At 72.1% G+C, this 88,835-nt stretch carries 84 protein-coding genes, 2 tRNA genes and 1 pseudogene (1 of these 87 running past the window's edge); 61 read left to right on the top strand and 26 right to left on the bottom strand.

Translation table 11 applies throughout. The features are described from left to right. From QMC84_RS08040 to QMC84_RS08050, 3 genes are all read left to right on the top strand, one after another. Positions 1-2,459, top strand: the 3' portion of a protein-coding gene (locus QMC84_RS08040; protein WP_300373641.1) for an error-prone DNA polymerase. The gene continues 988 nt to the left of window position 1, outside the view; only the last 2,459 of its 3,447 coding nucleotides appear in the window; its start codon lies beyond the left edge, outside the window; its stop codon occupies positions 2,457-2,459. 286 nt (positions 2,460-2,745) lie between these two features. Beyond that, positions 2,746-4,053, top strand: a complete 1,308-nt coding sequence (hemW, locus tag QMC84_RS08045) for a radical SAM family heme chaperone HemW (RefSeq protein ID WP_300373643.1) — start codon at positions 2,746-2,748, stop codon at positions 4,051-4,053. 27 nt (positions 4,054-4,080) lie between these two features. Further along, positions 4,081-4,524, top strand: a complete 444-nt coding sequence (locus tag QMC84_RS08050; RefSeq protein WP_300373645.1) for a TM2 domain-containing protein — start codon at positions 4,081-4,083, stop codon at positions 4,522-4,524. Positions 4,525-4,537: 13 nt separating this feature from the next. On the opposite strand, the gene QMC84_RS08055 is transcribed toward QMC84_RS08050, so the two are convergent. The 3 genes from QMC84_RS08055 to QMC84_RS08065 are packed head-to-tail and all read right to left on the bottom strand — an operon-like array spanning position 4,538 to position 6,587. After that, the gene (locus tag QMC84_RS08055) at positions 4,538-5,401 is read right to left on the bottom strand and encodes a DUF3097 domain-containing protein (RefSeq protein WP_300373647.1); all 864 of its coding nucleotides are present in this window, start codon (positions 5,399-5,401) and stop codon (positions 4,538-4,540) included. A gap of 40 nt (positions 5,402-5,441) precedes the next feature. Further along, the gene (locus tag QMC84_RS08060) at positions 5,442-5,708 is read right to left on the bottom strand and encodes a hypothetical protein (protein ID WP_300373649.1); all 267 of its coding nucleotides are present in this window, start codon (positions 5,706-5,708) and stop codon (positions 5,442-5,444) included. 18 nt (positions 5,709-5,726) lie between these two features. Then, positions 5,727-6,587, bottom strand: coding sequence for an MBL fold metallo-hydrolase (locus QMC84_RS08065; protein WP_300373651.1), 861 nt, complete (start codon positions 6,585-6,587; stop codon positions 5,727-5,729). 153 nt (positions 6,588-6,740) lie between these two features. Between QMC84_RS08065 and hrcA the strand changes: the two genes are divergently transcribed. From hrcA to QMC84_RS08080, 3 genes are read left to right on the top strand one after another with little or no spacing between them, the layout of a single operon-like run. Then, positions 6,741-7,754 carry a heat-inducible transcriptional repressor HrcA gene (gene hrcA, locus QMC84_RS08070; RefSeq protein ID WP_300373653.1) on the top strand — a complete coding sequence of 338 codons (1,014 nt, stop codon included), beginning with the start codon at positions 6,741-6,743 and terminating at the stop codon, positions 7,752-7,754. 42 nt (positions 7,755-7,796) lie between these two features. Continuing rightward, entirely contained in the window at positions 7,797-8,981 is a 1,185-nt protein-coding gene (gene dnaJ / locus QMC84_RS08075; protein WP_300373655.1) for a molecular chaperone DnaJ, read from the top strand. An 11-nt stretch (positions 8,982-8,992) separates the two neighbouring features. Further along, positions 8,993-9,733 carry a 16S rRNA (uracil(1498)-N(3))-methyltransferase gene (locus QMC84_RS08080; protein ID WP_300373657.1) on the top strand — a complete coding sequence of 247 codons (741 nt, stop codon included), beginning with the start codon at positions 8,993-8,995 and terminating at the stop codon, positions 9,731-9,733. Between the two features lie 76 nt (positions 9,734-9,809). Here the strand turns inward: QMC84_RS08080 and QMC84_RS08085 are convergent, their stop codons facing one another. From QMC84_RS08085 to QMC84_RS08095, 3 genes are read right to left on the bottom strand one after another with little or no spacing between them, the layout of a single operon-like run. After that, complete coding sequence (locus tag QMC84_RS08085) at positions 9,810-10,694, bottom strand: Gmad2 immunoglobulin-like domain-containing protein (RefSeq protein ID WP_300373659.1); 885 nt, start codon at positions 10,692-10,694, stop codon at positions 9,810-9,812. A 26-nt stretch (positions 10,695-10,720) separates the two neighbouring features. After that, entirely contained in the window at positions 10,721-11,653 is a 933-nt protein-coding gene (locus QMC84_RS08090) for a Gmad2 immunoglobulin-like domain-containing protein (RefSeq protein WP_300373661.1), read from the bottom strand. Further along, a complete protein-coding gene (locus tag QMC84_RS08095) occupies positions 11,650-12,150 on the bottom strand; it encodes a SigE family RNA polymerase sigma factor (RefSeq protein WP_300373816.1) in 501 nt (166 codons plus the stop codon). The genes QMC84_RS08090 and QMC84_RS08095 overlap by 4 nt, the downstream gene beginning before the upstream one ends. Before the next feature lie 67 nt (positions 12,151-12,217). Here QMC84_RS08095 and QMC84_RS08100 point away from each other — a divergent pair, with 67 nt between their 5' ends. Beyond that, positions 12,218-12,556, top strand: coding sequence for an HIT domain-containing protein (locus QMC84_RS08100; protein WP_300373663.1), 339 nt, complete (start codon positions 12,218-12,220; stop codon positions 12,554-12,556). Next, on the top strand, positions 12,553-13,770 hold the full coding sequence (locus QMC84_RS08105; protein WP_300373665.1) for a hypothetical protein: 1,218 nt from the start codon (positions 12,553-12,555) through the stop codon (positions 13,768-13,770). The genes QMC84_RS08100 and QMC84_RS08105 overlap by 4 nt, the downstream gene beginning before the upstream one ends. A gap of 7 nt (positions 13,771-13,777) precedes the next feature. On the opposite strand, the gene QMC84_RS08110 is transcribed toward QMC84_RS08105, so the two are convergent. Next, positions 13,778-14,074 carry a hypothetical protein gene (locus QMC84_RS08110; protein ID WP_300373667.1) on the bottom strand — a complete coding sequence of 99 codons (297 nt, stop codon included), beginning with the start codon at positions 14,072-14,074 and terminating at the stop codon, positions 13,778-13,780. 101 nt (positions 14,075-14,175) lie between these two features. Here QMC84_RS08110 and QMC84_RS08115 point away from each other — a divergent pair, with 101 nt between their 5' ends. The 9 genes from QMC84_RS08115 (at position 14,176) to QMC84_RS08155 (ending at position 22,299) form a co-directional block, all read left to right on the top strand. Beyond that, complete coding sequence (locus QMC84_RS08115) at positions 14,176-15,216, top strand: PhoH family protein (protein WP_300373669.1); 1,041 nt, start codon at positions 14,176-14,178, stop codon at positions 15,214-15,216. Then, positions 15,213-15,662: an rRNA maturation RNase YbeY gene (gene ybeY / locus QMC84_RS08120; RefSeq protein WP_300373671.1), complete on the top strand. Its 450-nt coding sequence runs from the start codon at positions 15,213-15,215 to the stop codon at positions 15,660-15,662. The genes QMC84_RS08115 and ybeY overlap by 4 nt, the downstream gene beginning before the upstream one ends. Positions 15,663-15,704: 42 nt before the next feature. Continuing rightward, positions 15,705-16,997: a hemolysin family protein gene (locus QMC84_RS08125; protein ID WP_300373673.1), complete on the top strand. Its 1,293-nt coding sequence runs from the start codon at positions 15,705-15,707 to the stop codon at positions 16,995-16,997. Further along, entirely contained in the window at positions 16,990-17,343 is a 354-nt protein-coding gene (locus QMC84_RS08130; protein WP_300373675.1) for a cytidine deaminase, read from the top strand. The genes QMC84_RS08125 and QMC84_RS08130 overlap by 8 nt, the downstream gene beginning before the upstream one ends. Positions 17,344-17,409: 66 nt before the next feature. Further along, positions 17,410-18,786: an FAD-binding oxidoreductase gene (locus tag QMC84_RS08135; protein WP_300373677.1), complete on the top strand. Its 1,377-nt coding sequence runs from the start codon at positions 17,410-17,412 to the stop codon at positions 18,784-18,786. Then, complete coding sequence (locus tag QMC84_RS08140; RefSeq protein ID WP_300373679.1) at positions 18,783-20,063, top strand: cyclopropane-fatty-acyl-phospholipid synthase family protein; 1,281 nt, start codon at positions 18,783-18,785, stop codon at positions 20,061-20,063. Before QMC84_RS08135 ends, QMC84_RS08140 begins: the two co-directional genes overlap by 4 nt. A gap of 101 nt (positions 20,064-20,164) precedes the next feature. Beyond that, entirely contained in the window at positions 20,165-20,938 is a 774-nt protein-coding gene (locus tag QMC84_RS08145) for a siderophore-interacting protein (RefSeq protein WP_300373681.1), read from the top strand. After that, entirely contained in the window at positions 20,935-21,864 is a 930-nt protein-coding gene (gene era, locus QMC84_RS08150) for a GTPase Era (RefSeq protein ID WP_300373683.1), read from the top strand. Before QMC84_RS08145 ends, era begins: the two co-directional genes overlap by 4 nt. Positions 21,865-21,879: 15 nt before the next feature. Beyond that, complete coding sequence (locus QMC84_RS08155; protein WP_300373685.1) at positions 21,880-22,299, top strand: nuclear transport factor 2 family protein; 420 nt, start codon at positions 21,880-21,882, stop codon at positions 22,297-22,299. Here the strand turns inward: QMC84_RS08155 and QMC84_RS08160 are convergent. Both QMC84_RS08160 and QMC84_RS08165 read right to left on the bottom strand, forming a co-directional pair. After that, positions 22,272-23,129: a septum formation family protein gene (locus QMC84_RS08160; RefSeq protein WP_300373687.1), complete on the bottom strand. Its 858-nt coding sequence runs from the start codon at positions 23,127-23,129 to the stop codon at positions 22,272-22,274. The two genes, QMC84_RS08155 and QMC84_RS08160, sit on opposite strands and share 28 nt — an antisense overlap. Next, positions 23,126-23,926: a septum formation family protein gene (locus QMC84_RS08165; RefSeq protein WP_300373689.1), complete on the bottom strand. Its 801-nt coding sequence runs from the start codon at positions 23,924-23,926 to the stop codon at positions 23,126-23,128. Before QMC84_RS08165 ends, QMC84_RS08160 begins: the two co-directional genes overlap by 4 nt. Before the next feature lie 176 nt (positions 23,927-24,102). Between QMC84_RS08165 and QMC84_RS08170 the strand changes: the two genes are divergently transcribed. Next, positions 24,103-25,638 (top strand): SpoIIE family protein phosphatase, encoded by a 1,536-nt coding sequence (locus QMC84_RS08170; RefSeq protein WP_300373691.1) that lies wholly within the window; start codon positions 24,103-24,105, stop codon positions 25,636-25,638. A gap of 33 nt (positions 25,639-25,671) precedes the next feature. Here QMC84_RS08170 and QMC84_RS08175 read toward each other — a convergent pair whose 3' ends face one another. Beyond that, the gene (locus tag QMC84_RS08175) at positions 25,672-26,508 is read right to left on the bottom strand and encodes a sigma-70 family RNA polymerase sigma factor (protein WP_300373693.1); all 837 of its coding nucleotides are present in this window, start codon (positions 26,506-26,508) and stop codon (positions 25,672-25,674) included. 274 nt (positions 26,509-26,782) lie between these two features. Between QMC84_RS08175 and QMC84_RS08180 the strand changes: the two genes are divergently transcribed. After that, positions 26,783-27,964, top strand: coding sequence for a zinc-dependent alcohol dehydrogenase (locus QMC84_RS08180; protein WP_300373695.1), 1,182 nt, complete (start codon positions 26,783-26,785; stop codon positions 27,962-27,964). A 148-nt stretch (positions 27,965-28,112) separates the two neighbouring features. After that, a complete protein-coding gene (leuA, locus tag QMC84_RS08185; RefSeq protein WP_300373697.1) occupies positions 28,113-29,867 on the top strand; it encodes a 2-isopropylmalate synthase in 1,755 nt (584 codons plus the stop codon). 61 nt (positions 29,868-29,928) lie between these two features. On the opposite strand, the gene QMC84_RS08190 is transcribed toward leuA, so the two are convergent. Next, a complete protein-coding gene (locus QMC84_RS08190) occupies positions 29,929-32,691 on the bottom strand; it encodes an ATP-binding protein (protein WP_300373698.1) in 2,763 nt (920 codons plus the stop codon). Positions 32,692-32,780: 89 nt separating this feature from the next. Between QMC84_RS08190 and QMC84_RS08195 the strand changes: the two genes are divergently transcribed. The 5 genes from QMC84_RS08195 to QMC84_RS08215 all read left to right on the top strand — a co-directional run bounded on the left by QMC84_RS08195 (position 32,781) and on the right by QMC84_RS08215 (position 38,602). Beyond that, positions 32,781-33,638, top strand: a complete 858-nt coding sequence (locus QMC84_RS08195) for an alpha/beta fold hydrolase (RefSeq protein WP_300373700.1) — start codon at positions 32,781-32,783, stop codon at positions 33,636-33,638. Between the two features lie 30 nt (positions 33,639-33,668). Further along, on the top strand, positions 33,669-34,403 hold the full coding sequence (gene recO, locus QMC84_RS08200; protein ID WP_300373702.1) for a DNA repair protein RecO: 735 nt from the start codon (positions 33,669-33,671) through the stop codon (positions 34,401-34,403). 149 nt (positions 34,404-34,552) lie between these two features. Further along, on the top strand, positions 34,553-36,130 hold the full coding sequence (locus tag QMC84_RS08205) for a PAS domain-containing sensor histidine kinase (RefSeq protein WP_300373704.1): 1,578 nt from the start codon (positions 34,553-34,555) through the stop codon (positions 36,128-36,130). A gap of 27 nt (positions 36,131-36,157) precedes the next feature. Then, a complete protein-coding gene (locus QMC84_RS08210) occupies positions 36,158-36,988 on the top strand; it encodes an isoprenyl transferase (RefSeq protein ID WP_300373706.1) in 831 nt (276 codons plus the stop codon). A 9-nt stretch (positions 36,989-36,997) separates the two neighbouring features. Further along, complete coding sequence (locus QMC84_RS08215) at positions 36,998-38,602, top strand: ATP-binding protein (RefSeq protein WP_300373708.1); 1,605 nt, start codon at positions 36,998-37,000, stop codon at positions 38,600-38,602. A 32-nt stretch (positions 38,603-38,634) separates the two neighbouring features. On the opposite strand, the gene QMC84_RS08220 is transcribed toward QMC84_RS08215, so the two are convergent. Genes QMC84_RS08220 through QMC84_RS08235 form a run of 4 tightly spaced genes read right to left on the bottom strand, consistent with a single transcriptional unit; the run spans position 38,635 to position 41,807 of the window. Then, positions 38,635-39,042, bottom strand: a complete 408-nt coding sequence (locus tag QMC84_RS08220; protein ID WP_300373710.1) for a Fur family transcriptional regulator — start codon at positions 39,040-39,042, stop codon at positions 38,635-38,637. After that, on the bottom strand, positions 39,029-40,042 hold the full coding sequence (locus QMC84_RS08225) for a metal ABC transporter permease (protein ID WP_300373712.1): 1,014 nt from the start codon (positions 40,040-40,042) through the stop codon (positions 39,029-39,031). The genes QMC84_RS08220 and QMC84_RS08225 overlap by 14 nt, the downstream gene beginning before the upstream one ends. Further along, positions 40,039-40,896 (bottom strand): metal ABC transporter ATP-binding protein, encoded by an 858-nt coding sequence (locus QMC84_RS08230; protein WP_300373714.1) that lies wholly within the window; start codon positions 40,894-40,896, stop codon positions 40,039-40,041. Before QMC84_RS08230 ends, QMC84_RS08225 begins: the two co-directional genes overlap by 4 nt. Further along, complete coding sequence (locus QMC84_RS08235) at positions 40,893-41,807, bottom strand: metal ABC transporter substrate-binding protein (RefSeq protein WP_300373716.1); 915 nt, start codon at positions 41,805-41,807, stop codon at positions 40,893-40,895. Before QMC84_RS08235 ends, QMC84_RS08230 begins: the two co-directional genes overlap by 4 nt. Before the next feature lie 88 nt (positions 41,808-41,895). Here QMC84_RS08235 and QMC84_RS08240 point away from each other — a divergent pair, with 88 nt between their 5' ends. The 5 genes from QMC84_RS08240 to QMC84_RS08260 all read left to right on the top strand — a co-directional run bounded on the left by QMC84_RS08240 (position 41,896) and on the right by QMC84_RS08260 (position 46,674). Further along, complete coding sequence (locus tag QMC84_RS08240; RefSeq protein ID WP_300373718.1) at positions 41,896-42,216, top strand: antibiotic biosynthesis monooxygenase; 321 nt, start codon at positions 41,896-41,898, stop codon at positions 42,214-42,216. A 58-nt stretch (positions 42,217-42,274) separates the two neighbouring features. Next, positions 42,275-43,687, top strand: coding sequence for a glycine--tRNA ligase (locus QMC84_RS08245; RefSeq protein WP_300373720.1), 1,413 nt, complete (start codon positions 42,275-42,277; stop codon positions 43,685-43,687). Positions 43,688-43,711: 24 nt separating this feature from the next. Then, a complete protein-coding gene (locus QMC84_RS08250) occupies positions 43,712-44,452 on the top strand; it encodes a hypothetical protein (RefSeq protein WP_300373722.1) in 741 nt (246 codons plus the stop codon). A 52-nt stretch (positions 44,453-44,504) separates the two neighbouring features. After that, positions 44,505-45,653, top strand: a complete 1,149-nt coding sequence (gene dusB, locus QMC84_RS08255) for a tRNA dihydrouridine synthase DusB (RefSeq protein WP_300373724.1) — start codon at positions 44,505-44,507, stop codon at positions 45,651-45,653. Positions 45,654-45,801: 148 nt separating this feature from the next. After that, positions 45,802-46,674: a mucin-2 protein gene (locus QMC84_RS08260; protein ID WP_300373726.1), complete on the top strand. Its 873-nt coding sequence runs from the start codon at positions 45,802-45,804 to the stop codon at positions 46,672-46,674. Between the two features lie 29 nt (positions 46,675-46,703). Here the strand turns inward: QMC84_RS08260 and QMC84_RS08265 are convergent, their stop codons facing one another. Then, positions 46,704-47,390, bottom strand: a complete 687-nt coding sequence (locus QMC84_RS08265) for a HEAT repeat domain-containing protein (RefSeq protein ID WP_300373728.1) — start codon at positions 47,388-47,390, stop codon at positions 46,704-46,706. A gap of 81 nt (positions 47,391-47,471) precedes the next feature. Here QMC84_RS08265 and QMC84_RS08270 point away from each other — a divergent pair, with 81 nt between their 5' ends. From QMC84_RS08270 to QMC84_RS08320, 11 genes are all read left to right on the top strand, one after another. Continuing rightward, on the top strand, positions 47,472-48,746 hold the full coding sequence (locus QMC84_RS08270) for a deoxyguanosinetriphosphate triphosphohydrolase (RefSeq protein ID WP_300373730.1): 1,275 nt from the start codon (positions 47,472-47,474) through the stop codon (positions 48,744-48,746). Between the two features lie 147 nt (positions 48,747-48,893). After that, positions 48,894-49,808: a 2-hydroxyacid dehydrogenase gene (locus QMC84_RS08275; RefSeq protein WP_300373732.1), complete on the top strand. Its 915-nt coding sequence runs from the start codon at positions 48,894-48,896 to the stop codon at positions 49,806-49,808. Between the two features lie 21 nt (positions 49,809-49,829). Next, positions 49,830-51,710, top strand: a complete 1,881-nt coding sequence (gene dnaG, locus QMC84_RS08280) for a DNA primase (RefSeq protein ID WP_300373734.1) — start codon at positions 49,830-49,832, stop codon at positions 51,708-51,710. Next, on the top strand, positions 51,707-52,228 hold the full coding sequence (locus QMC84_RS08285; RefSeq protein ID WP_300373736.1) for a hypothetical protein: 522 nt from the start codon (positions 51,707-51,709) through the stop codon (positions 52,226-52,228). Before dnaG ends, QMC84_RS08285 begins: the two co-directional genes overlap by 4 nt. Positions 52,229-52,363: 135 nt before the next feature. Further along, positions 52,364-52,439: transfer RNA gene (locus tag QMC84_RS08290), tRNA-Asn, on the top strand. 261 nt (positions 52,440-52,700) lie between these two features. Beyond that, positions 52,701-53,222: a helix-turn-helix transcriptional regulator gene (locus QMC84_RS08295; RefSeq protein ID WP_300373738.1), complete on the top strand. Its 522-nt coding sequence runs from the start codon at positions 52,701-52,703 to the stop codon at positions 53,220-53,222. Beyond that, the gene (locus QMC84_RS08300) at positions 53,222-53,839 is read left to right on the top strand and encodes a hypothetical protein (protein WP_300373740.1); all 618 of its coding nucleotides are present in this window, start codon (positions 53,222-53,224) and stop codon (positions 53,837-53,839) included. The genes QMC84_RS08295 and QMC84_RS08300 overlap by 1 nt, the downstream gene beginning before the upstream one ends. A gap of 413 nt (positions 53,840-54,252) precedes the next feature. After that, positions 54,253-55,131, top strand: coding sequence for a Dam family site-specific DNA-(adenine-N6)-methyltransferase (locus QMC84_RS08305; protein WP_300373742.1), 879 nt, complete (start codon positions 54,253-54,255; stop codon positions 55,129-55,131). Between the two features lie 14 nt (positions 55,132-55,145). Further along, on the top strand, positions 55,146-56,351 hold the full coding sequence (locus QMC84_RS08310; RefSeq protein ID WP_300373818.1) for a metallophosphoesterase: 1,206 nt from the start codon (positions 55,146-55,148) through the stop codon (positions 56,349-56,351). Continuing rightward, complete coding sequence (locus tag QMC84_RS08315; RefSeq protein ID WP_300373744.1) at positions 56,351-58,141, top strand: hypothetical protein; 1,791 nt, start codon at positions 56,351-56,353, stop codon at positions 58,139-58,141. Before QMC84_RS08310 ends, QMC84_RS08315 begins: the two co-directional genes overlap by 1 nt. A gap of 11 nt (positions 58,142-58,152) precedes the next feature. Next, on the top strand, positions 58,153-59,061 hold the full coding sequence (locus QMC84_RS08320; protein WP_300373746.1) for a hypothetical protein: 909 nt from the start codon (positions 58,153-58,155) through the stop codon (positions 59,059-59,061). Between the two features lie 483 nt (positions 59,062-59,544). Here QMC84_RS08320 and QMC84_RS08325 read toward each other — a convergent pair whose 3' ends face one another. The 4 genes from QMC84_RS08325 to QMC84_RS08340 form a co-directional block, all read right to left on the bottom strand. Continuing rightward, positions 59,545-60,561: a hypothetical protein gene (locus QMC84_RS08325; protein WP_300373748.1), complete on the bottom strand. Its 1,017-nt coding sequence runs from the start codon at positions 60,559-60,561 to the stop codon at positions 59,545-59,547. Between the two features lie 14 nt (positions 60,562-60,575). Beyond that, positions 60,576-62,213: an ABC antibiotics transporter gene (locus tag QMC84_RS08330; RefSeq protein WP_300373750.1), complete on the bottom strand. Its 1,638-nt coding sequence runs from the start codon at positions 62,211-62,213 to the stop codon at positions 60,576-60,578. A 5-nt stretch (positions 62,214-62,218) separates the two neighbouring features. Next, complete coding sequence (locus QMC84_RS08335) at positions 62,219-63,169, bottom strand: ABC transporter ATP-binding protein (protein ID WP_300373752.1); 951 nt, start codon at positions 63,167-63,169, stop codon at positions 62,219-62,221. A 107-nt stretch (positions 63,170-63,276) separates the two neighbouring features. Then, positions 63,277-64,023, bottom strand: coding sequence for a hypothetical protein (locus QMC84_RS08340; protein ID WP_300373754.1), 747 nt, complete (start codon positions 64,021-64,023; stop codon positions 63,277-63,279). 277 nt (positions 64,024-64,300) lie between these two features. Here QMC84_RS08340 and QMC84_RS08345 point away from each other — a divergent pair, with 277 nt between their 5' ends. Beyond that, positions 64,301-65,176, top strand: coding sequence for a sulfotransferase (locus QMC84_RS08345; RefSeq protein ID WP_300373756.1), 876 nt, complete (start codon positions 64,301-64,303; stop codon positions 65,174-65,176). Between the two features lie 20 nt (positions 65,177-65,196). Here QMC84_RS08345 and QMC84_RS08350 read toward each other — a convergent pair whose 3' ends face one another. Beyond that, positions 65,197-65,928 carry a hypothetical protein gene (locus QMC84_RS08350; protein WP_300373758.1) on the bottom strand — a complete coding sequence of 244 codons (732 nt, stop codon included), beginning with the start codon at positions 65,926-65,928 and terminating at the stop codon, positions 65,197-65,199. 43 nt (positions 65,929-65,971) lie between these two features. After that, positions 65,972-66,685, bottom strand: coding sequence for a cytochrome c biogenesis protein CcdA (locus tag QMC84_RS08355; protein WP_300373760.1), 714 nt, complete (start codon positions 66,683-66,685; stop codon positions 65,972-65,974). Between the two features lie 146 nt (positions 66,686-66,831). On the opposite strand from QMC84_RS08355, the gene QMC84_RS08360 reads away from it, so the two are divergent. From QMC84_RS08360 to hemA, 11 genes are all read left to right on the top strand, one after another. After that, positions 66,832-67,479, top strand: a complete 648-nt coding sequence (locus QMC84_RS08360) for an ABC transporter ATP-binding protein (RefSeq protein WP_300373762.1) — start codon at positions 66,832-66,834, stop codon at positions 67,477-67,479. After that, positions 67,476-68,138, top strand: coding sequence for a heme exporter protein CcmB (locus QMC84_RS08365; protein WP_300373764.1), 663 nt, complete (start codon positions 67,476-67,478; stop codon positions 68,136-68,138). Before QMC84_RS08360 ends, QMC84_RS08365 begins: the two co-directional genes overlap by 4 nt. A 178-nt stretch (positions 68,139-68,316) precedes the next feature. After that, complete coding sequence (locus tag QMC84_RS08370; protein ID WP_300373767.1) at positions 68,317-69,630, top strand: hypothetical protein; 1,314 nt, start codon at positions 68,317-68,319, stop codon at positions 69,628-69,630. Between the two features lie 12 nt (positions 69,631-69,642). Next, positions 69,643-70,413: a cytochrome c biogenesis protein CcsA gene (gene ccsA / locus QMC84_RS08375; RefSeq protein WP_300373769.1), complete on the top strand. Its 771-nt coding sequence runs from the start codon at positions 69,643-69,645 to the stop codon at positions 70,411-70,413. Continuing rightward, a complete protein-coding gene (locus tag QMC84_RS08380) occupies positions 70,406-70,555 on the top strand; it encodes a hypothetical protein (protein ID WP_300373771.1) in 150 nt (49 codons plus the stop codon). Before ccsA ends, QMC84_RS08380 begins: the two co-directional genes overlap by 8 nt. Continuing rightward, positions 70,552-71,016, top strand: a complete 465-nt coding sequence (locus QMC84_RS08385) for a cytochrome c maturation protein CcmE (RefSeq protein ID WP_300373773.1) — start codon at positions 70,552-70,554, stop codon at positions 71,014-71,016. The genes QMC84_RS08380 and QMC84_RS08385 overlap by 4 nt, the downstream gene beginning before the upstream one ends. Before the next feature lies 1 nt (position 71,017). Continuing rightward, a complete protein-coding gene (locus QMC84_RS08390) occupies positions 71,018-72,997 on the top strand; it encodes a heme lyase CcmF/NrfE family subunit (protein ID WP_300373775.1) in 1,980 nt (659 codons plus the stop codon). Next, positions 72,994-73,551 carry a redoxin domain-containing protein gene (locus QMC84_RS08395; RefSeq protein WP_300373777.1) on the top strand — a complete coding sequence of 186 codons (558 nt, stop codon included), beginning with the start codon at positions 72,994-72,996 and terminating at the stop codon, positions 73,549-73,551. The genes QMC84_RS08390 and QMC84_RS08395 overlap by 4 nt, the downstream gene beginning before the upstream one ends. Beyond that, on the top strand, positions 73,548-74,066 hold the full coding sequence (locus QMC84_RS08400) for a cytochrome c-type biogenesis protein CcmH (RefSeq protein ID WP_300373779.1): 519 nt from the start codon (positions 73,548-73,550) through the stop codon (positions 74,064-74,066). The genes QMC84_RS08395 and QMC84_RS08400 overlap by 4 nt, the downstream gene beginning before the upstream one ends. Beyond that, the gene (locus tag QMC84_RS08405) at positions 74,063-74,974 is read left to right on the top strand and encodes a tetratricopeptide repeat protein (protein ID WP_300373781.1); all 912 of its coding nucleotides are present in this window, start codon (positions 74,063-74,065) and stop codon (positions 74,972-74,974) included. The genes QMC84_RS08400 and QMC84_RS08405 overlap by 4 nt, the downstream gene beginning before the upstream one ends. Then, a complete protein-coding gene (gene hemA, locus QMC84_RS08410; RefSeq protein WP_300373783.1) occupies positions 74,971-76,233 on the top strand; it encodes a glutamyl-tRNA reductase in 1,263 nt (420 codons plus the stop codon). Before QMC84_RS08405 ends, hemA begins: the two co-directional genes overlap by 4 nt. Positions 76,234-76,244: 11 nt before the next feature. Here the strand turns inward: hemA and QMC84_RS08415 are convergent, their stop codons facing one another. After that, the gene (locus QMC84_RS08415) at positions 76,245-76,982 is read right to left on the bottom strand and encodes a PIG-L deacetylase family protein (RefSeq protein WP_300373785.1); all 738 of its coding nucleotides are present in this window, start codon (positions 76,980-76,982) and stop codon (positions 76,245-76,247) included. Between the two features lie 38 nt (positions 76,983-77,020). Here QMC84_RS08415 and QMC84_RS08420 point away from each other — a divergent pair, with 38 nt between their 5' ends. The 5 genes from QMC84_RS08420 to QMC84_RS08440 all read left to right on the top strand — a co-directional run bounded on the left by QMC84_RS08420 (position 77,021) and on the right by QMC84_RS08440 (position 80,970). Next, positions 77,021-78,034 (top strand): hypothetical protein, encoded by a 1,014-nt coding sequence (locus QMC84_RS08420; RefSeq protein WP_300373787.1) that lies wholly within the window; start codon positions 77,021-77,023, stop codon positions 78,032-78,034. Positions 78,035-78,074: 40 nt separating this feature from the next. Then, a complete protein-coding gene (locus QMC84_RS08425; protein WP_300373790.1) occupies positions 78,075-78,923 on the top strand; it encodes a DUF72 domain-containing protein in 849 nt (282 codons plus the stop codon). Between the two features lie 115 nt (positions 78,924-79,038). Then, positions 79,039-79,115, top strand: a tRNA-Ile gene (locus QMC84_RS08430). Between the two features lie 113 nt (positions 79,116-79,228). Further along, a complete protein-coding gene (locus tag QMC84_RS08435; protein WP_300373820.1) occupies positions 79,229-80,431 on the top strand; it encodes an IS481 family transposase in 1,203 nt (400 codons plus the stop codon). Positions 80,432-80,712: 281 nt separating this feature from the next. Further along, a complete protein-coding gene (locus QMC84_RS08440) occupies positions 80,713-80,970 on the top strand; it encodes a DUF3099 domain-containing protein (protein ID WP_300373792.1) in 258 nt (85 codons plus the stop codon). 5 nt (positions 80,971-80,975) lie between these two features. Here the strand turns inward: QMC84_RS08440 and QMC84_RS08445 are convergent, their stop codons facing one another. From QMC84_RS08445 to QMC84_RS08455, 3 genes are all read right to left on the bottom strand, one after another. After that, complete coding sequence (locus QMC84_RS08445; protein WP_300373794.1) at positions 80,976-81,185, bottom strand: hypothetical protein; 210 nt, start codon at positions 81,183-81,185, stop codon at positions 80,976-80,978. A 76-nt stretch (positions 81,186-81,261) separates the two neighbouring features. After that, positions 81,262-84,477, bottom strand: coding sequence for a response regulator (locus QMC84_RS08450; protein WP_300373796.1), 3,216 nt, complete (start codon positions 84,475-84,477; stop codon positions 81,262-81,264). A 58-nt stretch (positions 84,478-84,535) separates the two neighbouring features. Then, a complete protein-coding gene (locus QMC84_RS08455) occupies positions 84,536-85,984 on the bottom strand; it encodes a serine/threonine-protein kinase (protein WP_300373798.1) in 1,449 nt (482 codons plus the stop codon). 135 nt (positions 85,985-86,119) lie between these two features. Here QMC84_RS08455 and tyrS point away from each other — a divergent pair, with 135 nt between their 5' ends. From tyrS to QMC84_RS08470, 3 genes and pseudogenes are all read left to right on the top strand, one after another. After that, entirely contained in the window at positions 86,120-87,391 is a 1,272-nt protein-coding gene (tyrS, locus tag QMC84_RS08460) for a tyrosine--tRNA ligase (protein WP_300373801.1), read from the top strand. A gap of 2 nt (positions 87,392-87,393) precedes the next feature. Beyond that, a pseudogene (locus QMC84_RS08465) lies at positions 87,394-87,894 on the top strand (alpha-hydroxy acid oxidase); the annotation flags it as partial. 179 nt (positions 87,895-88,073) lie between these two features. Then, complete coding sequence (locus QMC84_RS08470; RefSeq protein ID WP_300373803.1) at positions 88,074-88,463, top strand: alpha-hydroxy acid oxidase; 390 nt, start codon at positions 88,074-88,076, stop codon at positions 88,461-88,463. The last annotated feature ends 372 nt before the right edge of the window (positions 88,464-88,835 follow it).

Raw genomic sequence — 88,835 nt, forward strand, 5'->3', positions numbered from 1 at the left:
TGCAGAAGGCCACCCCCCGGCTGCCCAAGGACGGCATCCCCGCCGGGCACACGCCGGCCACCTGGCTGCGCGAGCTGACCGAGCAGGGGTTCGCGCAGCGGTACGCCGGGGGACCGCTCGAGACGCAGGCCCGCGAGACCGTCGAGCACGAGCTGCGGATCATCGGCGAGAAGGACTTCGACGGCTACTTCGTGATCGTCCACGACATCGTGGCATTCGCGCGCTCGCGGGGGATCCTGTGCCAGGGCCGCGGATCCGCGGCCAGCTCGGCGGTCTGCTACGCGCTCGGTATCACCGCGATCGACCCGGTCTTCTACCGGCTGCCGTTCGAGCGGTTCATCTCCCAGCACCGCGACGAGGAGCCGGACATCGACGTCGACTTCGACTCCGACCGCCGCGAGGAGGTGATCCAGTGGGTCTACGACCGCTACGGCCGGCACAACGCCGCGCAGGTCGCGAACGTCGTCGGCTACCGGCCCAAGATGGCGGTCCGGGACGCGGCCAAGGCGCTGGGGCACTCCCCGGGCCAGCAGGACGCCTGGTCCAAGCAGGTCACGTCGTGGACGACGGTGGCCTCACGTGACGGCGGCGAGCACCCCGCTGATCTCGACGTACCCGCTCCCGTCGTCGAGCTCGCCAACGGCTTCCTGGGAGCCCCGCGCCACCTCGGCATCCACTCCGGCGGCATGGTGCTCACCGAGCGACCGATCGGCGAGGTCGTGCCGATCGAGCGGGCTCGCATGGACAAGCGCACCGTCCTGCAGTGGGACAAGGACGGCTGCGAGTTCATGGGACTGGTCAAGTTCGACCTGCTCGGGCTCGGAATGCTCAGCGCGCTCGACCACATGATGCGCATCGTCGAGCAGCACCTCGGCGAGCACTGGGAGCTCAGCACGATCCCCAAGGAGGAGCCGGCGGTCTACGACCTGCTCTGCCGGGCCGACTCGGTCGGGGTGTTCCAGGTCGAGAGCCGTGCCCAGATCGGCACGCTGCCGCGGCTGCGGCCCCGGGAGTTCTACGACCTCGCGATCGAGATCGCGCTGATCCGGCCCGGCCCCATCCAGGGCGGCGCGGTCCACCCCTACATCCGGCGGGCCACGGGACGTGAGGAGGTCGAGTACGCCCACCCGTTGCTGGTGCCGGTGCTCGAGCGCACCAAAGGGGTGCCGCTGTTCCAGGAGCAGCTGATGGACATGGCCCGGGTGCTCGGCGACTGCACCCGCGACGAGGCCGACCTGCTGCGGCGGGCGATGGGCTCCAAGCGCGGCATCGAGCGGATCGAGAGCATCAAGGACAAGCTCTACGCCGGGATGGCCCGCAAGGGGCTGGTCGGCGAGGAGGCCGACGCGATCTACCTCAAGATCCTGTCGTTCGCGAACCTCGGCTTCGCCGAGAGCCACGCGCTGTCGTTCGCCAAGCTCGTCTACGCCAGCTCCTGGTGCAAGCTGCACTACCCGGGGGCGTTCCTCGCCGCGCTGCTGCGGGCCCAGCCGATGGGGTTCTACTCCCCGCAGTCGCTGGTCCACGACTCCCGGCGGCACGGCGTCGAGGTGCGGCGTCCCGACCTGGTCCGCTCCGCGGCGAGCGCCGACCTGGAGCCGCTGGGCGACCAGCGGGGTGCGGGCGGGCCGGCCGGTCTGCCCGGGTGCCTGGCCGACCATCCGGAGCGGACCGAGTGGGTCACCGGCACGCCCGATCCCACCCCGGCGCACCGGCGGGACGAGGCGTACGCCGTACGCCTCGGGCTGGACGCGGTCCGCGGCATCAGCACCCCCGTCGCCGAGCGGATCGTCGCCGCCCGGGCCGAGCGCCCGTTCGCCGACCAGACCGACCTGTCCCGGCGGGCCGGCCTCGACGCCGGGCAGCTGGAGGCGCTGGCCACGGCCGGCGCCTTCGACGACGCGTTCCCCGGGGGCGGGCTGTCACGACGCCAGGCGCTGTGGAACGCCGGCTGGACCGAGGGCGAGGAGCACCTGGAGGGCATCCGGGTCGCGGGTCCGGCGCCGATGCTGCCCGAGATGGACGACGTCGAGGTCACCATGGCCGACCTGTGGGCCACCGGGATCACGCCCGAGCAGCACCCGTTCGGCCACCTGCGCGACCGGCTGCGGGCCGCGGGCATCAAGTCGGTGGCCGACACCGCGACCGCCGAGCCGGGGCGCCGGGTGCACGTCGCCGGCCTGGTCACCCACCGACAGCGGCCGGGCACCGCCGGTGGCGTCACGTTCCTCAACCTCGAGGACGAGACCGGGATGCTCAACGTGATCTGCACGGTCGGGGTGTGGCGGCGGCACCGCGCCACGGCTGCCAGCGCCGCCGGGATGGTGGTGCGCGGCATCCTCGAGCGCCAGGACGGCGTGACCAACCTGGTCGCCGACCGGCTCGCCCCGATCGAGGCGGTCCACCCCGAGGCCGGTCAGGCCCTGCGCTCCCGGCACCGCTCCCGCGACTTCCAGTGACCCCACCCCCCACCACGTTGATTCGGGACTCCGTACGCCGAGTCGGCGCGTCTTGCCCGCGTGGAGGGCTCGAGTCGGCGCGTCTTGCCCGCGGTGGGGGCTCGAGTCGGCGCGTCTTGCCCACTTCCTCCACAGTTGCCGGCCGCGAGGCGGGCATGATGCGCCGAGTCGGCGGTGCTGGGCGGGCATGATGCGCCGAGTCGGCGGTGCTGGGCGGGCATGATGCGCCGAGTCGGCGGTGCTGGGTGGGCATGATGCGCCGAGTCGGCGGTCCTGGGTGGGCATGATGCGCCGACTCGGCGATGGGGGGCGGGTGGGGCGTCGGTGGGAGGATGAGCCGGTGCCCCCGTCCGCCTTGCCCGCCGGTGACCCGGTGCCCGAGGACGGCTCGCTGCCGGAGAGCGCGCTGGAGCACGTGGGGGAGCGGGGCTTCGGGTTCTACGTGCACGTGCCGTTCTGCACGGTGCGGTGCGGCTACTGCGACTTCAACACCTACACCGCCGAGGAGCTGGGACCTGCCGGCGGGGCGCCCGGGGCGAGCCGGGCGACGTACGCCGAGGCCGCGATCGCCGAGGTGCGCCGGGCGCGGCAGGTGCTCGGCGACGTCGACCTACCGGTCGACACCGTGTTCTTCGGCGGCGGCACCCCCACCCTGCTCGGCCCCGCCGACCTGGGGGCGGTGCTGGCGGCGATCGGCGCGGAGTTCGGGCTGGCCGACGACGTCGAGGTCACGACCGAGGCGAACCCGGACAGCGTGGCCCGCTGGGACCTCGACCAGCTCCGGGCGGCCGGCTTCACCCGGCTCTCCTTCGGCATGCAGTCGGCGGTCGACCACGTGCTGCGGGTGCTGGACCGCACCCACGACCCGCTCCGGGTGCCCGCGGTCGTCGACTGGGCGCGCCAGGCGGGCTTCGAGCAGATCAGCCTGGACCTGATCTACGGCACCCCGGGTGAGTCCATCGCCGACTGGGAGGTCAGCGTCGAGGCGGCCCTGGCGTGCGGACCGGACCACCTGTCGGCGTACTCCCTGATCGTCGAGGACGGCACCGCCCTGGCCCGCCGGGTCAAGCGCGGCGAGCTGCCGATGCCGGACGAGGACGACCTCGCCGACAAGTACCTCCTGGTCGACGACCGCCTCGCGGCCGCCGGGCTGGAGTGGTACGAGGTGTCGAACTGGGCGCGCGGCCTCGACGACAACACCGCGAGCCGCTGCCGGCACAACCTGCTCTACTGGACCGGGGGCGACTGGTGGGGGGTCGGGCCGGGTGCCCACTCGCACGTCGGCGGCGTGCGGTGGTGGAACGTCAAGCACCCCGCGGCCTACGCGGACCGGATCGCCGCCGGCCGCAGCCCCGGGCACGCCCGCGAGGTCCTCGACGCCGAGAGCCGGCGGGTCGAGCGGGTGCTGCTCGAGCTCCGGCTGCGCGAGGGCGTGCCTCTCGAGGTCCTCGACCCGGTCGGCCGGGCGGCGGTTCCGGACCTGGTCGCACGCGGCCTGATCACCCAGCTGGAGAGCGGGTCGGGACACCGGTTGGTGCCGACCCGGCGCGGCCGGCTCCTCGCCGACGCGGTCATCCGCGATCTCCTGCCGTGAGGGTCCGCGCGGTCCTAGGGTGAGGCCATGACCACAGGCCCAGAGAACCCGGATCCCTCCCAGCAGCAACCGGGCCAGCCCGAAGGACAGTCGGCACCGCCGCCGTACGGCGCGCCGGCCCCGCCGCCCTACGGCCAGCCCAGCGGCTACCCGCCGCCGCCCGCCGGCGGCTACCCGCCGCCGCCCGCCGGCGCCGCACCGTACGGCGCCAGCCCGGCCGCGCCGTACGGCGTGCACCCGGTCACCGGCATCCCGTACTCCGACAAGTCCAAGCTGGTCGCCGGGCTGCTGCAGATCCTGATCCCGCTCGGCATCGGCCGGTTCTACATCGGGGACACCAAGACGGGTGTCTGGCAGGTGATCGTCACCGTGCTGACCTGTGGGATCGGCGCGCTGTGGCCGTTCATCGACGGGATCATCATGCTGGCCACCGACAGCGTCGACGCCCAGGGACGGCCGCTGCGCAGCTAGCTGCCCCGGCCGCTCATCCAGCCGAGACGGTGACGAAGTCGATCAGCTCCTCGACCCGGCCCAGCAGGGCCGGGTCGAGGTCGTTGTAGGACGACACCCGGCCGAGGATGTGCTGCCAGGCGCGGGCGATGTCGGCCTGGTCGCGATGCGGCCAGCCGAGGTGCTGGCACACGCCCCTCTTCCACTCGATGGACCGCGGCACGTCCGGCCAGCGGGTCAGGCCGAGGCGGTCGGGCTTGACCGCCGCCCAGACGTCGATGAACGGGTGGCCGACGATCAGCACGTGCCGCCCCACCGGCGAGGTGGCGACCGCGTGGGCGATCCGGCTCTCCTTCGAGCCCGGCACCAGGTGGTCGACCAGGACGCCGACCTTGCGGTCCGGCCCGGGTCCGAAGTCGCGCAGGTGCTCGGCGAGGTCGTCGACACCGTCGAGGTACTCGACCACGACGCCCTCGATCCGCAGGTCGTCGCCCCACACCTTCTCGACCAGCTCGGCGTCGTGGCGGCCCTCGACGAAGATCCGGCTGGCGCGGGCGACCCGGGCCTTGGCGCCGCGGACGGCGACCGAGCCGGACGCGGTGCGGGTCGGCCGGGCGGGCGCACCGCCGCGCACCGGCGGCACCAGGATCACCGGCCGGCCGTCGAGCAGGAACCCCGGCCCCAGGGGGAAGGTACGGCGCTTGCCGCGCCGGTCCTCCAGGGTGAGCGTGTCGAGGTCGCGGTCGACCGCCACGATCTCGCCGCACCAGTCCGTGGTGACCTCCTCGACCACCGCACCCAGCTCGGCGGGCGCCTCGACGGCGCGGCCGCGCCTGGGTGCGCGCCAGTCGGTGGCCAGCACGTCGGATCCGTAGCGGTCGTGGGTCACCTGCGCCACGCTAGGCGGCGCCGCCGACACCGTCGGGGAGGGCGCGCCGTCAGCCCGCGGAGTCGTCCCCGCGGTCGTCGCCGTGGTCGTCCCCTTGGTCGTCGCTGGCCACCTCGTCCGGCCCGTCGGACCCGTCGCCGTCGCTCTCGGAGGACTCCTCCGGGGTCTTGCCGCCCAGCACGTCGAGCTCCTCGGCCGACCTCGGGTCGTCCTCGTCGGTCAGCGGCTTGGCGAGCGGGTTGTCGTCGGTCGGCCGCAGGTCCTCGGGCAGTCGCTCGTCGGAGATCCCGGCCGGTTCGTCGTCGTGGGTGCTCATGGTGGAGACGTACCCGGCCTAGACGAGCGGCAACCGCTTCTGGCTGCGGGGGAGCTGCTCGTAGCCCCGGCGGACGGCGGCGGCCAGCTCCGCGCGCGGATAGGGCCACTCGGCCGCGTCGAGCGCCTGGTCGACCGGGACGCCGCGGCCGGCCAGGTCGCGGATGGTCTCGGCGACCACGCCGATCGCGTTGCGCTGCTCATCGACGAAGTCGCGGTCCACGGGCGCCCCGTGCCCGGGCACGACCACGGAGGCCGGCGTGGTCAGCGCGAGGACGACGTCGAGGCTCAGCGGCCAGTCGAAGGGGTAGCAGTCCTCGCCGAAGCCCGGCACACCCGCGCGCAGCGCCGACTCCTCGACCAGGTCGCCGGCCAGCAGCACGTCGGCGTCGGGGACCCGGACCACGAGGTCACCGGCGGTGTGCCCGCGTCCGGGGTGCACCAGCTCGACCATCCGGTCGCCGAGGTCGAGCACCCGTGCCGAGGAGAACGTCCGGTCGGCCGGCACGATCTCGGTGGCCCGGACCTCCTCGCGGTGCGGGTCGTCGGGATCCTCGTCGTACGCCGCCTTGATCCGCTCGCCGGCCGGGACGGTGCGCTCGGCCGCGGTCTCGTGGGCGTGGATCGGCAGGTCGCCGTACGCCGCGCGGAGCACGCCGTTGCCGAACGTGTGGTCGAAGTGCTCGTGGGTGTTCGCGACGGCGACCACGTCGCCGGCCCCGAGCCGGCGGATGTCCTCGACCACCGTCCGCGCGGCCGTCGCGGACGCGTGCGTGTCGACGACGAGGAGCCCGGAGTCGCCGCCCACCAGGGTCACGTTGACGTCGAACCACTCGTAGCGCGCGACCCAGACCCGGTCCGCGACCTCCCTGAATGCCACCGGCCCACCCTAGGCGGTGGGGGTGCCGGCCCGAGGACAGGGCGCGCGCCACGACGGACGACGACGGCTCGCCTAGTAGGCTTGGCACTCAGGACTTTCGAGTGCCAGCCCCGGACGACCGGCAGGGTGGCCCGACACGAGGAGGTGAGGCGGGTGCAGGAGGAGCGCAGGCTCGCCGTCCTCCGCGCGATCGTGGAGGACTACGTCGCCACCGAGGAGCCGGTCGGCTCCAAGGCCCTCGTCGAGCGGCACGGCCTGGGGGTGTCCCCGGCGACGGTCCGCAACGACATGGCGGCCCTGGAGGACGAGGGCTACATCACCCAGCCCCACACGAGCGCCGGCCGGGTCCCGACCGACAAGGGCTACCGCCTGTTCGTGGACCGGCTGAGCACCATCAAGCCGATGAGCTCGGCGGAGAAGCGGGCGATCGCCACCATCCTCGACGGCGCGATCGACCTCGACGACGTCGTCCAGCGCTCGGTGCGGCTGCTGGCCCAGCTGACCCGCCAGGTCGCCGTGGTGCAGTACCCCACGCTGTCGCGCTCGACGGTGCGCCACATCGAGCTGGTGGCCCTGACCCCGACCCGACTGCTGGTGGTGCTGATCCTCAGCACCGGGCGGGTCGAGCAGCGCCTCGTCGACCTGGCCGCCGAGCTGGGGGACGACGAGGTGGCCGACCTGCGCAGCGTGGTCAACCGTGCCGCGCTCGGCGAGATCATCGCCGATGCCGCGACCGCGCTGCGTGCGCTGGTGCCGGCCGAGGACGCCGCCGCCACCGGAGCGGTCGTCGACGTCCTGGTCGAGGCGATGTCCGACCACCGCTCCGACGAGCGGATCGCGGTCGGCGGCGCCGCGAACCTGGCCCGCTTCGGCGACAGCTTCGACTCAGCGGTCCGGCCGCTGCTCGAGGCGCTCGAGGAGCACGTGGTGCTGCTCAAGCTGCTCGGTGAGGCGACGGCCGGCGAGGTCCTCACCGTCCGGATCGGCCACGAGGGCCCCTACCAGGAGCTCTCCTCGACCAGCGTGGTCGCGACCGGCTACGGGCCCGGCGACGAGGCGTTCGCGCGCCTCGGGATCGTCGGCCCCACCCGCATGGACTACCCGGGCTCGATGGCGGCGGTCCGTGCGGTGGCGCGCTACGTGTCGCGGCTCCTCGACGAGGGCTAGCCCGCCGCCCCAGACAACAGCGAGATCACAGAAGGAACCACGTTGAGCCAGGACCTGTACGAGCTTCTCGGTGTCGGCCGCGATGCGGACGCCGACGCCATCAAGAAGGCCTACCGGCGACTGGCCCGCCAGTACCACCCCGACGTCAACCCCGACCCGGACGCGCAGGAGCGCTTCAAGGAGATCTCGCTCGCCTACGAGGTGCTCTCCGACCCGCAGAAGCGCGCGCACTACGACCGCGGCGGCGACCCGTTCGGCGGCGCCGGCGGCTTCGGCCAGGGCGCGGGCTTCTCGTTCACCGACATCATGGACGCGTTCTTCGGCGGCGGTGCGGCCACCGGCGCGGGCCGGGGGCCGCGGCCGCGGGAGCGGCGCGGCCAGGACGCGCTCATCCGCCTGGAGGTCGAGCTCGCCGAGGCGGCCTTCGGCGTGACCCGGGAGATCAAGGTCGACACCGCGGTGCGGTGCAGCACCTGCCACGGCGAGGGTACGGCGGCCGGCACCCACCCGATCCCGTGCGAGACCTGCCACGGTGCCGGCGAGGTGGCGCACGTGCAGCGGTCCTTCCTCGGCGAGATCCGCACGCTGCGGCCCTGCCCCGCGTGCCGCGGGTTCGGCACGATCATCCCCGAGCCCTGCCGCGAGTGCTCCGGGGACGGCCGGGTGCGCTCCCGCCGTACCCTCACCGTCAAGATCCCGGCCGGCGTCGACAACGGCACCCGCGTCCAGCTGTCCGGCGAGGGCGAGGTCGGTCCCGGCGGCGGCCCCGCCGGCGACCTGTACGTCGAGATCCACACCGCGCCCCACGAGACCTTCACCCGCCACGGCAACGACCTGCACTGCACGGTGACCCTGCCGATGACCGCGGGGGCCCTCGGCACCACGCTCACGCTGCCCACCCTGGAGGCGGACGTGGTGACCGGCGCTGACAGCGGGGGAGACACCGACTCGGGGGTGGAGACGTCGTTCGACCTCGACATCCGGCCCGGTACCCAGTCCGGCACCGAGCAGGTGCTGCGCGGCCGGGGCGTCCCGGGTCTGCGCGGCGGGCGCGGCGACCTCATCGTGACCGTGGTCGTCGAGACGCCGACCCGGCTGGACCCCCGCCAGGAGGAGCTGCTGCGCGAGCTGGCCGTGATCCGCGGCGAGGAGGCGCCGACCGGCCAGGTGCGCCCGGGCGCCAAGTCGGTCTTCGGCCGGCTCCGCGACGCGTTCAACGCCCACTGAGCGGCGCCGCCATGTCGCTGCCGGTCCACGTGGTGCCGAGCCTCGAGGGCGCGGCCGCCGGCGCGGAGGTCACGGTCGAGGGCGACGAGGCCCACCACGCGGTGGCGGTGCGGCGGCTGCGTGTGGGCGAGCAGGTGGTGCTCACCGACGGGGGCGGTACGTCGGTCGTCGGGACGGTGTCCGCCACCGGCAAGCGGGTGTTCACGGTCACCGTCGAGTCGGTGCGGTCCCACCCCGAGCCGGAGCCCGCGGTCGTGGTCGTGCAGGCGCTCCCGAAGGGTGACCGGGGCGAGCTCGCCGTCGAGGTGCTGACCGAGATCGGGGTGGCCGAGGTCGTGCCGTGGGCCGCCGCGCGCAGCGTCGCCGTGTGGAAGGGGGAGCGGGCCGCGCGGTCCCTGGCCCGCTGGCGCGCCACCGCCCGGGAGGCCGCCAAGCAGTCCCGCCGCGCGTGGTTCCCGGTGGTCGCCCCGCTCGCGACCACCGCCGACGTGGTCGGCCTGGTCGGTGCCGCGGACCTGGCCGTGGTCCTCCACGAGGACGCGACCGAGCCGGTCACCGCCCTCGCCGTACCTGCCGCGGGGCGGGTCGTGGTCGTGGTCGGCCCCGAGGGCGGCCTCACCGAGGACGAGGTCGCTGCCCTCGTGGACGCCGGCGCGGTGTCCGTGCGGCTGGGCGCCGAGGTGCTGCGTACGTCGACCGCCGGCGTCGCCGCCGTGGCCGCGCTGCTCTCCCGCACCCCGCGCTGGGGCTGAGCCGCCCGGCGCCCCCGGGAGGTCATCCGGACGGTGTTACCGCTTGCTCCGTCCGTAGGACCTCCCGCGCACGCCGTCACCCCACGGTGATCGTCTTGGTGTCCTCGGTCGGGCCGTGGCCCTCGCCGCCGGACGGGTCGTCGGTCATCGCCGCGAACGTGTAGGTGCCGGGCGCGAGGTCGGAGACGTCGACCTCGGTCTCCCACGGGTAGAGCTTGTCCATCCAGCCCTCGGCCGTCGCGAAGCCCTTCGCCGCCACCGTGCCGTCCTCGGCCCGGACCTCCCACGGCGTGGTCGCCTCGAACGAGCTGGAGACCCCGCTCGCGGTGAACGTGCCGCTCACCGTCGCGCCCTCCTCGGGGCTGGTGACGTTGACCAGCGCGCGGACGTCGAGCTCGGGCTCGTCGGCCAGCTCGCCGCCGAGGCCGAACAGGTCGGCCGGCGCGCCGTCGAGCTGGATCGCGACCGCGGAGCGCGCCTGGGCGACGCCCTGGAGGGTGTAGACCAGCTGCTGCGCGGCGAGCCGGGCGTCGTCCTGCGACATCCCGTCCGGCGCGGTGGTCCAGCTCTCGTCGGGCAGCTCCACGACCATCGGGTCCGCGTCGACCTGCACGCTCGCGAAGGAGCCGCCCGGGTAGAGCGTGCGGTAGTCGGGGTCGAGGGCGTCGCCGGAGGTCATCAGCGCCAGCGCGCCGGACGCCGGGTCGTCGGCCGGGACCTGCCGGAACTCGCGGAACAGCCGCGGCCCCTGCGGGGTGTCGCCGACGAAGTAGACCGGCACGGCCACCGTCTCGGCCGCGCTCTCGGAGGGCTCCGATAGCTCCGGGCTCTCGGCGCGCCCCTGGGTCGAGCCGCTCGCGGGCGTCGGGTCCTCGGCGGTCCGGTCGCTCCCGCACGCGGCGAGCGCGCCCAGGCAGATGGCGGCGGACAGCAGGACGGCGAAGCGGGTGCGGACGCTCATGGTTCCATCCTCTCGGTCGGGGGCGCTCAGCGGACGATGATCGTGCGCGTGTCGACCGCCGGGTGCGATCCCTCGGCGCCGCCGGACGGGTCGTCCTCGCGCACCACGAACGTGTAGGAGCCGTCCGGCAGGCCGGTCAGGTCGATCTCGGCCTGCCACGGGTAGAGCTTGTCCGTCCAGCCGGCGGCGGTGGCGAACCCGTCGCGTACGACGGTGCCGGACTCGTCCTGGAGCTCCCAGTGCACGGTGGCCTCGAAGGAGTTCGCGCGACCGCGCGCGGTGAACGAGCCGTGGTAGCCCTGGCCCTCGGCGGGGTCGCTGATGCTGACCAGGTTCAGTACGTCGTTCTGGGGCCGGGAGTCGATCGGCGCGCCGACGGCCTCGCCGTCGCGCACGAACTGGACCGGAGCCTGGGTGTGCAGCGTGCCCTGCAGGGTGTAGACGACCTGCTGGTCGACGAGGTCGCCCGCCGGGTGGTCGAGGTCGGGTGCCGCGTCGCCGAGCTCGACCTCGATCACGCCGTCGGCCAGCCGGGCGCTCTCGAAGGAGCCCTGCGGCCAGGGCGACTCGTAGTCGGGGTCCAGTGCGGGACGCTGCAGCCGCTCCAGGGCGGCCGCGGCGGGGTCGTCGCCGACGACCGGGTCGAACTCCCGGAACAGCCGCCAGCCGTCGGCCGTCTCGCCGAGGTAGTACGCCGGCACCAGCACGGTCTCGGTCCCGTGGTCCGGGTGCGCCGGGCCCCCGTCGGGGGCGGGCCGGTCGCCGCCGAGGACCGCGAACGCGGCGACCGCGGCGGCCGTGGCGAGCGCGACGCCGCCCGCGGTGTAGAGCCACGGCCGGGCGGCCCGGGCCGGTGCGTGCGCCGTGCGCGCCCGGATCGCGTCGATCCGGTCGGCGGGCTCGATGTCGTCGACAGCGCCGCGGAGCAGGTGGCCCAGGTCGGGCAGCGGGGTGTTCACAGATCCTCCTGGAGCAGGGCGCGCAGCGCGGCGGCGCCGCGCGAGGCGTGGCTCTTTACCGCACCCCGGCTGATGCCGAGCGTGTCGGCGATCTCCGCCTCGGACAGCTCGAGGTAGTAGCGCAGCGCGAGCACCTCGCGCTGCCGGTCGGGGAGAACGCGCAGGGCCTCGAGCACCGCCTCGCGCCGGTCGGTGTCCGGGGTCGGGTCCGGGGTGTCGACCGCGCGCACCGACGCCGCGTGCCGGTTGACGACCGCGCGGTGCCGCAGCGCGGACCGCGACCGGTTGACGACCGCCTGGCGCAGGTAGGCGAGGGCGTTCTCGGGGTCGCGCAGCCGCGACCACCGCCCGTGCACGGCGACGAAGGCGTCCTGCACGATCTCCTCGGCCAGGCCCTGGTCGCGCACGAGCAGCACCGAGAGCCGCACCAGCTGGCGCCAGTGCGCAGCGTAGAGCTGCTCGAGCGCCTCGTCCGCGGTCCAGACGGGCCGATCCATCACCGCACTCACGCTAGTGGCACGCTCGGGACCAGGATCCGGTTTACCCTCGCACCCAGGAGGATTCGTGGAGGACTGCCTGTTCTGCAAGATCGTCGCGGGGGACATCCCCGGCGAGGTCGTGCACACCACCGAGCGGACCGTCGCGTTCCGTGACATCGACCCGAAGGCGCCGACCCACGTGCTGGTCGTGCCCCGGGACCACTACGCGAACGCGGCGGAGCTGGCCGCGGCCGACCCGCAGGCCACGGCGGAGCTGGTGACGACGGCCGCGGCCGTCGCGGCCGCCGAGGGGTACGCCGACTACCGCATCGTGTTCAACACCGGCGCCGAGGCCGGCCAGAGCGTCTTCCACACCCACCTGCACCTGCTCGCCGGCCGGCCGCTGACCTGGCCGCCTGGATGAGCCGGATCCGGGCCCGTGGCCGGCTCGGGCTGCTCCTGGCCGTCCTCGCCCTGGTGCTGCCTCTGGCCGCGTGCGTCTCGACCGACGCCGACCGACGGACCGGAGCACCGCAGGAGCTCCCGGCACCGCCGGACCCGCCGGCCGTCGGGGGCGACCGGCTGGCCGACGTACCGCCCGGCACGCAGCTGCCGCTGCGGCCCGGCGAGCGCCGGATGACCCTCACCATGCCCGCGGACTACACCCCCTCTGCGCCCTCCGGAGCCGGGACCGACGACTACCGCTGCTTCCTGCTCGACCCCGGCCTGGACCGGGACGTGTGGCTCACCGGCAGCAACGTGCTGCCCGGCAACCCCCAGGTCGTGCACCACGTGATCCTGTTCCGGGTCCCGCCGGAGAAGGTCGCCGAGGCGGAGCGGCTCGACGCCGGCGCGCCGGGCGAGGGCTGGACCTGCTTCGGAGGCACCCGCATCTCGGGCGACTTCACCAACGTCGACGATGCCTCGTGGCTGGCCGCCTGGGCACCCGGCGGGGACGAGACCAAGGTGCGCGACGGGTACGGCGTCCGCCTCGACGCGGGGTCCCGGATCGTGATGCAGGTGCACTACAACCTGCTCCAGGGTGCGGCCCCGGACACGTCCGGCACCCGGCTGCGCTGGATGCCGGCGAGCCGCGACCTGACCGCGCTGCACACCTACCTCACCCCGGCGCCGGTCGAGATGCCGTGCCGGCCCGACCACGACGACTCGCCGCTGTGCGACCGGGACGCGGCCGTGGCGGACGTGCTGGCGCGCTTCGGCGCCGCCGGCAACACCAACAGCCTGCTGCACCTGCTCTGCGGCACCGAGGCGCGTGCCTCCCGCACGGCCTCGTGCACCCGCTTCGTGGACCGGCCGATGACCGTCCTCGGCGTCGCCGGCCACATGCACCTGCTGGGTCGCTCGCTGCGCATCGAGGTGAATCCCGACACCCCCGCGGCGCGGACCGTCCTGGACATCCCGATCTGGGACTTCGACGACCAGCAGGTCCACCCGATCCGCCCGGTGCACCTCGACCCCGGCGACACCGTGCGGATCACCTGCCGCCACGTGCAGTGGCTGCGCGACGTCCTGCCGGCGTTCGCGAGCAGTCGCGAGGACCGCTACGTGATCTGGGCCGAGGGGTCGACCGACGAGATGTGCCTGGGCATGCTGCAGGTCGCGTTCGACGGGAGGTGAGCCTCGCTCACCAGGCGTAGAGGACCCGCAGCACCGCGAGGACGACCGGCAGCCCGAACAGCACCAGCAGCGCCCACGCGGTGACGCGGTGGGCGAGCTTGGAAGGGTCCAGCTGGCCGGCGAAGTCGAGGATCGCCCCGTCGGGCACGTGGTGGGTCAGCCCGAGCCGGCGGGCGTCCGGCGGCAGGTGCTGCCCGGGGAACCAGTACGGCGGCGCCGGGCGGTCCGGGTCGTCGTCGAGACCCCAGTCCTCGGCGTACGGGTCGTCGCCGGCGGCACCCTCTCCCCACGCCTGGCCACCCATGCGGTCACGGTACTCGCAACTCGCTGGGCCGGTGCGGGAGCAGCCCGTAACATGGAGGGGCTCGATCGCCTATCGGAGAGGGTGCCCCGCACGGGGCTTCCATGACTGACAGCAACCACCAGGGGGACCGCCCCGCGACCGCCACGCGGCACACGGTCGTGGTCCCCAACAGCATCAACATGGTCAGCCTGCTCGGCCCCGGTGACGAGCACCTCGGTGTCATCGAGCGCTCCTTCGACGCCGACGTCCACGTGCGCGGCAACCGGGTGGCGCTCTCCGGCGAGCCCGGCGAGGTGGCGCTGGCCGAGCGGCTCCTCGACGAGCTGGTCGCGATCATCCGCACCGGCCAGGGCGTGACGACCGAGACCGTCGAGCGGGTGGTCTCGATGCTGCGCGCCGAGACCACCGAGCGCCCGGCGGACGTGCTCAGCCTCAACATCCTGAGCAACCGCGGCCGGTCGATCCGTCCCAAGACGCTGAACCAGAAGCGCTACGTCGACTCGATCGACAAGCACACGATCACGTTCGGGATCGGCCCGGCCGGCACCGGCAAGACCTACCTCGCGGTCGCCAAGGCGGTGCAGGCGCTGCAGTCCAAGAACGTCAACCGGATCATCCTCAGCCGCCCGGCGGTCGAGGCCGGCGAGCGCCTCGGGTTCCTGCCGGGCACGCTCAGCGAGAAGATCGACCCCTACCTGCGGCCCCTCTACGACGCGCTGCACGACATGATCGACCCCGAGACCATCCCCAAGCTGCTCGCCGCCGGCACCATCGAGGTGGCGCCGCTGGCGTTCCTGCGCGGCCGCTCGCTCAACGACTCCTTCATCATCCTCGACGAGGCACAGAACACCACGCCCGAGCAGATGAAGATGTTCCTGACCCGGCTCGGCTTCGGCTCCAAGATCGTGGTCACCGGCGACGTGACCCAGACCGACCTCCCCAACGGGCAGAAGTCCGGGCTGCGGGCGGTCGAGGAGATCCTCGACGAGGTGGAGGACATCAGCTTCAACCGGCTCACCAGCCACGACGTCGTACGCCACAAGCTGGTCGGCAGGATCGTCGCCGCGTACGACGAGTTCGACGCGCACGTGGCGCGCTCCCAGGAGCTCAAGCAGGCGAACCGTCCCGGGGCGCACAGTTGAGCATCGAGATCCTCAACGAGTCCGGCCACCCGCTGGACGTCAAGCGGCTCGCGGCGCTCAGCCGCTTCGTGATGGACCGGATGCGGGTGCACCCGCTGGCCGAGCTGTGCATCAAGGCGGTCGACGAGCCGACCATCGCGCAGCTCAACGAGCAGTGGATGGAGAAGGAGGGGCCCACCGACGTGCTGGCCTTCCCGATGGACGAGCTGCGCCCCGGCCTGGTCAACGAGGAGCCCGAGGAGGGCGTGCTCGGCGACCTGGTCCTCTGCCCCGACGTCGCCGCCCGCCAGGGCGAGACCGCCGGGCACGGCACCGAGGCCGAGATCGAGCTGCTGACGGTGCACGGCATCCTCCACCTGCTCGGCTACGACCACGCCGAGCCGGAGGAGCACCGGGAGATGTTCGGGCTCCAGGACGAGCTCCTGGCCGCCTGGCGCGCCCAGTGATCGACCCAGTGATCGACCAGTGAACGACCCGGTGAGACCGCGGTGAGCGTCTGGCTGCTGCTGGTCGCGGCCGCCCTGGTCGTGCTGGCCGGGCTGTTCTCGGCAGTCGACGCCGCGGTGTCGTCGTTCTCCCGCGCCCGCGCCGAGGAGCTGCTCGCCGAGGGCCGGCCCGGGTCGAGGCGGCTGGTCGCCCTCCTCGACGACCTGCCGCGCTACCTGAACACCGCGCTCCTGCTGCGGCTGCTCTGCGAGGTGTCCGCGATCGTCATCGTCACCCTCGAGGCGAGCAGCGCGTACGACGGGCGCTGGTGGGCGACCGCGCTGACGGTGATCGGCGTGATGCTGGTGGTCTCGTTCGTCGCGATCGGCGTCGCGCCGCGCACCCTGGGCCGGCAGCACTTCGAGCGGGTCGCGCTGCTCTCGGCCGCGCCGCTGGCCACGGTGACGGCCGTCCTGGGCCCGCTGCCGCGGCTGCTGATCGTGGTCGGCAACGCGCTCACGCCGGGCAAGGGCTTCCGCGAGGGACCGTTCTCGACCGAGACCGAGCTGCGCGAACTGGTCGACCTGGCCGAGGCCTCCGCGGTGATCGAGTCCGGCGAGCGCAAGATGATCCACTCGGTCTTCGAGCTCGGCGACACCATCGCCCGCGAGGTGATGGTTCCCCGCACCGACGTCGTCTACGTCGAGCGATACAAGAACCTGCGCCAGACGCTGTCGCTGTTCCTGCGCAGCGGCTTCTCCCGGGTGCCGGTCATCGGGGAGAACCTCGACGACGTCGTGGGGATCGCCTACCTCAAGGACATCGTCCGCCGCGACTTCGAGGCACCCGACGTCGAGTTCACCCAGCGCATCGACGAGGTGATGCGGCCCGCGCACTTCGTGCCGGAGTCGAAGCCGGTCGACGCGCTGCTCTCCGAGATGCAGGCGATGCGCCAGCACATCGCGGTCGTCGTCGACGAGTACGGCGGCACCGCCGGGCTGGTCACGATCGAGGACGTGCTGGAGGAGATCGTCGGCGAGATCACCGACGAGTACGACGAGGCCACGGTCGAGGTGGAGAGCCTCGACGACGGGGCGGTCCGGGTCTCCTCGCGCTACCCGATCGACGACCTCGACGAGCTGTTCGGCTTCGCGGTCGAGGAGGAGGACATCGACAGCGTGGGCGGCCTGATGGCCAAGCACCTGGGCCGGGTCCCGATCCCGGGCTCGTCGGTCGAGGCGCACGGCCTGCGGTTCGAGGCCGAGGGGGTCTCCGGGCGCCGCAACAAGATCGGTACCGTGCTGATCCACCGGGTGGAGCCGGCCCACGACGAGGACGAGGAGCACGATGACTGACCTCGCCGGCGGGCTGTCCGCCGAGGACGCGAAGCTGGTGACGCTGGCCCGCGCCACCCGCGCCCGGACCGGGGCCGCGGAGGGCGCCGCCGTCCGCGACGCCGACGGACGCACCTACGCCGCCGCCACCGTGGACCTGCCCTCGTTGCGCGTCTCCGCCGTCGGCGTCTGCGTCGCGATGGCCGTCGCGAGCGGCGCCAAGGGGCTCGAGGCGGCGGTCGTGCTGACGGACGCGGCGCGCCTCGCCGAGGCCGACCTCGCCGCGCTGCGCGACCTGGGCGGCGCCGGGGTCGTGGCCCATCGCGGCGACCCGCGCGGGGCCGTCCTCGAGTCGACGACGACCTGACGCACGCCGTCCGGACGGCGAAATTCCGGAGCGCGCCCGACCGGGCGCCTGGAGTAGGTTGCTCCCGTGAGTCTGCGTGGCTGGGCCGCACACGAGGCGGCCGTCGAGCGCCTCAGGTCCTCCTACGCCGCGATCCCCGCGGGCGCGCCGGTGCGCCTCGCGAAGCGGACCTCCAACCTGTTCCGCCCGCGCACGGCCACCCACGCCCCCGGGCTGGACGTCTCCGGGCTGGACGGCGTGATCGCGGTCGACGCCTCCGCGCGGACTGCCGACGTGCAGGGGATGTGCACCTACGAGGACCTCGTCGACGCCACGCTGCCGCACGGCCTGGTCCCGAAGGTGGTCCCGCAGCTGCGCACGATCACCCTCGGCGGCGCGGTCACCGGCCTCGGCATCGAGTCCACGAGCTTCCGCAGCGGCCTGCCGCACGAGTCGGTGCTCGAGATGGACGTCTTCACCGGCGCGGGCGAGGTCGTCACCTGCCGTCCGGGCCCGGACGGCGAGCACGGCGACCTCTTCGCCGCGTTCCCCAACTCCTACGGCTCGCTCGGCTACGCCACCCGGCTGCGGATCGAGCTCGAGCAGGTGCCGGCGTACGTCTCGCTGCGCCACCTGCGCTTCGACGACCTCGGCGCGCTGGCGAAGTCGATCGCCGAGATCGCCGACGCGCGCTCGTACGACGGCGTCCGCGTGGACGGGCTGGACGGGGTGGCCTTCGGGCCGGGGGAGTACTACCTCACGCTCGCCACCTGGACGGACGCACCCGGGCCGGCGCCCGCGAGCGACTACACCGGGCAGCAGATCTACTACCGGTCGCTCCAGCACCGCGAGACCGACCTGCTGACCACCTACGACTACCTGTGGCGCTGGGACACCGACTGGTTCTGGTGCTCGGGCGCGTTCGGGGTGCAGAACCCGACGGTGCGCCGGCTGTGGCCCCGGCGCTGGCGGCGCTCGGACGTCTACCACCGGCTGATCGGGCTGGACCGGCGGATCGGCTTCGCCGACTGGCTGGACCGGCGCCGGGGCCGGCCGCTGCGCGAGCGGGTCATCCAGGACGTCGAGGTGCCGGTCGAGCGGCTGCCCGACTTCCTGGAGTGGTTCGACGAGGCCGTGGGGATGCGCCCGGTCTGGCTGTGCCCCTGCGTGGCGCTGCGCAGCTGGCCCACCTACCCGCTCGAGCCCGGGCTGCTCTACGTGAACGTGGGCTTCTGGGGCACCGTGCACGTCGGCCCGGAGGCCGTCCGGGCGCCGCGCAACCGGGCCATCGAGGAGCGGGTGCACGAGCTCGGCGGCCACAAGTCGCTCTACAGCGAGGCCTTCTACGACCGGGCGACGTTCGACAGGCTCTACGACGGCGAGAACCTCGCCGTCGTGAAGGGTCGCTACGACCCGCAGGACCGGCTGACCAGCCTCTACGACAAGGTGGTGAAGAGACATTGACCCGGCAGACCAGGACCATCACGATCGCCCAGGCGTTCGACACCCTGCTCAAGGAGCCGCTGCCACTGCGGTTCACGGCGTACGACGGCAGCTCGAGCGGTCCGAAGGATGCGCCGTTCCGCTTCGACCTGCGCAACCAGCGCGGCCTCTCCTACCTGCTGACCGCCCCCGGTGACCTCGGGATGGCGCGCGCCTACGTGACCGGCGACCTGGTCATCGAGGGCGTCCACCCCGGTGACCCGTACGAGGCGATGCGGCTGCTGCAGAAGGGGCTCAAGATGCGCCGCCCGTCCCCTGCGGAGGCGGTCGAGATCCTGCGCGCGGTCGGCTTGTCGACGCTGCGCCCGCCCGCGCCGCCGCCCCAGGAGACGATCCCGCGCTGGCGGCGCGTCGTCGAGGGGCTGCGCCACTCCGAGGGCCGTGACGCGGAGGTGATCCGCCACCACTACGACGTCTCGAACACCTTCTACGAGTACGTCCTCGGCCCGTCGATGACCTACACCTGCGCCGTGTATCCCACCGAGGAGGCGACCCTCGAGGAGGCGCAGTCCGCCAAGTACGAGCTGATCGCCCAGAAGCTCGGCCTCCAGGCGGGCCAGCGCCTGCTCGACATCGGCTGCGGCTGGGGCGGCATGGTCCGCCACGCCGCCCGCGAGCACGGCGTCCAGGTCCTCGGCGTCACCCTGTCCAGGGAGCAGGCCTCATGGGCTCAGCAGGCGATCAAGGAGGAGCGCCTCGACCACCTCGCGGAGGTCCGGTTCATGGACTACCGCCACGTGGAGGAGACCGGCTTCGACGCCATCTCCTCGATCGGCCTGACCGAGCACATCGGCGTGCGGAACTACCCGGCGTACTTCGGCTGGATCCGCGACCACCTGCGCCCCCAGGGCCGGTTGCTCAACCACTGCATCACCCGCCACGACAACCGGCCCCGCGAGACCGGTGCGTTCATCGACCGCTACGTGTTCCCGGACGGGGAGCTGATCGGGTCGGGCACGATCATCACCGAGGCGCAGGACGCCGGCCTCGAGGTGCAGCACGAGGAGAACATCCGCGTGCACTATGCCAAGACGCTCGCCGCCTGGTGCCACAACCTCCAGGAGAACTGGGACGCGTGCGTCGCCGAGGTCGGCGAGGAGACCGCCCGGGTGTGGGGGCTCTACATGGCCGGCTCGCGGCTGGCGTTCGAGCGCAACGAGATCCAGCTCCACCACGTGCTCGCCACCAGGACCGACGCCAACGGCGCCAGCGGCTACCCGCTCCGGCACGCCTTCTGACCCGCCGCGCACCTGACGGAACTGTCCTCCGTCCGCGGGTTCTCGGACACCTCCGTCAGGTGCGCGGGCCACCCGGGTGCGGGCACCGATAGCCTCGACCCGTGAGCACGAGGGCCCAGCAGTACGACGCGCAGGTGCTGCGCTGCGAGCGGCTCTCGGCGCACCTGGTCCGGCTCACCCTGGGCGGTGCGGGCCTCGCGGGCTTCGCGAGCACCGGCATCCCCGACGAGTGGGTGGGCCTGGTGGTGCCCGGGCAGTTCCAGAGCCGCTACTACACGGTGCGCTCCTGGGACGGCACGGAGCTGGTGGTCGACGTGGTCGTGCACGAGACCGGGCTCGTCACCGAGTGGGCGCAGCTGGACGTCGTGGGACAGACGGTGACGATCACCGAGGCCAAGGGCTCGTTCGCGATCCCGGCGGACGCGCAGTGGCTGATCCTGGTCGGGGACCTGACCGCGCTGCCGGCGATGGCCCGGATCGCCGACGGCGTCCAGGTGCGCACGTACGTGTTCGCCGAGGTGCCGGACGAGCTGCCGGACTACCTCCCGGCCGGCCCGCAGGTCACCTGGCTGGCCCCGCCGGGCGCGGGCCGGAGCCGGCTGGCCGAGGTCGTCGAGGGCATCGACTGGCCGGAGGGCGAGGGCTACTTCTGGATGGCGGGCGAGTCCGCGCAGATGCGCGCGATCCGCAAGCACCTGATGCGGGTGCGCCGCCTGCCGAGCATGGCGTACGACGTGATGGGCTACTGGCGCGCCAACGCGCAGCGCCAGCCGCGCGCCGTCGACCCGGGCCCGATCTACCGGGCCGGCAAGGCGGCCGGGAAGTCCGACGAGCAGATCTGGGCCGAGTACGACGAGGCGAGGGACCACTCATGACCGAGCAGCCGAGCAAGCACCGGAGCGGGTTCGTGTCCTTCGTCGGCCGACCCAACGCCGGCAAGTCGACGCTGACCAACGCCCTGGTCGGCAGCAAGGTCGTGATCACCTCCGACAAGCCGCAGACCACGCGCACGGTGGTGCGCGGCATCGTGCACCGCGACGACGCGCAGCTGATCCTGGTCGACACCCCCGGGCTGCACCGGCCCCGGACCCTGCTGGGGGAGCGGCTCAACGACCTCGTGAAGACCACGCTCGCGGAGGTCGACGTGGTCGCGGTCTGCCTGCCGGCCAACGAGAAGGTCGGCCCGGGCGACCGATTCATCGTCAACGAGATGGCGAAGATCAAGCGCACCACCAAGGTCGCGGTCGTGACCAAGACCGACCTCGCCTCCGCGGACCGGATCGCCGAGCACCTGCTCGACATCGCGCGCCTGGGCTCCGAGACCGGCACCGAGTGGGCCGAGATCGTCCCCGTCTCGGCGCGGTCGGGCGACCAGGTGGGGCTGTTGGCGGACCTGCTGGTCGGGCTGCTGCCCGAGGGGCCGCAGCTCTACCCCGACGGCGAGCTCAGCGACGCTCCCGAGGAGATCCTCGCCGCGGAGCTGATCCGCGAGGCCGCCCTGGAGGGCCTGCGCGACGAACTGCCGCACTCGGTGGCGGTCGTGGTCGAGGAGATGGGCCTGCGCGAGGGGCGTCCCGACGACAAGCCGCTGCTCGACGTGCACGCGAACCTCTACGTCGAGCGCGACTCCCAGAAGGGCATCATCATCGGACCGAAGGGCGCCCGGCTGCGCGACATCGGCACCCGCGCCCGGACCCAGATCGAGGCGCTGCTCGGTACCCCGGTCTATCTGGACCTGCACGTCAAGATCGCCAAGGACTGGCAGCGAGACCCGCGCCAGCTCAGGAAGCTGGGCTTCTAGGAAGGGGGGGTCCTGATGAGCCGTCCCGCGCCGTTGGCGCGCTGGCACGCGATCGCCGAGGCCCGCGACCCCGCCGGCCTGGCCGAGCTGCTGGCCGACGACGTCACGTTCCGCTCGCCGGCCGTCCACACGCCGCAGGAGGGGCGCGACCTGACCACGGCGTACCTCTCCGCCGCGATCGTGGTGCTCGGCCCGACGCTGACCTACCTCCGCGAGTGGTACGACGACTCCTCGGCGGTGCTGGAGTTCCGCGCCGAGCTGGACGGGCGGACCGTCCACGGCGTCGACATGCTGACCTGGGGCGAGGACGGGCGGCTCACCGACTTCACCGTGATGGTCCGCCCCTTCACGGGCCTGCAGCGGCTGATCGAGCTGATGGCCGCGGAGCTCGCCAGGCTGGCAGCGGCTCAGCCCGGAGCCCAGCAGCGCCCGTAGCGCTGGCCGCCGGCCCACTGCTCCGCGGTCGGCCACTCGTAGCCCCACTGGTAGTCGAGCGAGGACTCGGCCGCCGCGGCGCCCGCGTCGCGGCACGGGCCCTCCCCGGCCGCGCGCACCTTCTCCTCGCCCGGGTAGGCGGTCCCGGCCAGCGGGACGACCGCGATCGCGCGCCAGGAGTGCTCGGCCGCGCAGACGACCCGTTCGAAGCCCTTCGTCCCGGGCTGTGCGGTGCCGCACATGGCGTAGCGGTCCCGGCCCGCGGTCTCGTCGAGCACGCCCGCCAGGCGCCCGGTCAGCGGCGCGAGCCGGTCCTGCGCGGCCAGCGCGACCACGTCGCAGCGGTACCACGACGCGCCGGAGTCCGACTCCTCGACGCTGGGCGTGAACCACACGGCGCGCAGCATGCTGAGCCGCCGGTCCTCCCGGGTGCCGCCGACGAACGCGGCCAGCCGCTCGGGGCAGGCCTCGGCGACCTGGGCCTGCACCCGGTCCGCGTCGACCGCGAGCAGGTGCCCGTCGACGACCGTGTCGAGCCTGCCCACGGCGAACGTCATCGAGGTGTGCCGGGAGCGGCAGGCGACCGGCTGGTGGTCGGTGGTGGGCGCGATCGCCTCGTCGTAGGCCAGCCGGTAGCAGGCCCGGTCCGGCGGGGCCGGGACCGGCGTGGCGGACGGCGGCGGCACCGGGGTGCTGCTCGGTGCGGCGGGCGGCCGGTCCGCCGTCGGGTCGTCCCCGCCGGTGCAGCCGGCGACACCCACGGCCAGGCCCACGGCCAGGCCCGCTGCCAGCACGGCGGTCGGCACCACGGTGGCGGACGGCCGGGTCACTGGTCGGTCTTCGCCCAGCACACCGACCGGCGGTTGCCCGCGTCCCACTCCGCCTGGTGGAACCACGTGTAGCCGAAGTCGTAGTCGACCGGGTAGTTCAGCCACGCGCCGACCGACTTGGAGCAGAAGTCCCGGGTCGTGACCTCCACCACCCGGTCGCCCGGGTAGTCGTCGCCCTGGTCGCCGAGGGCGATCGTGGTCACCGCGCGCCACTGGTGCGGCTCGTTGCACGGGACCTTCACCGAGCCGGCGACCGTCGGCCCGTCGGCGCAGACCATCCAGTGGTCCTTCGGGCGGCCGAGCAGCAGGCCCTTGGCCGTGGTCGGCAGGTCGACGTACTCCTTGCTCTGCTCGCCGCCGCCGACGACGTCGCAGCGGTACCAGCGTGCGCCGTCGTCCCAGGCGTCCTCGCTCGGCCGGAACCAGGCCCAGCTGACGACGGTGCGCATCACCAGGCTCTCGTCGGCGCCGAGGAAGTCCATGAACGCCTGGGAGCACGTCTCGTAGGCCCAGGAGCCGAGGCCCCCGTCGTCGTAGTCGACGTCGTCGAAGGTGTCCGGCAGCTGGCCGACGGCGTAGGTCTCGGCCGTGTGCGGCTCGGTGCAGTCGACCGGAGCGGTGGTGTTGCTCGACCGGGCGACGTCCTCGGGGGCGAGCACCCGGCAGGCGCCGAGGTCCGGGGCCGTGTCGGCCGCGGCGGGCGTCGCCTCGTCACCGCACGCAGCGAGGGCACCGGTCAGCGCCAGCCCGAGCGCGAGCGCGCCCAGCCGCGCACGGCGGCGCTCGGCCAACGGCACGGTTCCTCCTCGCAGGGTGCGGGCCAGAGTCCGCGTGATCGTACCGCCGCGGGCCGGGCACGGGGGCACCCGTCGTAGTGATCCGGGACGGATCGGGTACCCGGGCGGCAAGGACGGACCCGGTGCCCCGGGCCACGGGGATGGCAGGGGCAGCGTATACGACGAGGGGGTGTGCGGTGGACCGGGAAGGACTCCGGCAGCGTGACCGGCACGTCGTGACCACCATGCAGGACGCCCTCCTGCCGGGCGGCGTGGTCGCGCTGCCCCGGGTCGACGTGGCCGCCCGCTACCTGCTCTGCGAGGACGAACGCTCGGCCGGCGGCGACTGGTTCGACGCGGTGCCGCTGGGCGGGGGCCGGGTCGGGCTCGTCGTCGGCGACGTCGTCGGCCAGGGCGTCGGCGCGGCCTCGGCCATGGGACAGCTCCGTGCGGTGCTCACCGCGGCGCTGCTCTCCCGGGAGGACCCGCTGGCCGCGCTCCAGGATGCCTCCCGCTTCGCCGCGGCCGTGCCCGAGGCGCGCGGCGCCACCGCAGCCGTCGCGCTGGTCGATCCCGCCGGCGGCGCGCGGGCGTCGGTGCGCTACTGCACCGCCGGCCACCCGCCGCCGCTGGTGGTCCGGGCGGACGGGTCCGCGGCGTTCCTGCCGGTCACCGGAGGCGGCCCGCTCGGCAGCGGTACGCCGCTGCCGGGCGCGGACGCGGCCCTCGACCCGGGCGACCTGCTGCTGCTCTACACCGACGGCCTGCTCGTCCGCCCCGACGCGGTCCCTGGGTCGAGTCTGGACGACCTGCTGGCCGTGGCCGCCGGGGCGTGCCGGGACGCCGCGCAGGCGCCGGCGGGCGCGACCGCCGAGGACGCCTGCGAGCGCACCCTCGAGCGACTGACCCGGGACACGGGCGTCACCGACGACGCCACCGTGCTCGCCGCCCGGCTGCTCCCCGGCGCGACCGCGGACCTGGTGCTCGACCTGCCCGCGCTGCCGGACACCCTCCGGGTGGTCCGCCTCGAGCTCGGCGGGTGGCTCGCCGACCTGCGGCTGTCCGCGATCGACCAGTTCGCGCTGCAGCAGGCGGTGGGCGAGCTGGTGGGGAACGCCGTCGAGCACGCCTACCCGGCGGGGTCGCACGCGACGCGCACCTCGGTGCGGGTCCGGGCCACCCATACCGACGAGGGATGCATCCAGGTGGACGTGGCCGACGACGGGCGGTGGCGGCCGCGCTCGCCCGACCGGGCCCACCGCGGGCTGGCCCTCGCCAGCGGCTTCGTCGACCACCTCGAGCCGGTGCCCGCCGAGGCCGGCACCCACCTGCGGGTCCGCCACCGCCCCCTGCGTCCCGCACCCCTGCTGACCGCGGCCGCGGTCGGCCCTGACGGCCGGGCCCGGCCGGGTCGGGAGCTGCCGGGCCTGACCATCCGGCGGGGCGCGGGCGGCGACCTCCGCCTGGGCGGCGCCGTGGACCAGCTCAGCGTCGACCGGCTCGCAGCGGAGGTGCGCCGCTCGACCGCCGGGGCGGGTCCGTCGGTCGTCGTGGACCTCTCGGGCGTGACCCTGCTCTGCAGCGGCGCCGTTCAGGTGCTCAGCGACGCCGTCCCGGGCATGGCCGCCGTGCACGCGCCGGTGGTGCTGCGGGCGCCGGCCGGCAGCGTGGCCGAGCTGGTGCTGGACCTGACCCGGGTGCCCCACGAGACGACGAACGGCCCGACCGGCTGACGGCCTCGCCGCCCGCGAGCGTCCGGGCTGGGCTCACCCGGCCTGCTGCAGCTCCTCCCTCAGGTCGCCGAGGATCCGGCTGAGCAGGCGGGAGACCTGCATCTGGGTGACCCCGAGGTCCTTGCCGATCTCCTCCTGGGTGAGGTCCTCGAAGAACCGCAGGTACAGGATGCGGCGGTGCCGCTCGGGGAGCCGGCGTACGACGGGCGCCAGGATCATCCGGGCCTCGGTCGCGGACCCGTCGGCATCCTCGCCGGCGAGCAGGTCGCCGACCGGCGTCTCGCTCTCGCGCCCGACCGGCTGGTCCAGGGAGGCCGGCTGGAAGCAGCCGAACGCGGACGCGGCGTCGCGGTACTCCTCGACCGTCGTGTCGAGCTCGGCCGCGATCTCGGCCTCGGAGGGCTCGCGGCCGCGCTCCTGGGTGAGCCGCTCGATCACCTGGTTCACCCGCCACTGGAGCTCCTGGATGCGGCGCGGCGGGCGCACGGTCCAGCCCTGGTCGCGGAAGTAGCGCTGCAGCTCGCCGCGGATGGTGGGGACCGCATAGGTGAGCAGGTCGTTCCGCAGCTCGGGGTCGAAGCGGTGCACGGCCTTGGTCAGGCCCTCGTAGGCGACCTGACGCAGGTCCTCCTGGGGGACCCCGCGGTTGCGGAACCGGGCGGCGACGGCCTCGGCGACGCCGCGGTTGATCACCACGACCCGCCCGAGCGCCTCCTCGCGCTGCTCGGGATCGCTGCTGTGCTGGGCCTCGTCGAGGAGCCGGGCCGTCTGCTCGGACCGCTCGGGCCGGGTGAGCCCGCAATCGGGGTCCGTGGTCGGGTCGATCTGGTCGAGAGGGCCGTCCGTCGAACGGGTGGGCAACGCGGTCATCGGGCACCTCCATCCCGAGTGAATGGGGGCCTTGCCGACGTCCTTCGGCAAGGTTCGAGCGTCCGTCTCCTCCCTGGCGACGCTACCGGCTCAGCCCGGTTGCGCAACCTCGCGGCGGCGTGGGACGCCACGTCGGGGCCCTTACCCGGGGGTCCCGGGCGAGAAACGCCGCCGGGCCCTCGGCACGCCAAGACCACCCGTAGGGGTGATGCCGCCGCGGGCCGGCCTGGGTACCCGCGGTGGAAGTCGACCGAGAGCAGGAAGGCAGGAACCGATGCAGGCTGTGACCTGGCAGGGCCGCAAGGACATCCGCGTGGAGGAGGTCCCCGACGCCCGGATCGAGGAGCCCACGGACGCGGTGATCCGGGTCACCAGCACGGGGCTGTGCGGCTCGGACCTGCACCTCTACGACCCGCTGACCCCGTTCATGACGCCCGGCGACATCGTCGGCCACGAGCCGATGGGCGTGGTGGAGGCGGTCGGCGCGCAGGTGTCCGCGCTCTCGGTGGGCGACCGGGTGGTGGTCCCGTTCAACATCAGCTGCGGATCGTGCTGGATGTGTGAGCGCCGGCTCTACAGCCAGTGCGAGACGACGCAGAACAGGGAGACCGGCACCGGCGCGAGCCTGTTCGGCTACAGCTCGCTGTACGGCGCCGTGCCCGGTGGCCAGGCCGAGCTCCTCCGGGTGCCGTTCGCGGACTTCCTGCCGGTCAAGGTGCCGCACGGGCCGCCGGACGACCGCTTCGTCTACCTGTCCGACGTGCTGCCGACCGCCTGGCAGGGCGTGGAGTACGCCGCGATCCCGGAGGGTGGCACGCTCCTCGTGCTCGGCGCCGGGCCGATCGGGGACATGGCCACCCGGATCGCGCTGCACCGCGGGATCCGCGTGATCGTCGTCGACCGGGTGCCCGAGCGACTGGCGAGGGTGTCGGCCCGGGGCGCCGAGATCCTCGACCTGGGCGAGATCGACGACGTGGCCGAGCAGGTCCGCGGGCTGACCGGCGGGCGGGGCGCGGACAGCGTCCTCGAGGCGGTCGGCATGGAGGCGCACGGCTCGCCGGTCGCCGAGGCGGTCCAGAAGTCGCTGCGGCTGCTGCCCAAGAAGCTGCAGCAGCTGATGATGACCAACCTGAGCGTGGAGCGGCTCGCGGCGCTGTACCTCGCCTTCGAGGCGGTGCGCCGGGGAGGGACCGTGTCGATCTCGGGCGTGTACGGCGGCACCTCGGACCCGATGCCGATGATGCAGCTGTTCGACAAGCAGCTCCAGCTGCGGATGGGTCAGGCCAACGTCCGGGCCTGGACCGACGAGCTGCTCGCGCTGCTCCAGCAGGACGAGGACCACCTCGGCGTCGAGGGCTTCGCGACCCACCACCTGCCCCTCGACGCGGCACCCCAGGCGTACGCGTCGTTCCAGGCCAAGGAGGACGGGATGGTCAAGGTGCTGTTCCGGCCGTGACCCGCGTGGGCTAGAGTGGTCCGCGTCATGACGTGCAGCCTCCTCCTTCGCTGCCGCAGCGAGGTCTGAGCCCACCCGGGCACTCCGGACCCCCTCGCTGCGGTGTGAGAGCGTGCGCCGGCCCCGCACCGACCCGAGCGAGGACCCCATGACCATTCCCCAGCAGCAGTCCAGCGGTATGCCGTTCCAGCGCTACCGCCCGTTCCCCCCGATCGACCTGCCCGACCGCACCTGGCCGAGCCGGACGATCACGCAGGCGCCTCGGTGGCTCTCCACCGACCTGCGCGACGGCAACCAGGCGCTGATCGACCCGATGTCGCCCGCGCGCAAGATGAAGATGTTCGACCTCCTGGTGCGCATGGGCTACAAGGAGATCGAGGTCGGCTTCCCGTCGGCCAGCGAGACCGACTTCAGCTTCGTACGTCAGCTCATCGAGGGCGACCACATCCCCGACGACGTGACGATCTCGGTGCTGACCCAGGCGCGCGAGGACCTCATCGAGCGCAGCGTCCAGTCGCTGATCGGGGTGCCGCGGGCCAACATCCACCTCTACAACGCGCTCGCGCCGCTGTTCCGCCGGGTGGTGTTCCGCGCCAGCAAGGACGAGGTCAAGGACATCGCGGTGCGCGGCACCCAGCTGGTGATGAAGCACGTCGAGAGCAACCTCGACACCACGGTGATCGGCTACGAGTACAGCCCGGAGATCTTCACCAGCACCGAGCTGCCGTTCTCGGCCGAGGTGTGCGAGGCGGTCTCGGACGTCTGGCAGCCCGATGACGGCCGCGAGATCATCCTCAACCTGCCCGCGACCATCGAGGTCGCGACGCCCAACGTCTACGCCGACCAGATCGAGTGGTTCTCCCGGCAGCTGACCCGCCGCGAGAACACCGTGATCTCGCTGCACCCCCACAACGACCGCGGGACGGCTGTCGCCGCCACCGAGCTGGCCGTGATGGCCGGCGCCGACCGGGTCGAGGGCTGCCTGTTCGGGCACGGCGAGCGCACCGGCAACGTCGACCTCGTGACGCTGGCGCTGAACCTGTTCAGCCAGGGCGTGGACCCCCAGGTGGACCTCTCCGACATCGACGAGATCCGGCGCACGGTCGAGTACTGCACCCAGCTGCCGGTCCACCCGCGGCACCCGTACGCCGGCGACCTGGTCTACACGGCGTTCTCCGGGTCCCACCAGGACGCGATCAAGAAGGGCCTGGAGGATCTCGACCGGCAGGCGGCCGAGCAGGACGTGCCCGTGGGGCAGCTGCCCTGGGACGCGCCGTACCTGCCGATCGACCCGAAGGACGTCGGCCGCACCTACGAGGCCGTGATCCGGGTCAACAGCCAGTCCGGCAAGGGCGGCGTCGCCTACATCCTCAAGGCCGAGCACAAGCTCGACCTGCCGCGCCGCGCCCAGATCGAGTTCAGCCGGGTCGTCCAGGAGCGCACCGACGCCGAGGGCGGCGAGCTCACCGCGGACGAGATCTGGAACATCTTCCGGGCCGAGTACCTCGACCGCACCACGCCGCTGAAGCTCAACTCCGTCCACACCTCCTCCGCAGCGGGTGAGAAGGACGCGCTCGACGTCAACGTCTACGTCGACGGCGAGATCACCTCGCTCCACGGTGAGGGCAACGGTCCGATCGCGGCGTTCGTCAACGCGATCAACGAGCTGCCCCACGAGTGGGACGTGCGCGTCCTCGACTACGCCGAGCACGCGCTCTCCGCTGGAGGCGACGCGCTCGCCGCGGCGTACGTCGAGTGCCTCGTGCGCGACCAGGTCTACTGGGGCGTCGGCGTGGACGCGAACATCCTCACCGCCTCCCTCAAGGCCGTGACCAGCGCCGTCAACCGCGTCTCGCGCGTCGACTCCGCCGTCAGTCCGCCCGCGGGTCAGCACGAGGGTTGATCGTCCGACGCCGACGCCGACGCCGACGATGTGGTGCGGTCGGCGCTTGGCGCGCTGGCCGCTACCTGGCGAGCGGTAGGCGCACGGTGAAGGTGGTTCCTTCCAGGTGGGCGGACTCGACGTCGATCCGCCCACCGTGGGCGGCGACCGTCGCGGCCACGATCGAGAGGCCCAGGCCGGTGCCCTGGATCGCGTGCACCTTCGCGGTCGAGGACCGGAAGAAGCGCTGGAACAGCCCGGGCTGCTCCTCGACCGGGATGCCCAGGCCGGTGTCGGTGACCGAGAGCCAGGCCTCGTCGTCCTGGCGGCTGACCCGGCACGCGATGCGGCCGCCGTCCTCGGTGAACTTGACCGCGTTGCCGAGCAGGTTGATCAGCACCCGCTCGAGCTGGATCCGGTCGCCGAGCACCAGGACCGGCCCGGGGTCCGCGGTCAGTGACAGCCGGAGGTCGCGCCCGGCGAGCTGGGGCCGGATCGCCTCCTCGGCGGTGTCCAGCAGCGTCGTCAGGTCGAGGGTGTCGTGCTGCCAGGAGGTCACGCCCGAGTCGAGCCCGCTGAGCGTGAGCAGGTCGTCGCACAGCAGGATCAGCCGCTGGCCGTTGCGGGCGATGCTCTCCAGCATCGGGCGCTGCTCGGGCGCCGGGTCGACGACCGTGCCGTCCTCGAGCAGCTCGGTGTAGCCCACGATGCTGGCCACCGGGGTGCGCAGCTCGTGGCTCACGGTCGAGACGAACTCGCTCTTGGCCACGTCGAGCTGACGCAGCCGCTCGACCGCCAACCGCTCCTTCTCCAGCGCCGCGACGAGCATCTCCTGGCTGGCCCGTGCCTCGGTGACGTCGCGACCGACGCACAGGTAGCCGACCCGCGCGGCGAACGTGTCGGCGGCGACGCTGAGCGACATCGAGACGGTATGGCGACGTCCGTCGGCGCCGATCCAGACCCAGTCCAGCGTCGGCGTCGCGACGCCGCTGTCGATGCCCTCGACCAGGCGCGCGAAGGCATCCTCACCGGTCGCGCCGGACAGGCGCTCGGCGAGCTGCTCGGGATCGAAGAGGTCTACGAACGGCGTCCCGACCGTGTCCTGGCCGTCGTAGCCGAGCAGGTTGACGGCGCCCGGGTTGAAGACCGTGATCCGGCCGGCCGTGTCCATCCCGATGAGGGCCGTGCTGATCGCGGCCTCGAGGAGGTGCCGGTTCAGCCCGGCGGCCATCCGCTCCACCGTGAGGTCGGTGCCGGTCAGCACGACGTGGGTGGGCCGGTTGCGGTCGTCGTGGACGTACCCGGTGTTCCACTGGATCCGCCGGCGCTGTCCGGAGCGGGTCACCACGTCGGTCTCCCGGCCGACCTGGCCGTCGATGGCGTCCGGGAGCCCGGCCGGGTAGCCGTCGGACCCGGGCGGCGCGAACGGGAGGTCCCAGACCTCGACCCCGACCAGCTCGTGCTCGTCGAAGCCCGTGAGCGTGGTCGTCGCGCCGTTGACGCGGAGGACGACGCCCATCAGGTCCGTCACGAGGATCATCGCCGCGGTCGTGTCGAGGGTCGCGCTGGTCAGCTTCTCGGCCGCCTCCAGCCGGCGGCGTGCGTCGTACTCCGCGGTGACGTCCTGCAGCTGGGCGGAGAACGTCGCCTCAGGACCGGTGGTGAGCAGCGAGATCGCGACGTTGACCCGGGCGCCGCGGCGGTCCCGGAGCCCGGTCTGCGCGCGCCACCCGTCCAGGTTGCCCGCGAGCATCCGCGCGGCGACGAGATCCAGCGGCTCGGCGGTGTCGAGCACGTCGGCGAGCCCGCGGCCCACCGGCGACCCGGCGCGGCCGATGATCCGCGCCGCCGCCTCGTTGACGTCGACGATCTCGAGGGGCGTGTCCTCGCTGCGCAGCAGGACCATGCCGATCAGCGACTCGGTGAAGTTGCGCCGGAAGAGCCGCTCACGGGAGGTCAGCCGCTCGAGCAGCCGTCGGCGCTGGCCGACGGCGATCACGAGTGGGAGGGACAGCAGTGCCGTGCACACGAGGTAGAGCTGCGAGAGGGATCCCATCGTCCGGGCGTCGATCTCGCCGGTGCGGTAGTGGGCTCCGAACGGCCCGTACCCGTGGGCGGTCAGGAAGGTGATGACGACGGCGAACCCGACGAGCTCCCAGGCCGTGAGGAGCAGGTCGAAGCGCAACGCGGCCCACACGATGACCGGGAGCGGAAGGAAGGACAGGGAGAGGGACTGGTTCGGGGAGAACACCGTGAGCGTGATCGTGGCCAGGACGACCACCTGGAGGGGTACCTCCCAGCGGCGGGTGGAGCGGATCGCCGGCCGGGCCATCGCGAGCGGCACGATCACCAGGGTGGCCGCGGCGTGCGAGGCGCCGAGCGAGAGCCAGATCCGCCCGAACGAGCCGCCCTCGAACAGGTGCACCCCGGCGGTTCCGATCGTCGCCATCGTGAGTCCCCCGAGCAGGGCTGCGGCCGCGAGCCGGAGGAAGTCGTCGAGCGAGTCCAGGCGCGGCAGCCGGCCCCTTCCGTGCCACAGCACCGCGCTCGCCACCAGCGCGTCCGACGTGTTCGCCACCCCGAAGGCCGCCGAGACGTCGAGGGGCCGGCCCGCGGTGAGGTTCGCTGCGCCGCTCACGACGCAGATCCCCAGCGCCAGCACCCACCAGCGGCGCCGCGGGCTCGCGGCGACGAGCACGGCCGCGAGCCCTGCGGCGGGCCACCAGGTCGCGACGGGGTCGTCCTGGGGGGCGAACGCCACCGCGCCGACACCCGCGACGTAGACGCCCGCCAGCAGGCCCACGGCCGCGGGCCAGCCGAGTTGCCCGCGACGAGACGACGACATGGCCGCAGTCTCATCCACGCGCCCGCCGAGTGCACGCTCCCACGCGGCGGACGGGGTCCGGCGCTCGGCGGGTGGCCTATCTTGGGCCCATGCTGGTGTCGGAGCGGATCGGGCAGCTCTTCGTGGAGACCGAGGCCGGCCGCGACCGCCTCGAGTACACCGAGTACGGCTCCGGGGACGCCTGGGTGCTGCTGCTGCCCGGGGAGCTGATGCCGCGCCGGATGCAGCAGCCGCTGGCCCGGGTGCTGGCCGCCGACGGTCTGCACGTGCTCACGCTCGACCCGCTCGGCCACGGCCGGTCCGACCGCCCGGCCGACCCGCACGCGTACTCCGTGACGGCGTTCGCCGAGCAGGCGGTCGCGCTCCTCGACCACCTGGGCGTCGCCCAGGCGGTGGTCGGCGGCACCGGGCTCGGCGCGAACGTGGCGCTCGAGACCGCGGCGATCGCGCCCGCGAGGGTACGCGGCCTGATCATCGAGGCGCCGATGCTCGACAACGGCGTGGAGGCGGGGATCCTCGCCTTCGGCCCGTTGCTGCTCGCGGCTCGCTTCCTGCCCCTCTCGGTGCGGGTCCTGCGCAGGCTGACCCGGCCGGTGCCGCGGGGGATCGTGCCGTTCTGGGCCGGCATCGCGCTCGACACCTGCGACCAGCGCCCCGGAGCGCTGGCCGCGCTGCTGCACGGGCTGTTCTTCGGCCGCGCGGCCCCCTCGGCACGGGAGCGGCGAGCGATCCCCGTGCCGGCCCTCGTGGTCGGCCACCCGGGCGACCCGATGCACCCGCTGGCCGACGCCCGGATGCTCGCCGAGGAGCTGCCGCGGGGGACCTTCGTGAAGGCCCGCTCGGTCCTCGAGTGGCGGCTCACCCCCGAGCGCCTGGACCGGGCCGCGATCGGCCTGGCCACCGGGTGCTGGAAGACACCCCGCCGACGCCGCCGCTCCGGGGCCTGAATCGCGACGTCCGCACGGCACAATGGGTGGGTGCTCTACCGCGACGAGGCGATCGTGCTCCGCACCCACAAGCTGGGTGAGGCCGACCGGATCGTCACGCTCCTCACCCGGCAGCGCGGCCGGGTCCGCGCGGTCGCCAAGGGGGTGCGCCGCACCACCTCGCGCTTCGGCTCGAGGCTCGAGCCGTTCACCCACGTCGACCTGCAGCTGGCCGAGGGCCGCAGCCTCGACACGATCACCCAGGCGGAGACGTTGACCCCGTTCTCCAAGGGGCTGGGGCTCGACTACGACCGCTACACCGCCGGCACCGTGATGCTCGAGACCGCCGACCGGCTGGTGGCCGAGGAGCGGGAGCCGTCGGTCCAGCAGTTCCTGCTCCTGGTCGGGGGGCTGCGGGCGATGGTCGCGGGGGAGCACGCCCCCGGGCAGGTGCTCGACTCCTACCTGCTGCGCTCGCTGGCGGTGGCCGGCTACGCCCCGTCCTTCGAGCACTGCGCGCGCTGCGGCACGCTGCCGGCCGAGGGTGGCCACCGCTGGTTCAACCCGTCGATGGGCGGGATGCTCTGCTCGACCTGCCGGGTCCCGGGCTCCGCCTCGCCCGCCCCGGAGACGGTTGCGCTGCTCGGCGCCCTGCTCGCCGGAGACTGGGCGGCGGTCGACCCCGCCGGGGCCCGGCACCTCAAGGAGGCCAGCACCCTGGTCGCCGCCTACCTGGCCTGGCACCTGGAGCGCGGCCTGAAGTCGATGGCGTACGTCGAGCGCTGACCCGGCGGCCCCCCGGCCTCAGGTTCAGCAGCCCCTTGCCGATCCTTCCCGCGACGATGGACGGGAGGTGACCTGTGCGTGCTTGGGGCTCACGATGCCGATGGGTGGTCCGGCACCTGTGCTGGAACGGTGGCGAGCCGGATCCGCGCGTGCTCCAATCGTCCTTCACGCTGATCCTGGGCATCGCCCTCGGGTTCCGCATCGCCGCCGAGGGACCGGTGGCCCTGGCGTCCTGGCCGGTCGCCGGCGTCGCGATGTCGTCGCTCGGCAGCGTGGTCGTGCTGATGGCGCCCGCCGCCCGCGTCGAGGTGCTGGCCCGGGTCCTGGCCGTGGTCCACATCGCCGCGCTCGGCATGCTCGCCCACGGCCCCGAGGTCGGGATCTCCTCCGGGTTGGTGGTGTTCCCCTCGATCTGGCTCGGTCTCGAGCTCGGGCAGCGGGGCGTGGCCCTGGCAACGGGAGCGACCGTGGCCTTCGTCGCGGTGCCCGGCCTGCTGTCGCGGGGCGTCGACCTGGTCAACGTGGAGTGGCTGCTCCTCCTGACCGTCCTGGCCGGCTTCAGCGCCTTCGCCACCAATGCCGCCCTGGCCGCGGCGCGCACCGCCCAGGCCCGGGCCGAGGCCCGTGAGGCGGAGCTCGCCGTCGCCCTCGAGGTGATCGAGCGGAACCGTCGGTCGGCGCACGCCGTGTTCGAGGCCGTCGACGTCGGCCTCGCGCTGCTCGACCGCGAGGGCAGGCCCACCCTGGTCAACCAGCGGTTCACCGGCTTCTCCGACCTCGCCTTCCCCGTCGCCGACCCCGCCGCAGGCGTGGTGTTCGACGAGTCCGGGACCGCGCAGCTGCCGAGCGAGCAGGTGCCGACCTCGCGCGCTCGGCGCGGCGAGGAGTTCGACGACGTCCGCGTCTGGGTCGGCCGGGACGACGGGGCTCGGCGCGCGCTGTCGATGTCGGCCCGACGGGTCGAGGCCGCCGATGGGCGGGTCGTCGGCGCCGCGCTCTCGTGCACCGACGTCACCGACCTGATGCGCGCCCTGAAGGTCAAGGAGGACTTCGTCGCCCTGGTCTCGCACGAGCTCCGGACGCCGCTGACCTCGATCGTGGGGTACGTCGCCGTGGCCCTCGAGCGCACCGACCTCGACCCGGTGCTGCACAAGCAGCTCGATGCGGTCGCCCGCAACGGCCAGCGGCTCGAGCGGCTGGTCCAGGACCTGCTCGACGAGGTGCAGCACTCAGCAGGGCCGATTCCCCTGCGGGAGCAGGACACCGACCTCGCGGTGATCGTCCGCGAGTGCGTCGCCGGCGCCCGACCGCAGGCCAGCCGGGTCGGCGTACAGCTCGACGCCGAGGTCCCCGAGCAGATCGCCTTCACCGGCGATCCCCAGCGGCTCGCCCAGGTGGTCGACAACCTGGTGTCCAACGCGATCAAGTACACCGAGCCGGGAGGAAGTGCCCGGGTGCTCGCGACCGTCGACGACGGGTGCGTGCGGATCACGATCAAGGACACCGGGATCGGGATCGAGCCGGCGGACCAGGCCCGGATGTTCAGCCGGTTCGTCCGCGGCGCGGAGGCGAACCGGCGAGCGATCCAGGGCATCGGGCTCGGCCTGTCCATCGCCAAGTCGATCGTGGAGAGCCACGGCGGGCAGATCGAGGTCGACAGCGCGCCCGGCTGCGGAAGCGAGTTCCGGGTGGTCCTGCCGCTGCACGCCGCCCAACTGGCCTCCTGAGGGCCGTACCCAACTAGGCTCACCGCCGTGAAACGTGCCGTGCGCCAGCCCACGCCGCACCCCACGGGGGCGCGGCCCCCGGCGATCCCGCGGGAGCTGGTGCCCCGGCACGTCGCCATCGTCATGGACGGCAACGGCCGGTGGGCCAAGGAGCGCGGGCTGCCGCGGACCAGGGGCCACGAGCGGGGCGAGCACTCGCTGTTCGACGTGGTCGAGGGCGCCATCGAGATCGGGGTCAAGGCGATCTCGGCGTACGCCTTCTCCACCGAGAACTGGTCGCGCTCGCCCGACGAGGTGCGGTTCCTGATGGGGTTCAACCGCGACGTGATCCGCCGCCGCCGGGACGAGATGCACGAGCTGGGGGTCCGGGTCCGCTGGGCCGGGCGGGCGCCACGGCTGTGGAGATCGGTGATCCGCGAGCTGCAGGTCGCCGAGGAGCTGACCCGGCGCAACGACGTGCTCACGTTGACGATGTGCGTCAACTACGGGGGGCGCGCCGAGCTCGCCGACACCGCGCGCAGCATCGCGCGTGAGGTGGCCGCCGGCCGGCTGGACCCGGAGAAGGTCGACGAGAGGACCTTCGCGCGCCACCTGTACGTGCCCGAGGTCTCCGACGCCGACCTGGTCTGGCGGACCTCCGGCGAGCAGCGACTCTCCAACTTCATGCTGTGGCAGGCGGCGTACTCCGAGCTGGTCTTCACCGACGTGCTCTGGCCCGACGTCGACCGGCGCCACCTCTGGCACGCGATCGAGCTCTACGCGAGCCGGGACCGGCGGTACGGCGGCGCCGCGCCCAACCCGGTGCCCACCGACCAGCCCACCGACCAGCCGACCGGCCACCCGCCGGTCGAGGACTGAGGCCGGGTCATGGGCCGGGTCGCCGAGAGGCTCGCCGGGCTGCATCGCCGCCTGCTGTTCGCCGACGACCCGGACCCGGTGCTCGTCCAGGCCGTCTTCGCCGTGTTGTTCCTCGCCGACATCCTGCTGCGCGCGGCGGGCGGGTCGCCCCTGGCACTCGGGTCCTGGCCGATGGCCGGCCTGGTGCTGGTCGCTCTCGCCACGGCCGCGGCCCTCGTCGTCCCCTGGCAGCGCGCGGCGCCGTGGACGATCGGGATCCTGCCGGTCGTCGACATCCTCGCCCTCGGGCTGTCGCGGATGGACCCGGGTGGCGGTGCGACCGGCACGCTCGCGGTCGTCCCGGCGCTCTGGCTCGGGCGCCAGTACGGACCGCGTGGCGCGGTCGTCGTGTTCCTCGCGACCGCGCTGCTGCTCGTCACCCCGGGCCTGGCCTACCTCGGCGTGTCGGGCGCCAACCTCACGCGCACCGTGCTGATCCCGCTGGTCGCCACCTGGGCCGCCCTGGCGATCTCCTACGCGCTGGAGCGGGTGCGGGCGGGCACGGAGGTGATCGAGCACCAGCGCCGGGTCTCCCAGGCGATCTTCGACGCCGTCGACGTCGGGCTCGTGCTGCTGGACCACACCGGGGCCTACCAGGGCGTCAACCGGCGGCAGACGGACTTCATCGGGCTGGCCTTCCCCGACGGGCACTCCGGCAGGGCCGGCCAGCTCGGAGCCGTGTACGACGCGGAGGGGACCCGCGAGCTGACCCGCGAGGAGCTGCCGACCTACCGCGCCAGCCGGGGCGAGGAGTTCACGGACGTGCGGATCTGGGTGGGCCGTGACCCACTGACCCGGCGGGCGCTCTCGGTCTCAGCGCACCGGGTGGAGGACGACGCCGGGAACCTCGCCGGCGCGGCGCTCGGCTACAAGGACGTCACCGACTACATGCGGGCGCTTCGGGTCAAGGACGAGTTCGTCGCCTCGGTGTCCCACGAGCTGCGCACCCCGCTGACCTCCATCGTCGGCTACGCGCAGCTGCTGCTCGAACGCGACGACCTGCCGCCCGACGTCGTCGCCCAGCTCGAGGTGATGGCCCGCAACAGCGGCCGGCTGCACCGGCTGGTCGCCGACCTGCTGCACAGTGCTCGCCTCGACGAGGGCGCGACGGCGGTCGCCCGGGCGCCGGTCGACCTGGCGGCGGTGGTGCGGGACGGCGTCGAGGCGGCCGGCCCGGCCGCACGGCGCGCGGGCGTCGATCTCGCCGCTGAGGCGCCGCCGACCCTGGTGCTGATGGCCGACCGCGAGCGGCTCGAGCAGGTGGTCGACAACCTCCTCTCGAACGCCGTGAAGTACACCCACGCCGGCGGCTGCGTGCGGGTGAGCCTGGCCGTCGACGCCGACCGTGCCGAGCTGTGCGTCGCCGACACCGGCATCGGCATCGCCGCCGCCGACCGGGACCGCCTGTTCACCCGCTTCTTCCGCACCCGGGAGGCCGAGGAGCGCTCGATCCAGGGCGTCGGCCTCGGCCTGAGCATCACCAAGGCGATCGTCGAGAGCCACGGCGGCCGGATCGAGGTCGAGAGCGAGCTCGGCACCGGCAGCGCCTTCCGGGTCCGGCTGCCCCTGGGCTGATCGCTCGGCCCCGGCTCAGCGGCGATGGGGGCTCAGCCGCAGCGAGCGCAGGTGCCGAAGATCTCCAGGGTGTGGCTGACATCGGCGTACCCGTGCTCGGCGGCGATCGCGCGGGTCCACCGCTCCACCGCAGGACCCTCCACCTCGACCGTCGCGCCGCAGGAGCGGCAGACCAGGTGGTGGTGGTGGGCCTCCGAGCAGCGCCGGTAGATCGCCTCGCCGTCCTCGGTGCGCAGCACGTCGACGTCGCCGGTGTCCGCCAGCCGCTGCAGGGTGCGGTACACCGTGGCGAGGCCGACCGTCTCGCCGCGACGGCCGAGCAGCTCGTGGATCTCCTGGGCCGAGCGGAAGTCGCTGAACGAGTCGAGCGCCTCGGTGACGGCGCGGCGCTGTCGGGTCGGGCGCAGGGGCGGGGTCGCCCCGTCCTCAGTGCTCGTCATAGTGCCTCCCGTGCGGCGCGTGCCGGTGACCGTCGTGGACGTAGTCGACGTGGTCGCCGTGCGGGACCGCGACGTGACCGCAGTCCGCGCCGTGCTCGTGCGGGTGCTCGCCCTCCTCGACGACCTGGTGCGCGCCGGCCGAGACCACCGGGAACGGGCGGTGCAACCGCTGCCGCGAGCGCAGCCAGATGCCGACCGGCCAGGAGACCGTGAAGCAGGCCAGGGCGAGCAGCACGATCGCCGGCCCGGGGGCGACCGTGGTGCCGTCGGGGGCGGCGGCGGAGATCAGCAGCCCCCCGACGGCGGCCACGGTCCCGAGCACCATCGCCGCGACGAGGGTGCCGCGGAACGAGCGGGTGAGCTGCTGGGCGGTCGCGACCGGGACCACCATCAGCGCGGAGACCAGCAGCAGGCCGACGGTCCGCATCGCCACGCTGACGCTGACCGCGGCGAGCACCGCGACCAGCACGTTGTAGACCCGGATGTTGAGCCCTGCGACCCGCGCGAACTCCTGGTCCTGCGCCACCGCGAACAGCTGGGGCGCCAGACCGAGACCCAGCAGGACGACGACGCCGGCGAGCGCCATCGTCACGAGCACGTCGGTCACCGACATCGTGGTGATGGACCCGAACAGGTAGGTCTGCAGCCGGGCCCCGCTCTGGCCGGCGAGGCCCGTGATGAGGACGCCGCCGGCGAGGCCGCCGTAGAACAGCAGCGCGAGCGCCACGTCGCCGTTGGCGTGCCCGCGCTCGCGGATCACCTCGATCAGGATCGCGCCGAGCACCGAGACCAGCACCGCCGTCCAGACCGGGGAGATCCCGGTGAGCAGGCCGAGCGCGACACCGGTGACCGCGACGTGCCCGACGCCGTCGCCCATGAGCGAGAGCCGGCGCTGGACGAGGTAGGTGCCGACCACGGGGGCGGCCAGCCCGGTGAACAGCGCCGCGATCAGGGCCCGCTGCATGAACGGGAGGCCCAGCAGGTGGAGGTAGTCGTTCACCGGTCCTCCTCGGCGGGGCGGTCGAGCGGAGACGCGACGTGCGGCGCGTGGTCGTGACGCGCCACGGTCTCGTGGTCGTGGTGGTGTCCGGGGTCGAGGTCGTCGACGTGGGCCAGCGCCACGCGTGCGGAGAGCTCCGGCTCGTGCGCCTGGTCGTGGGTCAGCGGCGGGCCGTCGTAGGTGATCCGGCCGTCGCGCATCACCACCGCCCGGTCCACCAGGGTCGCCATCGGCCCGAGCTCGTGGGCCACCAGCACCACGGTCGCGCCGCGCCCGGACAGGGTCGCGAGGCTGTCGGCGAGCACGTGCTGGTTGGGCAGGTCGACGCCCGCAGTCGGCTCGTCGAGGAAGAACAGCTCGGGCTCCCCGGCCAGCGCGCGGGCGATCAGCACCCGCTGCTGCTGGCCGCCGGAGAGCGTCGAGACGCCGTCGCCGGCCCGGTCGGCCAGGCCGACGACCTCCAGGGCGTCGGTGATCGCGGCGCGGTCGCGCCGGCCCAGCCTGCGGAACAGCGGGCGGTGGGTCAGCCGCCCGGACGCGACCACCTCCCACACCGAGGCCGGCACGCCGGAGGCGGCACTGCCACGCTGCGGGACGTAGCCGACCCGGCGCCAGTCGTGGAAGTCGTCGTACGGCGTGCCGAACAGCCGCAGGCTCCCGGCGGCGAGGGGGTGCAGCCCGGTGAGCGCGCGCACCAGCGTCGACTTGCCCGACCCGTTCGCGCCCATCAGCGCCAGGAACTCCCCGGCGGGGACGGTGAGGTCGATGCCGCGCAGGATCGGGCGGCCCGCGATGGCGACGGCGCCGCCGCTGAGCTCGACGACGGGCCCGGTGGACCCCGGTGCGGCGCTCAACAGTCGTTCGCCTTCTCGAGGGCGGCGAGGTTGGCGCTCATGAGGGAAAGGTAGTCCTCGTCGGCGGTGCGGTCGGTCAGCCCCTCGAGCGGGTCCAGCACGTCGCTCGCGGCGCCGGTCTCCCGGGCGAGGGCCTCGGCCGCCTTGGCGCTGACGATCGACTCGGAGAAGACGGTGGTGACGCCGTCCTCGCGGATCAGGTCCTGCAGCCGGGCCAGGTCGGCCGGGGTCGGCTCGGCCTCGGGGGAGAGGCCGAGGATCGCCTCCATCTCGACGCCGTAGCGCTGCAGGTAGCCGAACGCGTCGTGGCTGACGACCACAGTGGTGCGGGCACAGCTCGCGAGGCCGGCGGCGTACTCCCGGTCGAGCCCCTCGAGGTCCCCGCGCAGGTCGGCGGCGTTCGCGCGGTAGTCCTCGGCGTGGTCCGGATCGGCCTCCGCGAGGCGGTCCGCGACGGCGTCGGCGACATCGGCCAGCAGCAGCGGATCCAGCCAGAAGTGCGGGTCGGTCTCGGGGGAGTCGACGCCGTGCTCGCGGAACGGCACCAGGTCGACGACGTCGGCCGCGTCCAGGACGTCGCCGGTCGCGTTCTCGTCGACCGCGGCGTCGACCGCCGGCTGGAAGCCGCGCTCGTAGAGGACGAGCCCGGCCTCGGCGATCTCGGCGGTCACCGCGACCGACGGCTCCAGGTCGTGCGGCTCGCCGCCCGGCGCGGTGAGGTTGGTGACGTCCACGTGGTCGCCGCCGACCCGATCCGCGACGAACGCGAGCGGGTAGAACGCCGCCGCGACCCGGACCTCGTCGGCCCCCCGACCAGTAGCGGGGGCGTGGTCGCTGCCGCCGTCGTTGAACGCGGCGCACCCGGTGAGGGCGAGCAAGACGGCAGGGGTCACGGCGACGAGTCTCTTCATGAGAACGATTCTCAATCAAAGTGAGAATCGTTGTCAACTCGGCGTCACCTACGCCTGCGATTCCCGACGGGTCGACTAGATTCGAGCGGTGCTGGTCGTCAACAGGTTCCGCGTTCCGCTGTCCGACGGGGAGGCCTGGCGCGCCGACCTCGAGACCGCGCACCGCACGCTGGCCGCCTGCGCGGGCTACGCCGGGGGCGAGATCGGCCGCAACGTCGACGACCCGGAGCTGTGGGTGCTGACCACCCGCTGGGCCAACGTGGGCAGCTACCGGCGGGCGCTCTCGACGTACGACGTGAAGCTGCACGCGGTCGCGATCCTGAGCCGCGCCGTGGACGAGCCGTCCGCCTACGAGCTCGCCGAGCCGGGCACCACCCTCAATGTCGCCTCGACCCGGTCGCTAGGCTGAGTCCTTCCGACCACCCTCTGACCGGCAGCCAGCCGGCCAAGACATCAGGAGCGCCACCGTGGCCAAGCCCCCGCCGTCCACCGTCGACCACGTCGTCTCCCTCGCCAAGCGGAGGGGCTTCGTCTACCCGTGCGGCGAGATCTACGGCGGCACCCGCTCCGCCTGGGACTACGGACCGCTCGGCGTGGAGCTCAAGGAGAACATCAAGCGCCAGTGGTGGCGCGCCATGGTCACCATGCGTGACGACATGGTCGGCCTCGACTCCAGCATCATCCTGCCGCGGCAGGTGTGGGAGGCCAGCGGCCACGTCGACACGTTCATGGACCCGCTCACGGAGTGCCAGTCGTGCCACAAGCGGTTCCGCGCCGACCACCTCCAGGAGGAGGTCGCGGAGAAGAAGGGGCGCCAGGGCGAGGAGATCGACCCCGACGACGTCGACCTCAAGACCGTCGCGTGCCCCAACTGCGGCACCCGCGGCGCGTGGACCGAGCCGCGCCAGTTCTCCGGCCTGCTCAAGACCCACCTCGGCGTCATCGAGAACGAGGAGGGCCTGCACTACCTGCGGCCCGAGACCGCCCAGGGCATCTTCATCAACTTCGCGAACGTCGTGACCTCGAGCCGGCAGAAGCCGCCGTTCGGCATCGCTCAGATCGGCAAGAGCTTCCGCAACGAGATCACCCCCGGCAACTTCATCTTCCGGACCCGCGAGTTCGAGCAGATGGAGATGGAGTTCTTCGTCAAGCCGGGCGAGGACAAGGAGTGGCACCAGTACTGGATCGACGAGCGCACCCGCTGGTACGTCGACCTCGGCATCGACGCCGACAACCTGCGCCACTTCGAGCACCCGCAGGAGAAGCTCAGCCACTACTCCACGCGGACCGTCGACATCGAGTACCGGTTCCGGTTCGCGGGCTCGGAGTGGGGCGAGCTCGAGGGCATCGCCAACCGCACCGACTTCGACCTGAGCACCCACTCCAAGCACTCCGGCCAGGACCTGTCCTACTTCGACCAGGCCAACAACGAGCGCTACGTCCCCTACGTCATCGAGCCGGCCGCCGGCCTGTCGCGCAGCCTGATGACGTTCCTGGTCGACGCCTACCAGGAGGACGAGGCGCCGAACACCAAGGGCGGCGTCGACAAGCGCACCGTGCTGCGCCTCGATCCTCGGCTCGCGCCGGTCAAGGTCGCGGTGCTGCCGCTCTCGCGCAACGCGGACCTCTCGCCGAAGGCCAAGGACCTGGCGATGGAGCTGCGCCGGGCCGGGTGGCACGTCGACTTCGACGACTCGGGCGCGATCGGCCGGCGCTACCGCCGCCAGGACGAGATCGGTACGCCGTACTGCGTCACCGTCGACTTCGAGACCCTCGACGACCACGCGGTCACGGTCCGCGAGCGGGACAGCATGCAGCAGGAGCGGGTCGGCCTGGATCGGATCAGCGGGTACTTCGCCGAGCGTCTCCTCGGCTGCTGACGACCCGGCATGCACAATGACCGAATGATCCGCGCCTCCACGCTGCTCGGGGCCGCCCTCGCGGGCGCGCTCGCCCTCGGCGGCTGCTCGGGATCCGACGAGGGCGCCCAGCCTGAGACGGGCGGCACGCCCACCGCACCGGTCGCCTCCACCGGGGCGACGCCGTACCTGCCGGTGCCGGACGGGGTCGAGCTGACCGAGCCGGGCAGCCAGCTCGCGGTGGGCGACCACGCGGTGGTGGCCTACCACCCGCGCCAGGAGCAGGTCGCCGCCCTCGACATCGCCGTCACCCGGCTCGAGAGGACCTCGATCAAGGACTTCTCGGCCTGGCAGCTCAGCGACGCCCAGCGCGGATCCACCCCCTACTACGTGCGGGCCCGGATCGAGAACGTCGGCGACACCGACCTCGGCGGCCGGGCGGTGCCGCTGTACGTGGTCAACGAGGACAACGTGCTGCTGGAGTCGACGCCGTTCGCGAGCTCCTTCCGCCCCTGCCCCAGCACGCCGTTCCCGGAGAAGTTCGCGCCGAGCGACATCGCCCGGGTGTGCCTGGTCTACCTCGCGCCCGACCACGGCGACCTGGTCTCGGTCAGCTTCCGTCCCGAGGAGACGTTCAACCCGATCACGTGGACCGGTGACGTCGAGAAGTACGTCCCGCCGAAGGACGGCGGCACCTCGAAGAGTGGGCCCCCGCAGGGCAAGGGCGGCACCCGCGGCGGCAGGGGCGGCGCCTTCGCCGGCAAGGGCGGCACCCGCGGCGGCTGATCCGCGCCGAGCGCGATTTGGGCGGGCTCGGTGCGGCTTGGACAATGGCCGCATGTCGTCGTTCGCCCCGCCTGCCCAGGGTCTGACCCTCGGGCCGCTGCGCGTCGACACCCCGGTGGTCCTCGCGCCGATGGCGGGCATCACGAACGCCGCCTACCGCCGGCTGTGTGCCGAGCAGGGCGCCGGCCTCTACGTCTGCGAGATGATCACCAGCCGGGGCCTGGTCGAGGGTGACCAGCACACCAAGGACATGCTGGTCTTCGACGAGCTGGAGACGATCCGGTCGGTCCAGCTCTACGGCAGCGACCCGGTCTACGTCGGGAAGGCCGCCGAGATCCTCTGCGGGGAGTACGGCGTCGCGCACATCGACCTGAACTTCGGCTGCCCCGTGCCCAAGGTGACCCGCAAGGGCGGCGGCGGCGCGCTGCCGTGGAAGCGCGGCCTGCTCGGCGAGATCCTGGAGCGAGCGGTCGCGGCGGCGACGCCGTACGACGTGCCGGTCACCATGAAGACCCGCAAGGGCATCGACGAGGACCACCTCACCTACCTCGACGCCGGCCGGATCGCGCAGGAGTCGGGGTGCGCCGCGATCGCGCTGCACGGCCGCACCGTCGCCCAGGCCTACTCCGGCGCGGCCGACTGGGACGCGATCGCGGCCCTGGTCGAGCACGTCGACATCCCGGTGCTCGGCAACGGCGACGTGTGGGAGGCCGCGGACGCGCTGCGGATGGTCGAGCAGACCGGCGTCGCGGGCGTCGTGGTCGGCCGCGGCTGCCTGGGCCGACCGTGGCTCTTCCGCGACCTGGCGGCCGCCTTCGCCGGTGAGCAGGTCGCGACCCTTCCGGCGCTGGGCGAGGTGGCCGCGATGATGCGCCGGCACGCCGAGCTGTTGTGCCAGCACCTGGGGGAGGAGCGCGGCTGCAAGGAGTTCCGCAAGCACGTGTCGTGGTACCTCAAGGGCTTCGGTGCGGGCGGCGAGATGCGCCGCTCGCTGGGCCTGGTCGACAGCCTGGCGGCGCTGGACCGGCTGCTGGCCGACCTGGACCCGGCGGAGCCGTTCCCGGTGCGCGAGCTGGGTGCGCCGCGGGGCCGCCAGGGCTCACCGCGCGCCCGGGTCGCGCTCCCCGAGGGCTGGCTCGACGACGCCGACGGCCGCGGCCGGCACGTCCAGGAGGACGCGGACGAGACCACCGGCGGGTGAGCGGGAACACGCCGGATCGGGCCCACGGGATTGGGACAGGCTGGTTTCGATGTGGTTCACTCGAGCCCGTCGTTGCCTTTTCGTGACCTTTCGGGGGGTCCCGGGAGCGCGGCCGGACCCCCGTCAGCAACAGCAAAGGATCAGCGCTGTGGCAGATCATCGCCACAAGCGGGCCAATGCCCGACGCTCACCCCGAGCCGCGTTCGTCGCGGCGCCTCTCGCCGTCCTGGCGACGGCGTCCGCCGTGACGTTCGGAGTGCTCGCGACCAGTCCCGAGGCACGCGACCTCGTCGCCCAGGAGGCCACCGCCGACCTCGGCGCCCCCGCGGACCGCCCAGCGGCCCTGTCCCGTGCCGGCTCCCGGGTGGATGCTGCGGAGAAGCGGGCCGAGGAGCGGGCCGAGGAGCTCGACCGGATGCGCGCGGCGACCGAGCGCGCCGTACGCCGTGCCGACACGAGGCTCTGGACGACCACGCTGCTCAACCTGTGGTCCAACCCCGGTGCGGACGCCGCGCAGGTCGGCGAGCTCGAGGCCGCCAAGCGGGTCCTGGTGACCGGCCGCTCCACCGAGGGGCGGGTCGAGATCGTCTGGCAGGGGAAGTCGCGCTGGGTGACCGCGGGCTACCTGTCCGAGGACAAGCCGCTCACCGCGGCGGCCGGGCTGTCCATGGCGCCCTGCCCCGACCCGGGCGTCGAGAGCGGTCTGACCTCCGACGCGGTCTACGTCTACCGCTCGGTGTGCCACGCGTTCCCGCAGATCACCTCGTACGGCGGCTGGGACGCCCACGGCGAGCACGCGTCCGGCCGGGCGCTGGACATCATGACCAGCGACGTCGCGCTCGGCGACGCGATCGCGGAGTTCCTGCAGCAGCACGCCGCCGAGCTCAACCTCTACGACATCCTGTGGCGTCAGCAGATCTGGACGCCGGAGCGCGCCAGCGAGGGCTGGCGCTCGATGCCCTCACGCGGCTCGGCCACCGCGGACCACTACGACCACGTGCACGTCGCCACCAACGGCTGACTCGGGGCTCTGCCGGGCCGGCGTTCCGCTCAGAGCAGCCGGGTGAGCCGGGTCTTCGTCAGGTTCTCCCGCACGATCCACGCGATGTCGGGGTCGGAGTCGTCGAGCGCCCAGAACGCGGGCAGGCCCTGGGCGGAGTCGGCGGCGATCGCGACGCTCCAGCAGTAGCCGAGCCCCTCCCGCAGGGTTCGCACGTCGATGTCGCGGCGGGTCTCGGCGGGCCGGGCGGCCAGCGCGGCCGTCGTACGCCGGCACACCTCGATGGCGACCGCGGCGGCGGCCGGGCCCACGAGCAGCCGGGGCTCGCAGATGCCGGCTGCCGCCGCGCGCTGGACCAGCGGGTGCGGGTCGGTCGCCCAGTCGAGCACCAGCATCTCCAGGGCCGGGAGGTTGAGGTCGCCGAAGTGCTGGAGCGCCATCGCGACCGACTCGCGGATCCGCCAGCGCTCGTCGACGGCGAGCTCGCGCAGCCGCGCCTGCACATCCGGGTCCGCCGCGGTGGCGCCCAGGCCGAGGACCCCGCAGAACGTGCGGTACTCGTCGCCGCTCGCGATCAGCTCGTCGTCGAGCGCCAGGTCGGCCAGCTCCGCGAACGCCATCGCGAGCTCGATGTTCCCGCGCGTGCCCGGGAGGTCGGAGTGCCGGTCGAGGTAGCCCGGCCACGCGGCGCGGTCCAGCCGACCGAGGTCGGAGCGGTACTCGTCGATCCGCGTCACGACTCCACGATCCGGAGTTTGCCCGGGCCGGCGGTAGGGCCTGAGGTCCCAAGTCGGGGCATCGCCCTAGAGTCTGCAGCGATGGAACACCTGGAGCGCTACGACGCCGCCGCGCGCGAGCGTCTGGTCGAGGAGCCGCCCAAGCGGGTCGCCGCCCCGGAGCGGACGCCGTTCGAGCGCGACCGGGCGCGCCTGGTCCACGCGGCGGCCTCGCGGCGGCTGGCCGCGAAGACCCAGGTGGTCGGGCCGCAGAGCGACGACTTCGTGCGCAACCGCCTCACCCACAGCCTCGAGGTGGCCCAGGTGGCGCGCGACCTGTCCCGGGCGCTCGGCAGCCAGCCGGACATCGCCGAGACCGCGGCGCTCGCCCACGACATCGGGCACCCGCCGTTCGGCCACAACGGCGAGCGGGTGCTGGCCGAGCTGGGGGAGCCCTGCGGCGGGTTCGAGGGCAACGCCCAGACGCTGCGCCTGCTCACCCGGCTGGAGGCCAAGACCGTGGACGCCTCCGGCGCGTCGGTCGGCCTGAACCTGACCCGCGCGACCCTGGACGCCTGCACCAAGTACCCGTGGCCGCGAGACGCGGCCGAGGAGCCGCAGGGGGTGCACGCCGACGGGTCGCCGCGGCTGGTGCGCAAGTTCGGCGTGTACGACGACGACCGGCCGGTCTTCGACTGGATGCGACAGGGCGCGGCCGGCACCCGCCAGTGCCTGGAGGCCCAGGTGATGGACCTCGCCGACGACGTCGCCTACTCCGTGCACGACATCGAGGACGGCATCGTCGCAGGCCGGGTCGACCTCACCCGGATCGACGGGCCCGCGGTCTGGGAGACGGTCCGCGACTGGTACCTCCCGAGCGCGACCGACGACGTGCTCGGCGCGACCCTCGCCGGCCTGCGCGAGGTCGGCAGCTGGCCGGCCGCGCCGTACGACGCCAGCCGCCGCTCGCTGGGCGCGCTCAAGAACCTCACCAGCGACCTGATCGGGCGCTTCTGCGGCGCGGTGCAGCACGCGACGTTCGCCGCGAGCGAGGGACCGTTCGTGCGCTACGCCGCCGACCTGGTGGTCCCCGAGCGGACCCGCCTGGAGATGGCCGTGCTCAAGGGCGTCGCCGCCCACTACGTGATGCAGGCCGACGACCGGGTCGCCGCGATGGTGCGCCAGCGCGAGCTGCTGGCCGAGCTGGTCGCCGTCCTCGCCGACCGCGCCCCGGACGCCCTCGAGCGCGCCTTCGCCGACGACTGGCGGGCGGCCACCGACGACGCCGCGCGCCTGCGGGTCGTCATCGACCAGGTCGCCTCGCTCACCGACGCCAGCGCGCTGGCCCGGCACCAGGCGCTCCGGCCGCGCACCTGACCTCCCTGCTGTCGGGGAGCGCCCACGATGACCGTGGGCGGCCGGTCCCGGGGGCAGTTCGGCGCCCGGCGTCCGGCTCATCGCGGGCGGGTCCGGACGGTCGGTCGAACTGCCCCGCCGTCGGGCCTCGCCGTAGGCTCGGGCCTCGTGAGCGATCGTCTCGTCTGGCTGCCGTTCGATCCCGCCGAGCTGGGCGACCCGCCGGAGGGCCTGCGCTACGAGGTGGTCGACCCGACCGAGCACGTCCCGGACACCGTCGGTGCGGTCCGGTTCTACGTGCCGCCGTACCAGGTGGGCAGCCGCGTCGCGGAGGTGCTGCCGCGGATGACCGCGCTGGAGGTGGTCCAGACGCTCACCGCCGGGGTCGACAACCTGCGTGGCCAGGTGCCGGACGGCGTCACGCTCTGCAACGGCCGCGGCATCCACGACACCTCCACCGCCGAGCTCGCGCTGGCCCTGATCCTGAGCAGCCTGCGCGGGGTCCCGGACCACGTGCGCGCCCAGGACCGTCACGAGTGGGCGCCCGGCTGGCGGCCGGCGCTGGCCGACAAGCGCGTGCTGGTGGTCGGGTACGGCGCCATCGGGCAGGCGATCGAGGCCCGGCTGCTGCCGTTCGAGGCCGAGGTGACGAGGGTCGCGCGCACGAGACGAGACGGCGTGCACGGCATCGACGAGCTGCCCGCGCTGCTGCCGGACGCGGACGTCGTGGTGCTCGTCGTGCCCCTCACCGACCAGACCCGCGGCCTGGTCGACGCGAGGTTCCTGGCCGCGATGAAGGACGGGGCGCTGCTGGTCAACGTCGCCCGCGGCGCGGTCGTCGACACCCCCGCCCTGATCGACGCGCTCGGCTCGGGGCGGGTCCGCGCCGCGCTCGACGTGACCGACCCCGAGCCGCTGCCGGAGGACCACGCGCTCTGGGACGCACCCGGCCTGCTGATCTCGCCGCACGTCGGCGGCGCGAGCAGCGCGATGTGGCCGCGGGCGCACCGCCTGGTCCGCGACCAGCTGCACCGCTACGCCGCGGGGGAGCGGCTGTGGAACATCATGTCCGACGCGTACTGACCGGGACATAGACTCCGCCTCGTGGCTGGCCGGATCCGCGATGAGGACATCGCCGTGGTGCGCGAGAAGGCGCGCATCGACGACGTCGTCTCGCAGTACGTCACGCTGCGCAACGCCGGCGGTGGCTCCCAGAAGGGCCTGTGCCCGTTCCACGACGAGAAGTCGCCGTCGTTCAACGTCAACCCGAGTCGTGGTTTCTACCACTGCTTCGGCTGCGGCGAGGGCGGCGACGTCATCACGTTCCTGATGAAGATCGACGGCCTCACGTTCGGCGAGGCGGTCGAGCGGCTCGCGGACAAGGTCGGTGTCCAGCTGCGCCGCGAGGAGGGCGACGTCCGCGAGGAGCGGCCCAAGGGCCCGCCGCGGCGACGGCTGGTGGAGGCGCACAAGCTCGCCCAGGAGTACTACGCCGAGCAGCTCGCCAGCCCGGATGCCCTCGTCGCCCGGCAGTTCCTGGGCCAGCGCGGCTTCGACCAGGCCGCGGCGGAGCACTTCGGCATCGGGTTCGCGCCCCGCGACGGGGACGCGCTCAAGACCGTGCTGCGCCAGCAGGGCTTCAGCGCCGAGGAGATGACGGTCGGCGGGCTGATCGGCCCGTCGGGCTACGACCGGTTCCGAGGACGGCTGCTCTGGCCGATCCGCGACGCGAGCGGCGACACGATCGGCTTCGGGGCCCGCCGGATCTTCGACGACGACCGGATCGACGCGAAGTACCTCAACACCTCCGAGACCCCGATCTACAAGAAGAGCCAGGTGCTCTACGGCATCGACCTGGCCCGCCGCGACATCGGCCGCTCCTCCCAGGCGGTGATCGTCGAGGGCTACACCGACGTGATGGCCTGCCACCTCTCGGGAGTGACCACCGCCGTCGCGACCTGCGGGACCGCGTTCGGCGACGACCACTCCCGGGTGCTGCGCCGCTTCCTCAACGACCACGAGGAGTTCCGCGGCGAGGTGATCTTCACCTTCGACGGCGACGCCGCGGGCCAGAAGGCCGCGCTGCGCGCGTTCGGCGGCGACCAGAACTTCGTCTCCCAGACGTACGTCGCCGTCGAGCCGGACGGGCTCGACCCGTGCGACCTGCGGATCCAGAAGGGCGACGCCGCGGTCCGCGAGCTGGTCGCCCGACGGGTGCCGCTCTACCGCTTCGTGCTCGCCAACGTGGTCGGCAAGTACGACCTCGATCGCGCCGACGGCCGGATCGACGCCGTTCGTGAGACCGCACGCCTCGTTGCCTCGGTTCGGGATCAGTCGAAGGTGACGGCGTTCGCCCAGGAGATCTCGAAGATGGTCGGCGCCGACATCGACACCAATGCGGTCCTCGCCGAGGTCCGCCGGGCCGCGAACCGGCGCCCCGCGCCGGATCCTCGCGGGACCACCCCGGCCGCCACGGCGCTCGAGCCGCCGCCCCGGGCCGCCGTACCCGATCTGCGCGACCCGCGCTTCGCGATCGAGCGCGAGACCCTGCAGCTGGTCATCCAGCACCCGATGACGATCGGGCGCAGCACCGGCGACATCGGCCCCAACGACTTCCTCCACCCGACCTACCGCGCGGTCTGGGAGCTGGTCGCGGCGGCCGGGGGCCCCGGGGCGGGCGCCGGCGACCCGGGTTGGGCCAACCGGCTGCGCGACGCCGCCACCGACCCGGCGGCGTCCTCGGTGATCAGCGCGCTGGCCGTCGAGCCGCTGAAGAAGGAGCCGGACTCCGCCTACGTCGCCGAGCACGTGTTCCGCCTGCTCGAGCTCACCGCGGCTCGGCGGATCGGCGCGATCAAGTCCAAGCTGCAGCGCACCAACCCGGTCGAGCACCCCGAGGAGTTCAACAAGATGTTCGGCGAGCTGGCCGCCCTGGAGGCCCACCGCCGCGCGCTGCGCGACCGGCTCGCGGGGAGCACGACGTGAGGCCGCTGCGTCGCCGGACTCCCGCGATCCGGGTCGAGCGCGGCGAACGGCTGCTCGCCGACGCCGTCGCGGCCGAGGGGCACCTCGGTGGCACCCGCGACGCGCTCTACCTGGTGCGTTCCCGCGATGGCGCCGCCTTCGAGCTCAGCGAGACCGTCCGGATCCCGTGGGAGGACGTCGAGGCGGCCGACTGGGACCAGGAGACCTCGGTGCTGCGGGTCAGCGAGGTCGGCAGCTGGGGCGAGCTGCGCCCGGCGCACCGGTTCACCCTCGACGAGCCCGGCCGTCTCCTGGAGCTGGTCCGCGAGCGCGTCACCGCCAGCATCGTGCTGCAGCGGCACGTGTCGATCGACGAGCGTCGCGGACTGCGGGTGATCGCCCGCCGCGCGCCGCGCGGCGACCGGCCGGTGCGGTGGGTCTACGAGTACGACGAGGGGGTCGACCCGGACGATCCGGAGGTGAGCCGACTCGCCGGCGAGGCACTCGCGGCCGCCCAGCAGGACGTCGGCCCGGTCTGAGCGGCCGGCCCCGTCGAGACACCTGAACGGGCTCGGATCCGCCGGCCGGACCAGCCACTCCGGGTGTCGCGACGACCCGCCGGGGCCGATTTCACCTGGCGCGTCCGGATTGCTAACCTGTGCGGGCTGCATCGATCCCCTGTAGCTCAACTGGCAGAGCATTCGGCTGTTAACCGGAGGGTTGTTGGTTCGAGTCCAACCGGGGGAGCCAGAAGAGGGCCTCTGAACTGCGAAGCGTAGATCAGAGGCCCTCCTGCATTTCGAATCTGGCGGTCGGCGAGTTGTCGGCTTCAAGTCGCGTGGCCAACCGTGCGAACGGCGTCTGACCTGCGGAGACGCCACCTGCACGGCCCGATGTGGCCGGCTTGGAACAGGCGGCAGACCGTCCAGCAACCGTCCAGAAACCGCTTGGCGGGCCGTCTCCACCCAAGAGGACCTTGCCGTGAGGTATCCGTTCGGATACCCTGGTGCCGTGGCCACTGGGAACCTCCTGGGGCAGGCCCGCGCTGCGGCGGGTCTGTCGCAGGCTGCACTGGCGGAGCGTGCCGGGACGTCGCGCCCCACGCTGTCGGCGTACGAGCACGGCCGGAAGTCGCCAACTCTCGATACGGCGGCGCGGATCGTGGGGGAGGCGGGGTTCGAGCTGGTCATCAGGCCGCGGATCGAGTTTCGCGAGGTTGCCGCGGAGCGCGGCCGGCCGATTCATGTGCCGAGCTTCCTGCCGAGGCTCCCGGTCGACCTCGCCTTCGCAATCGTCGAGCTGCCGCTGCACCTGAACTGGTCCGACCGCGGCCGGCAATTCGACCTGCGCGACCGCTGCCAACGTGCTCGCGTCTACGAGATGGTCCTCCGCGAAGGCGGTCCGGACGACGTGGTTGCTTACGTCGACGGCGCGCTGCTCGTCGACCTGTGGGACGACTTAGTCCTGCCGACCAAGGTCCGCGCCGCCTGGGCCGGTGTCGTCACTGGTCGGCGTCGCGAGGAAGTCGCATAGTGGGCCAGCCCGACGCCCTCACGCACCTCCAGGTCGAGATTGCCTCGATCTTCTTCGAACTCGAGACGTCGGAGGGATTCCTCGTCGCCGGCGGCGCCGCTCTCCTTGCCTCCGAACTGATCACGCGACCGACCGAAGACTTGGATCTCTTCGCTTCGAGCCCGATCGTGTCCGTGACCGGTGCGAAGCAGGCGCTCGTTGACGCCCTGGAGCAACGCGATCACGACGTTGCGTCAATCCAGGACGGTCCGACGTTCTGCCGCATGGTCGTCCGACGGGCGGGCGAGGAGGTTCTAGTCGACCTCGCCATCGATTCGCCGCCACATACCGCTCCAACCATCACGGTCCTAGGGCCAACGCTCGCGCCGGTCGGAAGCTGCTTGCCCTCTTCGGTCGCGCCGAGGCTCGTGACTTCGCCGATGTCTACCTGCTCGCCAAACGGTTCGGTAAGGAAGCCCTGCTGGAACAGGCCGAGTCGTTGGACGCAGGGTTCGATCGCACCGTCCTCGCACAGATGCTCGGCACGCTCGGGCGCTTCGAGGATGACGAGATCCCCCTGGATGACGATGACCTCCGGGCAGCCCAGACCGTATTACGCACCAGGATCGACGAACTGACTTAACCGTCCGGCAGGCGTCGACAGGTGCGGGATCCCAGATTGACGTTGTCCGGTGCAGGACTTTGAGGCGCCCTTCGAAGGGCATACGACGCCACGCCCTGATCGGCGACGAGGAGGCGCGGACCCGACCTCGATCACCCAAACGCAGCGCCGGCCTCTGCGGATCGACGCTGACACGGTCCGAGGCGCCCGTTCGCCCCCAAAGCGTTCTCTAAACCCCGGCCTGCATGTGAAACCCACGGAAGGCGGCCACGTCCGTCGAGGACGCCTGGACGAGTCACGGCGAGTCGACGCTGGGAGACCGGATCGGCACCGCGTTCGCCGTGCCGCTGACCTAGCATGAGGAACGACCCTCAACTTCAGATCAGAACCACACATCTTTGGCCAGCGGCTGACCCTAGGATGCACAGCGTGGCCCACGACTCGCAGCAAGCGCCGGAGTTGCCGCGTGAGCTGCCTGCCAGCCAGGTTCAACCATTTCTCCGGTGGGCGGGGTCCAAACGCTGGCTAGCCGCTCGAATCAAGTCGATCCTCCCTGCCGAGTTTGGCGACTACTACGAGCCCTTCCTCGGATCGGGCTCTGTCTTCTTCGCCCTGGGCTTGGATGGCAATCGGTGCGTTCTGAGTGATTCGCTGTCTCCATTGATCAACTGTTTTGAACAGGTTCGCGATCAACCCAGCGCGGTCCACGAAGCTGTTGCCAACTGGGGATGCGACCGCGAGAGCTATTACGCCATCCGAGGGTTGAAACCAACGGACGACGCCACGAGGGCCGCCCAGTTCATCTATTTGAATCGACTCTGCTTCAATGGCCTATACCGAGTAAATAGGGATGGAGGATTCAATGTTCCGTACGGGCGCCCGCGGTTCGAACGCATCTTCTCGAAGCCCAACGAACTCCACGCGCCATCCAAGAGGCTGAATGGAACGCGCATTCACCGAACCGACTTCGTGTCTGCGACAGAGCGCGCAACTCAAGGCGATCTCGTTTATCTCGACCCGCCATATGTTGCCGGCCACCGCAATAATGGGTTTGTAGACTACAACGCTCGGGTCTTCCGCTGGGAGGACCAACGACGATTATCGGAGCTTTGTGATTCCTTGACCGCCCGCGGCGTAATGGTAATTGTAAGCAACGCAGATCACCCAAGTATCCGTGAACTCTATGGTTCACACTACAGAATCGAATCCCTGAACCGATTCTCGAGTATGTCGGGTAACGCCGGAGCGCGCGGAGTTAGCCAAGAGTTGCTGATTGTCAACGGTCCGCTCGTGGAAGCCATCTCATGACGTCACTTCGGCTAATGGTTTTGTCCGATATTCACGCTTCGCAAACAGTTACCAACTGGTCGCATGTGACTGTTGAGCCCCCTCAAGCGCCGCTGACGACCCAACCTCTGAGGGATCTCCGTGAGTTCGTCGAAAAGCAGAATTTCAAGTGCGACTTCCTCGTCGTCCCTGGAGACATAGCCGACCAAGGAGACGCAGCTGGCCTGCAGTACGCGTGGCTCATATTGCACGAGCTGGCAACCGCGCTCGGAGCGGAACTCGTCGCGAGTCCCGGAAATCACGATGTGGTTACCCACTCGGATATCGCAGACCGCAGTTCGATTCTGAAGAACCTCAGGCCGACCTTCCCGACCGGAGACGCAACGTTAGACCAAAATTTCTGGAGAGAAGGCTTTACTATCGTCGAACGCGGCGACTATCGGTTTGTGATCCTCAACTCGACACACGATTTTCCGCCCTTTCCAGACGGCGGGAAGTCGTCGCCCAACTGGGCTGGATACTTGGCCGAGCTCGATCGGGCGACATTCTCGACCGAGCTCGAGGAACGAATGGCTGCTTCTCTCGCGGGCCGGACCGAGAAGATCAACGTCCTTATCCTCCACCACCATCCTCAAGAGCACCAACTCCGGGACCGGTTCAAAGACACGTATGGCCCCATGAGAAGGGGAGACGCCCTTATTTCGTTACTAAACGGCGCTGAACTCGGACGTTGGTTGGTCATCCATGGTCACAAGCACCTTCCCCAACTAGTCCACGTAGGCGGCGTAGTTGGGGGCGACGTAGCTACGTTATGTGCTGCCAGTCTTGGGGCGCATCTATGGAAGCCTGTAAGCACTGCGGCAAGAAATCTCTTCCACATCCTGGACGTAACGAACGACCCGGTTCCAGGTCTTGGCACGTTGAGAGGAACGGTCGATAGCTACTATTGGGGATACGGTGAGGGTTGGAAGCCTTCCCATCCCGACGGTTGCGGAATGCCCGCGCAGAGCGGTTTCGGCTGCATCTCCGACCCGCGGGATCTCGCCCAGCAGGTCGCTAAGCATATGGATAGCAACCATCTGGAGATCCTGGACTACGACCGTCTGATTGCCGTCGTCCCGGAGATCCCTTACCAAACGCCCGATGCTTTCAGCAATCTGGTGACGGCTTTGGAACGGATCGGGTACGGATTTGTCAGGAATTCCCGTCAGAAGATCGTTCAAGTTGTGAAGGACGGCTAATGACAGAGTCGGTGTGGACCTTCGAACAGAATGCCAAGCGAATGACGCCGGCCGAGGTCGCGTCGAGTTTTGTCCCTCACCCGTCATTCCGCGAACTGACCAATTTGGATCATTGCTACGTCGTCGGCCCGCGCGGAAGTGGCAAGACCACGCTTCTCAAGATGCTGCAGGGCGAGGCCTTGATGGCATGGCAGGGGCGGCACGCAAGCAATGCGCGGAGCCGAGTCAACTTCTCAAGCGTATTTCTCCCAGCGGACACCCTGTGGTCGACACAGACGAGGAGTGCGCCGCCAGAAATCGGGAAGGCCGCGTTCGTCTTGCAGGCGCTTTACGCGCTCGTCGAGACCATGAAGTATCGCTCGTCTGGCGAGGACGCGAACGGGAACGCGATCTTCGATCCAGCGGAACTAGGCCATGACCGGGAGGTGTCTTTGGTCAAGACGCTTCGCCAGGGGTGGCGTATATCGCCGCGGGGAAACAGCCTGGCAGCTCTCAGCGCACACCTCGACCTCTTGCTGCTTGAAGTGTCGCGCCGCGAAAAGAGCGTGGTCCGTCAGTTCAGCAACGTTGATGCACTCGACCTGATCTCGTACGGTGTTCGGACCTTTAATCGGGAAGTGGGTCAGGATCGCCATCGTTGGGCATTGCTTCTCGACGAGATGGAGCTCGCACCTCCAGAAATCTACAATGAGATCGTTCCGTTTGTTCGGGGCGGGAATAGCACTCTCATTCTGAAGATATCCACGAGCCCGTTTGACCGATACTACGAGTTTGCTGGGCCACAGTACGGCCCAATGGCCGGCAACGACTTTCGCGCCGTCCACCTCGCTGGTCTTCCACGCACCGCCGTCCATACATTTTCAGTTGGAATGTGGAATTCGGCTGTGAAGTCGGCAGGCCTGCCGCCAACCCGGATTCAGGATGCGCTCGGTCAGTCTTCCATTCAGAAGCGTGCCGGTTCAACCGGGTCAACTCTGGACATTCAAGGAAGCGTCATCGGCAAGGCCGCGGCTTCCGACCCAGATCTCGCGAAATGGTTGAAGCGTCGGAAGGTTGACCTAACCCAACTTGAATCCATGACCTACGTCCAGCGGTCAGCGACGCTGCGGAAGGTGTATCCGTTGGTTGTCTTCCGCGAGGCTCTTCTGACGTTTCCTGATGGCGATGAGCCGGCCCGGGCTAGGTCGCGCAAGAAACAGTATGAGCCGTTTACGGGGGCTGACGCCGTCATTACGGCGCTGGAAGGTAACCCTCGATGGATCAAGACTGCCTACTCCGCGATGTTCGACAGCGCGAAGATTGGGGCGGCGGCCTTCTCGGTACAGCCAACCGCTCAGTGGGACGCGCTCGCACATTTGGCCGACCGGTTTGAATCTTTGATGAGAGTGATGCCCTCTCAACGTAGCGAATCGACCGGCCTGGGCTTCAACGCGCTTATTGACAAGATCGCCCTCTATTTTCATGCGGTAAATGTCGGTAAATTCCGGTCGGATCCTCCGACGACATTCGTTGTCGATGGAGGCGTGCCACAGGATGTTTATCCTCTATTGACATTAGGACTCTATTCAGGGGCATTGGTTCACGTTCGCGATAAGGGCGGAGAGGATACTATTACCGACTATCGTGGAAAGCGTTTCCGTTTGGCCTATCTCTTGGCGATCCGTGACAACCTGGAGTCCCCGATGCGTCTGGGCAAGCATGTCGCGCTTTCGAGAGTCCTAGCGTCCCAGGTGAGACCGGTTGCTCCCGAGGAGCCCGACGATCCAATTGGCCAGAGCGTCCTCTTCTGAATGGTGACGAAATGACCCTGCACTCTATTAGCGATCTAGAGTTCTCTTCTGGGAGATCGTACGACGCTGCACTCGTCACGTGCGGGTACGAGCGACGCTCAAGTTTCTTGGCGCGTTCGGGATTGGATGCCACCAACAAGATTGCGATTCAACACGCTGGGGACCCTGTTCTCCGATTCAATGAGAACTTAGCGCTCCTAAAGCACGAAGGTTGGAGTGTTCAAGACGAGGACACCGTCATTGACGCCGTGGGTCGTATTGTGACCATAGGTGGGTCGACAGTAGCGGTCGATATCAGTAGCATGCCGCGGCGGTTCCTTGGCCGCTTGGTGGAGATTTTCGCGGCCGCATCTCGACCGTGCACAGTGGATTGGTTCTACGCGCCGGCTGTCTTCGATGAGAGCGCGTTGGCCGCCAGCGCTATCCAGCCGCTGATAGCGGACCCGGTCTCCGAGTTCTTTCTAGGAGACCTGCGCAGTCCTCTATCGCCGGTCGGGCTGATTCTTGGGCTCGGCCTAGAACCCCACCGCGCGATGGGTCTCGTCGAGTTCTTGGAGCCTGGACGTGTCTGGTCATTGATGGGGGAGAGCGACGAGCCTAGGTTTGCCCAGCGCGCCTTGGAGATCAATCGCGAACTCGTCGATCTGCCAACGACGACTTTGTTGCTGTACCCAGTCCGTTCAATCGCCACGACGTTCTCGGCCCTGGAGTCGTTGGTCTTCGCGACTCGAGACTCGTACCGCTTGGTCCTGGCCCCGTCAGGCCCCAAGGTGTTCGGACTCGCCTGTCTATTGGTTGGCGCCATGGCTGCGCAACCTCGGCCGGCCGTGTGGCGTGTAGGCGGCTTTGGGGATTCCACTCCGATGGACGTTTCAGAAGAAGGGATTGTGATCGGCTGCCGTTCCGAGTGGTCTGAGTAGCCAGTCGACCCAGACCGTCGGGCTCCAACTGCGGCTCCCGTCAAGCGCTTAAGTGGGTGCTCTGTCCAACCTCTGCCCACTTCTAATTGGGCCCTCGTGGGATTGAGACGTTCGTACCTCAGGACCTGCCCATCCTAGGACCAGCATCATCCCGCCAATGGGCGCCTCCGGCGAGTGGATCCCGACTTCGGATGACGGAGTGGAAGGTGTCCAGAAATAGGCCAGAAACTCCATGAAGCCGTGTCAGTCGCTGTCAACGCTGTGGCATCTGAGCCCAGCGTTTGCGCAGGTCAACGACGAAATCTGGGCAGCATCGTCAAGGAAAGTCAGCTGCTTCAGCCGCTGGGAGCGGTAACCGGAGGGTTGTTGGTTCGAGTCCAACCGGGGGAGCCAGCGACACCCCGCCTGACCTCGACAGGACAGGCGGGGTGCTTCGTCTTCCGGGATCCGGGGTGCGTCCCCCCGAGCCTCACGCTCGTGATGTCACTTCTGCGCCGGCTCTGCCTGAGCTGAGGCGTGGCCGGCGGCTGCGGCGCTGAGCGCGAGTACGCCGACCGCAGCGGCGAGCACGCCGACGAGCACCTTCGCCGCCAAGACGGTGTCGGTCAGCTCCCAGGTCGCATCCGACGCGGCCTCGGCCCCGGCACGGACGAACAGCCCGTTGAGCAAGAACGAGAGCCCGTCGAAGACGACAAGAGCACCTGACCCGACCCAGACCAGCGCCGCCGGCCACCAGAACCGGAGCCGAGCTCCCCACCGGCCGGCCAGAGCGAACATGCCGAGCGCGGCGACAGCTGCCCCGGTCGCCCGGGCCACTTGCATCGGCACCGACCGCTCCGTGTCGGTCCCGGAGAGGGCGAACGCGCCCGCGCCGGACCAGGACGAGAAGACGATGGCGGTTCCGAGCGCCATCGAGGCAACGGCCACCGTGATCTGGACGAGGTTCCGCCCGGACCACGACGAGACACGATCCTTGCGGCCGTGGTCGACGACTTCGCTGGTGCGCATCGTGAACAGCCGACCCCAGCGGGCGCGCACATGCGCGGCGAAGACAACCGCGAGTGCCGTCCCCTGCAGGGCGAACGCCACGTAGACCAGCACGTAGACCCATGGCCTGATCGGGTCGTCGCTGGAGCTCGGGTCCTGTGAGGTGCCGGAGAGGGCGGCGCCCACGGCGGAGCCGATCATGACCTGGAAGAGGACCCCGGTGCCCACCCATGCCGGGAACAGCAGGAGCCACGGCGGCAGCCTGCGTGACCAGGGCCGCGCGAGAGCGACCACCAGCGCCACGGCGAGGAGCTGGACGACCGCCATCAGGGCGTTCGAGAGCACCCAGCCGATGTCGCCGAGAACCGACTCATCCGAGATTCCGAGGGGCACGCCCACCGTCCAGAGCACCTTCAACGCCAGGTAGGGCAGGCAGCTGATGCCCGAGACCCATGCCGCGGCTGTGCCGACGCGCGTCACCCCCGGAACCCGGGGCAGCTCGAGGTCGGTCATGTATCGACGCTTCGCTAGGCCGGGAGGGTCAGGTTCCGATGGCGCAGCACGAGCAGCCCGGTCACCGCGAGGCCGACGGCGACGGCGGTCAGCGCCAGGATCGGTCCGGCCGTGATGGCCGCGGCGGGTGCCTGCGGGCCGTGGGTGAACGGGGACAGGTCCTGGACCGGGGTCGGCAGGTTCAGGCTCGGTCCGAACATCGGGCCGGCGACCAGCATGGAGAGCATCAGCGCCCAGCTGACCGGCACCGACCAGCGTGGCGTCGCGCACCCGATCGCCACGACGGAGGCACCCACGACCAGGACCCCGGGCAGCTGCGCCAGGCCCGCCCAGACCAGGCCGGCCACCTGCCCGCGGGTGTCGCCGAGGACCTGGCCGGTGGTCAGGGCCATGCTGACCGCGAACAGCACCACCAGGCCGGCCGCGCCGAGTACGGCATTGACCAGGTGGCCCCAGAGCCAACCGGCCCGGGTGACGCCGGTGGCCAGCACGGACTCCAGGGTTCCGCCGGTCTCGTCGACCCGCATTCGAAGCAGCACCTGGACCACGTAGATCGCCACGAACATCCCCGTCATCTGGATGATGGAGACCTGGTAGGCCTCGACGACCTGGTCAGTGCCGCCGACCTGCGTCCACCAGTCCTTGGCGTTGCCGGTGAGGTCCTGGATCTGCTCGGTGAGGTTGCCGAAGATCAGCCCGAACATCGACAGCACCACGGCCCAGCCGAGGAACGCGCCGCGTTGCAGTCGCCAGGTGAGCCCGACGGGACCGAGCAGGGAACGCGCGGCAACGGGGTGGCCGTGGCGCTCGGGCCACAGGCCTCGTCCGACATCACGGCGGGAGGCCAGCGCGACCGCGGCCGCCAGCAGCACCACGAGCGCCAGGAGCGCCAGCAGCAGCGGGGCCCAGTGGGATCCGCCGAACGGACGGGTCTGCTGACCCCAGCCGATCGGCGAGAACCAGGCCGGCCAGTCGCTGGTCACCCGCAGGCCGGCCTTGTCCACGCTGCCCGCCATGTTGCCGATCCCGGAGAGCACGAAGGCGACCGCGAGGGCGCCTGCGGCCATGCCGGAGGCGCCGCGGGTGGTCGACGACAGCTGGCAGGTCACCGCGGCGACGCCGACCCAGACCAGCCCGACCGCGGCCACGGAGGCTCCGGCCAGGAATGCCCCTTCGACCGGCTGCCCGGATGCCAGGATCCCCACACCCAGGACGACGGTGAGGACGAGGTCGGCGGCCGCGGCGACGAGTACGCCGGCGGCCAGCCCGGCGTACCGGCCGACCACGGTGGAGTCGAGCATCTCGGCCCGGCCGAGCTCTTCGTTCTGTCGCGTGTGCCGGATCACGGCGAACGTGCTCATCAAGGCAGCAAGGACGGCCAGCGTGACGTACTCGCGGTGCAGCATGTATCCGCCGACGGTGGGCCCCGAGGTCAGCCCGAGCAGGCGCATGCCGGTGTTGGTGGCCACTATCCGGGTCTCCCGGACGAGGTCCTCGTGCACGGCCAGGCTGTCGTCGAACATCGCGGTGGTGGCCGCGACGAACAGCCCGAGTCCGGCCCACCAGGCGGTGATCGTGTAGAGGTCGCGGCGTGCGGCGAGCCGGGTCAGGCGTGCGGTGCCGGCGAAGTCGGACGTGGTGAGCGTACGCATCGCGGTCACACCGCCCCCGGGACCGCCGACCGGTCGAGCTGGTCGCCGTAGTGCCGCAGGAACAGCTCCTCCAGGGTCGGCGGTGTGCTGGTCAGGGCCCGGACGTCGTAGCGGACCAGCGCCTCGAGCGCGGCGTTGAGGTCGGCCGGGTCGACGCTGAACCGCGCCTTGTGCTCCTCGACGACCAGGTCGTGCAGCAGGGGCAGCGAAGCCAGGCCCCCTGGCGACCGGGAGGTCTCGACCTCGACGGAGGTGCGGGTGAGGTGCCGCATCTCGGCGAAGGTGCCGGACTCGGCGGCGCGCCCGTTGCGGATGATCGTGACCCGGTCACACAGGGCCTCGACCTCGGAGAGGATGTGGCTGGACAGGAGCACGGTGCGTCCACGGTCGCGCACCGCGCGGACGACGTCCTGGAACACCGTCGCCATCAGCGGGTCCAGCCCCGAGGTGGGCTCATCGAGCAGGTACAGCTCCACGTCCGAGGCGAACGCTGCCACCAGCGCCACCTTCTGCCGGTTGCCCTTGGAGTAGGAGCGGATCTGCTTGGTCGGGTCGAGCTCGAAGCGTTCCAGCAGCTCACGACGGCGCGACGGCACCAGCCCACCGCGCAGGTCCGCGAGCAGGTCGATGACCTCGCCACCGGTGAGGTTGGGCCACAGGTTGACCTCACCGGGCACGTACGCCAGCCGGCGGTGCAGGGCCGCGGTGTCGCGCCACGGATCACCCCCCAGGAGCGTGACCCGGCCGCCAGAGATCCGCAGCATCCCGAGCAGGATCCGCATCGTGGTGGTCTTCCCGGCCCCGTTGGGGCCGAGGAAGCCGTGTACCTCACCAGTGGAGACCGTCAGGTCCAGATGGTCGAGCGCCCTGGTCGACCCGAAGTCCTTGATCAACCCAGAGGCCGTCACGGCATCATTCCCGAGGGCAGGTTCGTTCGTTGTCGGTACCTCACCCATGCTCGAACCCTTCCCGTGGGTGTTCTCGGTGGACAGAGGCGGAGGCCCCGAGCTGCTGGGAATCGACGCCGGGAGTGCGGAGCATCCTCCGATCCCACCCCTTGCCGTCAGCGGATGCCTGCTGGGTGGCGGACCCGGTCCGTCGAGGTGGGACGCAGCAGCAGGACGGCTGCCAGGAGATAGGCCAGCACGACGACCGGCTCCCCCGGGTCGTAGGAGACGGCGCCCGGGATGTCGGCGGCGACCTGGAACGGCATCGCGACGATGTAGCCGACCTGGTGGAGGAGGCCCGCCACCACGGCGACCACGCCGAGGACGAACCCCCAGGTGGTGCGGCGCCACAGCAGGATCGCCGCCGCGGTGTACAGCGGGACCAGCAGGGTCAGGTCGAGCGCGATGCCCAGGTGGACGATGGTGTCGGTCTCGACCAGCCGGCTCCCGTCGGGTACGTCGCCGGTGATCGCGTTGTCGAGCGCGAAGTACACCCACATGCCGCCGAGTGCCGCGGCGAGCAGGCCGAGGACGACAGCTGCGCCCTTCATCCCCGACCCTGCCTGGACCCGGTCGGTGAACGCCGCCAGGTCCACCGTGGTCAGCTGCAGGACCAGCGCGGTCACGCTCGTCGCCAAGACCCCGGCATGGAGCAGGAAGAGGTCGTTGAACCCGGTCCCGAACAGGTAGTAGCCGTAGCCGTAGACCAGGTAGGCGAGCAGGCTGAGGACCAGCAGTCGGGCACGACCCGGACCGCGCCGGGCAGTCAAGCCGGCGACCACGAACGCTGGTACGACGAGGATGACGGTGACCAGGTCGTAGGCGCGGAACATCTGCGCGGTCGACGCCGCGCCGGTGTACACGTCGTCGAGGAGCAGACCGGCCGCGGACGCGACCGACGCCAGGACCGCGGCAGCGACGGTGAACCAGCGTGCGGCCGACCCGGCTGACCGACCGTGTGGTCCTGTGGTCGTGGACGTGACGTCCGCTCCTCTCGGACAGCCGCGGTGGCCCGCGTGCGGATGGCGGCGGCTCGGCGCGCCCTCCTGCGACGGTAGGTCAGCCGGGACGCCGGAGGCAGGGCCGAATGTCCCGCGTCGTCGCGCCGGGCCCAGGCCGCCCGCCCCTACGATGTCGAGGGTGCCGGCGATCTCCAGAGACAAGACCTTCGTGCTCGGTGTCGGCGCCCAGAAGGCCGGGACGTCGTGGCTGCACGACCACCTGGCGTCCTCGCCGCAGTGCGACCCGGGCTTCATGAAGGAGTACCACGTCTGGGACGGCCTGGATCTCGAGGCGATGGCCCACTTCCGGGACCGGCTGATGAAGCGGGCCCAGCGGGCCGCGGCGCAGATGGCGCGAGGTCAGGACGCCGATCCGGAGAATCTCCGGCTGGCGTCGTTCTACGCCGACCCGGAGGCCTACTTCGACTACTTCGAGCTGCTGCTCTCCCGCCCCGGCATCCGGGCGACCACCGACATCACCCCCTCCTACGCGATGCTCTCCGCCGAGCGACTGGCCGCGATCAGGGACGGCTTCGGGCGCCGCGGGATCCGGGTGGCGCCGGTGCTCCTGATGCGGGAGCCGGCGGAGCGGATCTGGTCGGCGGTCCGGATGTACAAGAAGCGGCGCCCCGAGCGGCACGACCGGGCGCCGGAGGAGCGGGTGCTCGAGGTGTACGCCGAGCCCTGGTTCGAGCTGCGCACCCGCTACGAGCACACCATGGCGGCCCTGGAGTCCGTGTTCGGCCGTGACGGGGTGCACTACGAGCTCTACGAGCGGCTCTTCGAGGAGTCCACCGTCCGGGAGCTGTCCGCGTTCGTCGGGATCGACCCGGTACCGGCCGACACCGACCGCCGGGTGAACGCGTCGCCGAAGAGCGACCTGCTGCGGCTGCCCGACGACTCGGCGCGGCGGATCGCCGAGCACTACCGGGCGACCTACGAGGCCGCCGCGGACCGGCTGGGTCAGGACGTGGTCGCTGCCGCCTGGCCCGACCAGCGCTGGCTCGACGGCTGAGTGGCCGGCGCCGTCGTGGCTCAGCCGTTGCGATGCCGTACGGAGACGAGGGCGAACGACTCGTCGCCGCCGGACATGTCTCGCTCGCGGACGATGCCGAGGCCAGGAGCGTAGAGCTTGAGGGAGAGCACCGGCTTCTCGAGCCGGGTCCACTCGAAGCTGCGCACGACATGGCGGACCTTGGCGTAGGGCACGGTGGCCGAGGCGTTGACCTGCACGATCCAGGCCTGGTCCTCGGCCTCGCCCCGGTAGTACTCCTGGCGGTAGGCGTCGGTGGGCCGCGGGTGCGCGGGCATGATGATGCCGGCGACGGCTCCGTCCACGCCCGCCTCCCAGGACCCCTCCCGGCTCTCCAGGCGGCCACGACGGTCGTAGGTCGCCGTCGCCTCGCCGAAGTACCAGACGTTGCCGTCGTCGTCCGCGGCGTACCAGTCGGAGGTCTGCTCCGCCAGGCTGCCGTCGGCGCGGCGCAGCGTGTCGCGCACCACCGTCGTGGCGACGCCATCGACCCGCTTCGTCCGGTGCGTGACCCGGACCCGCTCGACGTATCGCTCGCCGTCGTCGGTCCCGCGGTAGCGGGAGACGGTTCCCGGCTCGAGCGGGAAGTACTCGTTCTGCTGCGGGCTGTCGAACTGTGCGCGGTCCGTGGCCGTCGGTGCCTCGGGCGCCCGTCCGAGCGTCGGCGTCGAGGCGGCTGCGATCCCGCCGAGGACGGTGAGTGCTGCGGTGACAGCGACGAGCCTGCTGACCATGGCGTGCTCCGTTCGTGCGATCCGGTACCACCACGGTTCCCACCTAGACCGCCGGTACGCCCCCTTGCAGCACCCCGGTCAGCCACGACAGCTGGTCGCTGACCAGCATCAGCCCGTAGCCGAACAGCACCACGGCCGAGGCGCGGGACAGCAACAGGCCCCGGGCGCGCACCCAGCGAAGCGTCGGCCCGAGCCGCCCGAGGAACACCGCGGTGACGAGGAGGGGGAGGGTCAGCCCGGCGGCGTAGCAGCCCAGCAGCAGGCCGCCGCGGCCCGCCCCGTCCTGGTCGGCCGCGATCGTGAGCACCGACCCGAGCACCGGCCCGATGCACGGAGTCCAGCCGAACGCGAACGCCGCGCCCATGACCGGGGCCGCCCAGGCGGCGCCGGCGCCGGGCCGCGGGTGGAAGCGCAGCTCGCGCCCCCGCGCGAACGGCAGGTCGAGGGTGCCGGCGAACATCAGCACGGCCAGCACGAGCACGATCGCGCCGCCGATCCGGGTGATCGAGACCTGCTGGCGGGCCAGTGCGCCGCCCAGCGCCGTGGCGGACAGCCCGAGCAGCACGAAGACGACGCCGAACCCCGCGGCGAAGGCGGTGGTCCCGCCCAGCACCCGGCCCAGGCTGCGCCGCTGCTCGAGGTCGGTGATCCCGAGGCCGGTCGCCACGGACAGGTACACCGGCACGAGGGGAAGGACGCAGGGCGAGGCGAACGAGACGACGCCAGCGGCGAACACGAGCGCGATCTCTGCGGCCATCGGCCCCTCCCGGTCTAAGGTGCAAAAGTATGACCGTTAGAAACCGGGACGGCAAGGGTGGACAAGAGCGCCGTTGACGACGAGCGCTCGGCCGCCTACCGTCCCTCTAACGTTCAATTCATTCGTCGTTAGAGTGGAGGCCCGCCGTGGGCGTGATCGAGTTGCATCGCGTGGCCCGCCTCTTCGACGGGATGCCGGCGATCAGCCAGGTCGACCTCGAGGTCCAGCGAGGCGCGCGGGTCTGGCTCTCGGGCACCAACGGCTCGGGGAAGTCCACGCTGCTGCGCGTCGTGGCGACCGCGCTGTCTCCGACGTTCGGCGGCGGGACCGTGTGCGGCCTCGACCTGGTCCGCCAGCGGAACGCGGTCCGGGCCCGGGTCGAGCTGCTCGGTCACGACCCGCGGTTCTACCGCGAGCTGACCGCCCGGGAGAACCTCCGGTTCGTCTGCTCGCTCACCGGGGCCGACGCCGGCCGGATCGACGGCGCGCTCGAGCGCGTCGGGCTGGTCGAGGTCGCCGACGTGCGCTTCGCCAGCTTCTCCCAGGGCATGCGCCAGCGGCTCGCCCTCGCGCGCTGCCTCGTGCGCGAGCCCGAGGTGGTGCTGCTCGACGAGCCGTACGCCGGCCTCGACGAGGACGCGCGCTCGGTGGTCGACGACGTCCTCGTCGAGGCCGGCGCGCGCGGCCGCACCGTGCTGCTGGCCAGCCATGAGCAGCCGCCCGACGGCCTGGTGGACCGCCGCGTCGTGATGGACGCCGGCCGGGTGGTCGCGCACGACGGAGCCCTGCGGTGACCGGCTCCGCGGTCTGGGCCGTCGCCGGCAAGGACCTGCGGGCCGAGGCGCGCAGCAAGTACGCCCTCGGGTCGGTGCTGCCGTTCGCCGCGACCATGCTGCTCGCCTTCGGGTTCGCCCTCGGGCCGGACCGGGTGCTGCTCGAGCGGGCGGCCCCCGGCCTGCTGTGGCTCGCGGCCCTCTTCGCCGCCGTCGACCTGTTCCACCGCTCCTACCAGGCCGAGGCGGACGCGGGTGCCCTCGACGGGCTCGTCCTGGCGCCACTGCACAAGGGGGACATCTTCCTCGGCAAGGCCGTCGCCGCCGCCGTCCAGGTGCTGGTGCTCGTCCTGGGCACCGGCCTGATCGTCACGGTGCTGTTCGGGCTCGAGCTCTCCCGGGCGCCGCTGCTGCTGCTCACCGCCGTGCTCGGCGTCGCCGGGCTGAGTGCCCTCGGCAGCCTCTTCGGCCTGCTCACGGTGCTCGGCCGACGCCAGGCCGCGCTGCCCGTCCTGCTGCTGCCGCTCGTCACTCCCGTGCTGATCGCCGCCATTCGCGCGACCGCCACGCTGGTCGAGGGCAGCGCCGGCGTGGTCGGCTGGCTCGGCGTGCTGGCCGCCTTCGACGCGATGTTCCTCGCCGCCGGCTACCTGGTCTTCGGGTATCTGCTTGAGGACTGAACCACCTGCCGATCGCTCTTGACACGGCGACCGGCGAGGGTGACTCTCTCTAAGACACAAAAATGTGTCTGATAGAGAGAGGCGTCACGCGATGGTCAAGCAGGAAGACCCTCACCAGGTATCACCACCCGATCCTCGGGAGCGTCGCGGTCGCCGACCGCGACGCTTCATCGCCACCGTGGGCATCCTCGCCCTCGGCGGCCTGGTGACCCTGGCCTACCAGGCAACGGCGGGCCCGCCGGCGGCGAAGCCGGCGACCGTCCAGACCCCCCCGTCCGCCGGCGAGAACGCGCAGGCGATGGTCAAGGAGGGCCGGCACACCTTCCGCTACGACACGTTCGGGGACCAGCAGTTCTGGGGCGGCACGCTCCAGCTCCACGACGCGATCGCGGGAGAGGACAACGGCGGCGTCGGAGGCGGCGTCAGCCCCAAGACGGCGCTGGCCGTCGGCCTCAAGGTCGACGTCAACCGCCTGCCCGCCAGCGTCCGGACGGCGCTGGCGAACGGCAAGGTGAACCTCGACGACCCGGCCGTCACCCTGGCCCTGCTCAAGCTGAAGTCGGTGGTCGGCGTGAAGGGGTTCTTCAACTCCGACGGCACCCTGCGGACCGTCGGCATCGAGTGCGCGCTGTGCCACTCGACGGTCGACGACTCCTTCGCACCGGGCATCGGGAACCGGCTCGACGGCTGGGCCAACCGGGACCTCAACGTCGGGGCGATCGTGTCCCTCGCGCCGAACCTGCAGCCGATCGCCGATCTGCTGCACACCGACGTCGACACGGTCAAGCAGGTCCTGGCCGCCTGGGGCCCGGGCAGGTTCGATGCGCAGCTGTTCCTCGACGGGAAGGCCTTCCGGCCGGACGGTACGACGGCGGCCACGGTGCTGCCGCCCGCGTTCGGGCTGCAGGGGGTCAACCAGCACACCTCGACCGGGTGGGGCTCGGTGACGTACTGGAACGCCTTCGTGGCGAACCTGGAGATGCACGGTCAGGGCAACTTCTACGACCCGCGTCTCGACAACGCCGACCAGTTCCCGATCGCGGCGGAGAACGGCTTCGGCCACGTCCGGTCGAAGGTCGACAAGATCTCGTCGAAGCTGCCGGCGCTCGCCGCCTACCAGCTGTCCCTGACCGCGCCGACGCCGCCGAAGGGCAGCTTCAACGCGAAGGCGGCAGCGCGCGGTGAGTCGCTGTTCATGGGACAGGCCCAGTGCTCGACCTGCCACGTCCCGCCGACGTTCACCGAGCCGGGCTTCAACATGCACACCGGCGACGAGATCGGGATCGACAGCTTCCAGGCCGATCGCTCGCCGACGCACATGTACCGCACCAGCCCGCTGAAGGGCCTGTGGAGCCACCAGAAGGGCGGCTTCTACCACGATGGTCGGTTCCCGGAGCTGGTCGATGTCGTCCAGCACTACAACGACACCTTCGGCCTGGGCCTCACCGATGCCCAGGAGCAAGACCTCGTCCAGTACCTGAAGTCGCTCTGACGGGGATGTGAGATGAAGACCTTCGATCGCCTTCTCGTCACGGTCGGGACCCCTCGGGCCCAACGGCTCTTCGGTGGCGCTGCGTTGGTCACGTTGGGAGGCACCGCCGTCATGGCACTTGCGGTGGTGCCCCCCGACGCCGAGCAGGGGGACGTGCAACGGCTGATGTACGTGCACGTCCCCGCTGCCTGGCTGGCCTTCCTGTCCTTCGGTGTCGTCTTCGCCGCGAGCATCGCCTACCTCCGGACCGGCCAGATCCGGTGGGACCGGATGGCGGTCGCCTCGGCAGAGATCGGCGTGCTGTTCTGCTCGCTCACGCTGTTCCTCGGCTCGCTGTGGGGCCGCCCGGTCTGGGGCACCTGGTGGACCTGGGACCCCCGGCTGACCACCACCGTGGTCCTGCTGCTGATCTACCTCGGCTACCTCTCGGTCCGCCGCGTCGCCGACAGCCCGAGCCGCCGGGCGCACTGGTCGGCGGTGATCGGGGTGATCGGGTTCCTCGACGTCCCGATCGTGCACATGTCCGTGGTCTGGTGGCGGTCCCTGCACCAGGAGGCCACCGTCGTCCGCCCCGGCGCGCCCACGATGGACCCCAGCATGCTCGCCACCCTGCTGCTCGGGGCCGTGGCGTTCTCAGTCGTCTACGGCTACCTGATGGCCGTCCGGATGCGGGTCGGTCGCCTGGAGGACAGCGCGGCCGGCTCGCTGATGCGCCGACCGACCCCACGCGCGGGGCTGGTCGCCGCCGCGCCCCGCGTCGACGGAGGTGAGGGTCGTGGCTGACCTCGGCTACATCGTCGCCGGGTACGGCGTCACCGCGGCTGCCCTGGTCTGGTACCGGTGGTGGCTCTCGCGCCGCGCCGTGCGGGCCCGGGCGCTGACCGCGGCGCTGACCGGCCGGGCACCCCGCCGGGGGGTCCGGTGAGCACGACCACGGCACCCGACCCGACCCACGGTCCGGACGCGGTGCCACCTCCGGCGCGACGAGGCTCCGCCCGGCTCCGCGTCATCGTCTGCGTCGCGATCATCCTCGCGGCACTCGGCTGGATCGCGGTGCGGGGCCTCACCGGCAGCTTCGTGTACTACCTGACCCCCTCGGAGGTCGTGAACGGCGGCCAGGCCGAGATCTCCCAGCGGATCCGCCTGGGCGGCTACGTCGAGCCCGGCAGCGTCACCCGTGACGACCAGGGCCTGACGTTCACGGTCTCCGACGGCGAGGAGTCGATCCGGGTCGTCAGCACCGGCTCGGTCCCGCAGCTGTTCCGGGCCGGCCAGGGCGTCGTCCTCGAGGGCGCGCTGGGAGCCGACCGGCTCTTCCACGCCGACACGCTGCTGGTGAAGCACGACGGCGAGTACCGCGCTCCCGACCCGACGAAGGGATCCTGACATGGCGCACCTCGGACAGCTCGGCCTGCTGCTGGCGCTGGCGCTGGCGGCGTACGGCATGGTGGCCGCCTTCGCGGGCGCCTCGCCCCGGCGGGCGGCCTGGCTGGAGAGCGCCCGGCTGGCGGCGTTCGCCGTGCTGCTCGTCGTCCTGGTCGTCAACGCGGCGATGCTCATCGCGCTCCTGACCGACGACTTCAGCGTGCGCTACGTCGCCGAGAACTCCTCGACGGCGACCCCGGTCTTCTTCAAGACCCTGTCCCTGTGGGCCTCCGACGACGGCTCGCTGCTGCTGTGGAACCTGGTGCTCGCGGGCTACGGGGCGGCCGTCGCCTGGCGCTTCCGCCGGGACCGGCCGGCCGGCTTCCCCGTGGCTCTCGGCGTGATGTTCCTCGTCCAGTCCTTCTACCTGCTCCTGGTGAACGGGCCGTCGCGGCCGTTCGCCACGCTCGCGACGGCGCCGCTCGACGGCCGCGGGCCGGCGCCGCTGCTGCAGAACCATCCGCTGATGGCGGTGCACCCGCCGTTCCTGTACCTCGGGTTCATCGGCTTCACCGTCCCCTTCGCGTTCGCGATCGCCTCGCTGGTCAGCGGCTCGCAGCCGGACCGGTGGGTCGAGGTGATCCGCGGCTGGACGATCGCGGTCTGGACCTTCCTCACCGTCGGGCTCGCCCTCGGAGCGCTCTGGTCGTACTCCGTCCTCGGCTGGGGCGGCTACTGGGCGTGGGACCCGGTCGAGAACGTCGCCCTCCTGCCGTGGCTGGTCGCGACCGCCTTCCTGCACTCGGTGATGCTGCAACGCCGCAGCGGGATGGCCACGTTGTGGAACGTCGGCCTGGTGATCGGCGCCTTCGCGCTCACCACCTTCGGGACGTTCCTGACCCGCGGCAGCGTGCTGACCTCGATCCACGCGTTCGCCGACTCCTCGATCGGGCCGGCGTACCTGACCTTCCTCACCGTGGTCCTGCTCGGCGGCTTCGGCCTCGTGGTGTGGCGGCTGCCGCTGCTGCGCTCCCCGGCGCGGATGGACTCCCTGCTCTCGCGGGAGGCGGCGCTCGTCGGCAACAACGTGCTGCTCCTGGCCGCCACGGGCATCGTCCTGCTCGGCACGGTCTTCCCGATGGTCGCCGAGGCCCTCTTCGACGAGCAGCTGACGGTCGGGCGCCCGTACTTCGAGTCCGCCGTCACCCCGGTCTTCCTCCTGCTGCTCCTGCTGATGGGCGTCGGCCCGCTGCTGCCGTGGCGGCGTGGCACCCCCGGCCGGGCCCTGCAGCGGCTGCGTCTGCCGGCGGTCGCTGCCGCGCTGCTGATGGTGGTGCTCACCCTCGCGGGCGTGCGGTCCACGGGCGCCGTCGTGGGGCTCGGCCTGGCCGCGCTGGTCGTCGTCGGCACCGGACGGGAGCTGGTCCGTGGGGTCCGGCGCGATGGCGGCGCCCGGCGGGTGCTGCGCGGGAGCCGGCGGTACGGCGGGCTGCTGGTGCACGTCGGGCTGGCGATCCTCGCCGCGGGCGTGATCGCCTCCTCGGCGCTCGGCCAGGAGGGCGAGGTCACCCTGGCGAAGGGCGAGACGGCCACGTTCGCCGGCCACGAGCTGCGCTACGACGGCCTGCAGACCGACCGCCAGCCGAACCGGACCGTGCTCACGGTCGCCCTCACGGTGACAGGTGGTGGCGGCGACGAGCTCCGGCTGGATCCCCGCCTCAACCTCTATCCCGCCGCGTCGGAGCCGATCGCGTCGCCCGCCATCGACCGCGGGCCGGTGTGGGACCTGTACACCTCGGTGATCTCGCTCCAGGACAACGGCGACTCCGCGACCATCCGGGTGCTGCACACGCCGGGCGTGAACTGGCTGTGGCTCGGGGCGCTGCTGATGGTCCTCGGCGGCGTGCTCGCCGGCTGGCCGCGGCGCGTCCGGCGCCGGCGCGACCCGGCGACTGCCGACGGTCACGTGCCGCCCGTGGTCGCGACGGGGGCGCGGCCATGATCCGCGGTGGCGGTCGCCGGCTGGCGGCACTGGGTGGCCTCGCCGTCGGCGTCGCCCTGGTCGCGCTGCTGCTGGCGCTCGGGCTCACCACCGACACCAAGCTGGCGGCCTCGCCGCTGTCCGGCCACCCGGCCCCGGCATTCGACCTGCCCGGCCTCGACGGCGCCGAGCAGAGCCGGATCCGCCTGGAGGACCTGAGGGGCCAGGTCGTCGTGGTGAACTTCTGGGCCTCGTGGTGCACGGAGTGCCGGGTCGAGCAGCCGGAGCTCAACGCGACCTGGCAGCGGTTCCGCGACGCCGGCGTCGTGGTGCTCGGGGTGGACTTCCAGGACGCACCCGGCGACGCCCGGCAGTTCGTCGCGACCAGCGGCGCGTCGTACCCGATGGTCGTGGACGCGGACTCCTCCACGGCGCTGGACTTCGGGCTGCGTGGCGTCCCGGAGACCTTCGTCATCGACCGCGACGGCCGCATCGTGGAGCGCTTCGTGGGGCCGGTGACCGCTGCCACGCTGGGTGATCGGCTCGAGCCGCTTCTCGACGGAGGACGGCCGTGAGCGCGGCCCGCCTCGCCGGCGGCCGCCTCGGCCTGGTCCTGGCGGTCCTCGCGCTGCTGACCGCGGCGGGCGCCCTCGTGTGGGGCGCCACCGCCGACCGGGCGCCGACCGACCAGGAGCGCGCCACGGCGATCGCCTCGGGCCTGCGGTGCCCGGTCTGCACGGACCTGTCGGCCGCGGACTCCTCGGCGCCGCTGGCGCGGCAGATGCGCACGGAGATCCGGCAGCAGGTGGCAGCCGGCGTCTCCGACGAGGAGATCCGCCGCGGCTTCGTCGAGGCCTACGGACCCTCGGTGCTCCTGACCCCGCCCGCGGACGGCCTCGGGCGGGTCGCACACCTGCTGCCCGTGCTGGTCCTGGCGGCCGCCGCGGTGGGTGGCGCCGCCGTGCTCGTGAGCGGTCGCCGCGCCGTGCGAGGTGGCGGCCCCGGCACCGCCGAGCCGGACCACCGGTCGTCGACCGACCGGACTCTCGTCGACCGCGCGCTGGCCGACCTGCTGAAGGAGGAGCCGTGACTCTCGCCCTGGTGGCCGGCGCGGTCGGCGTCATCGCCCTGACCCTGCTGACCCGGCCGTTCCTGGCCGCGAGCCGTGCCCCGCAGCCGTCCGGGGCGGCGACCGCCGCGGGCGCCGGCGACGTACGCCGGCAGCTGCTGCGCCAGGTCCGCGACCTCGACGACGAGCGCGCCGCCGGGGGCCTGTCGGACGCGCAGCACGCGGCCCGCCGCCGCGCCCTGGAGGCCGAGCTCGCGCCGCTGCTGCGCGCCGACCCGGTCGTGCGCGCACCCCGGGCCACGGCGGGGGACACCCGCACGCCGCGGACCCGGCGCAGCCGTTGGACCCGACGGGTCGCGCTGCTGGCCGTCGTCACCGCGGCCGTGGCCGCGACCGGTGTCGTGCTCCGCAGCACCGTGGAGCCCGAGCCGCCGGCGCCGCCCGCTCCACCGGCCGCCGCCGCAGCGGCACCCGACGGCGCCTTCGCGACCCAGCCCACCGCTGCCGAGCTCGACGCCGTCGACGCCGCGGTGCGGCAGGTCCGCCGGCAGCCGCGGTCCGTCAGCGCCCACCTGGCCCTGGCGCACGCGTACACGCGGGCCCGCCAGCCACAGCTGGCCACCGTCGAGTACCTCGCGACGCTGCGGATCGCGCCCGGCAACGCCGAGGCCAACACCGCGCTCGCGCTGGTCGCGTTCACCTCCGGGAACGCCGAGCAGGCCAAGCCCATGGTCGACCGGGCCCTGCGCACCCGGCCGGGCTATCCCGAGGCGCTCTACGTCCGCGGACTGGTGCTCGCCATGGGGCTGAAGCGCCCGGCCGCCGCCGAGCGGGACCTGCGGGCCTACCTCGACCGGGCGCCGTTCGGGTCGCACCGGGAGACGGTCCGGGCGGTCCTCGCCCTGCAGGAGAAGGAGGGACGACGATGAGTCGGCTGACCTGCCTCGCGTTCCCGGGCCGCAGCATCCCGATGGAGGTCCTCGAGCGGCTCTCCGTCCCGGCGGGCGAGCTGCCCGCCGCGGTCCGGGCACTCCGCGAGGTCGCCGGCGTGGATCAGGTGCTGCTGCTGTCGACCTGCGAGCGCACGGAGGTCTATGCGTGGTGGGCCGACGACGACGACCGCTCGGCCCTGGTGCGGGCGTTCGCCGGGCAGCGCGGGCTGGCGCCCGAGACGCTCGCGGCGCACCTGCTGGACCTCTCGGGCCGGGAGGCCGTGCAGCACCTGCTCCGGGTGACCTCCGGCCTCGACTCCTTCGTCCGCGGCGAGTCCGACATCGTCGGCCAGGTGCGCGCCGCGGTCCAGGTGGCGCGCGACCAGGGAGCGGTGGGGCTGGAGCTCCAGCGGCTCGTCGACGCCGCGGTGAACACCTCCCGCCGGGTGCACCGCAGCACTGGCGCCGGACTGGCCGCCGGCTCGGTGGCGTCGACCGCGGTGCACGCCGTCGACGACCTGCTCCCGGCCGGGCTGGCCGGCCGCGACCTCGTGGTCGTCGGCACCGGGCAGGTCGCTGCCGGCGTCGTCGCCGCGGCCAGGGAGGTCGGTGCCCGCCTCACGGTGTGCGGCCGCGACCAGGAGCGGGCGCGCGGGATCGCACCGGCCGGGGCGCGGGTGATCGGGCTCGGTGAGCTCGAGCGCGGGCTCGCCGACGCGGACGCCGTCGTGTTCGGCACCTCGTCCCCCGACCGGCTGCTGCGGGCCGAGGACCTCGGGCCGGGGTGGAGCCGGCACCGGCCCGACCGGGAGCTCGTGGTCGTCGACCTCTGCGTGCCGCGCAACGTCGACCCGGACGTGCGGGGCGTGCCCGGGGTCCGGCTGCTGGACCTCACCGACCTCCGCGGCACCGCCGTACCGGGTCGGCGTCCGTCCGCGCCGGCGCCCGCGGCCCTGGAGCTGGCCGACCGGATCGTCGCGCAGGAGGTGGACCGCTTCCTGCAGTGGTGGGTGGACCGCGCGGCCGCGGAGCCGGTACGACGCCTGCGCGCGGACGTGGAGGCGTGCGTCCGCGAGGAGGTCGCCCGGGCGACCCGGGACCTGTCGCCCGACCTCGAGCCGCTCGTCGCCGAGGGGATCCGCCGGGCCGTGCAGCACCTCGCCCACCGGCCCACCCGGCGGCTCCTCGACGCCGCGGCCGCCGGCGAGGAGGAGCTCGTGGAGGTGCTCGCCGGGCTGTTCGCGCCGCAGACCTGAGGCGCCGAGGCCTACTCGCCCCAGCCCATCGGGAACACCTCGAACGCAGCGGCGAGCGCGACGCCGAGCCGCTGGCCGGTCTGGCGGCCGAAGCCCTCGAGGAACTCCCGGGCGTCGAAGTGCTCCCAGCCGAGCCCGTCGATGTAGGCGCGGTGTGCCTCCAGCGAGGCGACGCCGGCCTCGAACGTGTCGGTCGTGTCGGCCGCGTGCGTGGCGTTCGGCGAGCCGAAGGCCCAGACGGCCCGGACCCCGCCCCACGGCTCGAGTCCGTCGCCGAGCTGCTCGGGGAACACCCACCGGTTGCCGGCGTCGCGCACCGCGTCGACCACCGCCCGGCCGGTCGCGATGTGGTCGGCCTGGTTGAGGTTCACCCCGCCCCAGGTGTCGCGGAAGTTGCCGGTCACGACGACGTCCGGGCGGAAGCGGCGTACGACGTGGGCGATCTCGCGGCGCAGCGCGACGCCGTACTCGAGCACGCCGTCGGGCTGGTGCAGGAACTCCACCGCGGACACGCCGACGATCCGCGCCGACTCGACCTGCTCGGCCTCGCGGACGACCCGGCACTCGTCGGGCGGCATCGCGTCGATGCCGGCCTCGCCGCTGGTCACCATGCAGTAGGTGACCTCCTTGCCCTGACCCGTCCAGCGCGCGACGGCGGCCGCGGCGCCGAACTCCATGTCGTCGGGGTGCGCGACCACGCAGAGTGCGCGCTCCCAGTCCTCCGGCAACCGCTCGAGCTGCTCGTCCATGTCCTACCTCCTGGTCGCGAGCATGACAGGCTGCCTCCATGGTGCGATACGCCGACATCGCGCTGCGGCTGCCCCCGGCCGGCGAGCGCTGGGCGGGGGAGGCGTTCCGGGCCGAGCTGCTGTCCTGGGTGACCTCGGCAGTGGGGGAGCCCCGGTCGCTGGAGCCGGTCCGGCTCCGTCCGTGGGCGACGGTGTGGCGCGCCGAGACGGCGACCGGGGTCTTCTACGCCAAGCAGAACTGCGCGACCCGGTCCTACGAGGCCGCCCTCGTCGTCGCCCTCAACGACCTCGCCGCGCACCACGTCGTGCCGCTGACGGCGGTCGACACGACCCGCGGGCTCTTCCTCACTCCCGATCTCGGGACGCCGGTCGGCCACGCCGAGAGGCACGCCGACGACGTCGGGCTCTGGTGCCGGGTGGCGGCGGCCGGGGCGCAGCTGCAGCTCGAGGTCGCGCGCTACGTCGACCGGCTGCTCGACGTCGGCCTGACCAGGCTGGCACCCGCCGACTGCGTCGGGTACGTCGAGGAGCGGCTCGAGTCGTTCGCGGCGCTGCCGCCGGGCGACCCCCGGGGCCTGCCCGCCGAGCAGGCCGCCGCCGTCCGGGCGGCGCTGCCGCGGGTGGCGGCGTGGGCCGAGCGGGTCGCGGCGCTCGGGCTGCCGCTTACCCTGTGCCACAACGACCTGCACGGGCACAACGTGTTCGACGTGCGCGGCGAGCTGCGGTTCTTCGACTTCGCCGACGCCCTGGTCGCCGAGCCGCTCGCGGCGCTGCTGGTGCCGCTGAACGTGCTGGCGCGCCGGCGCGGGCTGGCGCCGGACGACCCGCAGCTGGCCCGGGTGGCCGACGCGGGGCTCGAGGTCTGGAGCGAGCACGCCCCGATGGCCGAGCTGCGCGCCGCGCTGCCCGCGGCCCTCCAGCTCGCCCGGCTGGCCCGCACCGAGGCCTGGGTCCGCTGCATCGCGCCGATGAACGACGCGGAGCTCGCGGAGTGGGGCGACTCGGCGGCGTACTGGCTGGGGTCGATCACCCAGGATCCGCCGTACCGGTGAGTGGGGTGAGGGCCCCGGGCGCCGCGGGTACCCCTCGCGCATGAGCCACCCACCCGGCCGCCCCGGCGAGATCCGCGTCGGCATCTCCGGCTGGAGCTACGCCGGGTGGCGTGGCGACTTCTACCCACGTGGGCTGCCGCAGCGCCAGGAGCTCGCCTACGCGGCCGAGCGGATGGGCTCGGTGGAGATCAACGGTTCGTTCTACAGCCTCCAGCGGCCCACGTCGTACGCCTCCTGGCGCGAGCAGACTCCCGACGACTTCGTGTTCGCGGTGAAGGGCGGCCGGTACGTCACCCACATGAAGCGGCTGCGCGACGTCGAGACGCCGCTGGCGAACTTCTTCGCCTCCGGCCTGCTCGCCCTCGGACCCAAGCTCGGACCGGTGCTGTGGCAGCTCCCGGAGCGGCTCGGGTACGACGCCGACCTGCTCGCGTCGTTCTTCCGACTGCTCCCGCGGACGCTGGGGGAGCTGGCCGCCCTGGCCGAGCGACACGACGCCAAGGTGCCCGAGGACCGGGCCCTGATCGGCGTCCCGGACGGCCTGGAGACCCAGCGGGTCCGGCACGCCCTGGAGTTCCGGAGCCCGTCGTTCTGCACCGACGAGGCCTTCGCCCTGCTGCGCGAGCACGACGTCGCCTGCGTGGTCGCGGACACGGCCGGCCGGTGGCCGATGGCCGAGGCCGTGACCTCGGACCTCGTCTACGTCCGCCTGCACGGCGACCAGGAGCTCTACACCAGCGGGTACGGCGACGCCGTGCTCGACGCCTGGGCGGAGAAGTGCCGCGGCTGGGCCGAGAGGCCGGACGTCGCCCAGGTGGTCGTGTACTTCGACAACGACGCCAAGGGGTACGCGCCCCACGACGCGCTGCGCCTGATCGACCGGCTCTGACCACCGACCGATCGTCGAGACGTCAGACGGTCGGTGCCAGCGGTGGCTCCGTCCGCATGACCTCCCACGCCGCTGGAGCCCGCGGGCGGGCCGCCGACTAGGCTCCCGTCCGCACGGGGCGGTAGCTCAGTCGGTCAGAGCAGAGGACTCATAATCCTTGGGTCGTGGGTTCGAGCCCCACCCGCCCCACCAGCCCCACTGTATGAGCTCGGGTCCTCCTTGACGGAGTGGCTCGGGTTCGTGGTTTACGTGGCTTCGGTAGTTGCTTGACGCTGGCTCCGGTACCTCCTTGACACTCCCTCATGATCAGGGAGCTCAGCGTGCAGGAGCAGAAGTATCAAGCGGTGCTGGCGGTGCTGTCCGAGGGTGTGTCGGTCGGTGAGGCCGCGCAGCGGTGGGGTGTCTCGCGGCAGTCGGTCCATGCGTGGCTACGCCGCTACGAGGACGAGGGGCTGGCGGGTCTGGCGCGTCGCTCGAGTCGTCCGGTGTCGTGTCCCCACCAGATGGGCGGGGTCGTCGAAGCACGGATCCTCGAGCTGCGGCGAGCTCATCCGGGGTGGGGTCCACGGCGGATCCTGTATGAACTCGGCAACGCCGCGGCTGGCGGTGACCTGGGCGGTGAGCCGGTGCCGTCGCGCTCGGCGATCTACCGGTGCCTGGTCCGGGCCGGGCTGATCGAACCGCAAGCTCGACGGCGCCGCGAGGAGCATTGGAAGCGGTGGGAACGGGGCACCGCGATGGAGTTGTGGCAGATGGACACCGTGGGTGGTTTCGTCCTGGCCGACGGGCGCCGCGCGAAGGCGTTGACCGGGATCGATGACCACTCCCGGTTCTGCGTGTCGGCGTACCTGATGATCCGGGAGACCTCCCAGCGGGTTTGTGACGGGCTCGCGACGGCGATGCGGGCCTACGGAGTGCCCGAGGAGATCCTCACCGACAACGGGAAGGTCTTCACCGGGCGGTTCAACAAGCCCGCGGTCGAGGTCCTCTTCGACCGGGTCTGTCGTGAGAACGGCATCACCCACCGGTTGACCCAACCCCGCTCACCGACCACCACGGGAAAGGTGGAGCGGTTCCACCGCACGATGCGAGAGGAGTTCCGCACCGACCGGGTCTTTGAGTCCTTGGCCGTGGCGCAGGCCGAGCTCGACGAGTGGGTGGCCGGCTACAACCACCAGCGGCCGCACTCCTCGATCGGGATGATCCCGCCTGCCGACCGATTCGAGACCCGCCCGTTGCCGGCACGCCCGGTCCGCGACGCGGTCACCGCACCAGACCGCACCGGCGAGGCCTGGGTGGCCCGGCGCGCGGGCTCGAACGGGGTGATCTCGGTGTCGTGGCAACAGATCTGCCTCGGCAAAGCCGCCGCTGGCAAGTCCGTCGACGTCTACGTCACCGACCGAGTCATCCAGGTCTGGGACGGCAACCAGCTCCTCAAGACCGCAGCCCGCACCACCACAGGGGAGGTGAGGAAGAAGCGCGCCTCGGTCACCCGAACCGAGGACTAATCTCCAACCAGAGTGTCAACGAGGAACCGGAACCCTCACGTCAAGCAGGAACCGGAGCTCAACAGCCCCACCAGCCCCACTAGGCACCGGTCGGACCGCCGGTCGAGGGGTCCGTCGGGACCCGACCGACGCCTCCGTGGTGGCACCGGCCAGCCGGGCGACCGCATCGATGGTCTCGGCGATGCTGCCGCTGCCGCTTGGCGGCCTCCGCCACGTCGGGGCCCATCTCGACGCTCGTGGCCGTCTGCTCAGCGTGGCGGCCCGCGGCGTAGCGTCACGACGTGGATCGACGCCGCCGGCACCGCGCCTACTTCGTGCTCATGGGCACCTGCGTGCTGCTGATCGTGCTGGCGTGGAACGTCGTGCGGCTGTGGTCGACGACCGCGGCGGTCGCGATGAGCGTCCTCGCCGCGCTGCTCCCGCCGGTCGCGGCGTTCGTCGGCAACCAGGGCGCGCTGGACCGCTCCGCGGCCCCGACGGTCGACGAGGACAGCCGGGACGGCGAGGACGACGGCGAGGACGACGGCTCGCGAGCCTGAGCGGCTCAGTCGGAGGGCTGGGGGAGGTCCACGTTGCAGTCGACCTTGGGGTTCACCCCGAGGTAGTTGAGCGGCCCCGCGACGATGGTGAGCGCGGTGTCACCCGTCGTCTTGCAGCTGACGTCCTGGTCGTCGCCGAAGTAGCCGCGCTGCCACGCGGCCAGCACGCCGATCACCAGCCAGACGACGATGATGATCCCGATCAGGCTCTTCATGGTTGCTCCCTGCGTCGTGGTCCCCCCGACGCCGGACCCGTACCCACCAGGAGCGGTCCGGGAAACCTGGGGCGGCTCAGCCGCCCGAGTACGTCGCCTGGTAGGCCCGCAGCGCGGCGCGGCCGTCGGCGAGCTCCGCGGCCAGCTGCTCGACGAGCTCCGCGGCGCCCTCGGTCGTGCCGGTGTCGGCGATCAGCTCGATCTGCTGGGCGGTGCGTCCGGCCGGGGTGACCCCGAGGTTGAGGGCACCGCCCGCCAACTTGTGGACGACCTGCTTGAGGGTCGCGGTGTCGCCGGCGTCCAGCGCCTCGCGGATCGACTCGAGGGTGTCCGGCGTGTTGGCGACGAAGTTGCCGATCGCGCGGTCCAGGTAGGTGGTGTCGCCCGGGTCGAGGTCGCGCAGCTCGTCGAGCCGGTCGAGGGTCAGCCCCTTGAGCGCGTCGTGGTCCTCGCGGTGCTTCTCCTCGGTCACGACGCGCACGCTACGCGGTACCGGGTCGGATCGGGAGACCCACTGGTCGAGAACGGCGGCGAGTGCGCCGGGGTCGACGGGCTTGGTGAGGAAGTCGTCCATCCCGGCGTCCAGGCATCGCTCCCGCTCGCCCTCGACGGCGGCCGCGGTCATGGCGATCACCGGCAGGCGGCGCCCGTCCGTCTCGCCGGCCCGGATCGCCCCGGTGGCGGCGTACCCGTCCATCCGCGGCATCTGCACGTCCATCAGGACCGCGTCGAAGTGCTCCTCGTCGAGCGCGGTGAGCGCGGCCACGCCGTCGTCGGCGACCCGGGAGCCGTAGCCGAGGGCCCCGAGCAGGCCGACCGCCACGAGCTGGTTGACCGCGTTGTCCTCGACCACGAGCACCCGACGCTCCGGCCCCGCGGTCTCAGCGACGGCACGCAGCTCGGGCTCCGGCAGCGGCTCGACCCGGGCGAGGTGACGCAGCAGCGTTGCGCGCACCTCGGCTCCGACCACCGGCTTGGTCAGGCAGTCGACGATGCCGGCGGTCCGCAGGTCCCACGCCGACAGCGGCGAGGTCCCCGAGGTCAGCAGGATCACGCTCAGGTCGTACGACGGCTCCGCGCGCAGCGCTCGCGCCAGGTCGACCCCGTCGCGTCCGGGCGTCGAGAGGTCCACGAGCACGGCCTCGAACGGGTCGCCGGCGGCCGCCGCCTCGGCGATGACCCGCTCGGCGTGGTCGGCCGACCCGGCGGCCGCCGGGCGCATCCGCCACCAGGCGAGCCGCTCCGCCAGGAGCGGCCGGCTGCGCTCGTTGTCGTCGACGACGAGCACGCGCCGGCCGGCCAGCCAGCTGCGGGCGTACTCGTCGTCGGTGTCCACGGCCGGACCGCGGGAGGCCTCGAGATCGGCGGTGAACCAGAAGACGCTGCCGCCGCCGGGGTTGGGCTCGAGTCCGATCTCGCCGCCCAGCGCGTGCACGATCTCCCGGGAGATCGCCAGGCCGAGGCCGGTGCCGCCGAACCGCCGGGTGGTCGACGCGTCGGCCTGGGTGAAGGCCTCGAAGAGCCCCTCGACGTCGGTCCCGGGCACACCGACCCCGGTGTCGGTGACGCTGACGTGCAGCCGGGTCCGCCCGGCGGGGCCGGGGGTCGCCGTCGCCCGGACGAAGACCTCGCCCCGCTCGGTGAACTTCACCGCGTTCGAGCCGAGGTTGGTGATCACCTGCGCCAGCCTGGTGGGATCGCCGCACAGCACCTCGGGCACGTCGGGGTGGCAGGAGACGATGAGCTCGAGCCCCCTGGCTCGCGCGGCCTCGCCGAGCAGGCTCGTGACCTGGTCGAACACGCCGCGGATCTCGAAGTCCAGTCGCTCGAGCTCCAGCTTGCCGGCCTCGATCTTGGAGAAGTCGAGGATGTCGTTGATGACGCTGAGCAGCGCTCGGCTGGCGACCTGCACGCCCGACGAGAGCCGGAGCTGGTCGGGGTCGAGCGGAGTGCGCAGGAGCAGGTCGTTGAGCCCGATCACGCCGTTGAGCGGGGTGCGGATCTCGTGGCTCATGGTCGCCAGGAACTCCGACTTCTGGCGGGAGGCGGCCATCGCGACGTCGCGCGCGTCGGCGAGCTCGCGCTGGGCGCGCTCGCGCTCGGCGACCCGGCCCAGCTGCACGGCGACCTGGTCGACCATCGCCTCGATCAGCTCGAAGCGGTACAGCGGTAGGGCGGACGTCATCGTCAGCACGGCGACCACCTCGTCGCCGTACGCGACGGGGAACGCGATCGTCAGCCGGTCCTCGTCCCACAGCGAGCGGCGCTCGTGGAAGGCCCGGTTGGCGAGGGCCAGCTCGTCGGCCGCCTCCGCCGGTGTCGCGCGGTCCGCGACGCGGTCCTCGTCGGTGATGTGGAGCGCGACCACCGCGTCGCCGTCCCCGGTGGGCACGAACGCCCGGCCGCGGACCCAGTCGTCGTGCAGCAGCACGAGGTGGCGGGCCTGCAGCAGGACCTCCTCGAGCGTGGCGGCCTCGTTGGAGGCGGTGGCCACGGCCTGCAGCAGCGTGTTCTGTCGGACCTGGTCCTCGAGCGCGATCTCGGCGAGCTTCGTCTCGGTGATGTCCTGGTGGGTGCCGTACATCGACCCGACCCGCCCGTGGCCGTCCGGCAGGGAGACGCCGCGGCAACGGGTCCAGACCCAGCCGCCCTCCGCGGTGCGGACGCGGGCCACGAACACGAAGTCCGAGGGCGTCTCGAGCGCCGCACGGACGGCCTCGTCGACCGCACCACGGTCGTCCTCGTGCACGATCTCGAGGAAGTCGGCGTACGACGCCGGGAACTGGTCCGGATCCAATCCGTACAGCGCGGACAGCTCATCGGAGCCCCAGACCTCGTCCGCCGTGACGTCCCACTCCCAGCTGCCGATCCGCGCGATCCGCTGCGCCTCGGCGAGCCGGCGACGGCTGCTGGTGAGGTCGTCGACGGTGCGCCGCCGGTCGCTGTAGTCGCTGAGCCGGTGGAGCACGGCGACCGAGCCGTCGGGACCGGGCAGCAGGCTCTCGCTGATCGTTACCCACATCGTCCTGCCGTCGCGGCGGACGAACCTGCACTCGACGTCGTGCTCGTTCACGATCCCGGCGCGCAGCCGGTCGAGGTGGTCGGCGAACTGCTCCTGGCCCACCTCGTCGAGGGAGTCGAAGACCGTCAGCCCGAGCATCTCCTCGGGGCCGACGCCGAAGAACGCGGCCAGGGCCGGGTTCCCGTACAGGGTCCGACCGTCGAGGTCGAAGACCCAGAAGCCGTCCGGTGACGTCTCGACGATGTCCCGGTACAGCGCCGCGAGCTCCATCGCACCTCCCGGAGACACGATAGAGCCCCGTCGGAGCCCCGTCAGATCCCCGCCGTCATCACGGCTCGGCGGCGATGAGGTAGTCGCCGTCCGTGCCCTCGAGCACCAGGGTGACGTCGTCGGTCGTCCTGGACCCGTCGCGGTGCAGGTAGGCCACGGTGTAGCTGATCCGCCGATCGGCGGGGTCCGGCTCCGCGCTGAGCAGGTCGGCGGTCTCGATCGACCTCCAGAACGAGTTGTACCCGCCGAACCCGCCGCTGGCGGCCTGGAAGCCCGGCGTCAGCATCGCCCAGGCCGACTTCGGGTCGGAGGTCACCGTCGCCAGGTACTCCTCGATGAAGCCCTCCATCCCGTCGGGCGTGACGCCGTCGGGCGCGCCGTCGCCCGACGGACTCTGGGACCCGCCCGCGGGGCTGCTGCCGTGACCACCTCGCGTGGTCGGTGCGGCGGTGCCGTCACCCTGGCCGTCGGTCCCCGCCGTGAAGGCCAGCCACCCGATCACCGCGATCGCGACGATCGCGACGAGGACCGCGAGCACCGGCAGCACCCGGCCGCCGTCTCGCCGGGGCCCGGACGGGGGCGCGGGGTCCGCCGCCGGCGACGAGGGGTCGGCCGCCGGGACGGGCGGCACCGTCTGCGAGATCAGCCGGGTGGGGGCCGGGTCCACCGGCGGCGCCGGTGCGGGCGCCGGCACGCTGGCGAGGACCGGAGCCGTGGGGCCGGCCGCGAGCGCGTCCCGGACCCGCGCCATCGACCACCGCTCGGCCGGCTCGCGGCACATCGTGGCCAGGAGCAGGGGCGCGAGCCAGCCGGCCTCGGGCAGGCGAGGCGGGTCCTCGTGCACGATCCGGTACAGCGCGCCCAGCACGTTGTCGCCGACCTGGTACGGCGGGTGGCCGGCCAGCGCGTGGAAGAGCGTGGCCCCGAGCGACCAGACGTCGCTGGCATCGGTCGCCTGCTGCCCGGAGGCGACCTCGGGGGAGAGATAGGCGGGTGAGCCCGTGACCAGACCGGTCTGGGTCAGCGACGCGTCGGCCTCGGCGCGGGCGATCCCGAAGTCGGAGAGCTTCACCTGCCCGTCCGGCGCGACCAGGATGTTGGACGGCTTGACGTCGCGGTGCACGATGCCGGCGGCGTGCGCGGCGGCGAGGGCGTCCGCGGCCTGCCCGAGGAGGACGGCGGCCCGGTCGGGGGTCATCGCGCCGTCGCGGCGGACCAGCTCCGCGAGGGTCGAGCCCTCGATGTACTCCATCACCAGCCACTGCTCGGTGTTGTCAGGGCCCTCGGTCACGAGGTCGTAGACCGCGACCACGTGCGGGTGGTTGAGGCGTGCGGCCAGCCGGGCCTCCCGCTCGGCCCGGGCCAGGTCGGGCGTGGTGACGCCGGGGGCCATGCCCACCCGCTTCAGTGCGACCTGGCGGCCGAGGACCTCGTCGAGGCCCAGCCACACGGCACCCATGCCGCCGCGACCGACCTCGCGCTCGAGCGTGTACCTGCCAGCGATCACGTGCCGTCCCTTCCCGGATCCGCGCCAGCCTAGTGCCGCGTCCCTCGCGGAACCGGGTGGGCGAGGGCCGCCGGCATGGGGCAGGCTTGACCCGCACGTACCCACCCGACGATCCACCCAGGCGAAAGGTTCACCGTGTCCATCGACCCGACTCTCCTCGACGACCTCGAGTGGCGCGGCCTCATCGCGCACTCGACGGATCTCGACGCCCTGCGCGAGGCCCTGGCCGGGGGGAGTGTCCGGTTCTACGTCGGGTTCGACCCGACGGCGCCCAGCCTGCACATGGGCAACCTGGTGCAGATCCTGACCGCCAAGCGGCTCCAGGACGCCGGGCACACGCCGTACGCCCTGGTCGGCGGCGCCACCGGGATGATCGGCGACCCCAAGGAGTCCGGCGAGCGGACCCTCAACTCGCTCGACACCGTCAAGGAGTGGGTCGAGCGGGTGCGCCGCCAGATCGAGCCGTTCCTCTCCTTCGAGGGCGCCAACGCCGCCACGATGGTCAACAACTACGACTGGACCGCCAGCCTGTCGACCATCGACTTCCTGCGCGACGTCGGCAAGCACTTCCCGGTCAACCGGATGCTGTCGCGTGACGTCGTGCGCAGCCGCCTGGACGCCGGCATCAGCTACACCGAGTTCAGCTACGTGCTGCTGCAGTCGCTGGACTTCCTCAACCTCTATCGCGACCACGGGGTGGTCCTGCAGTTCGGTGGCTCCGACCAATGGGGCAACCTCACCGGTGGTGTGGAGCTGATCCGGCGCGCCGCGGGCGGCAAGGCCCACGCGTTCGCCACCCCGCTGGTCACCAAGGCCGACGGCACCAAGTACGGCAAGACCGAGGGCGGCGCACTCTGGCTGGACGCCGAGATGATGTCCCCGTACGCCTTCTACCAGTTCTGGCTCAACGTCGAGGACGAGAAGGTCGGGGAGCTGCTGCGCATCTTCACCTTCCTGCCGCGCGCCGAGATCGAGGAGATCGAGGCGGAGCACGCCGAGAAGCCGTTCCTGCGAGCCGGGCAGCGGGCGCTCGCCGAGCACGTCACCACGCTGGTCCACGGGCCGGAGGAGACCGAGCGGATCAAGGCGGCCTCGGCCGCCCTGTTCGGCGGTGGCGACCTCGCCACGCTCAGCGCGGCCACGCTGGGCGCCGCGCTGCGGGAGGCCGGCAGTGCCTCCGTCGACGGCGACGAGGACCTGCCCGCCGTGGTCGACCTCCTGGTCGCGACCGGGCTGGCCAAGAGCAAGGGCGACGCGCGCCGGACGGTCGCCGAGGGCGGCGCGTACCTCAACAACGCGCGGGTCGAGGACCCCGACCACGTGCCGGGCCCCGACGACCTGATCGACGGCACCTGGCTGGTGCTGCGCCGCGGCAAGAAGAACTTCGCCGGCGTCGAGGTGCGCTGACCGTGGCGCCGGCGGCCGAGGCGGACCCGCGCTGGCTGGACACGCTCGGGGAGCGGGCGCGCGACCGGCTGCCCGCGGCCCTCCTCGAGTACGTGCTCCAGGGAGCCCGCGAGTCGCTCACCGCCGGTGCGGCCGTCGCTGCGTGGCGCGACGTACGGCTGCTGCCCCGGGTGCTGCACGACGTCACCCACGTCGAGACGTCGGTCAGCCTGCTGGGACACACCGCGCAGGTGCCCTGGGGCGTGGCGCCGAGCACGCTGCAGCGCGCGGTCCACCCCGACGGTGAGCTCGCGATGGCGCGGGCCTGCGCGGACGCGGGCTCGGTGATGGTGGCGTCGAGCAACGCCGGCACGCCGTTCGCCGAGATCGGCGCCACCGGCGTCCACTGGTGGCTGCAGGCCTACCTGCCCGCGGACCGGACGCTCGCGGAGCCGATGCTCGATCGCGCCGTCGCCGCCGGCGCCCGGGCCGTGGTGCTGACCGTCGACACCCCCGTCGTCGGGACCAAGCACGCGACCCCGGGCACGCCCCTGATCTGGGAGACCGTCGACCCGGCGATGCTGCGGGTGAACTTCGACGCCGGGTACGACGACCAACCGGGCGCCGAGAAGGCGCTCGACCTCGGTCCGCACGACATCGGGTGGTGGCCGCCCGCACCGGCCTGCCCGTGGTGGTCAAGGGCGTGCTGCGCCCCGAGGACGCACTCCGCTGCACCCAGGCCGGCGCCGGTGCGGTCTGGGTCTCCAACCACGGCGGTCGCCAGCTCGACCGGACGGCGAGCACGGCCGCGTGCCTGCCCGACGTGGTGGCGGCCGTGGGCGACCAGGCCGAGGTGTACGTCGACGGCGGCATCCGCACCGGCCTCGACGTCGTGGCCGCCCTCGCCCTGGGCGCCCGGGCGGTCTTCCTCGGCCGCTCGCCGCTCCTGGCGCTCCTCGATGGTGTCGTGGGCGTGGGTCGGCTGCACCGCGAGCTGCTCGCGCTGACCGTCGAGACGCTGCGACTGGCGGGCTGTCGGACCCCCGGGGACGCGCCGGGCCTCGCGGCGGCCGAGCGCACTACCCCACGCTGACCTGCGCAAACGCGACTGTGGCCCGGCTCACGTGGGGCCGATTTGAACTCCTGTGGCCGGGTCCCCTAATGTTCTCCGGGTCGCCAGGGAGCGGCGGGAGGCAAGACCGCGAGGTCGGGCCTTCGGCCCCGGGTGGCCACCTCTCTCACCAACACCCTCACCGGTGGACGAGTGCGCGCGCTAGCGGCCTCCGACATCATCGAGGTCTACAGGTGTGCGCGGTGGGCAAGGAATTCCCGAGGATTTGCGTCCCGGAATTACAGCCGCTAAAGTTTCACGAGTCGCCCCGCAGCGGACACGCCGAAAGCGTGCGAGCACGGTGTGCGTCTGATTCTTGAGAACTCAACAGTGTGTCATAGTCGACGAATTAGT

It is taken from the genome of Nocardioides sp. (genome assembly GCF_030019515.1).
Taxonomy (GTDB): domain Bacteria; phylum Actinomycetota; class Actinomycetes; order Propionibacteriales; family Nocardioidaceae; genus Nocardioides.

What these genes read in the sequence shown, in the direction of transcription:
- QMC84_RS08390 (WP_300373775.1), top strand. Translation starts at nt 71,018, where the DNA reads ATGGCGCACCTCGGACAGCTCGGCCTGCTGCTGGCGCTGGCGCTGGCG.
- QMC84_RS08235 (WP_300373716.1), bottom strand. Translation starts at nt 41,807, where the DNA reads ATGAAGAGACTCGTCGCCGTGACCCCTGCCGTCTTGCTCGCCCTCACC.
- QMC84_RS08325 (WP_300373748.1), bottom strand. Translation starts at nt 60,561, where the DNA reads ATGACCGACCTCGAGCTGCCCCGGGTTCCGGGGGTGACGCGCGTCGGC.
- QMC84_RS08085 (WP_300373659.1), bottom strand. Translation starts at nt 10,694, where the DNA reads ATGAGCGTCCGCACCCGCTTCGCCGTCCTGCTGTCCGCCGCCATCTGC.
- QMC84_RS08195 (WP_300373700.1), top strand. Translation starts at nt 32,781, where the DNA reads ATGCTGGTGTCGGAGCGGATCGGGCAGCTCTTCGTGGAGACCGAGGCC.
- QMC84_RS08425 (WP_300373790.1), top strand. Translation starts at nt 78,075, where the DNA reads ATGAGCCACCCACCCGGCCGCCCCGGCGAGATCCGCGTCGGCATCTCC.
- QMC84_RS08080 (WP_300373657.1), top strand. Translation starts at nt 8,993, where the DNA reads ATGTCGCTGCCGGTCCACGTGGTGCCGAGCCTCGAGGGCGCGGCCGCC.
- QMC84_RS08110 (WP_300373667.1), bottom strand. Translation starts at nt 14,074, where the DNA reads ATGGGTGGCCAGGCGTGGGGAGAGGGTGCCGCCGGCGACGACCCGTAC.
- dusB (WP_300373724.1), top strand. Translation starts at nt 44,505, where the DNA reads ATGTCGTCGTTCGCCCCGCCTGCCCAGGGTCTGACCCTCGGGCCGCTG.
- QMC84_RS08320 (WP_300373746.1), top strand. Translation starts at nt 58,153, where the DNA reads ATGACCCTGCACTCTATTAGCGATCTAGAGTTCTCTTCTGGGAGATCG.
- QMC84_RS08420 (WP_300373787.1), top strand. Translation starts at nt 77,021, where the DNA reads ATGGTGCGATACGCCGACATCGCGCTGCGGCTGCCCCCGGCCGGCGAG.
- QMC84_RS08220 (WP_300373710.1), bottom strand. Translation starts at nt 39,042, where the DNA reads ATGACGAGCACTGAGGACGGGGCGACCCCGCCCCTGCGCCCGACCCGA.
- QMC84_RS08330 (WP_300373750.1), bottom strand. Translation starts at nt 62,213, where the DNA reads ATGCGTACGCTCACCACGTCCGACTTCGCCGGCACCGCACGCCTGACC.
- QMC84_RS08190 (WP_300373698.1), bottom strand. Translation starts at nt 32,691, where the DNA reads ATGTCGTCGTCTCGTCGCGGGCAACTCGGCTGGCCCGCGGCCGTGGGC.
- QMC84_RS08175 (WP_300373693.1), bottom strand. Translation starts at nt 26,508, where the DNA reads ATGACCGCGTTGCCCACCCGTTCGACGGACGGCCCTCTCGACCAGATC.
- QMC84_RS08355 (WP_300373760.1), bottom strand. Translation starts at nt 66,685, where the DNA reads ATGGCCGCAGAGATCGCGCTCGTGTTCGCCGCTGGCGTCGTCTCGTTC.
- era (WP_300373683.1), top strand. Translation starts at nt 20,935, where the DNA reads ATGACCGAGCAGCCGAGCAAGCACCGGAGCGGGTTCGTGTCCTTCGTC.
- QMC84_RS08335 (WP_300373752.1), bottom strand. Translation starts at nt 63,169, where the DNA reads ATGGGTGAGGTACCGACAACGAACGAACCTGCCCTCGGGAATGATGCC.
- QMC84_RS08250 (WP_300373722.1), top strand. Translation starts at nt 43,712, where the DNA reads ATGATCCGCGCCTCCACGCTGCTCGGGGCCGCCCTCGCGGGCGCGCTC.
- QMC84_RS08060 (WP_300373649.1), bottom strand. Translation starts at nt 5,708, where the DNA reads ATGAGCACCCACGACGACGAACCGGCCGGGATCTCCGACGAGCGACTG.
- QMC84_RS08450 (WP_300373796.1), bottom strand. Translation starts at nt 84,477, where the DNA reads ATGGAGCTCGCGGCGCTGTACCGGGACATCGTCGAGACGTCACCGGAC.
- QMC84_RS08395 (WP_300373777.1), top strand. Translation starts at nt 72,994, where the DNA reads ATGATCCGCGGTGGCGGTCGCCGGCTGGCGGCACTGGGTGGCCTCGCC.
- QMC84_RS08050 (WP_300373645.1), top strand. Translation starts at nt 4,081, where the DNA reads ATGACCACAGGCCCAGAGAACCCGGATCCCTCCCAGCAGCAACCGGGC.
- hemW (WP_300373643.1), top strand. Translation starts at nt 2,746, where the DNA reads ATGCGCCGACTCGGCGATGGGGGGCGGGTGGGGCGTCGGTGGGAGGAT.
- QMC84_RS08445 (WP_300373794.1), bottom strand. Translation starts at nt 81,185, where the DNA reads ATGAAGAGCCTGATCGGGATCATCATCGTCGTCTGGCTGGTGATCGGC.
- QMC84_RS08270 (WP_300373730.1), top strand. Translation starts at nt 47,472, where the DNA reads ATGGAACACCTGGAGCGCTACGACGCCGCCGCGCGCGAGCGTCTGGTC.
- QMC84_RS08415 (WP_300373785.1), bottom strand. Translation starts at nt 76,982, where the DNA reads ATGGACGAGCAGCTCGAGCGGTTGCCGGAGGACTGGGAGCGCGCACTC.
- QMC84_RS08130 (WP_300373675.1), top strand. Translation starts at nt 16,990, where the DNA reads ATGACTGACCTCGCCGGCGGGCTGTCCGCCGAGGACGCGAAGCTGGTG.
- QMC84_RS08215 (WP_300373708.1), top strand. Translation starts at nt 36,998, where the DNA reads ATGGGCCGGGTCGCCGAGAGGCTCGCCGGGCTGCATCGCCGCCTGCTG.
- QMC84_RS08105 (WP_300373665.1), top strand. Translation starts at nt 12,553, where the DNA reads ATGAGCCGGATCCGGGCCCGTGGCCGGCTCGGGCTGCTCCTGGCCGTC.
- ccsA (WP_300373769.1), top strand. Translation starts at nt 69,643, where the DNA reads ATGAAGACCTTCGATCGCCTTCTCGTCACGGTCGGGACCCCTCGGGCC.
- QMC84_RS08310 (WP_300373818.1), top strand. Translation starts at nt 55,146, where the DNA reads ATGGTTTTGTCCGATATTCACGCTTCGCAAACAGTTACCAACTGGTCG.
- QMC84_RS08180 (WP_300373695.1), top strand. Translation starts at nt 26,783, where the DNA reads ATGCAGGCTGTGACCTGGCAGGGCCGCAAGGACATCCGCGTGGAGGAG.
- hemA (WP_300373783.1), top strand. Translation starts at nt 74,971, where the DNA reads ATGAGTCGGCTGACCTGCCTCGCGTTCCCGGGCCGCAGCATCCCGATG.
- QMC84_RS08115 (WP_300373669.1), top strand. Translation starts at nt 14,176, where the DNA reads ATGACTGACAGCAACCACCAGGGGGACCGCCCCGCGACCGCCACGCGG.
- QMC84_RS08095 (WP_300373816.1), bottom strand. Translation starts at nt 12,150, where the DNA reads ATGGATCGGCCCGTCTGGACCGCGGACGAGGCGCTCGAGCAGCTCTAC.
- leuA (WP_300373697.1), top strand. Translation starts at nt 28,113, where the DNA reads ATGACCATTCCCCAGCAGCAGTCCAGCGGTATGCCGTTCCAGCGCTAC.
- QMC84_RS08315 (WP_300373744.1), top strand. Translation starts at nt 56,351, where the DNA reads ATGACAGAGTCGGTGTGGACCTTCGAACAGAATGCCAAGCGAATGACG.
- QMC84_RS08350 (WP_300373758.1), bottom strand. Translation starts at nt 65,928, where the DNA reads ATGGTCAGCAGGCTCGTCGCTGTCACCGCAGCACTCACCGTCCTCGGC.
- QMC84_RS08155 (WP_300373685.1), top strand. Translation starts at nt 21,880, where the DNA reads ATGAGCCGTCCCGCGCCGTTGGCGCGCTGGCACGCGATCGCCGAGGCC.